This is a genomic window from Microcoleus sp. Z1_A1, from assembly GCF_036700305.1.
In the GTDB taxonomy this organism is placed as follows: domain Bacteria; phylum Cyanobacteriota; class Cyanobacteriia; order Cyanobacteriales; family Microcoleaceae; genus Microcoleus.
The window spans coordinates 94,177-209,519 of sequence record NZ_JAUBOR010000004.1; the positions used below are offsets into that span (position 1 = coordinate 94,177).

82 protein-coding genes (1 of these 82 running past the window's edge) are annotated in these 115,343 nt (G+C 45.9%); 49 read left to right on the forward strand and 33 right to left on the reverse strand.

Features of this window, described 5'->3' with window-relative positions:
- A partial coding sequence (locus QT973_RS03945; RefSeq protein ID WP_333390664.1) for an alpha-mannosidase occupies nt 1-2,739 on the forward strand: 2,739 nt, incomplete at its 5' end.
- On the opposite strand, the gene QT973_RS03950 is transcribed toward QT973_RS03945, so the two are convergent.
- The gene (locus QT973_RS03950) at nt 2,724-3,311 is read right to left on the reverse strand and encodes a cytochrome b (RefSeq protein ID WP_333053073.1); all 588 of its coding nucleotides are present in this window, start codon (nt 3,309-3,311) and stop codon (nt 2,724-2,726) included. The genes QT973_RS03945 and QT973_RS03950 overlap by 16 nt on opposite strands.
- A 637-nt stretch (nt 3,312-3,948) precedes the next feature.
- Here QT973_RS03950 and QT973_RS03955 point away from each other — a divergent pair.
- A complete protein-coding gene (locus tag QT973_RS03955; protein ID WP_333390667.1) occupies nt 3,949-7,902 on the forward strand; it encodes a PAS domain S-box protein in 3,954 nt (1,317 codons plus the stop codon).
- A 587-nt stretch (nt 7,903-8,489) separates the two neighbouring features.
- Here the strand turns inward: QT973_RS03955 and QT973_RS03960 are convergent.
- Both QT973_RS03960 and QT973_RS03965 read right to left on the reverse strand, forming a co-directional pair.
- Nucleotides 8,490-11,765, reverse strand: coding sequence for a tetratricopeptide repeat protein (locus QT973_RS03960; RefSeq protein ID WP_333390670.1), 3,276 nt, complete (start codon nt 11,763-11,765; stop codon nt 8,490-8,492).
- Nucleotides 11,766-11,978: 213 nt separating this feature from the next.
- Nucleotides 11,979-12,170, reverse strand: a complete 192-nt coding sequence (locus QT973_RS03965; protein WP_333053151.1) for a hypothetical protein — start codon at nt 12,168-12,170, stop codon at nt 11,979-11,981.
- A 409-nt stretch (nt 12,171-12,579) separates the two neighbouring features.
- Between QT973_RS03965 and rpiA the strand changes: the two genes are divergently transcribed.
- From rpiA to QT973_RS03985, 4 genes are all read left to right on the forward strand, one after another.
- Nucleotides 12,580-13,296, forward strand: a complete 717-nt coding sequence (gene rpiA, locus QT973_RS03970; RefSeq protein ID WP_333053065.1) for a ribose-5-phosphate isomerase RpiA — start codon at nt 12,580-12,582, stop codon at nt 13,294-13,296.
- 14 nt (nt 13,297-13,310) lie between these two features.
- A complete protein-coding gene (locus tag QT973_RS03975; RefSeq protein WP_333209705.1) occupies nt 13,311-13,646 on the forward strand; it encodes a hypothetical protein in 336 nt (111 codons plus the stop codon).
- 28 nt (nt 13,647-13,674) lie between these two features.
- Nucleotides 13,675-14,880 (forward strand): aldo/keto reductase, encoded by a 1,206-nt coding sequence (locus QT973_RS03980; RefSeq protein ID WP_445243030.1) that lies wholly within the window; start codon nt 13,675-13,677, stop codon nt 14,878-14,880.
- 213 nt (nt 14,881-15,093) lie between these two features.
- Nucleotides 15,094-15,849, forward strand: coding sequence for a Fe-Mn family superoxide dismutase (locus tag QT973_RS03985; protein WP_333053062.1), 756 nt, complete (start codon nt 15,094-15,096; stop codon nt 15,847-15,849).
- 66 nt (nt 15,850-15,915) lie between these two features.
- Here QT973_RS03985 and rsmG read toward each other — a convergent pair whose 3' ends face one another.
- Together rsmG and QT973_RS03995 are read right to left on the reverse strand one after the other, a co-directional pair.
- The gene (gene rsmG, locus QT973_RS03990) at nt 15,916-16,659 is read right to left on the reverse strand and encodes a 16S rRNA (guanine(527)-N(7))-methyltransferase RsmG (protein WP_333053061.1); all 744 of its coding nucleotides are present in this window, start codon (nt 16,657-16,659) and stop codon (nt 15,916-15,918) included.
- 104 nt (nt 16,660-16,763) lie between these two features.
- Nucleotides 16,764-17,435: an energy-coupling factor ABC transporter ATP-binding protein gene (locus QT973_RS03995; RefSeq protein ID WP_333232022.1), complete on the reverse strand. Its 672-nt coding sequence runs from the start codon at nt 17,433-17,435 to the stop codon at nt 16,764-16,766.
- A gap of 416 nt (nt 17,436-17,851) precedes the next feature.
- On the opposite strand from QT973_RS03995, the gene QT973_RS04000 reads away from it, so the two are divergent.
- The 3 genes from QT973_RS04000 to QT973_RS04010 all read left to right on the forward strand — a co-directional run bounded on the left by QT973_RS04000 (nt 17,852) and on the right by QT973_RS04010 (nt 19,941).
- Entirely contained in the window at nt 17,852-18,868 is a 1,017-nt protein-coding gene (locus QT973_RS04000) for a Sll0314/Alr1548 family TPR repeat-containing protein (RefSeq protein WP_333053057.1), read from the forward strand.
- A 15-nt stretch (nt 18,869-18,883) separates the two neighbouring features.
- A complete protein-coding gene (locus QT973_RS04005) occupies nt 18,884-19,336 on the forward strand; it encodes a DUF3531 family protein (protein WP_333053055.1) in 453 nt (150 codons plus the stop codon).
- Nucleotides 19,337-19,494: 158 nt separating this feature from the next.
- Complete coding sequence (locus QT973_RS04010) at nt 19,495-19,941, forward strand: NUDIX hydrolase (RefSeq protein ID WP_333053053.1); 447 nt, start codon at nt 19,495-19,497, stop codon at nt 19,939-19,941.
- A 151-nt stretch (nt 19,942-20,092) separates the two neighbouring features.
- On the opposite strand, the gene QT973_RS04015 is transcribed toward QT973_RS04010, so the two are convergent.
- Both QT973_RS04015 and ychF read right to left on the reverse strand, forming a co-directional pair.
- Nucleotides 20,093-20,458: a phage holin family protein gene (locus QT973_RS04015; RefSeq protein ID WP_333209713.1), complete on the reverse strand. Its 366-nt coding sequence runs from the start codon at nt 20,456-20,458 to the stop codon at nt 20,093-20,095.
- A 21-nt stretch (nt 20,459-20,479) separates the two neighbouring features.
- A complete protein-coding gene (gene ychF, locus QT973_RS04020) occupies nt 20,480-21,571 on the reverse strand; it encodes a redox-regulated ATPase YchF (protein WP_333244213.1) in 1,092 nt (363 codons plus the stop codon).
- Between the two features lie 121 nt (nt 21,572-21,692).
- On the opposite strand from ychF, the gene QT973_RS04025 reads away from it, so the two are divergent.
- The gene (locus QT973_RS04025; protein WP_333053049.1) at nt 21,693-22,049 is read left to right on the forward strand and encodes a hypothetical protein; all 357 of its coding nucleotides are present in this window, start codon (nt 21,693-21,695) and stop codon (nt 22,047-22,049) included.
- Between the two features lie 133 nt (nt 22,050-22,182).
- Here the strand turns inward: QT973_RS04025 and QT973_RS04030 are convergent, their stop codons facing one another.
- Complete coding sequence (locus QT973_RS04030) at nt 22,183-22,431, reverse strand: gamma-aminobutyric acid A receptor, epsilon-like protein (RefSeq protein ID WP_333053047.1); 249 nt, start codon at nt 22,429-22,431, stop codon at nt 22,183-22,185.
- A 358-nt stretch (nt 22,432-22,789) separates the two neighbouring features.
- On the opposite strand from QT973_RS04030, the gene QT973_RS04035 reads away from it, so the two are divergent.
- The 3 genes from QT973_RS04035 (at nt 22,790) to QT973_RS04045 (ending at nt 26,372) form a co-directional block, all read left to right on the forward strand.
- Nucleotides 22,790-24,403 carry an aminotransferase class I/II-fold pyridoxal phosphate-dependent enzyme gene (locus tag QT973_RS04035; RefSeq protein ID WP_333390675.1) on the forward strand — a complete coding sequence of 538 codons (1,614 nt, stop codon included), beginning with the start codon at nt 22,790-22,792 and terminating at the stop codon, nt 24,401-24,403.
- Between the two features lie 99 nt (nt 24,404-24,502).
- Complete coding sequence (gene cbiT, locus QT973_RS04040; RefSeq protein ID WP_190659397.1) at nt 24,503-25,096, forward strand: precorrin-6Y C5,15-methyltransferase subunit CbiT; 594 nt, start codon at nt 24,503-24,505, stop codon at nt 25,094-25,096.
- 349 nt (nt 25,097-25,445) lie between these two features.
- On the forward strand, nt 25,446-26,372 hold the full coding sequence (locus QT973_RS04045; RefSeq protein WP_333053043.1) for a phosphatidate cytidylyltransferase: 927 nt from the start codon (nt 25,446-25,448) through the stop codon (nt 26,370-26,372).
- Nucleotides 26,373-26,402: 30 nt separating this feature from the next.
- Here the strand turns inward: QT973_RS04045 and QT973_RS04050 are convergent, their stop codons facing one another.
- Together QT973_RS04050 and QT973_RS04055 are read right to left on the reverse strand one after the other, a co-directional pair.
- A complete protein-coding gene (locus tag QT973_RS04050; RefSeq protein WP_333209715.1) occupies nt 26,403-27,671 on the reverse strand; it encodes a transposase in 1,269 nt (422 codons plus the stop codon).
- A gap of 352 nt (nt 27,672-28,023) precedes the next feature.
- Complete coding sequence (locus tag QT973_RS04055; protein WP_333339435.1) at nt 28,024-28,800, reverse strand: DUF2993 domain-containing protein; 777 nt, start codon at nt 28,798-28,800, stop codon at nt 28,024-28,026.
- A 618-nt stretch (nt 28,801-29,418) separates the two neighbouring features.
- Here QT973_RS04055 and QT973_RS04060 point away from each other — a divergent pair.
- Together QT973_RS04060 and QT973_RS04065 are read left to right on the forward strand one after the other, a co-directional pair.
- Entirely contained in the window at nt 29,419-30,213 is a 795-nt protein-coding gene (locus QT973_RS04060; protein ID WP_333053147.1) for a pseudouridine synthase, read from the forward strand.
- Nucleotides 30,210-31,091 carry a RodZ domain-containing protein gene (locus QT973_RS04065; protein WP_333053039.1) on the forward strand — a complete coding sequence of 294 codons (882 nt, stop codon included), beginning with the start codon at nt 30,210-30,212 and terminating at the stop codon, nt 31,089-31,091. The genes QT973_RS04060 and QT973_RS04065 overlap by 4 nt, the downstream gene beginning before the upstream one ends.
- 521 nt (nt 31,092-31,612) lie before the next feature.
- Here the strand turns inward: QT973_RS04065 and malQ are convergent.
- From malQ to QT973_RS04085, 4 genes are all read right to left on the reverse strand, one after another.
- On the reverse strand, nt 31,613-33,121 hold the full coding sequence (gene malQ, locus QT973_RS04070; protein WP_333053038.1) for a 4-alpha-glucanotransferase: 1,509 nt from the start codon (nt 33,119-33,121) through the stop codon (nt 31,613-31,615).
- 460 nt (nt 33,122-33,581) lie between these two features.
- The gene (locus QT973_RS04075) at nt 33,582-33,707 is read right to left on the reverse strand and encodes a photosystem II protein Y (RefSeq protein WP_333053037.1); all 126 of its coding nucleotides are present in this window, start codon (nt 33,705-33,707) and stop codon (nt 33,582-33,584) included.
- A 174-nt stretch (nt 33,708-33,881) separates the two neighbouring features.
- Entirely contained in the window at nt 33,882-34,640 is a 759-nt protein-coding gene (locus QT973_RS04080; protein WP_333053036.1) for a MinD/ParA family protein, read from the reverse strand.
- A gap of 74 nt (nt 34,641-34,714) precedes the next feature.
- A complete protein-coding gene (locus QT973_RS04085; RefSeq protein ID WP_333232029.1) occupies nt 34,715-36,505 on the reverse strand; it encodes a CHASE2 domain-containing protein in 1,791 nt (596 codons plus the stop codon).
- A 336-nt stretch (nt 36,506-36,841) separates the two neighbouring features.
- On the opposite strand from QT973_RS04085, the gene QT973_RS04090 reads away from it, so the two are divergent.
- The 5 genes from QT973_RS04090 (at nt 36,842) to QT973_RS04110 (ending at nt 41,618) form a co-directional block, all read left to right on the forward strand.
- A complete protein-coding gene (locus tag QT973_RS04090; protein ID WP_333053034.1) occupies nt 36,842-37,582 on the forward strand; it encodes a DUF928 domain-containing protein in 741 nt (246 codons plus the stop codon).
- 283 nt (nt 37,583-37,865) lie between these two features.
- On the forward strand, nt 37,866-38,600 hold the full coding sequence (locus QT973_RS04095) for a DUF928 domain-containing protein (protein WP_333260147.1): 735 nt from the start codon (nt 37,866-37,868) through the stop codon (nt 38,598-38,600).
- A 230-nt stretch (nt 38,601-38,830) separates the two neighbouring features.
- Complete coding sequence (locus QT973_RS04100; RefSeq protein WP_333053032.1) at nt 38,831-39,625, forward strand: HAD hydrolase-like protein; 795 nt, start codon at nt 38,831-38,833, stop codon at nt 39,623-39,625.
- A 414-nt stretch (nt 39,626-40,039) separates the two neighbouring features.
- On the forward strand, nt 40,040-41,257 hold the full coding sequence (locus tag QT973_RS04105; RefSeq protein WP_333053031.1) for a DNA double-strand break repair nuclease NurA: 1,218 nt from the start codon (nt 40,040-40,042) through the stop codon (nt 41,255-41,257).
- A gap of 142 nt (nt 41,258-41,399) precedes the next feature.
- Nucleotides 41,400-41,618 carry a hypothetical protein gene (locus QT973_RS04110; RefSeq protein ID WP_333053030.1) on the forward strand — a complete coding sequence of 73 codons (219 nt, stop codon included), beginning with the start codon at nt 41,400-41,402 and terminating at the stop codon, nt 41,616-41,618.
- 284 nt (nt 41,619-41,902) lie between these two features.
- Here the strand turns inward: QT973_RS04110 and QT973_RS04115 are convergent, their stop codons facing one another.
- Nucleotides 41,903-43,957, reverse strand: a complete 2,055-nt coding sequence (locus QT973_RS04115) for an ABC transporter ATP-binding protein (protein ID WP_333390679.1) — start codon at nt 43,955-43,957, stop codon at nt 41,903-41,905.
- Between the two features lie 446 nt (nt 43,958-44,403).
- On the opposite strand from QT973_RS04115, the gene QT973_RS04120 reads away from it, so the two are divergent.
- Entirely contained in the window at nt 44,404-44,925 is a 522-nt protein-coding gene (locus QT973_RS04120) for a GNAT family N-acetyltransferase (RefSeq protein ID WP_333053027.1), read from the forward strand.
- Nucleotides 44,926-44,995: 70 nt separating this feature from the next.
- Here QT973_RS04120 and QT973_RS04125 read toward each other — a convergent pair whose 3' ends face one another.
- Nucleotides 44,996-46,318, reverse strand: coding sequence for a tetratricopeptide repeat protein (locus tag QT973_RS04125; protein WP_333232037.1), 1,323 nt, complete (start codon nt 46,316-46,318; stop codon nt 44,996-44,998).
- A gap of 33 nt (nt 46,319-46,351) precedes the next feature.
- On the opposite strand from QT973_RS04125, the gene QT973_RS04130 reads away from it, so the two are divergent.
- From QT973_RS04130 to hisC, 4 genes are all read left to right on the forward strand, one after another.
- A complete protein-coding gene (locus QT973_RS04130) occupies nt 46,352-47,653 on the forward strand; it encodes an esterase-like activity of phytase family protein (RefSeq protein WP_333053023.1) in 1,302 nt (433 codons plus the stop codon).
- 177 nt (nt 47,654-47,830) lie between these two features.
- On the forward strand, nt 47,831-48,685 hold the full coding sequence (locus QT973_RS04135; RefSeq protein ID WP_333053021.1) for an alpha/beta hydrolase: 855 nt from the start codon (nt 47,831-47,833) through the stop codon (nt 48,683-48,685).
- On the forward strand, nt 48,682-49,395 hold the full coding sequence (locus QT973_RS04140) for a glycerophosphodiester phosphodiesterase family protein (RefSeq protein ID WP_333053019.1): 714 nt from the start codon (nt 48,682-48,684) through the stop codon (nt 49,393-49,395). The genes QT973_RS04135 and QT973_RS04140 overlap by 4 nt, the downstream gene beginning before the upstream one ends.
- A gap of 75 nt (nt 49,396-49,470) precedes the next feature.
- Nucleotides 49,471-50,517: a histidinol-phosphate transaminase gene (hisC, locus tag QT973_RS04145; protein WP_333209728.1), complete on the forward strand. Its 1,047-nt coding sequence runs from the start codon at nt 49,471-49,473 to the stop codon at nt 50,515-50,517.
- Nucleotides 50,518-50,736: 219 nt separating this feature from the next.
- Here the strand turns inward: hisC and QT973_RS04150 are convergent, their stop codons facing one another.
- From QT973_RS04150 to QT973_RS04180, 7 genes are all read right to left on the reverse strand, one after another.
- Nucleotides 50,737-51,204 (reverse strand): type II toxin-antitoxin system VapC family toxin, encoded by a 468-nt coding sequence (locus tag QT973_RS04150; RefSeq protein WP_333053015.1) that lies wholly within the window; start codon nt 51,202-51,204, stop codon nt 50,737-50,739.
- Nucleotides 51,198-51,512: an antitoxin family protein gene (locus QT973_RS04155; RefSeq protein ID WP_333053013.1), complete on the reverse strand. Its 315-nt coding sequence runs from the start codon at nt 51,510-51,512 to the stop codon at nt 51,198-51,200. The genes QT973_RS04150 and QT973_RS04155 overlap by 7 nt, the downstream gene beginning before the upstream one ends.
- Before the next feature lie 393 nt (nt 51,513-51,905).
- The gene (locus tag QT973_RS04160; protein ID WP_333053011.1) at nt 51,906-52,706 is read right to left on the reverse strand and encodes a class I SAM-dependent methyltransferase; all 801 of its coding nucleotides are present in this window, start codon (nt 52,704-52,706) and stop codon (nt 51,906-51,908) included.
- Between the two features lie 142 nt (nt 52,707-52,848).
- Nucleotides 52,849-54,489: a 2-isopropylmalate synthase gene (locus QT973_RS04165; protein ID WP_333053009.1), complete on the reverse strand. Its 1,641-nt coding sequence runs from the start codon at nt 54,487-54,489 to the stop codon at nt 52,849-52,851.
- A gap of 329 nt (nt 54,490-54,818) precedes the next feature.
- On the reverse strand, nt 54,819-55,340 hold the full coding sequence (locus tag QT973_RS04170) for a LabA-like NYN domain-containing protein (RefSeq protein ID WP_006633075.1): 522 nt from the start codon (nt 55,338-55,340) through the stop codon (nt 54,819-54,821).
- 338 nt (nt 55,341-55,678) lie between these two features.
- Nucleotides 55,679-56,329 (reverse strand): response regulator transcription factor, encoded by a 651-nt coding sequence (locus QT973_RS04175; RefSeq protein ID WP_015174512.1) that lies wholly within the window; start codon nt 56,327-56,329, stop codon nt 55,679-55,681.
- A gap of 648 nt (nt 56,330-56,977) precedes the next feature.
- Entirely contained in the window at nt 56,978-57,403 is a 426-nt protein-coding gene (locus tag QT973_RS04180; RefSeq protein ID WP_333209731.1) for a ferredoxin, read from the reverse strand.
- A gap of 379 nt (nt 57,404-57,782) precedes the next feature.
- On the opposite strand from QT973_RS04180, the gene groES reads away from it, so the two are divergent.
- From groES to QT973_RS04215, 8 genes are all read left to right on the forward strand, one after another.
- Nucleotides 57,783-58,094 (forward strand): co-chaperone GroES, encoded by a 312-nt coding sequence (groES, locus tag QT973_RS04185; RefSeq protein ID WP_332945088.1) that lies wholly within the window; start codon nt 57,783-57,785, stop codon nt 58,092-58,094.
- 138 nt (nt 58,095-58,232) lie between these two features.
- Nucleotides 58,233-59,876 (forward strand): chaperonin GroEL, encoded by a 1,644-nt coding sequence (groL, locus tag QT973_RS04190; protein ID WP_333313600.1) that lies wholly within the window; start codon nt 58,233-58,235, stop codon nt 59,874-59,876.
- A 441-nt stretch (nt 59,877-60,317) separates the two neighbouring features.
- Nucleotides 60,318-60,497, forward strand: coding sequence for a DUF6888 family protein (locus QT973_RS27005; protein ID WP_442923273.1), 180 nt, complete (start codon nt 60,318-60,320; stop codon nt 60,495-60,497).
- Nucleotides 60,494-60,706 carry a DUF6887 family protein gene (locus tag QT973_RS04195; protein WP_333092181.1) on the forward strand — a complete coding sequence of 71 codons (213 nt, stop codon included), beginning with the start codon at nt 60,494-60,496 and terminating at the stop codon, nt 60,704-60,706. The genes QT973_RS27005 and QT973_RS04195 overlap by 4 nt, the downstream gene beginning before the upstream one ends.
- Before the next feature lie 93 nt (nt 60,707-60,799).
- Nucleotides 60,800-61,159 (forward strand): hypothetical protein, encoded by a 360-nt coding sequence (locus QT973_RS04200; RefSeq protein ID WP_333053003.1) that lies wholly within the window; start codon nt 60,800-60,802, stop codon nt 61,157-61,159.
- A 27-nt stretch (nt 61,160-61,186) separates the two neighbouring features.
- On the forward strand, nt 61,187-61,555 hold the full coding sequence (locus QT973_RS04205; protein ID WP_333053002.1) for a hypothetical protein: 369 nt from the start codon (nt 61,187-61,189) through the stop codon (nt 61,553-61,555).
- 61 nt (nt 61,556-61,616) lie between these two features.
- The gene (locus tag QT973_RS04210; RefSeq protein ID WP_333274980.1) at nt 61,617-62,276 is read left to right on the forward strand and encodes a glutathione S-transferase family protein; all 660 of its coding nucleotides are present in this window, start codon (nt 61,617-61,619) and stop codon (nt 62,274-62,276) included.
- The gene (locus QT973_RS04215) at nt 62,276-62,461 is read left to right on the forward strand and encodes a hypothetical protein (RefSeq protein WP_333232042.1); all 186 of its coding nucleotides are present in this window, start codon (nt 62,276-62,278) and stop codon (nt 62,459-62,461) included. The genes QT973_RS04210 and QT973_RS04215 overlap by 1 nt, the downstream gene beginning before the upstream one ends.
- Nucleotides 62,462-62,603: 142 nt before the next feature.
- Here QT973_RS04215 and QT973_RS04220 read toward each other — a convergent pair whose 3' ends face one another.
- Both QT973_RS04220 and QT973_RS04225 read right to left on the reverse strand, forming a co-directional pair.
- Complete coding sequence (locus tag QT973_RS04220) at nt 62,604-63,563, reverse strand: SH3 domain-containing protein (RefSeq protein ID WP_333052998.1); 960 nt, start codon at nt 63,561-63,563, stop codon at nt 62,604-62,606.
- Nucleotides 63,564-63,739: 176 nt separating this feature from the next.
- Entirely contained in the window at nt 63,740-63,994 is a 255-nt protein-coding gene (locus tag QT973_RS04225; RefSeq protein WP_333052997.1) for a hypothetical protein, read from the reverse strand.
- 322 nt (nt 63,995-64,316) lie between these two features.
- Between QT973_RS04225 and QT973_RS04230 the strand changes: the two genes are divergently transcribed.
- Nucleotides 64,317-65,198, forward strand: coding sequence for a glycerol acyltransferase (locus QT973_RS04230; RefSeq protein ID WP_333390685.1), 882 nt, complete (start codon nt 64,317-64,319; stop codon nt 65,196-65,198).
- Between the two features lie 363 nt (nt 65,199-65,561).
- Here the strand turns inward: QT973_RS04230 and QT973_RS04235 are convergent, their stop codons facing one another.
- Nucleotides 65,562-66,971 (reverse strand): 2-polyprenyl-6-methoxyphenol hydroxylase-like oxidoreductase, encoded by a 1,410-nt coding sequence (locus QT973_RS04235; RefSeq protein ID WP_333390688.1) that lies wholly within the window; start codon nt 66,969-66,971, stop codon nt 65,562-65,564.
- Nucleotides 66,972-67,288: 317 nt separating this feature from the next.
- Here QT973_RS04235 and QT973_RS04240 point away from each other — a divergent pair, with 317 nt between their 5' ends.
- The 4 genes from QT973_RS04240 to QT973_RS04255 all read left to right on the forward strand — a co-directional run bounded on the left by QT973_RS04240 (nt 67,289) and on the right by QT973_RS04255 (nt 77,911).
- Nucleotides 67,289-70,390 (forward strand): MFS transporter, encoded by a 3,102-nt coding sequence (locus QT973_RS04240; protein WP_333052991.1) that lies wholly within the window; start codon nt 67,289-67,291, stop codon nt 70,388-70,390.
- 915 nt (nt 70,391-71,305) lie between these two features.
- Nucleotides 71,306-72,583 carry an RNA-guided endonuclease IscB gene (gene iscB, locus QT973_RS04245; protein WP_333052989.1) on the forward strand — a complete coding sequence of 426 codons (1,278 nt, stop codon included), beginning with the start codon at nt 71,306-71,308 and terminating at the stop codon, nt 72,581-72,583.
- Nucleotides 72,584-72,860: 277 nt separating this feature from the next.
- Nucleotides 72,861-77,651, forward strand: coding sequence for a response regulator (locus tag QT973_RS04250; RefSeq protein WP_333390691.1), 4,791 nt, complete (start codon nt 72,861-72,863; stop codon nt 77,649-77,651).
- A 41-nt stretch (nt 77,652-77,692) separates the two neighbouring features.
- Entirely contained in the window at nt 77,693-77,911 is a 219-nt protein-coding gene (locus QT973_RS04255) for a hypothetical protein (protein ID WP_333052985.1), read from the forward strand.
- Nucleotides 77,912-78,093: 182 nt separating this feature from the next.
- Here QT973_RS04255 and QT973_RS04260 read toward each other — a convergent pair whose 3' ends face one another.
- Together QT973_RS04260 and QT973_RS04265 are read right to left on the reverse strand one after the other, a co-directional pair.
- Entirely contained in the window at nt 78,094-78,705 is a 612-nt protein-coding gene (locus QT973_RS04260; protein ID WP_333232049.1) for a Uma2 family endonuclease, read from the reverse strand.
- A gap of 416 nt (nt 78,706-79,121) precedes the next feature.
- The gene (locus tag QT973_RS04265; RefSeq protein WP_333052981.1) at nt 79,122-80,783 is read right to left on the reverse strand and encodes a glycosyltransferase family 39 protein; all 1,662 of its coding nucleotides are present in this window, start codon (nt 80,781-80,783) and stop codon (nt 79,122-79,124) included.
- A 74-nt stretch (nt 80,784-80,857) separates the two neighbouring features.
- Between QT973_RS04265 and QT973_RS04270 the strand changes: the two genes are divergently transcribed.
- From QT973_RS04270 to QT973_RS04285, 4 genes are all read left to right on the forward strand, one after another.
- The gene (locus QT973_RS04270) at nt 80,858-82,345 is read left to right on the forward strand and encodes a hypothetical protein (RefSeq protein ID WP_333315024.1); all 1,488 of its coding nucleotides are present in this window, start codon (nt 80,858-80,860) and stop codon (nt 82,343-82,345) included.
- Nucleotides 82,346-82,831: 486 nt separating this feature from the next.
- Nucleotides 82,832-83,236, forward strand: a complete 405-nt coding sequence (locus QT973_RS04275) for a hypothetical protein (RefSeq protein WP_333211060.1) — start codon at nt 82,832-82,834, stop codon at nt 83,234-83,236.
- Nucleotides 83,237-84,151: 915 nt separating this feature from the next.
- On the forward strand, nt 84,152-87,670 hold the full coding sequence (locus QT973_RS04280; RefSeq protein WP_333232055.1) for a DUF4347 domain-containing protein: 3,519 nt from the start codon (nt 84,152-84,154) through the stop codon (nt 87,668-87,670).
- An 873-nt stretch (nt 87,671-88,543) separates the two neighbouring features.
- A complete protein-coding gene (locus QT973_RS04285) occupies nt 88,544-91,909 on the forward strand; it encodes a DUF4347 domain-containing protein (RefSeq protein ID WP_333375161.1) in 3,366 nt (1,121 codons plus the stop codon).
- A gap of 249 nt (nt 91,910-92,158) precedes the next feature.
- Here QT973_RS04285 and QT973_RS04290 read toward each other — a convergent pair whose 3' ends face one another.
- The 3 genes from QT973_RS04290 to QT973_RS04300 form a co-directional block, all read right to left on the reverse strand.
- The gene (locus QT973_RS04290; RefSeq protein WP_333390694.1) at nt 92,159-95,896 is read right to left on the reverse strand and encodes a WD40 domain-containing protein; all 3,738 of its coding nucleotides are present in this window, start codon (nt 95,894-95,896) and stop codon (nt 92,159-92,161) included.
- 27 nt (nt 95,897-95,923) lie between these two features.
- Nucleotides 95,924-99,550 (reverse strand): AAA-like domain-containing protein, encoded by a 3,627-nt coding sequence (locus tag QT973_RS04295; protein ID WP_333390697.1) that lies wholly within the window; start codon nt 99,548-99,550, stop codon nt 95,924-95,926.
- Between the two features lie 229 nt (nt 99,551-99,779).
- On the reverse strand, nt 99,780-101,102 hold the full coding sequence (locus QT973_RS04300; RefSeq protein WP_333233980.1) for an AAA-like domain-containing protein: 1,323 nt from the start codon (nt 101,100-101,102) through the stop codon (nt 99,780-99,782).
- A 969-nt stretch (nt 101,103-102,071) separates the two neighbouring features.
- Between QT973_RS04300 and QT973_RS04305 the strand changes: the two genes are divergently transcribed.
- The 3 genes from QT973_RS04305 to QT973_RS04315 all read left to right on the forward strand — a co-directional run bounded on the left by QT973_RS04305 (nt 102,072) and on the right by QT973_RS04315 (nt 108,823).
- Nucleotides 102,072-103,640: an ATP-binding protein gene (locus tag QT973_RS04305; protein WP_333052968.1), complete on the forward strand. Its 1,569-nt coding sequence runs from the start codon at nt 102,072-102,074 to the stop codon at nt 103,638-103,640.
- Nucleotides 103,641-103,730: 90 nt separating this feature from the next.
- Complete coding sequence (locus QT973_RS04310) at nt 103,731-107,411, forward strand: GAF domain-containing protein (RefSeq protein ID WP_333052967.1); 3,681 nt, start codon at nt 103,731-103,733, stop codon at nt 107,409-107,411.
- A gap of 194 nt (nt 107,412-107,605) precedes the next feature.
- Nucleotides 107,606-108,823, forward strand: a complete 1,218-nt coding sequence (locus QT973_RS04315) for an adenylate/guanylate cyclase domain-containing protein (RefSeq protein WP_333053144.1) — start codon at nt 107,606-107,608, stop codon at nt 108,821-108,823.
- 49 nt (nt 108,824-108,872) lie between these two features.
- Here QT973_RS04315 and QT973_RS04320 read toward each other — a convergent pair whose 3' ends face one another.
- Nucleotides 108,873-110,153 carry a recombinase family protein gene (locus tag QT973_RS04320; RefSeq protein WP_333211046.1) on the reverse strand — a complete coding sequence of 427 codons (1,281 nt, stop codon included), beginning with the start codon at nt 110,151-110,153 and terminating at the stop codon, nt 108,873-108,875.
- Nucleotides 110,154-110,156: 3 nt separating this feature from the next.
- Entirely contained in the window at nt 110,157-110,516 is a 360-nt protein-coding gene (locus tag QT973_RS04325; RefSeq protein WP_333211044.1) for a VOC family protein, read from the reverse strand.
- Between the two features lie 165 nt (nt 110,517-110,681).
- Between QT973_RS04325 and QT973_RS04330 the strand changes: the two genes are divergently transcribed.
- From QT973_RS04330 to QT973_RS04345, 4 genes are all read left to right on the forward strand, one after another.
- A complete protein-coding gene (locus tag QT973_RS04330; protein ID WP_333052962.1) occupies nt 110,682-112,823 on the forward strand; it encodes a SpoIIE family protein phosphatase in 2,142 nt (713 codons plus the stop codon).
- A gap of 309 nt (nt 112,824-113,132) precedes the next feature.
- Nucleotides 113,133-114,368 (forward strand): adenylate/guanylate cyclase domain-containing protein, encoded by a 1,236-nt coding sequence (locus tag QT973_RS04335; RefSeq protein ID WP_333052961.1) that lies wholly within the window; start codon nt 113,133-113,135, stop codon nt 114,366-114,368.
- 31 nt (nt 114,369-114,399) lie between these two features.
- On the forward strand, nt 114,400-115,008 hold the full coding sequence (locus QT973_RS04340; protein ID WP_333052959.1) for a DUF6272 family protein: 609 nt from the start codon (nt 114,400-114,402) through the stop codon (nt 115,006-115,008).
- Between the two features lie 66 nt (nt 115,009-115,074).
- Nucleotides 115,075-115,343 carry the 5' portion of a slr1659 superfamily regulator gene (locus QT973_RS04345; RefSeq protein WP_333052957.1) on the forward strand. Its footprint extends 85 nt past the window's final position, so the window shows 269 of its 354 coding nt (coding positions 1-269); the start codon lies at nt 115,075-115,077; its stop codon lies beyond the right edge, outside the window.

Sequence of the window (115,343 nt, forward strand, 5' to 3'; positions counted from 1 at the left end):
GGAGAAAGCGGTGAGCTGACATCTATATATACAGGTACAATCTATTTGGTTGGTCACGCTCATTTAGACTTGGCTTGGCTGTGGCCTGTCCCGGAAACTTGGGAAGCGGCACAGCGAACTTTTGAGTCGGTATTGAAATTGCAATCGGAGTTTCCCGATTTGATATTCTGCCATTCAACTCCGGCACTTTATGCTTGGATAGAAGAACATCGGCCGGACTTATTTGCTGCGATTAAAAAACAGGTGGCGGCGGGTTGCTGGGAAGTTGTCGGGGGGATGTGGGTAGAGCCGGATTTAAACTTGATTTCTGCTGAGTCAATGGTGCGGCAAGTTTTTTACGGACAGCGTTATGCAAAAGAAAATTTTGGGGAATTGATGCGGGTGGCTTGGCTACCTGATACTTTCGGTTTTGGGTGGCAATTACCTCAGATTTTGCGGCAAGGTGGAGTTGATTATTTTGTGACGCAAAAGTTGCGGTGGAATGATACAACGGAATTTCCCTACGGTGTGTTTTGGTGGGAAGGGTTGGACGGTACTAAAATATTTAGTATGATGTCTCCTCCCATTGGTGAAGGCATAGAATCTGTGAAAATGGCAAGTTATGCTTTTGACTGGCAAGCTAAAACTAATTTGCAAGATGCTCTTTGGTTGCCTGGAGTTGGCGACCACGGCGGTGGCCCGACTCGTGATATGTTGGAGGTGGCGAAACGCTGGAAAATGTCGCCTTTTTTCCCAAGGTTGGAGTTTGCGACAGCGGTTGATTATTTGTCTTTGATTGAGAGTCAGTTTTTGCCGGAAGTTGGGGAAAGTTCGCAGGAAAGTGATGTTCCAGAATCGGACAATCAGGAAAATTTGCGGGCGCGAGAATTGTCAAACTTGTCGCCAATCAAGGATGCAAATCCTCCCATCTCACAACTCAAAACTCTTCCCGTTTGGAAAGATGAACTTTATTTAGAATTCCACCGGGGTTGCTACACGACTCGCGCCGACCAAAAACGACAAAACCGCCGCTGCGAAGAATTGCTCTACCAAGCGGAGTTGCTGTCTTCGCTGGCAACGATTTGTACTGGTGCGGTTTATCCGAAATCTGAGTTAGAATCAGTTTGGAAACAAATTTTGTTTAACCAGTTTCATGATATTTTGCCCGGTTCTGCGATCGCCCCAGTCTACGCGGATGCTAATCTAGCTTTTGCTGAGGTCGATCGCACTTGTCGCGAAATCCTGCTACAATCTTTGGATGCCATCTCGGCTCAAATTTCTCTCCCTTCCCCTCCGCAGCCTGACGCTCAACCGATTTTGATTTTCAATACTCTCAATTGGCCGCGCTCTGAGGTTGTCGCCGTACCGCTTCCCGATTCCGCTGATTCCGCTTGGCAAATTTACGATTTTTCCCGACGGCGATTGGCTTCGCAGATTGTCAGGGGCGATCGACCGCAATCGCACTCTACACTGTTATTTTGGGCAAATAATATCCCCGCCGTTGGCTACCAGGTGTTTTGGCTGTGTCGCGAAGACGCTCAAACTGTGGATCATGCGTCCGCGAGTCCAGAAACCGAAAAAAAGACAGATTTATCAAAACTTACACACGGTATAGCACAAAAAAACACAGCTTGTCAAGAAACGCATTTTGCAGCCGCAGAAATGGTTCTAGAAAATGAATTTATTCGGGCAACAATAGACGGCAAAACTGGGGATTTATCCAGCATTTGGGATAAAGTAAATAACCGAGAAGTCCTGAATGCAGCCGGTGGCAATCAACTGCAAGCATTTCAAGACAGCGGCCAATATTGGGATGCTTGGAACATTGACCCAAATTATGAAAAACATCAATTACCCGCGCCGATACTCAAAGATATTTGTTGGGTAGAGGAGGGGGAATTACGGCAGAGTTTGCGCGTAGTCCGACAAATTGGCAAGTCGGAGTTTTGCCAAGATTATATAGTAGAAATAGGTTCGCCGCTGCTGAAAATCAAGACAGTGGCAGATTGGCAAGAAACTCACGTTTTAGTAAAAGCAGCCTTTGGGTTAAATGTAGAAGCAGATTTTGCAAGTTGCGAAATTCCCGGCGGTGCGATCGCACGCACAACCAAGCCGCAAACACCCGCCGCAAAAGCCAAATGGGAAGTGCCGATTTTGCGCTGGACTGATATCAGCAATGACGGTTTTGGAGTGAGTTTGCTCAATGATTGCAAATACGGTTGCGACCTTCAACCGAATCGAATTCGGCTGACTTTGCTTCGGGGTTCGACTTGGCCGGATGAACAAGCAGATTTAGGAGTTTCGGAATTTACTTGTGCAGTTTATCCCCATGCTGGAAATTGGCAAGAAGCCGACACAGTTCGACAGGGCTACGAGTTGAATTTACCACTGCTAGTAAAGGTGTTGCCCAAGTTAGAGAAAAATGACCACAAGACTCTGCCCGCAGTTGGCAATTTCTTGGATTTGTCCGCCGAAAATTTAGTGCTGATGGCATTCAAACAATCGGAAGATGATTCTAATGTGTGGATTTTGCGGTGTTACGAGTGTCACGGTGAAGAGGCAAAGTTGGAATTAAAGAGCGATTTGGGTTTGGCGATTAGTCAGCCTGTCGATTTATTAGAACAACCCATAAATTTGCCTCAGAATTCAGACGATGGGACAAGTTTCACAATATCGCCGTGGAAAATAGCCAGTTTTGCAGTAAATTTATCATTGCCAATGGAGAATAGTACCCCATCGGACATTTATCCAACCTTTTGAGACTTTGGGAACTTACTGTTAACAAAATTTGTCAACCTGCGCCAATTAGCTCTCACAACTTTCTTCTGATCTAAAATATGCAAAATTACGAACGCTAAAAATGTGTACGCCAGCCAAAAATGCAAACTCCTTCCCAAATCAACCATTGCGGAATTCTGCGGAAACACATCGGGTAAAACAATGCCGAAAAATTTCACATTGTTACTTTTGAAAGAGTTAGAAAAAAAGAAGCCTGTAACCGGAACTAGCCACATAAAAACGTACAAAGTTGCGTGCAAAGCAAAATTTTTGTACCATTCATTCGTAAACTTTGGCAGGCGTTTTGTATATTTTTTCCACCATACCCGCAACAGAGTTAAAATCCGCCAAGTCAGTAAAGCCATTGTCAGCACCGCTACGGATTTGTGAAAATCATAAAGGGGGCCTCGAATAAACAAGCCTCTCGGCAATCGAGCCATAAACATACCGCCAATAAACAGCACTAAATAGCAAGCTGACATCACCCAGTGTAAGGACATCAGTTGTTTGAACGCAGAATTAAGTCTGGGTTTCGCAGCGGGTTGGGTAGTCACTGTTCCTTGCCTCCTTAGCGTTTGCTGGACAAGATTAAGTATAAACTATAGGACTAAAGTCGGTGGCCGATTGTGCATTATAAGATTTACTTAACTTAAGTATTATAAATATTTATTAAACAGTCTAATTAATTAGATTCACCCTCGTCATTCCCAATACAAAACATCGTACTGGGGTCGATCGCCTCCCAAGCAGTTTTCAGGTCGAGTATCCCCAAAAGCCACAGCACTCATCTGACTCGATAATTGCAACCGCCGCCCGGTTCATCCGCAGCCCCGGCAAATATCCCAAACCGAATCCGAAGTAGGTCAGTCCGAATCTAGGTATTTGAGTGTTATCGTATATACTTAAAATCAGTGATTGCCGATTTTTTTATTGTCTAGGATGCTAAAAGTACAGACCGGGTAATTGCAGCTAAACCTGCTGGCATTGCAACTAGCGGGAAATATCGTCGGCAGACGGTCTACTAACTACAAACAAACACAGTGGTTGCATTGGGAAGCGAAAATCAGGGTGCTGGACAAGTGGTATTTTTGTTACAACTTGTAACTTTTTTCAAACAACAGGTTTAATTTAGTTTCACAAAAAAGTTAAATTCCAGAAAGTAAAATTAATTACAGTCGAGTTAAGCTAAAAGTGTTTGCTAAAAAAAGTAATTCAAGCAACCCCGAAACCAACTATTCTCACTTGCTCGACACAGAGGGCGAGTTCGCGACAGCAAAACTTGCGTGCAGCCAACAAGTCGAACAAGATTGGTATGGAACTCTCTACGAGAATTTTCCGGGCATTTACTTCGTTCTAGATGCTTTGGGAAGAGTTTTTTCGCTCAATCAATTCGGCGCGTCTCGCCTCGCCTACAAATCGCAGGAATTAATTTGTCATTCAATTTTTAACATATTTTACTGCCAAGAACAAGGCAAAATGCAGGCAGAATTTGCTGGATTGGCCCAGCCGGAAAACGGTACGTCAACTCCAAAAATTGCCTGTTGGGAAGGCTGCTTGACTTGCAAAGACGGCAAGATTATTAGGGTAAAAGCAACCGCGCGCCCAATGCCGACGGTTGATTGGAAAATAGAGGAAAATACTCATGGTCGTTCAATTGCCAATTTCCAACGGCCGGCTGTACTGTTAGTTTGCGAAGAAATTAAGGCCGCTTCGCAGTCACCCATGCCGCCCAACCAGAGAGGAAATTGGCGCAGTCCAACTTTGGCGATCGCAAAATTAGCCAAAAGTCAACTAAAAGAACGCCACAATATAGAAGACTTCATCCGCGAAGTAACAGAAACCGCTGTCAGTATTGTCAACTGCGATCGAGCCAGTATTTGGCTGTATGGCGAAGACAAAACGCAGCTTCACTGCATTGACCTTTACGAACAAAATACTAAACTCCATTCCGTACAAATAATCATCACAGCAGCCGACTGTCCGGCATATTTTCAAGCTTTAAAATCGGCAAGTGCGATCGCAACTGTGGCTGCAGAAAATGACCCCAGAACGCGAGAACTTGTCGGTCTTTATTTGCTCGATCGGGGCGCGACTTCCTTGTTGAACGTACCGATTGTGCTAGCAGGTAAAAGCTTGGGAATAGTCAGCGCCGAACGCCAGGGTTCGGACGGTGATTGGACGGAAGAAGAACACGAATTTACCCAAATATTAGCAGATTTTGTATCCTCAAGTTTGTCAGCTAGCGAAAAGTTAAAATTAGAAGCAATGCGGCACGAACAACAGCAAAACTTGCTAAGCCAATACTACGATCAACTAGAAGAAAGAGTAGAAAGACGCACGGCTGAACTCAAAAAAGCTAACCACAAACTGCAAAAAGAAATAATTAAAAGAAAGCAAGCCGAAGCCGAACTACGCCTGCAGCAACAAGAACAGCAAATAATTTTTGATTCCGTGCCGGCGATGATTTGGCTCAAAGATACCGAAAGTCGCCTGCTGCGAATTAATCAAGCCGCGGCTGCATCGAGAGGTTTGCCCGCAGATCAATTAGAAGGTAAATCTTTTTATGAAATCTATCCAGACGAAGCAGAGCAATATTATTTAGAAGATTTGGAAGTAATCAATTCCGGCGTTCCCAAACAGGGGCAAGTCGAACTACTGCCAACAGCCTCTGGTCAAAAATGCTGGGTGCGGACAGATAAAATACCTTACCGCGATGAAACCGGTAAAGTCGCTGGCGTCATCGTGTTTGCCGTAGATATTACTGATTTAATTAGAGTCGAAAAAGAACTGCGAGAATATCGCGATCGCCTCGCACAAAAAGTAGAAAAACGTACTGCTATGTACAGGCAAGCCATGACCGCTTTGTACTCGGCAAATACGCAATTGCAACAGTTAATTAACAACAGCTATTCCTCTGGGGAAAATGGCAGCAGCCAGTCAGCAGCACGCTTGCTTGAATGCGAAGCTTATTTTGAAGCAGTTGCCGTGGCTGACCGCGACACAATTTTGAGCGTCAGCAGCAATTTTGCCCAACTTTTCGGTTACGAACCTGCGGAAATGGTGGGAATGAGCTTGCTGGAACTACTGTCGCCGAAATCATACAAACAGGCGTCGCAAATGATTTCTGCAGCCAGCAATACAGTCTGTGAAACTATTTTTCTCAAGCGAGATGGAACTGCTTTTCCTGCTGATGTTCGCAGTAAATTCGTATTTTGGGAAGGTCGTTTAGTCCAGGTGAAAGCAGTCCGAGACCTCACGGAACGCAAATTGCTCGCAGCAGAATTAGAGCGATCGCGCTCTCTGCTGCACGCTACCTTAGAAGCAACGGCAGACGGCATTCTCGCCGTTACTACCGCCGGAGAAATGATTAGTTATAACGAAAAGTTAGTTCAAATGTGGGGAATTTATGAAGAAGTTAGAAACTCAATGGATAGAACGCTGCGACTGGCATTTCTCACGAAGCAAGTGAAAGATCCGAGGGCTTTTTTGCAGAGAGTTAAAGAATTTTATAGCGATGCGGAGTCGGAAGGTTGCGATATTCTAGAGTTTAAAGACGGCCGCTCTTTTGAGCGCTATACGCAGCCAATTCGAGTCGGACAAAATATTATTGGCAGGGTGTGGCGCTTCCGGGATATTACCTCTCGCGAAAAGGTGACGGCAATGTTGGGAGATTCTCAAAGACGCTTTCGGGCAATTTTTGATTCTTCTTTCCAATTTGTGAGCTTGTTGAAACCGGACGGCACTCTGCTGGAAGCTAACCAAACTTCTCTGGATTTTGCGGGAATTAAGCTACGGGATGTGGCAAATAAACCGTTTTGGCTGTTGCCTTGGTGGGGAGATTCTGAGAAAGTTCAGGAACAGTTGCAAGAGGCGATTTCTCGATCGGCAAAAGGTGAATTTGTCCGCTATGAAGTGGAAGTTCAAGGTGTAAATCGGACGGCAACTGTTGATTTTTCTCTCAAACCGGTCGCGGATGAAACTGGCAAAATAGTATTGTTGCTGCCGGAAGGTCGGGACATTACTCAAAGTAAGCAAGCCCAAGTCGCGCTGCGGCAACAAATAGAACGGGAACGCCTGATCGGGCAGATTCAATCGCGCATTCGTTCTTCTCTGGATCTCCAAGATATTCTCAACACTACAGTAGCGGAAGTGCGGGAGTTTTTGGCAACCGATCGCGTGCTGGTTTTCCGCTTCCGACCCGACTGGAACGGAGATGTGGTGGTGGAGTCGGTTGCAGAAGGATGGATGCCACTCAAGGGGATGGGAATTGACGATTGCTGTTTTGCCAATACTTACATCGGACAGTATTTAAAGGGTCGCATTCGCGCCATAGAGGATATTCATGCTTCTAATTTGAGCGAGTGTCATCTTAATTTTTTGGAGACTTGTCAGGTGAAGGCAAATTTGGTAGTGCCGATTGTCCAGCAGGGCATAGAACCTAGGGAAGGTAACAGTTCTTGTCAAGTGCCGAAGTTGTGGGGTTTGCTGATTGCCCACCACTGTTCGGCACCCCGCCAGTGGCAGCAGTTTGATGTGGATTTGCTGAGTCAGTTGGGTACTCAAGTTGCGATCGCGATCGAACAATCTTTACTTTACCAGCAGCTAGCGGCGGCCAACCAGCGGTTGGACGGGTTGGCGAATTTGGACAGTCTGACTCAACTAGCTAACCGCCGCCGTTTTGACGAGGTGATCAACCGAGAATGGGAGCAGTCGAGCTCTTCGGAACCGCTATCTTTGATTCTGTGCGACATTGACTGTTTTAAACTTTACAACGACAATTACGGCCACCAAGCCGGGGATGCTTGTTTGCAGCAAGTGGCGCGGGCGATTGGGGATGCTTGCACAAACGCACCCGCAGAACGCCTCTATTTGGCTGCTAGGTACGGCGGCGAGGAATTTGCGGTAATTTTGCCAAATACAGATGTCGTCGCTGCACAGGCGGTTGCGGAGGGAATCCGCAGCCGCGTCAAAGCCTTGGCAATTCCCCACATCAAGTCTGTTGTCAGTGATTCTGTGACTCTCAGCTTGGGAGTTGCGGCAGTTTCGCCAAGTCAAAATTCCCCCAAAATGTTGATTGAAGCCGCGGATAAGGCACTGTATCGAGCTAAGTCTGGCGGGCGCGATCGAGTGGCTATTAGTGAGTAGTCAGAAGAGTTGTGCCAAGAAGGACGAGAAATAAACCTACCACAACAAGCCACACAGAAATTACTGTAAGAAGCCAGCTACTTTTAAGGTGGATTTCAAACCACGGTGTTTTTATCAAACTGGCACCCAGGCAAATTACACCAGTAAGTATAAGTATTAGTGGAGGAATTACGGGGTCAGCAAAATCCATAAAATTACATCCTAGATGTTCCTTTTGTCTAAACTAAAGGTTTTGACAAGAGGGTTAGCAAAGAGCGTTCAATTTAATAGTAATCTACTTTTGGTAAAAAGTCATTAGGAAGGTAGCACGAAATCATCCTGCTGGTAAGGAGGTGAGTGTGCCAGTGGCGCTGTAGGGTGATGTCGAGGATTAGCAAAATTTGTACCAGTTCCAGAAGTCTTGCTCGTCAACTCGATCGAATGCGATCGCCCACAGCCATCTCCAATGCTTGATAGGCGATCGCCCCCTGAGAACACAGAGAGAGTTGACGGTTGACGGTGCAGACTAATGTTATTGGTTATTGGTTATTAGCAACCCCAAGCGAGTAACAAATAACCAATAACTGATAACAGTCAACCGTCAACAGTCAACCGTCAACTGACAAAAGTTTTTGAAACACCTTATACATATCCTCAGCTAACTTTTTAGGATTCCACAACGGTGCGAGATTTTCTGGCTGCTTAGATTTTACTAAATGCTCTTTCACCGCATTTCTGAAACCAGCATCGCGACCAAACTTAACTCCCCACTGCGTGTATTCTTCCCAAGTCCACGCCGCACCAACATCAACATTTGCACTTTTCAGAAAAGCGTAACCCATGCGCGAAAGATATTGGTCGCCGGATCGAGTTACCACTGGCAAATTCGCCCACAAAGCCTCTAAATTGTGAGTCCCCCCGTTGTAAGGATAGGAATCTAAAAGCACGTCGGCTACATAATAAATAGCCCGATGTTCTTCTTCACTTCTGGTTTGCCCTATAAACTTAATCCGAGCAAAATCTACTCCCTGAATTTCGCATTCTTCGCGGTAAGTGCTGTGAATAACGTCGGGGTCGCCTTGACCTTTGCGGATTAACACACTATCTGGTACTTCCTTAAGGATTTTAACTTGAGCTCGTACCATTTCTGGATTGGTTTTTCTTCCCGGAGAAACGCACAGATAAGTCATTTGATCTAAGCCAATTCCAAGAGCGTTTCTAATGGCATCTCGATTCACAGGAATGCTTTGCAGTGCGCCAATTGCTACCGAACAAGCAGGCAATCTTACTAACTGTTCTAAGTAATTTTTTTCAACACCAGGGGGGTGAGTGTGTTCGTCGCACAGAAAGTAGTGATTATCTGAAATGTAGGGCGCGTCAAATCCCAGCCAAGAAACGCAAATGCCCGCAGGATATTGATACAGCACTTCGACATTTGTGGGCACAGTCATCGAGTCTAAGTCTATCAAAACATCCAAGTTGTCTTGCGCTACTTCGGCGAATATTTCACCGCCATCAGCAAAGCCGTTTGGATATTTTTTAGGCCAGTAAAACTTGCCTGCCATGTCTTCAAACCGCTGCGTAACTTCATCTCGGTGGAGTTTCCCGGTGACGTAAAGGTGAACGTGGGGGGTGATGTGGCTTAATTCGCGAATTAAAGCTTCGCTGCACCAGCCTACTGAGTGGCGGCGGAAGTGTTTGGAAAGGAAGCCGATTTTTAAAGGACGCTGTTCTTTTGTTTGGTACTTGGCTAGGTTGCTTCTGTTAATATCCTGGCGCTTAGGAACGGCTTTTTGGTAGTATTCTTTGGCAATTAGTCTGTAGAAATTGGCATTTTTTTCGCGGTTGTCTCTCAGGTGAGAAACTGCAAACAGGAAGATTTCGTAGAGCAGTTTTAGTTCGATTGTGGTAAAAGTTTCGACCTTTTCGTAGCAGAGTTTTTCGATTTCTTCGAGTTTCTGAATTGCCTGTTTGCTGACACCTGATTGCAGGTAGGAAAAGACGTAGGCTGTAGCTGACATGACTGGGGCGACATCGCCGCAGTTTTCGCAGTATTTGTCGGCTACGCTGCGGGCTCCGGCGAGGTTGGTGGAATGGCTTAGCAAGTCGCACAGTTGTTGGTAGGCTTCGCTGTATTTGGGGTTGCATTCGATCGCCTTTTCAAATTTGGCGATCGCCTCCAAGGGCTTATCTTGTTTTTGAATGTGCCCCATGCGACAGTAAACCTCTGCCCAATTCGGTTTTAATGCCAAAGCTTGCTGATAGCTGGCTAAAGCTTCTTCCAGCCGCCCCTGCATGGAAAAACAACTGCCGAGGTTAGCGTGAACTTCGGGCCAGTTGGGCTTGATTTTCAGAGTGTTTTGATAATTAGTAATCGCTTCTTCGTACTTGTTTTGCTGTAAAAAAGAGTTGGCTATATTGAAGTGCAGAACTTCTAAATGCGGCTTTAAAGCTACAGCTTTCTGATAGTAAGCGATGGCGGCGTCGAGATTGCCTTGTTGCGATCGCGCGCTGCCGATGTTACCGTAGGCTTCGGCCCAATCCGGTTTAATGGCGATCGCTCTTTCGTAGCTTTCGATGGCTTCCTCGCGCTTTCCTTGGCCCAAAAGTCGATTACCTAAGTTAAAGTGGAAGTCTGCACCGACTAGCTGCGGGTTGAGCTCGGATGTTCTTTTAAAACAGGCGATCGCTGCTTCGATGTTGCCGTGTTGGTGATATACTTTCCCTAAGTTCCAGTGAGCTCCCGCTAAATCAGGACTCAGGGCGATGGCTTGCTGATAATGGGCGATCGCTTCTTCCAAACGCCCCAATTTGAAATACATACTGCCAATATTGGCGCGCACTTCCGCAAAATTTGGCTGCAATTCTAGGGCTTGAGAATATGAACGAATGGCAGCTTCAGTTTTGCCTACTGCTTGCAAGGCATTGCCTAAAGTGACGTAAGCATGGATGAAATCCGGTCGAATTTTTATCGCTTGCTGACAAGCTGCGATCGCCTCTTTAATTTTACCTTGAACTAAAAAGTTTTCTGCCAGTTTTTTGTAAGGTTCTACTTCTTGAAAATTGGCAACTTGTCCGGCATCGGGAACATTTAACGATGTAACTTGTTCGGAAAGTTCGGCGGGATTTGTAAACGGAGTATTTAAAGTCTCAGTGGTTGGTGCTGGCGGCAAATTGAGGCTCGAAGGCTGCAAGCCGTAGCCTTCATCTTTGTTGACAGATACTGTTTGCGATTCCCCTAATTCTGTTTCTAATTCGATAAAGTTGCTGTCAGTAGTTGCCCGCTCTTTTTGTGCGATTAAACTCGCTAATTTCTCAGCAGCGGTGGCATCTTCCGGTTGCTGTTGCAGCACTTTTTGATAGCAATTAATTGCTGCATCTAACTTTCCTTGCTGCTGCAAAACGCTTGCCAGCATCATATTGACCGAACACAATTGAGGATTAATTACCAGAGCTTTTTGGTAATAATTCCCCGCCTGTTCCAATTGCCCTAACTTGTAATACATACTGCCAAGATTCGCGCTAGCTTCGGCAAAATTCGGCTGAAATTTTAAAGCTTGCAAGTAAGCTTCAATGGCCATTTCCAGCTTGTTTTGACTGTGCAAAGCATTGCCCATTGTCAAGTAAGCAGGAGCAAAAGTGGGTTGAAATTGAAGAGCGACATTACAAGAGGCGATCGCCTTTTCAAATTCTCCTTGCAAAACATAAACTTCCGCCAACTTTTTATGAACTTCTGCATCTCCTGGATTAAACTCTAAAGCTTTCTGATAGTTATCGATTGCGCCACCGAGATCGCCTCGATCTTTCAGCCAATTCCCCTTTTGAAAATAATCTCTCACTGCCTCTAAACCTACTAAAGAATTCCCGATCATTTGCTCTGCCACTCTTACAGGTTTTACACTAATACTATTCAGCCATTCTAGCCACTGTCGGGAACGCACAGACCAAGTACACCCTCGATTTCTATATTCTACCTGCTGTCTCCGATGATTTTCAGCAGTGGCGCCGCCCGCACCCGTGCCATCATTTAAAACTCCGACTACGGCCTCTGAAAACCGCCTTGTATATCCCTCCCAATCTGGTTTACCTGCCCGCTTCTAATTACTTATCAATGCAAAATTTTCCACCCCTGACATGGAAACTAGACGGGCAAATCCAGCAGTTGTTTCCGGCAAAGCTGCCAATTCACTCGTCACAATCCGGCAACTGCAGGCCATCGCCTCCATCGCGACAATAGATGACGTTTCCAAACAGGTATTCGAGTAAGCTAAAACCGCCACTGAACGCAGTTGCCGGACGAGTTCGGGTTGCGGTACGGAACCGACGTACTCGACGCCTTCTGTTTCCTGGCACTGGCGGTAAAGTTGACAAAAAAAAGCTGGTTATCATTGTCGTATATTTGGTGTACTTTCATGCTTTAAAATAGTTGAATCTGGTTATGGAAACAGATTGACGAATTTCGAGATCGAGAAATCAGATTTTCATTGTGGCAATTATCCACCGATTTGTGAACTAGATTTTTTTATTTAACCGCAGAGGACGCAGAAGGCGCAGAGAAAAAAGAGAGAAATTCCCAATTGAAATAATTTGCCAGTTCCCTCTCTTCATCTTCTTCCTCTCTGCGTTCTCTGCGCTCTCTGCGGTTAAATAAATCCATAATAAATGGTATAATCTTAAAACTATTAAGGAGTACCGAACATGACCACAGAACAAGATCCCGTAAAATTGATGAAACAGCAAGTCGGCTTTGCAGCCGCCGATCGCGTAAAATCTGGTATGATTGTCGGACTCGGCACCGGGTCAACTACAGCTTATACTATTCAAGCATTGGGCGATCGCATAAAATCCGGTGAACTCAAAGATATCAAGGGAGTGCCGACATCTTTTCAATCAGAAGTGTTAGCCAAACAGTACGGAGTACCGCTGACAACACTAGATGAAATTGACAGAATAGATGTAGCTATTGACGGCGCTGATGAAGTAGATCCCCACCTCAACTTAATTAAAGGTGGCGGCGCAGCCCACACCCGCGAAAAAGTAGTCGATTACCTCGCCACTCAATTTATTGTAGTAGTTGACAGTTCCAAAATCGTAGATAAATTGGGTTCGACTTTTCGCGTGCCCATCGAAGTTATACCCATGGCATTAACACCAGTGATGCGCGCCATTGAAAAAATGGGCGGCAAACCCGAACTCCGCATGGGTGTGAAAAAAGCAGGCCCCGTAATTACCGATCAAGGTAATATGGTAATTGATGTCAAATTTGATGACATTGCCAACCCCGGAGAAATGGAAAAAAGCTTGAATAATATTCCCGGTGTCTTAGAAAATGGTTTGTTTGTAGACTGTACAGATTTGGTGTTAGTCGGGGAAATCCAAGACGGAAAACCAGTAGTACGGGAGATTTCTAAATAGTCAAAACTGCCCCAGTGGTGGTCAATAACTCTTTGTGGAACAGGCATCTTGCCTGTTCAGGAGAAGGCTGCCATATGGGAGTTACAACCCGCAAAAATACCAAAAACAAGGTTTTTTACCCTATAGCAACCGCCAAGACTATTAAGAAGTTCTTAATCAGTGAAACCCTTGCGATTGTTACATTTTCTTCCTTCTTCTTTCTTCCTTCTGCTATAGCTTTGACCGAAAGCATCCAGGATACCCGCCACGTGATTCATCCGTGGAGAAAGAAAAAACCTGTATCCGATGAAACTTGCCGAACGTATTTATCTCGCGCAAGTCAAAGCTTCAATCTAAAATCTAAAATCTAAAATCTAAAATCGATTGACTTTGATTATGATGATGCAATATCGCAGATTCGGTCGCACAGAATTATCCATGCCCGTCTTTTCCTGCGGTGGCATGAGATATCAGTACAAATGGCAAGACGTGCCAGCCAATGAAATTCCCCCAGACAATCAACAAAATCTAGAAGCGACGATTCGTTACTCGATTGAATGCGGCATCAATCACATAGAAACTGCTCGCGGTTACGGCACTTCCGAGATGCAATTGGGGTTAATTTTGCCGAACTTTCCCCGCGAAAGATTGATAGTGCAAACGAAAGTTAGTCCTAAACCAAACTCCCAAGAGTTCCGCGAAGAATTTGATAAATCCTTAGCTTATTTGCAACTGGAATACGTCGATTTACTGTCACTACACGGCATTAATACGTGGGAATTGCTAGAGGAGTCTATCCGTCCGGGCGGCTGCATGGATGTGGCGAGAAAGTTGCAAGCAGAAGGCAAAGTTAAGTTTATTGGTTTCTCGACTCACGGCCCGACTGATGTGATAGTCAAAACAATTGAAACTAATCAATTTGATTATCTTAACTTGCACTGGTACTACATCAATCAAAGTAATTGGCCTGCTATCGAAGCTGCTAAACGTCACGATATGGGCGTTTTTATTATCAGTCCTTCCGATAAAGGCGGTCAACTTTACAGCCCGCCGCAAAAATTGGTAGACTTGTGCTATCCGTTGAGTCCGATGGTGTTTAATGATTTGTTTTGTTTGTCGCATCCGCAAGTACACACTTTAAGTTTGGGCGCCGCCAAACCTGAAGATTTTAACGAGCATTTGAAAGCTGTAGAATTGTTAGATAGAGCCGATGAAATTTTGCCACCGATATTAGAAAAGTTAGAAAAAGCAGCAATTGATAAATTAGGAGAAGATTGGTTTAAGACTTGGCACGTCGGTTTACCAACTATCGAAAATACTCCCGGAGGTATTAATATTTATGTGATTCTGTGGCTGTGGAATTTGGCGCAGGCTTACGATACGATCGACTATTGCAAGATGCGCTACAACCTTTTAGGTAATGCCAGTCACTGGTTCCCCGGCCAAAAAGCCGTAGCTTGCGGGGCGGAACGCCATCGCCTCGATGAATTAGACTTGCGCCGCTGCCTAGCCCACAGTCCCCACGCTGCTAAAATTCCCGGTATTCTCCAAGCAGCCGATCGGCTTTTTGGAGGCGAAGCCATCCAACGCTTGTCCCAAGAATAATCAAAAAAAAACCCGGTTTCGAGACAGAAACCGGGTTGGTGAACCGGAGCACGTGAGTTAGTTACGCGCATACAATTAGCCTATACTTGAGAAACTCTCACCACCATCGCCCATCCGTCTCATCCATTCGGGCGATACAACTTTTTTCTCAACTCACTCCCCTTTTGCTTTAATTTGAGATAAAACAGTTAATAATTCACTTAGGTACTTTTTATGACTCTCAAACGCCGAGATTTCTTGTATTTGCTGACTGCCAGCGTTGGAGCTATTACCGGAGGTGCTTGCCAAGCATCAGGAAATAATGTATCCCCAGCAAGTCCAATTGCAGAAAGCCCAAAAATAGCCCAAACTTCGGGGGCTTTTACACTGCCACCCCTGCCCTACGAATACAATGCTTTAGAACCGCACATCGATGCGCGGACAATGCAATTTCACCACGACAAACACCACGCCGCCTACGTTAAAAATCTCAACGATGCTGTTAGTAAATACCCGCAACTCAAAAATATCACTGCGGAAAATATGCTGCGAGATTTGAGCAAAGTGCCGGAAGATATTCGCACAACCGTGCGTAACAATGGCGGCGGACACCTAAATCACAGTATGTTTTGGGAAATCATGAGTCCCAAAGGCGGCGGCGAACCGACAGGGGCAATTGCAACAGCAATCCAGCAAAATTTCGGCAGTGTGGACGATTTTAAAACAAAATTTAACGATGCCGGCGCCAAGCGTTTTGGCAGCGGTTGGGTGTGGCTAGTCCGTAATAAAGCTGGCAAACTTGAGATTACAACTACTGCCAATCAAGACACTCCTTTCATGCAGGGAAATTATCCAATTATGGGTAACGATGTTTGGGAACACGCTTATTATCTCAAGTACCAAAACTTGCGCGGCGACTATTTGAAAGCTTGGTGGAATGTTGTTAATTGGGCGGAAATTAACAAGCGCTACGAACAGGCGATCGGGTAGTTTTCAATTAGATGAAATACAGGACACGGCCGATGAAATACACGACACGGCAGTGCCGTGTCCCTACTAGCGCACGGGACGATCGAACTGCTGTACAACTTTCCGCAAGTAAACGCAGTGCCGCGCCCCCTGACTCGTGGGCGTTGTGAATGCTTCGACTGACTCAACTGTGCCGCCCAAATGCTCGATCGCCCTTTGCAACTCCGTCTCTTCCTCCACCGTCCAATTCCCACGGTAAAGTACCGCCAAACCGCCATTTTTTAGCAGAGGCAGCGCACATTTAGCGCAGAGAGGAGCGGCTCCCACTGCTCGGAGAAATGCTAAATCGTAAGCTTGTTTGTGCTGCGGCTGTCGGGCAATTTCATCGGCTCTGCCCAACAAAGTTGCCGCATTTTCTATCCCTAAAGACGGCACAACTGTTTCCAAAAAAGTAATTTTTTTGCGGGTAGAATCGAGCAAAGTAACTGATAGTTGCGGCAGGGCGATCGCGATCGGCAACCCCGGAAAACCCCCACCAGTCCCAATATCGATCGCTTTCTGCACCGAATCGGCGACAAATTCGGGATTTTCCGCCGAATTGTGATTAGCTGGCAGCAGTTTCGCAATTCCCCGCAGAGAATCCCACAAATGTTTTTCCCAAAACTCCATCGGTTCGGTAATTCGAGTTAAATTCAAGGAGCAATTTCCCTCGACAATTAACTCATAAAGTCGCTGAAATTGTTGCTGCTGCGACTCATCCGGCTGCCAATTCAGCGTTTTTTGCCACAACTCGTTCATCTGGGGCAACACAGGCATTGTAATCTGATTCATCTTCTATTCCCACTCTTTTGTAAGCTCTGCGAATTCTCTGCACTTAAAAATGCTTCATAATGCGATATACCCGCCCGCACTAACTAATGACTAATGACTAATGACTAATGACTAACAAAACTCGTTTCCTTAGCTTCTAATTTAGCCCGATCGACCTCTTGCAAATCCCCGTGGTTTAGAGTCCAAAATTTATCGGCTACACTCAACAAATCGCTAGCATCGTGAGTAACAATCAACAAAGTCCAGTGACTTTTCAACTTACTCAACAGGCTTACCAACTGCCGCCGCATCGACCAATCCAAACCCGCCGTCGGTTCGTCCAAAAGTAGCAAATGCGGCTGCCGAATTAGCTGCACCGCCAGGGCTACCCTGCGCTGTTGTCCGCCGCTCAAAGCGTGGGGGGAAGCGCGCAGCGGCAAATGTCCTAGTCCCACTTCTGCCATTGCTGAGTTAATTTGTTCTTGTCCCAATTCAGGATGCCCCAACCGCAATTCTTCTAAAATTGTGCCTCCGCAAAAATGCCTTTCGGGAAACTGGAACACTAACCCTCCTAACTGTTGCAAGTGTTCCGGTGTTAATTCTTGTTCCCGCCAGCGGATGTCGCCGCTAGTTTTTTCGGCTAAACCTGCTAATATTTCTAATAGCGTACTTTTGCCAGAACCGCTGCGACCCACAATCAGCCCCATTTGCTGCAATGGCAGTTCTAAGTTAATATTTTTCAGAATAGGATTCGGACAGGCGGTAGGATGATATACTAAGTTTTTTAGATAAAGCATTAACGGCAGTTGTTAGTTGGCAGTTGGCAGTTGCTAGTTGGCAGTTGTTAACACTCAACAGTGAACAATCAGAAAAATAGTTATTGTTGGAGGGGGGAACTTCTGGTTGTGCTATTGATAGTTAAGGCGGTTTTTGGCAGGGGTCGATCGCACACAATTATTTTACATAAATCTTAACAAAAATTTCCTTTTTTTTTCAGGAGTGGCGTTTGATTTTTCTGTTTTTTCATGGTATAGTTTAATAATGGAAATCTGTCCGTCAATATATTACAAGTCACACTCCCATTATTAAAATATACCTCAACAACCACAAAAAATCAAGCAAATTTCACTCTTTTTTTGGTGGCGGCCCGAAAGTCTGAAAATTTAACTCTCTTGTTTCTAGTTTACAGTATATTACATTGAGAGAATTGACGATGACGAAAACTCCTTTAGCATCGGTGGGCAAGCAAATGTTAAGTTCTCAACAGACAGTGCGGGCGATCGCCTGTGCAGGAGCGATCGCCCTGGGCATCTGCATTAACTCAGCATTAGCGGGCGATCCCTTTCGCAGCAGCAACCCGCAGGCGATCGGGCCCAACACCGAAACCGCTTTCAAAACAATGTTTCAGCAAGGAAACTACAAACAAGCAAAAGCACAAGTTCAACAAGCACTATCAGCCGAACCAAACGAGCCACTAGCCTATGCAATGGCAGCCTCCCTCTCCTACATCGAGCAGGACTTAAACTCGATGAATTCCTACGCGCAAAAAACCCGCGAAGTCGGCGAAAAATTGGCGAAAACTAATCCATTGCGCGGCAATATTTACACAGCAGCAGGTCACTTTCTAGAAGGGGCGAACATTATAGCCAAAGAAGGAACAGCCAAAGGCGCGCCCCAAGCTTTGAGTAAATTGCGAGTAGTATTTCAATACCTAGAAGCGGCCGATAAAATAGCGCCCAACGACCCAGAACTAAACCTGATCAAAGGCTACATGGACTTAATGCTAGCCACAAACCTACCCTTTTCCAACCCCAACGAAGCAATTCAAAGACTCGAACAAAAAGCCTCTCCCCGCTACTTAGCTTATCGCGGCATGGCAGTAGGATATCGAGACTTAAAAAAGTACGATCGCGCTTTAGAATTTGCGAACAAATCCCTAGCAGAAACGCCAAATAATCCCGAAGTTCTCTATCTAAAAGCACAAATCTTGTTTTCCCAATCCCAGAGGAACAACGGCAACAAAACCTTACTTGAGGAAGCCCGAAAAAACTTCGACGCAGCCTTAGCAAAACCCGACCAACTTCCGCGCAGTTTAGTAGCCGAAATCTTCTTTCAGCAGTGCAGAACCCGTAACCGTCTCGACAGCCAATCTCGCGCCTGCGACCCGATGCGCGATAAAATCAGAGATGCAGATGGAGTCTGGGGGCCGGCAGCCTTACCACCACTATAAAAACACCAAAAAACTATGCAAGTAGAGTTTCGCGAGTTTAACCCCTTTGACCTCTGGATTTGGCTGAAGTTCAGCAACGTGCCTTCAAACGGTGAAAAACAGTATGTTGAAGAAGTGTTTGACTCTTGGTTTTTCTTGGGAAAACTTGGAGGATTTAATGCGGAAAATTTGCAAGTTCAAGATGAAGGCTTAGACATCAGTGATATGAATTACGATGTTAATCTAGCCGACCAAAGCATGATGGCTTTGATGCACAATATGGGAGAAATGGAGTATCAAGGTTATTGGGCTCGCTGCTGGTTTGATTTGGGCACTAGCGATGCCATTGGAATCGATGTTTTGATTAATGTTTTCCAGCAACTCAGCAAAGAATTCGTAACGATTGAAAAACTAATTATTGGCGGGGAAAATATAGACTGGCCAATTGAAAATAGGAGGAGCAGAGAGGGTTTTGCTGCTGATAATTAAACGTTGGCACGACACGGATGACACGGATACACGGATAATATAGTCCTGGACGCACGGGTAATCAGAAACCGGGTTTTTTTCCTTGAATACTTTGTTACAACGCTTGAAGGGCAAAAAACCCGGTTTCTTTGGTTTTGATGCGTAATGACTAATGACTGATGACTGATGGCTATATTATGCAAGGTAAAATTCGCGTCATTGTTTTAGGATTAATTCGATCGGGCGATCGCATCTTCGTGTCAGAATGCGAAGATCCGGTCACAAAAGACACATTTTACCGCGCTTTGGGCGGCGGCGTAGAATTCGGAGAGCACAGCACCGACGCTTTGCAAAGAGAGTTTCAAGAAGAAATTCAAGCCGAGTTAACAAATATCAAATATTTGACTTGTTTGGAAAACTTCTTTGTTTATAATGGCAAAGCCGGACACGAATTAATACAACTATACCAGTGCGATTTTGTCGATCGCAAATTTTATGAATTGGAGAGTCTGGATTTTGCAGACGGAGATGGGGAACATACTGCATTTTGGATGCCCGTCGAGCGCTTTCGATCGGGCGAATTGCGCCTAGTTCCCGACAAATTTATCGACTACTGCGAAGGCTAATAACTCAACCAATACCAAAAAACAAATACCTGATATGGGAGAATTACACCTAAAATATTTGCCGTCGGGGCAGGTTTCACCTGAAATATTGGCGATAACTAACAGGATGAATAAACCCGCCCCTTCCTTCCGCCCCCCGCATTACCCGGATTTACCTTACACTAGGCAGAGTCCGCAACAGCTCATAGAGCAAAGAGTTGATAAAACCGAGGGCTATAGCACCCAGCAAAGCACTCCAAATTCCCCACCGCAAGCGAAATCCATCCACTAGCCAAGCCGCCAATCCAAAGATAGCAGCGTTGATAACAATTATCCACAAACCAAAAGTTACCAACAGCAATGGAAAACCCAAAACCACAAAAAGCGGCCGCACCAAAGCATTCAGCAATCCAAAAACCGCCGCCGAAATCATCGCTTTTCCAAAAGTGTCAATATCCACCCCGATGGGCAACTTGGAAATGATAAAAAAGCTCACGGAAGTAACTAGCCAAGCAATTACCAGCGAAATAATATCCATGTGCCAATCTCCTTAAAAAAGCTAAACATTAAATCGGAACAACAGCACATCCCCCTCTTGTACAACATACTCTTTTCCTTCACTGCGAACTAAGCCTTTTTCCTTAGCCGCATTCATCGCGCCCGTAGCAACCAAATCTTCATAAGCTACAGTTTCTGCCCGGATGAAACCCCGTTCAAAATCAGAGTGAATCACCCCTGCAGCTTGGGGTGCTAACATTCCCGCGATAATCGTCCAAGCGCGAGTTTCTTTCGGGCCGCTAGTAAAATAAGTCCGCAAACCCAATAATTCGTAAGTAGCTCGAATCAGAGATTTCAAGCCACCTTCTTTGACCCCCAGAGATTCTAGGAAATCCGTTCGTTCTTCCTCGGATAACTCCACCAATTCTGACTCAACTTGCGCCGAAACTATGACAACCTTAGCATTTTCGGCTTCTGCTACTTCCCGCACTTGTTCGACATAGCTATTTCCCGTTGCTAAATCGTCATCAGATACGTTAGCAGCATAGATAATTGGTTTGTTGGTCAGTAATTCCAAACCTTTAACTAATTCAGCTTCTTCATCTGTGAAATTGTACTGCCGCGCCGGTTTCCCGGCATTCAAAACAGCGACTAATTTTTCGAGTACATCCACTTCGGCCTGAGCTTCCTTGTTGTTGCGGGCCAGCTTGCGAGTGCGATCGAGCCTGCGTTCAATTTGAGCTAAGTCTGCTAAAATTAATTCGAGATTGATAATGTCAATATCTCGCTGGGGATCGACAGAACCGGCAACGTGAATAATATCATCATTGTCAAAACAGCGGACAACATGGACGATCGCATCTACAGCCCGAATGTGAGACAAAAACTGATTTCCCAGTCCTTCTCCCTGACTCGCCCCCTTCACCAAACCCGCAATATCAACAAACTCCATCCGCGTCGGCACAGTTTGCGCGGAATTGGAAATATTGCTCAGCACCTTCAACCGTTCGTCTGGCACTGCCACGATACCCGTATTTGGCTCGATCGTACAGAAAGGAAAATTAGCAGCAGTCGCCTTGGCATTAGCAACCAGAGCATTAAACAAAGTAGATTTGCCAACATTAGGCAGTCCGACAATTCCGGCAGTAAGCATAGCTATTTAGAAACATATCACTGTATCAAAATATCATAAGCAATAGCAATATATCTGACTTGTGCTTTCTAACTTCCACTGCTAGGCTTGAATAAATATACAACTTGAGGTAGATGGCTCAATGGTTAACCGATGGTTAAGCAAAGTAACGATGGCTGTGGGGCTGTCGCTGCCTCTGTTAGGGCTCACAGCAGCTAGCGTTTTCGCTCAGATGATCAAAATTTCGGTGTTTAACAACAGCGGCAAGACGATGACAGCCCTCTATCTGTCTTCTGTCGAGGATGATTGGGGAGAAAACATGTTAGACGGCCCGATTCCAGATCGGGAAAAGGAAGTTTTTGAGTGGAATCGAGCTGAGTACGAGGGCTTGGATTCTGCGGGCTGTGTTTTTGATGTCAGGGTCGACTACTCTGACGGCAAATACACTGATATGCGTGGGGTTAACCTTTGTGAACAGAATGTGCTCAACTTCAAGTAATCGATAATCTACGCAAAAACCGAGTTTTTTCAAGTCTGATATTCATCAAAAAGATTGGGGACTTTGGAGAAAGCCGGTTTTTGCGATCGGCCTGACAAACAATCTTAAATTTCGCGATCGACTAAAACATAATTTAAACAGGTTCAGGGATTGTCTGAGGAATAGGCTCCGGCACTGTTTGAGGAATCGGAGAGGGTACAGTTTCCGGCACCGGTTCGGGAATTGGCTGGGGAATTGGCGCAGGTACCGGTTCCGGTACAAGGCCGGGAATCGGTTCGGGAACGGGGCCCGGCACTGGTGGCGATGCGGGTATAGTCGGCAGCCCCGGTTCGGTGCTGGGAATCTGCGGGCCGGGAAATGGAGTAGGGTTGGGAAAAATCATGTTAGTGTTTTGCTCGCTAATAGAGATGTTTCAAAAACATTTGCTAGCCACTTCTAGCTATATTTTTCAACAAAAATAACTGAGTTGTGGTACTCTTTTATCTCATAATTTTAAACTCAAGAGTGCAGTGAACACATCTATCTAAATAGCTATAATTAACTGTTACTTCCGCATAAATTTATGCCTTTAGCATTAAACTAAGTAGGTGGTTACAAATAAACATGAGATGGGTAGATCGCGTGAGTACAGCAAGAAACTGCCTGAAAGTAAAGGTACTAGCTCAACCCGTCCCTAGAAGATATTATGGTTTTTTCATATCGCTCTACTTAGATATCAAATACAGCAATCAGGATTAAGCGTGTCACCAGCAAACTCTCAAACAAAAACTCCCCTATTAGATGCCTTGCGCGATCGCACAAATCATCCGCACGCCCCATTCTACGCCCCCGGACATAAACGCGGACAAGGAATCTCTCAACCCCTAATTGACTTATTCGGTGCGGCAGTATTTAGAGCGGATTTGCCGGAATTGCCGGAATTAGACAATCTCTTTAACCCAGAAGGTGCAATTGCTGAAGCTCAAGACTTAGCCTCCGCAGCATTTGGAGCAAAATCAACTCGGTTTTTGGCTAACGGTTCGACTTGCGGAATTATCGCCGCCATCTTAGCGACTTGCAGCCCAGGAGATAAAATTATCCTACCTCGAAATATCCACTCATCGGCGATTTCTGGTTTAATTTTATCCGGTGCAATTCCAATTTTTGTCAATCCAGAGTACAACCCGGATTGGGATATTGCCAACAGCATCACCCCAAAAGCTACAGCCGCAGCCCTAGAACAACATCCCGACGCCAAAGCAGTATTGATGGTTTACCCAACCTATCACGGCGTCTGCGGGGATTTGCGGGCGATCGCCCAAATTACCCATCAATACAACATACCGTTATTAGTAGACGAAGCTCACGGCGCGCACTTTAACTTTCATCCAAACTTGCCAGAACCGGCACTATCAGCGGGTGCCGATTTAACAGTACAATCAATCCACAAAACCCTCGGTGCAATGACACAAGCATCGATGCTGCACGTCAAGGGATCTCGCATAGATATCCAAAAATTAAATAGAGCATTGCAGTTAGTACAATCTACCAGTCCGAGTTACATACTATTAGCATCCCTAGACGCCGCCCGCCAACAAATCGCACTCCACGGCAAAGAATTAATAGCGCAAACTTTACAGCTAGCAGAAAAAGCGCGATCGCGAATCAGTCTAATTCCCGGCTTATCAGTTTTAGAACCCTTAAATACACCGGGTTTTGCAGCATTAGACCGCACCAGGCTAACAGTAAAAGTATCAGATTTAGGAATCACAGGATTTGCCGCCGATGAAATTTTGCACTCTCAACTCGGCGTCACCGCAGAACTTCCCATGCCTCAACATTTAACATTTATTATCAGCTTGGGAAATACAGAATTAGATATTGACAATTTAGTTAAAGCTTGTACTCTTTTAGAAGGAAGAAGGAAGTTCGGCAACGGATTCTGTAACGGATGTAACGGATGTCAGGAAGAAGGAAGTTCGGCAACGGATGTAACGGATGTAACGGATGTAACGGATGTAACGGATGTCAGTCCGATGTCCGTCGGAAGAAAGAAGAAGTCCGAGAGAAGAAGTCCGATGTCCGATGGAAGATTTGCCCACTCTCCCACTCTCCCACTCTCCCCCTCTCCCCCTCTCCTCTCCCCCCGCGAGGCTTTCTTTTTTCCAGCGGAAACAGTACCCGCAGACAAAGCAGTCGATCGCCTCAGTGCCGAACTCATCTGTCCCTACCCCCCAGGAATACCAGTCCTAATGCCCGGTGAAATCATTACCCCAGCAGCCGTTGACTACCTGCAACAAATCCTGGCCGCCGGCGGAAAAATCACAGGTTGTAGCGATCCCGGCCTCCAAACTCTCAAGGTTGTGCGACAGTAAATATGAAGGCTTGGGGGAAATTGGCAGAATTTCTACTTCTTCCGCGAGTTCCAACTTCGGTCTTGCTTCAATCAAAAATCAAAATTCAAAAATATAACTATGCTTTGGCCCTACGTCACTCCAGGCATCCCGGATGACTTATTTGAACGTTTACCGGGAATTCCCATGAGTAAGCGAGAAGTCCGACTGCTGTTAATCTCCCACCTGCGGCTGCAAGCAGATTCAGTCGTGTGGGACATCGGTGCAGGTACTGGTACGATCGCCGTAGAAACAGGTTTGCTGTGTCCCAAAGGTCGGATTATTGCCGTCGAAAGGGACGAAGAAGTAGCAAGCTTGATTCGCAGAAATTGCGATCGATTCGAGCTCGACAACGTAGAAGTCATAGAAGGCAGTGCCCCGGAATGCCTGGAAAACCTGCCCCAACCCCCCCACCGAGTCTGCATCGAAGGAGGTCGCCCCATTAAAGCCATTCTCCAAGAAGTCTGGCGGTACTTGCAACCCCACGGTAGAGTTGTCGCCACAGCATCGAATTTAGAGAATCTTTACGCCCTTTCCGAAGGTTTCGCCGAGTTACAAGTCCGCAACATCGAAGTAGTCCAGTCCGCCGTCAACCGCTTGGAGACTCGCGGCCTCAGTCAAACCTTTGCCGCCGTCAATCCCATATTTATTCTCAGCGGCGAAAAGCTGGATTAGAAGTTAGTTGACAGTTGACACTTGACAGTTGACAGTTAACTTTAACCTGGTTCCTCGGCAGAGCCTGGGAATACATACCCAATGCCCCATGCCCTATGCCCTATGCCCATTCCTAAATGTAATTCTTAATCTTTTTTAAGTTCACTTAACCTTCATACTTAAGAATAGGGGCCACCATAGCTGGATTGACCGCCTGACTTGAGATATTGGATGACCGATGGGGGATGGGGGTTAGTTGTGCAAGGGATCAACTCGTGCTCTAGAAAAATCCCAAATCTCAAATCCAAAATCCAAAATCCAAAATCCAAAATCGAATGATCCACCGCCGTCTGCAAGAGAAATTCATTTTATGCCTTGGTCTCGTATCCTGAGTGGAATAGTTGCGATCGCCCTTGCTTTGGGAATGATTATTATGGGCGGATGGTACTTCACCGTCGGCTTTGGAGTCATCGTCTACCTAGGCCAATTGGAATATTTTCAATTAGCCAGGGCGAAAGGTATTGCACCCGCTGCCAAAACTACCTTAGCCGTCAGTCAAGGGCTATTAATTACTGCCGCCCTAGCACCGGAACTCGTAGATGCCATGTTCCCTCTAGCGGGAACCTTAATCTGTTTCTACCTGTTATTCCAACCTAAATTATCGACGATCGCCGATATTGCCTCCTCAGTTTTAGGATTGTTCTACGGCGGTTATTTGCCCAGCTATTGGGTACGGCTGCGAGTCGGCCTCGACCCAGCCAATCTTGCTACAACCCAATTTTCGCAAGCAGTAGCAAGCAATTTGCCCGTTAACATTTACTCGCCGCCGTCTTGGACAACTTCTAGCCATATATCTTTAGGATTGACTTCGCTGCTGCTGGCTTTCTTCTGCATCTGGGCCGCTGACATTGGAGCTTATTTTGTCGGCAAATTCTTCGGGCGCACTAGCCTATCCCACATCAGCCCCAAAAAAACCGTTGAAGGTGCCGTATTTGGAGTTTGCGGCAGCATCGCCGTGGCAGTCGCTGGTTCTTGGTATTTACACTGGCCGGGGTGGCTGTATACTGGGGCTGCTTTTGGTCTGTTGATTGGGGTTGCTAGCCTGTTGGGAGATTTAACTGAGTCGATGATGAAGCGAGACGCCGGCGTTAAGGATTCGGGACAGTTGATCCCCGGTCACGGCGGCATTCTCGATCGCACCGACAGTTATGTTTTTACCGCGCCCTTAGTCTACTATTTTGTCACTTTACTATTGCCCGCGATCGACTCTTTTTTAAGTGACATCCTCCTACACTGAATCAAAAATTACAGTGTAGGCTTCCAAACCTCACGATTTGGCTTTCCTAGTTCTTCCCTTGCGGGACTTCGCCTCTGACGCCGACTGACTTTCATCAATCCCCGGCAGACCGACTGCATAGGCATTTTCTATTCCGCTGAGTCCCAGCGTACTAAGTTCTAGACCACGCAACCTAATGACTTCTGATGCTGCATGATCTCTATCTGTCTCATATCCACACTCACTACATCGATGCACTCGTTCAGAAAGTTCTTTTTTACCCGTATGCGTTCCGCACTTAGGACAGGTTTGAGACGTTCCATTTGGATCGACCCGCAGGAAGTAGACTTGATGTTTCTTTGCTACCCACTCCAGCAGGTTGAGAAACTGACCAAAAGCGGCATCAAGGGTATGTTTTCTCAACATCCCTCTCGACATTGCTTTCAAATTCAAGTTCTCAACAAACACCATCCCAATATCTTCTTTGGTACACAGATGATTAGCCAGCTTGAATTGCCAATCTTTCCGAACACTCGCGATGTGGTTGTGGAGTCTAGCAACCTTAATTCGAGCTTTCTCACTGTTCTTAGAACCCTTTTTCGTTCTGGCATACTTACGTTGCAGCAATTCCAGCTTGCGGTACAAGGATGCCAGGAATCGGGGTCTAGCGATAAACTCTTTATCCGAGGTTGTCAAAAATTTCTCCAATCCCAAGTCAATACCCAGTGCGTGTCCATGAGGTTGTGCATCGGGTATCGATACGTCAGATTCTATTGTGATTACCACTTCCCATCTGTCAGCTTTCCTCAATACCCTTGCCTGTTTGACCACAAACCCCTGTGGGATAGGTCGATGCACATTAATGGGTATCTTCCCAACCTTGGGGAGAGCAATCTGCCACCATGTAATCGGGTTGGTCTTGAACTGAGGAAACAGCATGGACTTTATCTGTCCAAACTTCTTGAAGCGAGGAAAGCCAAACCCCCGCGACTGAAAATAATTCCAAGCATCATGCAATCTACGAATAGTAGTTTGCAGAACTTGAGAAGGGGCTTCTCCCAACAATGGGAACTCTTTCTTCGCCTTGGGGAGTGTGTTCTGTTGTGCGTAATAGGTGGGAAATGTCTTGTCGGCTGGAATGATATATTCTCGTTCCAGGGAACAATAATCTAAACTACACTTACGCGAATTCACCCAATCTTTGATTTCTCGCAAAGCGTAATTATAGACCTTGCGAGAAATTTCCAGCCAATGCAGCATGGTCTGCTCTTGGCTGGCGTCGGGATAAATTCGGTAGCAGTAGTTCATAATCAGTGTCATGAAGATAATTATAACACGGTATTGACCGTCTATAGACCTTCACCTATTGCAGATTTTACGCCTGATTGACCGGATAAAATTTGCTTGGGTGAGTCCATGTATCCCAACGCCAAATCGGAGATTATGGCGTGGGACTTATATCTCCCCCAAACCCCCTCAAACAGTTAATCGGTAATTGGGAATTGGGAATTGGGCATTGGGCATTGGGCATTGGGCATTGGGCATTGGGCATTGGGAATTGGGCATTGGGCATTGGGCATTGGGTATGTATTCCCAGGCTCTAGCGAGGAACCAGGTTAAAGTCAACTGTCAACTGTCAACTGTCAACTCTCAACTGTCAACTCTCAACTAACTAAGGTAAAACTCTAATTCCCCCCCGACAAACAATCTCCCCCGGACTCAAAATCAACTCTTCTATCTCAACTTCCGGCCCAAAATCAATTTTAAAACCATTGAAATCACTGCTCTTTAATTCTCCATCCATTTCGATTTCGGGTGATTCAAACATCAATTCGCGACCGCTGGCTATCCGCAAACCAGTCCGCAATACCAAAGGAATTTGCCTACCGCCAGCGCGCAAAATTGTCGCCGAAAGCGTCAACACACCCGCCTCAATTGCGATCTGCGAATTTTGCAACTTCAGCGACTTTTCCCTATCTGTCAGCGGCAGCATAGGCAGCAAAAATTCGCTCAAAGCATCAGCCAGCAAAGGCGCTTTCAGCGACGCATTCAAATCCGCCTGACAGAGCCTCAAAACGCCTGTCACGGGAACGGATTCCAGGAGGCGCAGGGGTTTGCCTTTGAGAGCTTGACCGAGGTTGATGCGAATGCCACAGCCCTCTATGGCAACTTCAGTTAGGTGTAGTCCTTTATACACAGCACCTGTCGCGGCAGCCGTGACTTTGGGGATCGCACCGCTGAAGATTTGTCGATCGCTCCCCTCAATTTTCACCTTCAAGTCGTCCACCTGCTGAACTTGCGATCGCAGCCACAACTGCACCGCCGGAGACAGCACCGCGCTCGCGATCCGGCTGCCTTGACTCGGCTGCTCGCCGAGATTAATAGTCCCACCAGAGCCAGCAGCGCTATCTCTATTGTCAAATTGAAGAGAGTTTCGATCGACAGTCATAAACAATTTCAGAATATAAACCTTAATATTCAAGCACAGAAATTTAACTAGAACTTGCACATCTGGACTCAAAAACCCGATTTCTGCACAGATGTACCGCTGTCAACCTTTGATTTTTCTTAGAAACAGGGTTGATGAAAACCAGTCCGATTAACTCCAAAACCAAGCAGAAATCTGGCATCAGCAACGCCAGAAGCAGAAAAATTCTCACCTTTCTCCCCTTGGGATCTTTGGGTAGTTCACGAGTTGTGCGATCCCGATGAAAAATTCGCGATCGAGCGTATAAATTTAACCAGTAGTACGGAATTTATGGTAGTGTTGGTTTATGGTCGGGTCAGACCCACACCTTTCAAACCAGCCGCAAACCAACGGTGCAAACCTGTGCCTGCCGCGAGTCTTTTCGTCGTAGTTTTTGCACAGCATTCAGGGTAATGCCATCAGGACAATCTGCACCGGGCACAAGGACAATCTGCACTCTTGCCGGGCGTCCTGTAATAATTGGTCAGCATTATAATTTATTCCCAACCAGGAATTGAGCATTGCTAGTACGGTTAATCAATTAACCGTGTCGTGTTTCCTCCCCACCGTTCGCTCGTTGGGGATTTCCACACTCCCGTCATGTCTGATGAAAGGCTGCAAAAAATCCTCGCCCAGTGGGGCATTGCCTCTCGCCGTCTTGCAGAACAGATGATTGTAGCTGGACGAGTCCGAGTTAATGGCAATATTGTTCACTTAGGAGAAAAAGCGAATCCCGATCGCGATCTCATCCAAGTCGATGGAGTCCCGGTGAAACCAACGGATAAACCCGCAAAGGTGTATCTGTTGCTCAACAAACCGGCAGGCGTAGTTTCTACTTGCAGCGATCCAAGATCCCGATCGAAAGTTCTCGACTTGCTGCCACCCCAACTGCGTTCGGGTCAAGGCATCCACCCCGTAGGACGCTTAGATGCAGATTCCACCGGCGCCCTCTTGCTCACCAATGATGGTAAGCTGACATTTTGTTTGACCCATCCGCGTCACTCGATCGCCAAAACTTATCAGGTTTGGGTGAGCGGCGATCCCCCGGAACCCATACTACAAACGTGGCGTCAGGGCATCATCTTGTCCGGCCGAAAAACTTTGCCCGCGAAAGTTAAAGTTCTCGATCGCGCGCAAGACCAAACTCTGTTAGAAGTCATTCTATCAGAAGGCAGAAACCGACAGATTCGGCGAACAGCCGAGCTCTTGGGATATCCCGTGGTGCGCCTGCACCGCACAGCCATTGGCCCGATTCAATTGCAGCGGCCCGGTTCGCCAATATTGCCACCAGGCTGCTGCCGACCCCTAGAAGATGCGGAAATTATTTATTTATGGAATCTAGTCAACCTAACATCAATAAGCGTGCCAGTAAATTCCCAGGAGCACAGCATATGACAAAGAATTTATTGTTTTTATTCTTCAAAACCACTAAGCAGAAACTGCACTCCCAAGAGCCAGAACCAGCTCAGAAGAAGCTAGCGGAAATAGGAGCTAAACTCCGTCAGTACCGCGAACAGCAGTCGATTTGTTTGGACAAAGTAGCCGTGGTAACAATGATTCGGCGGAATCTGCTACAAGCAATCGAGGACGGTCAACTCGACCAACTTCCCGAACCCGTCTACACTCAGGGTTTGATCAAGCGCTACGCTGAAGCAATGGGTTTGGACGGAACTCAGTTTGCCGAATTTTTTCCGATCGAACCGCCGCCCCGATCGATAACCAAGCTATCTTGGCAAGATGGGCCTCAGTTGCGGCCGATGCACCTCTACCTCTTTTACACATTTCTAATTATCTGTTCGGTCAATGTCTTATCTCAATTGATGAGCGGTTCTGTTACCGCAAAAAACGGTGCGGGAGCCGAAGAACTAGCGCTTGGGCAGCAAGAACAAGCTCGCACCGCTGCTGAGGCATCAAGAGCCTCACAAAATCAGAAACCGGATAGTTACGAGGCTGTCGAAGCAGTAAGAACCGGTCAAAATTTAAATAAATCTGGCAATAAACCAGTAATGGTTAGCGTCACTTTTAAAGCAGAATCGTGGATGCAGGTTGAAGTCGATGGTAAAACAGAGTTTGAGGGAACTTTGCCGACCGGGACTGTTCGCACCTGGGGGGCTCAAAAGCAATTGGTAGTGGTAGCAGGTAACGCCGGCGGGGTAATGGTTGCTGTTAATAACGGACAAGCCGAACAACTCGGAGAGCCTGGAGTCGCTAAAGAAGTTGTTTTTAAAGCAAGCGAACTTAAGCCTTCAGCACCGCCCCAGAATCAAGGTTGACTGTTAATGGGTAATTGTTAATGGGTAATAGGTAATAGCGGGCAGTCCACAGAGTTTAATTAGAATGTCCGTCTTGATTCACTCATTACCAATTACCAATTACCCATTCTATCAAACCCGGTTGCATCGGAATAGTCAAATCCAGTCAACAGTCAATCGATTTTAGATTTTAGATTTTAGATTTTAGAATTGAAGCATTGACTTGCGCGAGATAAATACGTTCGGCAAGTTTCATGGGATACAGGTTTTTTATTTCTGGACGGATGAATCACGTGGCGGGTATCCTGGATGCTTTCGGTTAACAATCACGGATGGTGCAACCGGAATTGATAGAATTCATCTGCGTTAATCTGTGTTGCATCTGCCTGTATCTGCGGTCAAGAAAAGATAATTTCTGAACCGCCCCGGACAAGGGATTGACGCTGATTCACGCAGATAAAGAGAAGAGAGATAGGAATAATTCCGATGTTAACAGGTTTGATATTACCCATTAACAATTACCAATTACCCCTTCCCGACAATCAATGTTTATTAGGAGCGCGCCCGGAGATGTAAGTCATAGTTTTTAGCCGATCGCCCACTTCCCAATTCACAGCTTCTGGCCGATACCGCCAGCCCCAATTTCCCTCTGGTTTCCCCGGAAAATTCATCCGCGCGTCAGTACCTAAACCCAACAAATCTTGAAACGGCACAATTGCCATATTAGCAACAGAAATCCAACCCATGCGGATTAAAGACCAGTGAATTCCTTGGGGATCGATGCAGCCCAAATAACGCATAACCTCATCTCTTTCGTAGTTTTGCAGTTGATTGAACCAGCCGACAGTCGTGTCGTTGTCGTGGGTACCAGTGTAGACTACGGAGTTGCGATCGTAATTGAAAGGCAAAAAAGGATCGCCCGGACCACCGGCAAAAGCAAACTGCAAAATCTTCATTCCTGGAAACTCGTATCGATCGCGCAAAGCTTCCACTTCTGGAGTAATTACCCCTAAATCCTCAGCGATAATCGGCAAGTTGCCAAACTTCTTATTAATTAGATCCAACAAAGCTGTTCCCGGCGCTTTAATCCACTCTCCCTCGATCGCAGTTTCTTGTCCGCGCTTCACCGCCCAGTAAGCGTCAAATCCTCGAAAGTGGTCGATCCGAGTCACATCTACATAAGAGAAAATCGCTTCAAAACGCTGCACCCACCACTCAAAATTAGTTGCTTGCAACTTCTCCCAATTGTATACGGGGTTGCCCCACAATTGACCTGTATTGCTGAAGTAATCAGGGGGAACTCCCGCCATTAAAGCTGGTTCTCCGCTGGCTTCATCCAAGCAAAATATTTCGCGATGAGACCATACATCGGCGCTATCGTGAGCTACATAAATCGGAATATCGCCAATAATTTTAATGTCCCGCATATTAGCATAGCGTTTCAACTCCGTCCACTGGCGAAAAAACTCAAACTGGACGTATTTGTAGTAATAAATCTCAGCATTTAGCTGCTGGCGCCACTTCTCTAGCGACTCTGGCTCTCTACGGGCAATTTCTGGTTCCCAATTGTTCCAGCTAACACCGCCAAAGCGATCTTTTAGTGCCATAAATAAGGCGTAATCTTCCAGCCAATTCTCTTTGCTTTCGCAAAAACCTGAGAATTCTTTTTGCTGGATCTGGGATGCTTTGGCTTTGAAGTTTTCGCAAGCTTTTTTGAGCAAAGGCACTTTCAGGGCGATCGCTCGATCGAAGTCTACATAATCCAGCGGAAATTCTGGTAAATTAGCGAAGTCTTCATCTGCGAGCAATTGCTGGTCCCGCAGCAGTTCTGGGTTGATCAGCAGCGGATTTCCCGCCATTGCTGAATAGCACGAATAAGGAGAATTGCCGTATCCTGTCGGGCCCAGCGGCAATAGCTGCCAGTATAGCTGGTCGCTCTCTACTAAAAAGTCAATAAAGCGATATGCTTCCATTCCCAAGTCCCCAATGCCAAATCGACTGGGAAAGGATGTGGGGTGGAGTAATATGCCGCTCGATCGGGGAAAAAGCATAATCTATCTAAAGATATAGGAATTTAACATTGACAATTTGACCGATATTCCCTACCAGTTAAACTTCGTAGTTTTTAGGGGGATTGTTAGGGCAAATACTTTTGTGATTGTCTCATATTTTCTGCGATCGCGTGCTGACCCCATATTTTTATAACTCTACTCATAAATCCTCAGTAGAGTTCAACACATCAAAATCCGAACTTACACGATCGCCCTACTTTCACAGCTAGGTTTTTTTACCCAGGCTCGTTTGCTGCAACAAAGTATGTTGCTTGAGCCTAGCCGGTTTCTGCCTAACCTTTAAACTTAACTTTTTTTGGGTTTTGCCCCATCTCTCTGCAGTCGTAAATTGCCCACAAAAAATCAGCCATCACTTAAGCAGAGCCCATGCACAAATCAGCCGGCTGTTTTGTATCTTTAAAAACAGCCGGCTGCGAAATTACTGGTGATAATGCTTAGTTCATGCTTGCTTGTTCAACAATTTCTGCACTTGTTTGAGAGCTATAGCGCCGACGTTGTAAGCCGCCCAGCCGCCCGCCAACAATACGGGCATCAATACTATTAGTATGCGGAAGTCAAAATCCATGAGTTCTCCTCCTAAAGTTTTTTAACAAATTCTCATAATCTATTTGTATCTCATTTTGTCGCCATTCTCCTGACTCTCTAAGCAAATATTCGGGATACGCAGGAGGACATCGCTCCCCAAGAATTGAGAGCGAAAGCGAAACTCCTGGGCGGATCTCGGCATTCGCTGCACCAATTATCCCACAATCTGTTTGGCAATCCCTTCCACAACCTTAGTTAGAGGGTCGTTAGGGAAGTGCAGCGCAAACACCCCCTTGCTGGCGAGCAGCATCATCTGGTCGCTGTGGGGCAGTACCCCTGCCACTGGGATGTCGTAAATACTCTCTACTTGCTGCTTCAAATCCTCGAAATCCAGCGATTCTGGGGCTTTGTTAATCGTCATCAAAATCTTGGGAACTTCTAATTTGCGGGCCACATCTACCGTGACAGCCGTTCCCTGAAAATCTTGCTGATCCGGACGCAGAATCAGCAGCAGGATGTCGGAAATGGTGATGCTGAGGAGGGTTTCTTCGTTGAGCCCCGGGTGCGTGTCTATAAATAGGTAGTCTAAGTTCAAAACCTCGATCAGTTCTTGAAAGCCGTCGGTAAGCAGTCCCACGTCGTAGCCTTCCCGCAAAACTCGCGCTATCTCGCCTGCTTTAATGCTCGAAGGAATCAGGTAGAGGCTGCCGTTACTGGCTAATTTTGGCAGCAGCGAACTCACATTGTAGGCCGTATCCGCGATCGGACATCGGCCCCACAGGTAATCGTTCAAGCAGCGATCCATATTGCTCTCGCTGAAACCGAACAGCACGTGAATCCCCGGTGATTGAATGTCTGTGTCCACAATGGCGACCCGATTTCCGCCGCGAGCGATAATAGATGCCAGGTTTGCTGTCGTGTTCGATTTGCCAGTTCCGCCCCGGTAAGAGTGGACAGAGATGATTTTGGACATGATCTGCGTATGAGGGTAAGAAACGGGGAGAACCCATTATGATGCAATTCTCGATGATACAGTCGAGTTGTCGGTCATTCTTCCTTGTCCCCCAAATCCTCCTTGTCTGCTAAACTATCAATTTTTTCATCTTTTATCATCTTTTGGCCGCCCCTGCGCTGCCGCATCTGTTTGGCTTTGGTTTGCAAATCGCTGAACTCGTCATCAGGTTTAGTTTCGGCTGAACTAGCACGACAACCGGTATCTATCGGGACACCCGTTTGAGAGCCGCTTTCCGATTCACTCACGGCGGCCCGCTGCTGATGCTGTTTGGCTTTTTCCTGCAACTGAGCTAAGTAATCGTCTGTCTGACTTTCGACCTTGGGAAGCTCTGGGGTAATGGCAATTATTTCTTGGGGTTCGGAAAGTTTTTTTTCAGAGGTTTCTTGTTTGCCAATCCTCAGTTTATCTTTCTTTTGCTGCAATTCTTTAAAGAAATCAGATTCTGTGATTTCTGCGACTTGCTGTTCTTTTTTGGCTTGGTCTATTTCGATTTTGAAGACTTGTTTTACTCGATCGCTAATTGCTTTCCCGTATCCGGCTTTATTAAATCTCTCTGCTGATACAATGCTACCGCCAGTTACGATTAATGCTAAGGCTGGCGCTGCCACAGGCACCCACCCTCCCAACAGAAAAATCCCAAAGCCGATCGCGCAGCACCCGGACAGCAGTGCTCCAAATGTCACCGTCAACTTCGCTGGGTGAGCCATCCGGGATGCCAAGGTTCCTCCCACAATTGACCATGCCGAAATCCACATGATTTCTGCCCATTCCGGCCAAAACCAAAACATCGGTCTGTTGTCTAAAACTGCACTCAGAATTTGGCTGACTACTTGTGCGTGTGCCACGATCCCCGGCATGAATTGGTTTTTTTGCTGTCGCCCACTGTAAGGAGTATAAAATAAATCTTTAACGGTTTCTGTGGTGTAACCGATGAGAACTATTTTATCTTTAACTAAATTCGGGTCAACTTTCCCTTCTAAAACATCGGTAATTCTGACTTGGTTTGCGACTGGCCGCCGGGAACGATAGTTAATTAATATTTGATATCCCCTGACATCGGCATTTTTGTATCCTCCGTCATTGCTTGCTAGTTGTTTTAATTGAGTTTCTCCCAGCCATAAAGATTGATCTGGTGCCAGTTTGGGATAGATTTTTTGCCCTTGCAGGTAGCGGAGTGCTAGCTGGAGGTTGAAGGAATATAAAACTTGAGAATTGTCATTGCAAAGATGTTTTTGGGCAGAAGAGTTGCCCTCAATTTTCGGCGGTTTCATAAATAATAAAGCTCTGCGGAGTATGCCACCGGGATCGACTCCGAAATCTGCAAATCCCACCCGGTTTTGTGGCAGCCCCGGCGCAGGCGGAGAACCGGGATTGTCCGGGCTTCCGTCGGTGACTAAACATACCCCGATCGTTCGATCGCTTTTTTGTAAAAATTTAGTCAATTCCTCGCGCCCGTCTCCTAAAGGTACGTCTCGCAGTACATCTAAACCGATGACTGCCGGCTGCATTTTTTCCAGTTTTTGTAAGATTTCAGCTATTTTGCGATCGGATATTGGCCACTGATTCAGTTTCTGAATGTCTGCTTCGGTAATCCCCACAACTAGCAAACGCGAGTCTGGCTGTTCATCGGGACGCCACCTCACCATTTGGTCGTAAGCGCTTAATTCTACTGGTTCGAGTATTCCTAGCTGTCTGGCTCCCATCAAGGATAATGTTACTGCCGCGCTGGCAATTAATACAGACTTAGCCAAGAAGAGTGATGGTTTATACCTTTGACTCACTTGAGCCACTGCCGATCGAATTTTGTTAGATATTTTACTCATTATCCCAGCATAAAAGTTTGACTCGTTTCTGGAACAGCAGTTGTTTCACATTCCCCACCTGCCGGAGACTTCCTCCATCTTAGAACACTCGGAAACTCCGACCGCTTTGTTACAAAAATTTACCTTACGTAGCGACCAACTGTATCCAATGATACTTGCGACCTAGGCAACCGGATTTTTCCGACAGAGAATCCACTTGCCGCTCGAATTAATTAATGTTATTGATGATATGTCAAGGTATAAATTGTGTATCTGCGCCCTCGACTAGCATCTCAAAAATATTTATCGCCATCAGCGAATGCCTGTGTTTGCAATTATAGTGAAAGGTACAACAAAATGAAATGTTTTCTACATCGGGCTACACTTGCCGTCGCCGTATCTGCGATCGCAGCTACCCTACCCAGTTCACTTGCACCGATGCGCGCACAATCCCAGCCGCTTCTGCTGAGTCAAAATGTTAATTTCAAGCCTCCCGATGTAACAGCCCCCGCCAACCGACAAGGAGGAACACATCGCGGCAACAAGCTTTGTCCAGCGGGTTTATCTATTACTCCTTTAGTACCTCCAACTAATATCGGTTTAACCCTAACGGATTCTCCCACAATTTTTGTCTATGTTCCTCAAACCTCTGCAAAAATAGAGTTTACTGTGCTCAACGACAAGGAAGAGGAAGTCGTCTACGAAAAAACATTTAAACTAGACAAATCTGGGATTGTTGGAGTTACTATTCCTGCTACCGTGGACAACAACAAATCCCTTGAAGTTGGTAAGCGATACGTGTGGTCATTTTCGCTAGTTTGCGACCCCGAAGACCGATCTGCGGATTTAGTTGTTAAAGGGTTCGTGCAGCGAATTGAACCGCAGGCAAATCTCAAGAGCGAGTTGGCAAATCCCGACCCCATGACTAGGCTCAACGTTTATGCTCAAAATGGGATTTGGTACGAAACTATCGCTACTTTAGCCCAAATGCGGCGCCAGACACCGGGGGATGTGAAGCTGACAGCCAAGTGGACGCAATTATTGCAGTCCCAAGGACTGGAATCAGTTGCAGCTCAACCACTGGTTGCGCCTCTTTAAATCTCGCTATTTCTTGAAGTTTTGTCGATCGGCCGATGGCGATGTGAAAATTGACCACGAATTTCTTCATGTGGTACCCGCCACGTGATTTATCCGTGGAATGAATCCAAAATCCAAAATCGAAAATCCTCAAGAAAGAGCATTTATCCGTAGGGTCGCCTCTAAAATCTAAAATCTAAAATCTAAAATCGATTGACAAATTTACTCGATCGCGCCCGGAGCTAAAACTCCGGGTTAACATTAGAGATGTACTCTATAAATATTTCTACAAGTTGGTGGAAAAATGAAACGTTTTATAAATTTTACTGCACTGGTGATGACTGTATTGGCGATCGCCGTTACTCTCCCCAGTTTGCTGACACCGATGCAGGCTGGACCCGCACCAATCCTGCTGAGTCAGAATGTTAATTTCACACCTCCCGATGTAACAGCCCCCGACAACCGGCAAGGCGGGACGCATCGAGGCTGTCAGTTGCGGGAAGGTTTATCCATTACTCCCTTAATACCTAAAAGCAATATTGGTTTAACGCTAACAGAGTCGCCAACATTTTTTGTATATGTTTCTCAACCAGCGGCTCAAGTAGAGTTTATTTTGCTAAACGAAGATGAATCCGAAGTAGTTTACGAAACTACTTTAAAAAATGACAAAGCCGGAATTGTTGGAGTTAGCCTTTCTGAGAAAGACAAGACAAAAAATATTGAGGTTGGTAAGCGATATGTGTGGTCGTTTGCACTAGCCTGCGATCCTCTGGAGCGTTCTGGAGATTATATTGTTAAAGGATGGATGCAGCGAATTGAACCCCCGGCAAATCTCAAGAACGATTTGGCAAATCCCGACCCTATGGCTAAGGTGATTGCTTATGCTAGAAATGGGATTTGGTACGAGACTCTTGCTACTCTAGCCGAAATGCGGCGCCTCGCACCCAATGATTCGCGGCTGACGACCGAGTGGACGCAATTGTTGCAGTCCCAAGGACTAGAATCGATCGCAGATCAACCGCTAGTTCAGTCTTTTTAATAACGACTCTTGACCAATCATTGCTGAGTGTTTGCATAGTCAATTCTTCAATTATTCAATCCAGTGACCGAAAGCAGCCAGGGTACAAGCCCCCGTTCTTATCCTGGTACAACCCAAAAATACTATCCGATAACCAGTCCCCGGATTCATCAGTGATATCGCTTTCTTCAATTCTCCAATTCTTCAATTCTTCAATCCAAAATCCAAAATCTAAAATCTAAAATCGATTGATGGCTAATAACTTTCCGACAATTCTAGCTCTTGATTTTGACGGTGTGATTTGTGACGGACTAATCGAATATTTCCAAACCGCTTGGCGTACCTACTGTCAAATCTGGAAACCAGTCGAAACAGTGCCCGATCCAGATTTAGCTTTGAGTTTTTACCGAGTGCGGCCCGCCATCGAAACCGGTTGGGAAATGCCACTGCTAATCCGCGCACTGCTGACAGGAATTTCTCCAGAGCAAATTTTGCTAGAGTGGCCCAATATAGTACCGTATTTGTTGACCGAAAATAATTTAAAAGCGCAATCTGTCGGTGCTATGTTAGACGGATTGCGCGATAATTGGATTGCTGAGGATTTATCTGGGTGGCTGTCTTTGCACCGCTTTTATCCAGGGGTTGCCGATCGCTTGCATTCGTTGCAAGGGAGTTCTGTGAAAGTGGCGATCGTCACTACAAAGGAAGGCCGTTTTGTGCGGGAACTTTTGCAGCTAGCAGGCGTACAAATGCCGCAGGAGTTAATTTTTGGTAAGGAATACAACAAGCCGAAACACCAAATTTTGCGGGAATTTTTGGCTGCGTCTGGCAAAGATTCGACTATTTGGTTTGTGGAAGACAGGTTAAAAACTTTGCTGTCGGTGAAGCAGCAGCCGGATTTATCTCAGGTGAGGTTATTTTTGGCTGATTGGGGTTACAATACTTTGCCAGAACGGGAATCTGTGGCTCAAAATCCACCAGTTCAATTGCTTTCTCTGTCGCAGTTTGCCGGAGATTTTGCCGATTGGCTGCCGATCGACTGTTGATGTTAGATTTGTTCACAGTGGTGATTTTTTTCGCTTTTCAGATTTTAAAAAAAATCACAAAAATTTACATTTTTTTGGTTGACTTTTGCGGCGTAGACATGGTATTTTAATATAATGGGATGGTGGCAAAAATAATATTTTGGCCACCATCCCATTATAAGATAAATATAACAGAAATTTCTCAAAAAAGCAAGCCGATCGACAAAAAAAAAAGGTTTTTTTTTAGACTATTGCAGGTACTCTTGACCTCAAAAACCTGGTTTTTTTACTATTTCTGGGGGCGCGCACGCACGAAGTGTTTTAGTTAATTAAACCGCGTCTATCACAAAAAAACCAGATTCGGAACCAAAAAATTGAAAAGTGTTTTGATAATTTATCAGCTTGAAAGCTTTCTAATATTGAGACTTAAAACCCATGCTCGATTTAACTAAAGCAGCCAAGGCAATGCAGGGAATGAGCCAACATTTGAATGTGGAAGCGGCTGCCGCTCGCCAACGTTTGGAAGTGGCTCAGAATTTGCTGGTAAAGGCTGCAGCGGAACAGGAAAAATTGGTGGAATTGCAAGAGAATTGGCGCGATCGCACTTTATTCAATGCTGCCACGCCGATCGAGCCCTTAGACGATCGCACCTACATCACCGCACCCCCCGCCTCTCACACAGTCTTTGCCACAGACGGATCGCAAATTTCCCCCAACCATCACGAAATAGCCTACTGCTACCTGCTAAACGTCGGCACAGTCATGCTACACTACGGCCAAAGTCGCCACCCAGTTTTAGACAGCGTACCCGAAGTTTTCTACAAACCCGAAGACTTGTACGGTTCGCGACAGTGGGGAATTAGAACCGAAGAATGGATGGGATATCGGCGAGCAGTTTCCGAAGCAATTGCCTTAGCAGAAATGGGCTGCAATTGGGCAAAAGTTAACGACAATAAATTGCCCGCGCCAGCTTTAGCAATGGTAGACGGTTCCCTGATTTATTGGTTTTTGGAACAGTTACCCACCGAAGCGCGCGATCAAATTTTGCTGCCAATTTTAGAATCTTGGGACAAGTTGCGTTTAGCAGGAATTCCGCTGTTAGGATACTTAAGCGCTTCTCGCAGCAGCGAAAGTTTATCTTTTTTGCGGTTTGAAGCTTGCACCCACGAAGTACCAGACTGCATGACAAATTGCCCGAACGTCGGATTTGCCGCCACAATTTCTTTCGCCGACAAAGCACCTTGTCAAGAATTTGAACCCTTGCGGGATGCCATATTGTGGGCAACAATCCTGTCACCGGGACAAAGAAGCCCTTTGTGGAAATCCCAAGCTCGAATTTTAGATTTGTACGGCATTAATTCCGTCTATTTCTGTTACGTTCACGTTGGCACAGAAATTGCTAGAATAGAAGTGCCGGAATGGGTAGCACAAGATACAGCACAGCTAGATTTAGCATTAGGAATGATGCTGGCTCAAGTACATAAAGGCGGCGGGTATCCGGTGACGCTAGCAGAAGCTCACAATCAAGCGGTAGTCACGGGGGGCGATCGAACTCGCTTTTTCGCTTTGTTAGAGCAGCAAATGATTAAAGCCGGCTTAAAAAATGTCGGAATTTCTTATAAGGAAACACGGAAGCGCGGCAGTATTGCTTAAAGTAATAAGTACAGTCCTGGCCGCAGAAAGCGGGTTTTTTACGGAAATACTGAAATTGAGCTTTTAACACAGAGAAAAAACCCGCTTTCTTTGGTATTGATACGTAATTTATGTAGAGTTAAAATAGAGTTAAAAATGTTATATGCCAATAGAAATAATTATCTTAATTGCTTCCTTACTTGTATCTTGGCTAGTCTTTAATTGGGCTTTTAAAGTATTGAAAGCCAGCATCGGGACAGCGATTGGTTTAGCAGCAATTGTGCTGGCGATGCAGTTATTGTTTGGCATCGGCCCAAACCAGCTTTTCCAACATATAATTCACTTGCCGGAAACCCTGGGGAAAATAATTTCAGGCAAGTGAGCCGATTTTAGATTTTAGATTTTAGATTTTAGATTCTTTTAGATACCCGACTTCTTCAAGAAGTCGGGTATCTGGGTATTCGGATAATTTTCCCTCTTATCGATAATTCATCCGTGTATCCGTGTCAAAATCCGTGTCGTGCCCTCCTTCATATACTCACATCTTGCACCATTCTCAAGAACAGGCTTTTCGGCCTGTTCCACAAAGAGTGAATTGTCTTGTGGAACAGGCCGAAAAGCCTGTTCATAAAAAGCTTATTGAGAAGGGTGCAACATCTCAGTATATTAACTTCCCAGCATTTGCAACTTGTACAAACTGGCATACAACCCTTCTAGCTGCAACAACTCTTCGTGGCTGCCCGACTCTACTAACTGCCCGCGTTTGAGCACTAAAATACGATCGACATTTCGGATAGTCGAGAGCCTGTGGGCAATAATTATCGCCGTTCTGTCAGCCATCAAACGCTCTAGAGCTTCTTGAATTAAAGCTTCCGTCCCCACATCCAAACTAGCAGTTGCCTCGTCTAGAACTAAAATACTGGGATTGCGAATAGCCGCGCGAGCAAAGGCTAATAATTGCTTTTGTCCCCCCGAAAGATTGGTTCCCCGTTCCCGCAATTGCGTATCATAACCTTGAGGCAACTGTTCGATTAAACGGGCAACATTTGTCTTTTCTGCTGCTGCTTGAATTTCCTCAATCGAGTAACTTTCTCCCAGGCTGATATTGCTCTTCACGTCACCAGCAAATAGGAAGCCATCTTGGATAATCACGCCTATGTGCCTGCGTAACTCTGCTTGAGGCAAATCCCGAATATCCACATGATTAACCAGAATCCGTCCTCGGCTAGGTTCGTAAAGGCGGCACAGGAGACGGATAATCGAACTTTTGCCCGCACCGGTGGGGCCAACTAATGCTACTTTTTCGCCGGATTTGATGGTGAAATTGAGATTTTGCAAGACATATTCGTCTTGTTTGTAAGCAAACCACACGTTGTCAAATTGGATTTCTCCCGATTCTGAATTATGCCATTTGGCATTTTCTCCTCCCCTAAGCTTCGGGGGGTTGGGATTGTTAGGCACTAAACGATATTCGGAACTTGCTGGATTTTGATGATTATCTGGCAATTCTCGATCGAACGGAGACAAGTTGTAAGCCGTTGACTCTGGATGTCCAGTTATCAACAACGGTGAATAACCTGCCCTTCTTCCTTCTTCCCTCTTCCCTCTGGCTTCAAACATCCGTGTATCCGTGTCAAAATCCGTGTTGTGCCCTTCCTTCTTCCCGCTAGTTGGATCTTTAATTTCGATCGGTTCGTTGAGAATATCGCTAATCCGTTCGACAGCGGTAAATCCTGCTTGAATCGCGGTAAATTTCTCCGCAAATTGCCGCAGCGGATCGAAGAGACGCTGAGCAAATAAAATGAATGCCGAGAGAGTACCGAAGTTAAGATTACCCGCTAAAACCCTTTGGCCGCCCATCCACAAAACTGCTGCAATCGCCACTAAAGCAATCCATTCTAATGTCGCAGATACGGCTGAGTCGTAAAATATAGTTTTGTCAACTGCTTTAATGTACCGTTTATTGGTGACACGAAACAATTCGGAGTTGAATCTTTCGCGGCGGAATAGCTGCACTACGCCAATACCAGTCAAGTTTTCTTGCAGTTGGGCGTTGAGTTCGGAAAGTTCTTCTCTGGTATTGTAATTTGCTATGCGATATTGGTACTGAAAATAAACTATGACAGCGGTAATTGGTATCATCATCAGCACCAACATTAAAGCTAGTTGCCACTGCATAGTAAACATGAAAATGGCAATTACTAAAATTGAAAATAAATCGCTGACAATGCCGATCGCCCCTGAAGAGAAAACCTCTCCCAAAGCTTCTACATCGCTGGTGAGGCGAGTCATCAATTTACCGACAGGAGTGCGATCGAAAAATCTCACTGCTAGCGATGTGACGTGGGCGAACAAATCATTTCTAATATCTGTAGTAATTATTTGCCCTACTTTCGTGACTAAATAGCCTTGAAGTGATTGCAGTGCTAATCTAAGTGTTATAGTTAGCATGAGCAAAACTGCCAAAATATTCAATGCAGCAGATAGAGGCACTCCCCGCAAGAATTCGTAGGTAGGTTCCGAGCGAATTACCGAAATTGCCTGTCCGATGAGAATGGGTTGAATTGCTCCTGAGACTGCTAGCGGTACTAATAGTACGATCGAAATAATCAGCAAGCGTTTGCTGCGGGTTGCGTAAGATGCCAACCTCATGAATAACCGCCAGTCTGTTTCCTGGCCGGATTTGTTTTTGGTGTCTGCTACTGGTGAGGAAAGAGTCATCCGATTTTAGATTTTAGATTTTAGATTTTAGATTGCAGAAGCTATTATGCTGCTAAATTCGGCGGCTTTTTGTGAGGATATCGAGCTTTTTTTTCGCTGCGCGGCTTGTAGGGCCCGCGGGCGAGATCAGTTCGCTCAGCTTTGAGCAAAAAAGCTGTACAATATATCCAACTAATAATTGTAGCAAATAGAGTCAGTCAAATTAGGAAATATTGTGCAGATCCAGCAAATTATCAAACCTGACAGCGCTCAGTCACCCATATTTATTACAATTGCGGATATCCGCTACTTGCCACTTTATGCCTTTAGACATAGAGTTGACCACTGGTTTTAGTTACTGTGTCAAATGCTGGGTTTTCAAAATGCAGTTCACTGCATTGAAGAAATTGATTTTACATTTCACCGTCGTCCCAATGAAAGTGTATTAGCCTTTTTGGGTATAACTTATGCAAGAAATAGAGACAGCCCGATTGTATCTGAGACAATTTACGCCAGACGACTTAGATGAGCTGTACCGCATCTACAGTGATGCAGAAATAATGAAATACTTGAGAGGAGTTAAAACTATAGAAGAAACAGAAATCGCCATTCATACTATGCTCAAACGTTGGGCAGAAAACAACTTCGGAATGTGGGCTTTAGTACATAAAATAGACCATAAAATGATTGGTCGCTGCGGACTGGCTTTTCTGGATCAGACACCGGAAGTTGAGCTGGGCTATGCGCTAGACAAACTTTATTGGAATCAAGGATTGGCGACTGAAGCATCTTTTGCTAGTCTCAACTATGGATTTAAAATATTAAAATTGGAGAGAATAGTTGCGATCGCCCGCCCAGAAAATATCGCCTCCCAGCGGGTAATACAGAAAGTTGGCATGAAATATGAAAAAAATGCTCGTTATTACGAAACTGATGTACTATATTATTCTATATCGCGAGAAAGTTACCAGGCAAAAGTAGTTTTGTAAGGCGTGCGTTGCACACCTTACTGCATTTAAATTACTCACATTGCAATTTGTCATTATTTCCTGCTGACAACTACGAAGTCCTTTGCAACTGCTTGTTAACTTTTTGAATTTTCTTAGCAAAATACTCTTGTCTGTGTCCCAATTTTTTAGCCACGTCCAACCCTTTTTGATAGGATTCCAAAGCTTTATCGTAAGCCTTCATCTCCTGATAAACTTGACCGATATTGTCATAAGTGTTCATCAATCCGTAGAAATTGTAAGCCCGCTCTTCTAACAGCAACTGCATTTGATAAATCCGCAAAGTCGGCTCCCACTGCTTTTGCGATCGATAAAGTAATGCTAATTTATCTAAAGCTTCGCTAGCTTGGGCATACTGTTGAATGGGGACGGCTAAATTGTAGGCTTCCTGATAGTATTGAGCTGCTAAGTTGATTTGACCTATGGTTTGGTAATCACTGGCGATCGCAATTTTGAGCGGTGGTATAGCGCTGGGAGTTTGTAAGTTAAGATACACTGAGGCTAGTTTTTCCCTTGCTGCGATCGCCTTTAGGGGTTGTTTCGACTGCTGGTAAACATAGGCCAACTGTCTCAGAGTATCTACCTCAGTTGGAGGAGTTACAGGCTGTGGCGGTGCGCCGTTTCCCGCAACAACAGCAGAAGTTTGCACAGCAGAATTAGCAGCAAATAAATCGCGGTTTTCCTGAATTAAAGTTGCCAATTCCTCATACACGGGAGCAGCTTTATCGTAACTCAACCAATTAATGTGAATTAGCCCGATCGCCTTTAAAATCTGACCTTGGGCCAATATATCTTGGTTTTGGCGCGCATTTTCGAGAATTTCTTGGTAAACTTCTACAGTCGGCCCTTTAGCGCGCACCTGCTGAAAAGCCGCAGCGAAGGCGGGTAGCAACTCAGTATTAAGTGGTACTTGGGATTTGACTTCTTTTTGAATTGCTTGCAACCGTTTGGTAATAAGCTGTAGTTCGAGGTTTTTACCATTACTCCAAGCAACACTTCCCACCCGACTCAAAGCAGCAATTTCCGCCGCCGGGCCCAGATACCTCCGCAGCCGCAATTCTCGGAACCAAATTTCAAAAGCACCCGCGCCGTCTCCAGCTTGCAGTTTAGTCGCTGCTTCTAAGTTTAACTCTTCCAAAGCCGCTGTCAGTTCGTCCCGCTGAGTGCTGCTCAAAGATTCGTTAGCAGGAGCTAGGGGATCGGGTGTGGTAATTTCTAGAGGATTAGGAGAAAATTGATCGAGGGCTGGTGGATTAGTTTGGGCGCTAGCAATAGAACCAGCACACAGCCACAAGAAAAGCAAGCACCCAATTGGTACAGAACTTCTCATTCTTAAAATTTGGTTGCCGCGATTCGGCATCTTTTCTGGAAACATCAAGTTTTGCATATCTACAAAACGGTATAAATTATGTCACAAAGATGGCACAAAAGCAAACAGTTCAACAAGAGCAACAAAATAAATGTCACCGCACTGAGCAATTATTGGGATTTAAAGACGCTGGGCGATCCTCTTCGTTGGCGTAGCCCCCGTAGGGGCGGGCTTCGCCAACGCATTTTACGCTTATTTAGTCTAGCCCTAATTCTCTTAACTGTTTGCACAGCTTGCGCCCCCCCTCCCGCAGTTGCAAAAGACCGCTCTTTTCCAGAATTGTCCCTAGAATTTTTGGGCGAGTACGAATTGCCAAAAATGAATTTTGAAGGAGTACCCGTCGGCGGTTTGTCAGGAATTACCTACGATCCCAAAGGTATTAGCGAAGTCACTTCCAAAGCTTATCGCTTTTACGCTCTTTCCGACGACCCCAGCGAAAACGGAGAAGCGAGATTTTACAGTCTCCGACTCGACCTCACATCAAGTGACCCAGCAAATATTCGCCTGAAAAAAGTTACCGTTGACGGCGTTACCTCCCTCAAAAAATCAGACGGTGAAACCTTCTCTTGGGGTTCCATAAATCCCGAAGGCATCGCCCTTTCTCCCCGCAATTCAATATTTGTCGCCAGCGAAGGCGTTACTCATGTGGGCATCCCTCCTTTTCTCGGAGAATTTGACCTCAAAACCGGGCAAATGCGGGGAAATTTGCCGATACCAAAGCGCTATATTCCCGATGCCAGCGATGAAAAACAGCAGCAAGGAGTGGTGGACAATTTAGGTTTTGAATCTTTAACTATCGACCCAGAAACCTTTAGTCCAGGCGGTCTAGACCCGTTTCGTTTGTTCGCAGCTACGGAAGCCCCGTTAATGCAAGATTTAGACCCAGAACAGGCAAGCAAACTTCGTCTTTTACATTATATCATCGTCGATAAAACGCCGCAATTAGTCTCAGAAAATCTTTACACACTAGACCAGGTTCCCATGACTATTTTGAACGGTTTAACAGAATTAGTGACAATCGGTGGCGGTCAGATTCTGAGTTTAGAACGTTCTTTTGGCCTGTCGGGATACAGCGCTAGGATTTATCAAGTAGCGGTTGGGGCGGCTACAGATACTTCGAGAATCCAGAGTTTCAAAGGACGAGTGGCCGTCGAACCTGTTAAGAAAAAGTTGCTCCTAGACTTAAGCCAACTCGGAATTCCGCTGTACAATTTAGAGGGGATGACCCTCGGCCCGCGCTTGCCAGATGGCAGCCAGAGTTTAGTTTTGGTCAGCGATGACAATTTTGATGAAGCGCAGAAAACTCAGTTTATCTTGTTGAGTTTGAAGGGCAAAGGTTAAGTCAGAAGGGCGGGCTAGAAGCCCACCCCACCCCACAATAAAATTTATTCTTTGTGGAACAGGCATCTTGCCTGTTGATGAAAACCGTACAAAAAAATTCACTCTTTGTGGAACAGGCATCTTGCCTGTTCATAAAAAATTTAAATTACATTTATCCAACTATAAAATACCCTAATTATGCCAACTCGTAATACTTTGCACTTACCAGACATTGAACTTTCCTACCTAGAATGGCAGCCAGACACAGGGAAAGAAAAATCTCCCCGTTTGCTGCTGTTACACGGTTTAGCAGATAGTGCGTGTGTCTGGACTAACTTGGGCAATTACTTGTCCAACCGCTATCATATTGTAGCGCCAGATATGCGCGGTCACGGAGAGAGTAGCAAACCGAAAACAGGCTATACTTTTGAAAGTGCGATCGCAGATTTAGAAGCTTTGATGGCACATCTCAACTGGCCAGACGCCCACATTTTAGGACATTCTTGGACGGGAAAACTAGCACCGATTTGGGCGAGGCAAAATCCCGATCGCTTTTGCAGTATGATTTTAGTAGACCCCATCTTCATCACCAAAATGCCCGCCGCGATGAAACTCACCCTGCCAATTGTTTACCGAAAATTAGACTGTCTCAAATGTGTGGGCCCGTTTGCGACTTTATCCCAAGCAGAAGCAGCGGCAAAACAATCGGGAGAATTCGCAGATTGGAGTGATGTGCAGCAAATGGTATTCCAACAGCAAATCGAACCAAAATCCGACGGAAATTGGGGCAGTAAATTTGCGATTACAGCCAGAAATCAGATATTTACAGAAGTGATGAAAGTTGCCGGTTTAACTGAAAATATTGAGATCCCAACTTTGTTTGTACAGCCGGAAAAAGGCGTAAATCGCATGGCTTGGCAAATGCAGCCATACAAGAGATATTTGAAAAATCTTACTGTTGCAAAAGTACCGGGGAATCACTGGTCTTTTTTGACTCAACCGGAAACTTTTAATCAAACTGTGGCAGATTTTTTAGAGGGTACAAGACAGTGAATGTAGAAATTATCGCACATCGGGGATTTTCGGCGATCGCCCCCGAAAATACTTTAGCAGCTTTTGAACTGGCGATCGCCCGTGGAGCTCATTCGATCGAATTTGACATCCAGCTATCCGCCGACAACGTACCAGTGATTTTTCACGACGCCACATTAGATAGAATCACTGGAGTTTCTGGCAAAGTTAGGGAAACAACCCTGTCTCAATTGCAGACACTTAATGCGGGAAAATGGTTTAGCGATGAATTTTCACAACAAAAAATTCCTACCTTAAAAGAATCATTAGCTATCCTCAAAAATGTTGACAAATTTCTTTACTTTGATGCCAAGCCGCACTGCGAGTGGTCGGATGCAGATGTCGCGGATTTTGTCAAGACTTTGAAGGGCGAAGAAATCCAACACAAATGCGTTATTACCTCCTTTAACGATGGATTTCTGGAACAAGTGCGGCGGCTATCTGGCGATTTGGCGATCGGACACATTGTTGCTAATCTAGAAGCATACAAAACTCAATTTGCTCAAGCTGTGGCGCATCAGGATAATTTGATTAGCAGCCAGTACCGCGTGTTGCTGGAAAACCCCGCACTAATTCCAGAAAGCCGGAGTCAGGGAGTTGACATTGTAGCCTGGACGGTGGACGATCGAGCGGATATGCAAAAGTTAATTGATTTGGGTATAACGCGGATAGTCACTAATTGTTTGATATAATTTGTTTAACTTGATATCTTGCACCATTATCAAGAACGGGCTCTCCGGCACGTTCCACAAAACTCAATTATATAGATGAATTACTTTCGCAAAAGCATCCACGAAATGTCTGGCTATGTGCCGGGAGAACAGCCACCGCTAGGCACAAAAATTATTAAATTAAATTCTAATGAAAATCCCTATCCGCCTTCTCCCAAAGCCTTAAAAGTGCTTGAGGAAATAGACGGAGAAATGCTGCGGCGCTATCCAGATCCAACGGGCAAAAGTTTCCGCATTGCTGCTAGTAAAGTTTTAGGAGTACCTGACGATTGGATTGCGGTAGGTAACGGCAGCGATGATTTATTAAACTTGATAGTTCGCGCTGTCGGCGAATCTGGGAAACAGATTGTTTGTCCCGCGCCTACCTATGTATTGTACCGCACTTTGGCAGAAATTCAAGAGGCAGAATTTGTCGAAGTTCCTTATCCCGACGACTACAAGTTACCAGTCGATTTATTAATAGCAGCCAGAGGGGCAGTAACCTTTGTAGCTTCGCCAAACAGCCCATCGGGAACAGCCCTATCTGTGGCAGATTTGGAGAAACTAGCTAAAGAGTTATCGGGCATTCTTGTCATCGACGAAGCTTATGTAGATTTCGCCGAAGAAAATGCTTTGAACTTGACAGAAACGTACAGTAATGTTATAGTTTTGAGAACGCTTTCAAAAGGTTATTCCCTCGCAGGATTGAGGCTGGGTTTGGCCATAGCAAATCCGGCGCTGCTGGCTGAATTAAATAAAATTAAAGACAGCTATAATGTAGATGTTTTAGCCTATGCAGTGGGGGCAGCGGCGATCGCAGATCAAGACCACAAAATAGCCAACGCCGAAAAAATTAAGGCTTCCAGAGCAAAACTAGCCGTTAGCTTCCAGGAATTAGGCTTTGAAGTTTGGCCCTCGCAAACCAACTTTTTGTTAGTTAGGCCACCAAACGGCGATGCAGAAAGAATTTATCAAACACTCAAAGTACGGGGAATATTGATTCGATACTTCAATCAGCCCCGATTAGAAGACAAATTGCGGATTAGTGTAGGTACGGAGGAACAGAATCAAATCTTAGTTAAAACTTTGAAAGAAATCCTATAAAGAGCGATCGCACTAAAATTAGTTTGTAGTGAGGAATGCCAGTCCTCAAAATTTTATGATACAGCACTTTCCAGGTAAGTGAAGTACAGAGAAACCGGGTTTCTTGAATAAAACCGGTTTCTGGCGAGAAATCCAGAAGAAACCCGGTTTCTGGGGTGTACTTTATAAACCTGGAATCCGCTGTATGAGGACTGGCATTCCTCACTACAAACAGCTTGATTACGGATAATTATTAGGATTGTCCGTCGCCAACCCTGCCGAACGAGCAATATCCAGCAATCTGTTATCCGCCGAAACAAAAATTAGTTGAGTTTCTGGTATGGATGTTAAAATATATTGAACGCGCAAAGCAGCCGCCAATTGCACAGCATCATAAGCCCGCAGTGGATGTTGCATCACCAATTCGGTGGCTGTTTCTATCAAAGTTTGATCGACATCTATGACTCGGTATTCATTTTCAAAATCCTCCCTAACTTTTTGCACAATTAAATCAAAACGCTCCGCAGACAAACTTCTATCCCGCAGACGGCGTGCAAAAGCGCTGTGTACCTCCACCCAAGTAATCTGGCTAATAGCTAAATGGTTATCTGTAGCAGGATCGGTAATCGATAAAATCCACTCACTGCCTTTTTCAGGCACGTATCGTTTGACTAAAGCGCTAGTATCCAGAAAATAAGCATTTACCACGGGCCACGATCCTCGATAACGATTTCTGAAATAGGCTTACCTGGTAGCGGTTCCATTTTTTGCATCAATTCGCGCCACTGCTGCGCGCGCTTGATTAATTCTGCCCGATCGAGCTTACCCTGTTTCTTTGGCAAACGCACCCCCTCTACAAGCATCTTAATCATCGACTTTTCGCGATCGCCCTTGAGTTCTTCCTGCGAAACTTCCGCTACAATTGTGATTTGCACAGTTTCCCCATCATTCAATGACAAAGGAATCAGGGGACGCAAAACCCCGTTTTCGTAGATAGCAGTAATAGTTTCTGGCATAATTAGCCTCTTAATTAAATGCTTTGACTTATTGTACTTCTTTTAGAGTTTTCAGTAGGGTGCGTCAATCGATTTTAGATTTTAGATTTTAGATTAAAGAATTGACTTGCGCGAGATAAATGCGGGGGCTTGAGGATTTTCGATTTTCGATTTTGGATTGATTCCACGGATAAATGCGGGGGCTTGTACCATCAAGAAATTATTGGTCAGTTGTGATTATTTTTGCTCCAAACAAACAATCTCGGAACTGACGCACCTGACAACAAATGGTGCGTCAGAATAATACTTTCGGCGCTGATTTAAAATCTCAAAACTGACGCACCCTACCACTGATATCATCAGTCATTCCCGATTCTTTAATCGAAAATCCAAAATCTAAAATCTAAAATCGTCTTACTTCGTTGCCACCACAGCCAAATTCCAAGCCAAGCGCTTCATCAAAGGCAACTTCTTCAAAAAGCTATCCCACTCTTCCAATCGAGAGTATTCCGGTTTCAATCTCTCTTGTTCAATGATAATCTTTTTCCAATAACGCTCCTCATTTGGATGCACTTTTTCTATCAAATAAAAGCGCAAAAAAATCCACAGCGATGTCAGCCAAAACGTATCGTAAGCCGTCTCGGAAAACAAAGATTGAACAATTTTCACAATATTAATATCCAAAGGACTTTCATCCTCCGTCCGCACCTCAGTCGCCATTCTGCGGTAAACATTAATCACGGGATTGTGCTTCATCGGGTCCCAAAAACAAGCTTTTCCCCCCGGTTTTAGCACGCGGTGCATTTCGCGAATTGCCTTTTCCGGTTCCGGCAAATGGTGCAGCAAATTAGAAGCGTAAACAATATCAAAACTCTTGTCCGGGAAATCCATCGCCATTGCATTTACAGTGCAGCCCTCTATTTTGACGCCGTTTTTCTCTGCCAATTTCAGAGCAACGTCTACCATGCCCTGGGAATAGTCGGCAGCCACACAATGCGCGCCTTTTTTAGCAAAATAAACGCTGTTTTCTCCCGCGCCGCAGCCTAAATCTAACAGGCGTTTGCCTGTAATATCGCCCATTTGCTGGACGATAAATCTATTTTCTGGGGCGGTACAAGCTTCAAAGTAATCATTGACTTGAATGCCGTCAATATCGATTGTGGATGCCCAAGCATCGTGGAATTGCCGCTCTTTTTTTAAGGTTTCGTCTTGCATTTTTCAAGATTTGGTTATTAGTAAAAAAAGTAATTTTAAACCGCAGATAAACCCGGATTAAGGCAGATTAATTGAGATTTATCTGCTTCGATCTGGGTTCGTCTGCGGTTGGTTTCAAGAAAAATGGCTGACAATAAATTTATCAGCGCTGTGCTTTTGCAACAACTTCATTTCTGATCAGATTTGGCTGTTCCGAGGATTTTTCAGCACTATGCTGCAATGCCTGATACAGGCGATTTAAAGCGCTGATGTATGCTTCTGCGGAGGCTACGATAATGTCGGTATTTGCTGAGTGACCGGAAAATACTTTGCCTTCGTGGCGCAAGCGAATTGTTACTTCGCCGATCGCATCAATTCCTGCTGTTACCGATTGTACAGAAAACTCGATCAACTCGTTGGGTACGTTTACCACCCGGTTAATTGCCCTGTAAATCGCATCCACAGGCCCAGTGCCGATCGCAGCATCGGTCAATTCTTCGCCCGCCGGATTCCGCACAGTGACAGTTGCTGTCGGGCGAGATTTGTCGCCGCAGGAAACCTGCACCAATTCTAACCGGAATAGTTCCGGTGCTTGGTGCACTTCGTTATTGGCGATCGCCTCTAAATCCCAATCAGTAATCTCTTTTTTCTTGTCAGCTAAATCTTTGAACTTGACAAAAGCCTTATTTAGCTCATCGTCGGCCATTTCAAAACCCAACTCTTTCAAGCGAGTCTGAAATGCGTGACGGCCGGATAATTTGCCCAAGACGATTTGATTTTCAGTCAAGCCGATCGACTCAGCGTCCATAATCTCGTATGTCCGCTTATTTTTCAGCACTCCGTCTTGGTGAATTCCCGACTCGTGAGCGAAAGCATTTGCCCCCACAATCGCCTTATTTGGCTGCACCAACATCCCCGTCAAATTGGAAACCAACCGCGAGGTTTTATAAATTTGGCGCGAGTCAATATTTGTCAGCGGTTCCTCAGAATCCGCAGGCCGGCCCAAGAACGGATTATAATATTGGCGCCGCACGTAAAGCGCCATTACCAACTCTTCGAGAGCTGCATTTCCCGCCCGTTCGCCAATCCCGTTAATCGTGCATTCTAACTGTCTGGCGCCATTTTTCACAGCTTCCAAAAAGTTAGCAACAGCCAATCCTAAGTCATTGTGACCGTGAACCGAAATAATTGCGCGATCGATATTCGGCACATTTTCCTTAATTCCGCGAATCAAAGCCCCAAACTCGCTCGGAGTCGTATAGCCGACAGTATCGGGAATATTAACAGTAGTCGCACCCGCTGCGATCGCCCGTTCTAGAACCTGATACAAAAACTCCGGTTCCGATCGACAAGCATCTTCCGGCGAAAACTCCACATCATCCACAAAAGACTTAGCGTAAGCCACCATTTCCGGCACTATTTCCAGAACCTCAGCCCGCGTCTTTTTCAGCTTATACTCCAAGTGAATATCGGACGTAGCCAGAAACGTATGAATTCGCGAATTTACGGCGGGTTTCAGAGCCTCGGCTGCTGTTTTAATATCCTCCTTTCTCGCCCTCGCTAAACCGCAAATTGTCGGCCCATTTTCTGTGCCAACCGATCGGGCTATTTTTTGGACTGCCTCGAAATCTCCCGTGCTGGTGAAAGGGAAACCCGCTTCAATCACATCTACGCCCAATCTCGCTAACTGGCGGGCGATCGTCAGCTTTTCATCCACATTCAGAGATGCACCCGGAGATTGTTCTCCGTCCCGCAAAGTCGTATCGAAAATAATAATCCGGTCTTGACTTGGTTGAGTTTTCATAGCTCTACAAAAGTGTTTTCCTGATTTTTACTTGTCCGTTTTTCTGGATTTTTAGCCTCCAGTCAGTCGATTTTAGATTTGAGATTTTAGATTTTAGATTTGAGATTTACTCCACAGATGAATCTGGGAACTTGAACCTTAGTCTAAAATTTTGGGCTACTGGTGGCTCCTATCGGAAAGCAAGTATGCGTTTTTTGGCGGGAGCACCAGTCCCGTGTTTCGCGCCAATAACGAATAATTAATAACCCATAACCCATAACCCATAACTGCTGACTAATAACTACTAACTAATGACTAATGACTAATGACTAATAACTACTAACTACTGACTAATAATCCATCTTCTCGATATGTTCCCTAATTTCATTTAGGTCTATATACCTATCTGTAGCATTTCGTAACTCTCTAGCAATCATTCCTTCGGTGGATACCACAGTAATATGAGTATTTTTCGAGCGGAGCAGCTCGATCGCCCGCTCAAAATCCCCATCCCCGCTAAACAGCACAACTTGGTCGTATTGATCCACGGTATTAAACATATCAACCACAATTTCTATGTCTAAATTAGCCTTTTGAGAATATCTGCCCGAAGCATCGTCGTAATATTCCTTAAGAATTTTAGTGCGAACCGTGTAACCTAGACTGATCAAAGCATCTCGAAATCCCCTTTGATCTTGGGGGTCTTTCAGACCCGTATACCAGAAAGCATTGATCAAGATGACATTCGGCTGCGAAGTTTTGAAATATTCGAGCACCCTGCGAGGATCAAAAAACCAACCGTTCTTTTGTTGAGCGTAGAACATATTGTTCCCGTCCACAAAAATAGAAAGGCGGTTCATTAAGTTTGTCATAGAAACTTAGACCTAATAATTGTAGAAAGAAGTTAATCTAAATATCACATTTTAGCAACATGGAGCTAACTGAGGCAATAGATTAGACTTCAGAAAACTCCATCTCCCCAGTATTTCATATTTTCGGCTCTACCGCCAGAGGGTTCTTTTAACCCTGCTTGCTTTTGAGCGAGGGGCCCTCACAAACTATACGCCTAGTAACTCAATACCGACTGCCGTGTCAAGGTTAAGGGCGTCTTCAAACTACCGCGCCCACCGCCCTACCGCCAAGCAGGCATACGCCCAGCGCATAGCAGTAGATGTTGCTCCCCTGATTTCATAGCGCAGACTACCTCCGCTCAAGCCTTTTTGCTTTCAAGAGCCCAGCGAGCTAACTCTGTCCGGTTGTGCAGACCTGTTTTGCCCAGCATATTGCTGACGTGGCTTTCGATAGTCCGCTGGCTGACATTCATCACGTCTGCGATCTGGCGGTTTGCCATACCCTGCGCTAGCAACTGTACCACCTTTAACTCAGTGGGAGTCAATTCGACATTGCGGCGCGCCTTAATTTTTGGGCCACTCTCCATACCGGGATTTGAGTGACGAATCAAGCGGGATGCTGCTTTCAGAGAAGATTCCACTTGGGCTACCAGTTCTTCTGGTTCAAAAGGCTTGACTATATAAACGTCAGCGCCCGTGCTCAAGCCTTTTACTCGGTCTGAACTTTGACCTTTTGCGGACAAGAAAAGAACCGGAATCCAGCTCGTGCGCGGGTCTTCTCTGATGTGTTTGACTAAAGTGTAGCCGTCCATTTCCGGCATCATCACGTCGCAGATCATCAAGTCGGGAACTTCTTGTTCTAGTTTTTCCAGAGCGTCTCTGCCGTTTTCTGCTGTAATGACGTTGTAACCCCGAAACTCCAAGTAGTCTTTGACCAGCAAGATCAAATTGGGGTCGTCGTCAACCAGCATCAGCCGTTTTTGTTCTCCTGAATTATTGTCCTTTGTCATGTTTATTCCCGCTAAAGTATCCCGCACACTTCCTTGTTTTCACTTCTGTTTTTTCGGTCAGTCCCCCGCCACCCGGCTGGGAGTGGAGGACGACGATCGACTGAAGGGATGGCGGTGAGGGAAAGCGGGGCGGGTATTACCGCTTTCCAACCTATAATCGACGGCTGTTTGTGAGTGTCTTACGACCTCGAACGCAGCCCAAACCTGTAATCGACGATCGCCCTGTCAAGATCAGCCTTGATTGATTGCAGATTCCCTAACAGAGCGCAAGTTAAATATTTAATCTCGATGGTTCAATTTCAGGTTAATGCCCCGGTTTTAAATGATACTTCTGATATAGAGAAATTTAAGCAGACTCCCTACTTACGTATTTAACTGTTTCTAGTGTAGTTTGGCAACCTCCTGAGTGTCTGCCACTGAGAATTTTTTGCACAAAATTTCTCAGTTCCTGCGATCGATTTTTTTTACTGTACCTTTTGAGAAACACAAGGAACACGGGAAGCGGCACCAGCAAGACAAGAACCTAACTACAGTTTTATTGAGCTGTAGCAGGTGCGATCGCCCGGACGCGAAACTGTCTCAATTTTTCACCCTTAACCTTAAATTTAACACTTTACCTATAACCCTGTACTTTAAACAGCGCTACACTTAAATGTTTGGCTGGGTCTCAGCAGGCACAGGCAAAGGATGAGTCAAGAAAGCGTATTCTTGAACCACCTTTGAGTTTAGGAGATGTTCCTGAATAATTCTCTCAATCACGGGTGGAGTAACGTCGCGATACCACACTCCGTCTGGATAGACTACCATAATCGGGCCAGACGCGCACACTCGCAGGCAATTGGCTTTCGTGCGAAAGACGCAGGTTGGTCGATCGGCACTTGGCTTGTCCAACCCCAATTCTTGCAAGCGTTTTTTTAAGTAATTCCACGCCTCCAGACTGGTTTGCCGATCGCAGCACTTGGGCACGGTTTGGTCGGCACAGATAAAAATATGCCGCTCGATTTGAGGGATTCCCAGGCTTTGGACGCAAGCGCTCAAGCCTTGGCTGCAAGATTCCATGTTATTTTCTGTCATTTTATTCATTCGTCAACAGTAATTGGTTAGCGGTCTAAAGTCATCACCACAGCCCCCACTCCCTCCCGTCTCAACGGTAGGTTTTTTACAATTCAGAAATTGAGGGCAAACAAGAGGCAAGTTTTAAAGGCATAACAAGTCGAAATCCGGGATTTTTCGCTTCTGGCTCTCTCCCCCTCTCCCTCTCTCTCCCCCTCTCCAACTCATTGTCGGTTCGGGAACCCGTACTGACAACTAAGTTGCGATCGCCCCTTTCTAGAGCTAAATTAGCACTCAGGAGTCGAGAGTGCTAATATGTCAGTTGTAAGTAGTCCGCTGTTGCTTTCATCGTGACCCCTGACGACTGACTCACGACAATCTGTAATCTGGAGATTTATTTATGGCAGCAGTATCACTGAGTGTTTCTACCGTTAAACCGTTAGGCGAGCGCGTGTTCGTAAAAGTAAGCGCTAGCGAAGAAAAAACCGCCGGCGGCATCCTTCTGCCCGACACAGCTAAGGAAAAGCCCCAAGTAGGCGAAGTCGCGGCCGTGGGCCCCGGCAAGCGCAATGACGATGGCACCCGCATTGAAATGGAAGTCAAAGTCGGCGACAAAGTTCTCTACTCGAAGTACGCCGGCACCGACATCAAACTCGGCACAGACGAATACGTCTTGCTTGCAGAAAAAGACATTCTGGCGATCGTTAACTAATTAATCATTAGTCATCAGTCCTTAGTCATCAGTCATTAGTTTAAAGCGAACGCCGCCAAACAACTAATGACACGGGACAAATGACTAAAATCCATCATCCCCAATCCAAAATCTCAAACCCTCTCATCCCCAAAAACTATGGCTAAGCGTATCATCTACAACGAAAATGCACGTCGCGCCCTCGAACGCGGTATGGACATTTTGGCCGAAGCAGTGGCCGTAACCCTCGGCCCCAAAGGCCGTAACGTGGTTCTCGAAAAGAAATTCGGAGCTCCTCAGATCGTCAATGACGGTGTTACCATCGCCAAAGAAATCGAACTAGAAGACCACGTAGAAAATACAGGCGTTGCCCTGATCCGTCAAGCAGCTTCCAAAACCAACGACGCAGCAGGCGACGGTACCACAACAGCTACCGTTTTGGCTCACGCCATGGTCAAAGAAGGTCTGCGTAACGTAGCAGCCGGCGCAAATGCGATCGCCCTCAAGCGCGGTGTTGACAAAGCAACCACGTTTTTGGTAGAAAAAATTGCCGAACACGCCAAACAAGTAGAAGATTCCAAAGCCATCGCTCAAGTCGGCTCCATCTCTGCTGGTAACGACGATGAAGTCGGCCAAATGATTGCCAACGCAATGGACAAGGTGGGCAAGGAAGGCGTGATTTCCCTGGAAGAAGGGAAGTCTATGACCACCGAATTGGAAATCACCGAAGGGATGCGCTTCGACAAAGGCTACATTTCTCCCTACTTCGTCACCGACACCGAACGGATGGAAGCGATTCTCGAAGAACCGTTCATCTTGCTGACAGACAAGAAAATTGCTCTGGTACAAGATTTAGTACCTGTGCTCGAACAAGTAGCTCGTTCCGGCCGCCCGCTGTTGATCATTGCAGAAGACATTGAGAAAGAAGCTCTAGCTACCCTCGTTGTCAACAAACTGCGCGGTGTGTTGAATGTGACTGCTGTTAAAGCACCCGGTTTTGGCGATCGGCGCAAAGCCATGTTAGAAGATATCGCCGTATTGACCGGCGGTCAACTAATCACCGAAGATGCCGGTTTGAAACTGGAAAACACCAAGCTCGACATGATCGGCAAAGCTCGCCGCATCACCATCACCAAAGACAGCACCACAATTGTTGCCGAAGGTAACGAAGCCGCCGTTAAGTCCCGCTGCGAACAAATTCGCCGTCAAATGGACGAAACCGAGTCTTCCTACGACAAAGAAAAGCTGCAAGAACGTTTAGCCAAATTGGCTGGCGGCGTCGCAGTCATCAAAGTCGGCGCGGCTACCGAAACAGAAATGAAGGATCGCAAACTGCGTTTGGAAGATGCGATCAACGCAACCAAAGCTGCTGTAGAAGAAGGAATTGTTCCTGGTGGCGGTACAACTTTGGCTCACCTGACTCCTCAATTGGAAGAGTGGGCTAATAGCAATCTGAAGGGCGAAGAATTGACCGGTGCATTGATTGTGGCACGGGCTCTGGCTGCTCCTCTGAAGCGGATTGCTGAAAATGCTGGTTTGAATGGCGCTGTGATTGCTGAGCGCGTCAAAGAAAAGCCGTTCAACGTCGGTTTCAACGCAGCGACAAATGAGTTTGTCGATATGTTTGAAGCTGGAATTGTTGACCCTGCGAAGGTGACTCGTTCTGCTCTGCAAAATGCCGCATCTATTGCTGGTATGGTGCTGACAACCGAGTGCATCGTCGTTGACAAGCCTGAACCGAAGGATGGCGCTGCTGCTGCTGGCGCTGGCGGCGGCATGGGCGGCGGCGACTTCGATTACTAATTAATCGATCGTTTGATGGGGCGGGCTTTAGGGCCCGCCCTGTTATTTTGATAATTGTTACAGAACGGAACGTGATAGTTTCTCATCATTCCGCTCCTCAATAATTCCACATATTGAGAACCCAGGAAATTCTTGACATTTTCAACCAGAAGTTTTAGGATAGAACCAAAGCAATAATTAAACACAATACTGTAACCCTTGCCGGGGCGGATCACCGCCTCGGCTTTTTGGGTTTTTATGGCTTTATTGCGATATCTTTTCGCTAAGTTTGGCTTGCTTTCCCGCTGGGAAAAAAATTTTCAAACTTCTCCGGTCGGAAGTCACAATCGTCAAGATAAAGCCCTGGGTACTGTGGGTGGAATGGGTCACGTTAAAACCGCAGGTCATAACCCAATGGCCAAACCCTGCGTTCAATTTAATTAAAAATTCAGGAATGCTAAAATGAACTTGCCAACTGCTGAACAAGGCATCAGATGTGTCATACTATGTCAATCCTTAACCAATACATTCACCCCTGTTTTCATTGTCCGCCTAGACGAGCGAACAGGTCATCTATTTATATTGGCAGGAGATAATATAGAGATAGAAATCTATCGCAATGGTTTGTGGAGGTTTTTGTGAGCGAGCCTGAATTTAATAGGATGACTAAAATAGAGCTAAGAGCTTATGTCATTGCTCACCCCAATGATAGAACAGCGTTTCATGCCTTTGTTGACCGTTTTACCTCTGAAGCCTCAACCAAGACGTTTGACCTCCCGAAATCAAGTGCTGAAGTTGAGGAAGTTGATATCTTGGTTAGACAAAAATTAGAGCAACTGAAGACGAGTTAGCTCTAAAAAAGCGATCGCCCCTTGCCTGAAATGGTGAGGGATTTTTTTTTCTGCGATACAATCAAGACAGCACTTAAAAAGCGTGATTTAAACATGGTAACAAGCTTAAATGTATTGCAATCCCAACCATCTAGCCAATGGAAAGTGACACTCCTGTTAGAAACTCTCTCATCAGGACAGGTTTCTGCTTCTGTTTTCGAGTTTCCGCACTGTCGAGTTGAAGCAGCAACTCGGGAAGAAGCCATTACCCAACTTCAAACCACTTTGTTAGAAAGACTTAAGCATATTGAAGCTATTTCCTGGGAAGTACCGATTCAGGCTTCAGAACCCACCTGGATGCAATTTGCGGGTGTGTTTAAAGACGATCCAGATTTTCAGGAAATTATGGACGAGATTCGTGCCGAACGTACCTCTGACGATGACTCTGAAATCGAGCCCTCATACTACCTGTAGAGGTGATTTATAGGATAGTAAGCTAACATGAATCTATCATTTAAAGATTTAAGGTTTATTATAGAAGCCATTGAACATCAAATCAATGCCTATCAAGAACGTTTGCAAGTAATTGAAGATGTAGATGAGGATGAGGCTGCCGATCTAGGGAACGATCTTGAATTTTTAGAGCTTCTCCACGCAGACATGACGACAACTTTAGATCAGAATACCAAACCTTTAAGTTCTGATGATAGTTTTTCGCCCTATCGAAATGATAATTATTCGGAAAATCCACAAGATTTATCTTTTCAAGAATTAGTAAAATTAACGCTTAAATTGTCAGTTAGCGAGCGGTTATTTCTAGTAGAGGCTATTACCTCGTCTGTGCGTCAGGAAGTCACTATCAGCCAATAATCAGCCAATTATAGCATCTTTAGAAGTTTGTTATGATGATATTTTGATTATAGCAACCGCCATGAAACTTTACCACACTCCCATTTCCGCCAACTCACGCCGCGTCTGGGTCGCCCTCTTAGAAAAAAACCTCGACTTTGAATTAGTAGAAATCCACTTGGACGGCGATCACTTGCAGTCTGAATTTGTGGCAATGAATCCTTTTCACCGCATCCCTGTTTTGGTCGATGATGACTTCACTGTCGTCGAGTCTCTAGCAATTCTTGACTATCTAGAAGCGAAGTATCCAGAACCGGCAATGCTACCGAAAGATCCGCAAGATTTGGCAGTTGTGAAAATGGTAGAATTGGTCACGGTTAACGAACTTGCGCCGGCACTTTACCCCCTCAGCAGTGAAAAAATGGGCTGGGGAACTCCTGAACCTCAAGTAATAGAAAAGGCTAAGGAAAAAGTCAATACTGTGCTGACATTTTTTGAAGGTTTGTTGGACGATCGCCCTTTTTTCGCTAGCAACACTGTTACCTTTGCCGAGTGCGTTGCCGGCACCGTCGTGCCCTTGCTATCTTGGGTTGGTGTGTCCCTAGACGGTTATCCAAAAATTCAAGCTTGGTGCGATCGACTGCTTGCCCGCCCCTCATGGCAGCAAACTCAATTCACCGAGGCAGATTTGGCGGCTTTCGCATCTCGGAGACAAAAGTTTCTCGCACAATCTCAAGCCTGATGAACCCATCAATTGTCAAGCGAGCGCTCTTTTTCCTAGCTGTTATCGCCTGCATCCAAATTCCCATCGCAGCAATGGGGCAGCCCGCCGCCCGATCGAACTACGAAGCAATTAACGCTAAACAGTTCCTGGGCGATCGCAAAATTACCGTCTCCAACCCCAAAGATATCGCAGCAAAACTCTGACTCGCGACAGAAATAAGTTATTCCTGGGTAAGTCATCGAAGCAATCTGGGTTCCGCGTTGTTCGCTTGCTGCGCGACAATCTTAAAACTATTTTCGGTGTCGATCGCTCTTTTTGACTAAAAGAGCGATCGAACTCACAAGTTTACTTGCACATGATCAAATTTCCAGCAGAGATGAATCCCGCCGCAGGAGCTGAAATCTCAACCCAATTCCGGTTTTCTCCATTCTTATCTTTCACTAACTGGAAATTCGGTACAAGCGTTACTTGACCGTTAGCCGGTACACCACCTTTAACCGCAGCAGTCCTTGAAGGCTCAGTACGGATAGCTAGACCCCTCGGCGCTACGCGAGGTTCTACTTGGCGGCACAGACTTACGGGGCCCGTTGCAGGTGCTGGTGCAGGCGCAGGCGCAGGCGCAGGTGCTGGCGCTGGTGCTGGTGCGGGTGCGGGTGCTGGTGCGGGTGCTGGCGCTGGTGCTGGTGCTGGTGCTGGTGCTGGCGCTGGCGCTGGTGCTGGTGCGGGTGCGGGTGCGGGTGCTGGTGCGGGTGCGGGTGCTGGTGCGGGTGCGGGTGCTGGCGCGGGTGCTGGCGCGGGTGCTGGTGCGGGCGCTGGTGCAGGTGCGGGTGCTGGTGCGGGCGCTGGTGCAGGTGCGGGTGCGGGTGCGGGTGCAGGTGCAGGAGTTTGACTAATTGTGCACGAACCTAAATTACTTTCGTCGTTGGGATATCCGCTAGCTACATACCCTGTGACGGGAGCGGTAATTTGAATCCAGAGGCGACCGTCGGAGGCTTTAACAGAAGTAGCGCCTTGGGACAGCGTTACCTGAGTGTTAAGTCCTACCCCGCCCACTCTAGGGGATTTTGGGTCTGGGCTCTGGCGAACGGTCAAACCTTCTTTGGGAGTGACTTTGCGACAAAGGTTGCCAGCCTGGGCTATTTGAAAGGTGGCGCTATCTTCAAAGGAAATATTTTCAGCATCTTGACTGACAGTGGATGTTGATGGGGCGGCAACAACGATCGCATTTGCCTGCAAACTTCCGGTTGCGATCGCGATCGCGCCCAGCAATGCAGCGGGTTTATTCCAGCAATTCAAGTTTTTCATCCGTTCAAATCCTCACTTAACCACAATCATTATCTTAATTGCAGGTCAATATAGCAAAAAAATCGATTTGTCTTCCACAAAAAAGCTTTATGTAACTTTTTTTTACCGCAAGTCAAGTTTAATTTATATAATTTAATGTTTGGTGAGTTGAGCGAAGACACATAAAGCTGCTACGCCTATAAATTGCTCATTATGCCACAGTGGGGGAGGGGGAGAAGGTGGAAGTGTCCGAGTCTGGGAATGGCAGAGGGGAAAAGTAAACAGCGCCAATCGCTAGCATTGACCCGATGGCGGGCATCAACTTGATAAAATCTTCCAAAACGGAAACTTATCGGCTTGAGGCACAGTTGTGTTTTTGTGGCTAAAGCCGCCCCGCCATCAGCGACAGTTGCTGTAGCTGTTTCCAAACGGTTTTGTTCCTGTGGAGACAACCAGCACAAAACCTCCGAACAAAAGCAGCCCGCTCAAATCAGAAACCAAATTTTTGCGCCAATTCTGATTTAATTATATTGCTATAGCAACCGCGCTCGATGTTTATGATGTTTTCACTTGCTAAAACTAATGCGGTAGATTCCTTCGGAATGGGATCATATTAATGATAATAGGAAAAATCTTTTTTTCGCAGGGCGATCGGGATGATCGCACGCACCAGGAGAGGAAAATCCAAACTAATATCCTTCCTTCTTCCTTATTTCCCAAATAACTAAAGCCTTCTGTCTTCCAGATTTAAAGCTTTCTTCCTTCTGCTATATAATGACCAAAGCGTTAAATATTTCTCCAGTGACAAAAACTACTAACAAAAAAGACGGAAAATCCTCTAACTATCCCTTTGACGGTCTATCTTTAGACGATCGCAATCCCGAATTCATTCAGCTTTTGTTGCCAATCTGGGAATGGCTGTACCGCTACTATTTTCGCGTACAAAGCGACGGCTGGCACCACGTCCCGGCGAGCGGAAAAATGCTCGTTGTCGGTTCTCACAACGGGGGACTCGCTGCTCCAGATATGTTTATGTTCCTATACGAATGGTTCCGCAGGTACGGTACGGAACGCTTGGCCTACGGATTGATGCACCCCACGGTTTGGCAAGTTTCTCCTGATGTTGCTAGCATGGCGGTTCAGTGTGGAGCCCTCAAGGCGCATCCGAAAATGGCGATCGCAGCTTTACGCAAAAATGCCCCAGTTCTCGTCTATCCGGGCGGCGCCCAAGATGTTTTTCGTCCCCACCACTTGCGCGATCGAATCTACTTTGCGGGACGCAAGGGATTTATCAAATTAGCATTGCGAGAAGAAGTGCCAATTTTACCAATTATATCGCACGGTGCTCACGATACTTTGATAGTTTTGGCAGATTTGTACGAACAAGCAAAGCAATTGCATGAATTGGGAATGCCGTGGCTATTTGGCATCGATCCGGTGGTATTGCCGGTGTATTTGGGATTGCCTTGGGGATTGAGTATTGGGCCTTTGCCAAACCTACCTTTACCTGTGCAAATTCGGACTCGCGTGTGCGAACCGATTGTATTTGAGAGGTATGGTTCGGAGGCGGCGCGCGATCGCGATTATGTTGATGCTTGTTTCGATCGAGTTACCGCCCAAATGCAAGAACAATTAGATTGTTTGGTTGGCAAGTGACAATTGCAAAACTCTATATTATTCTCTGCCGCAGAAACCGATTTTTTTTACGACAATATAGCGTGAATCGCGAGGGACATGGGTAAAAAAACTGGTTTCTTGACTCTTGTGGGTGAGTCGTGACTGCAAACCTTTTTTGAAATAAATCTAATGATTTATTTCAAAAACCGAGAATTGCGGTACTAAATCGGATTTTACCTATCTTAATTACGTGAAATACCCGAAAACCGCAGTCGCCAAAGTGATACTTTTTATCATGCAGGTTGTCGCGGACATCATATCAGGTTAAATCAACGCAGATGAATAGGATTTCATCTGCCTTTATCTTCCTTACTCGGCGGGGAAAAAATAGAATTGGCAAAACTAACCTGATTCTGTATAAACTCTCGATCTTAATTCTGCCTTCTGCCGAACAGTGAGTAATTGCCCGATCGCCTTCAGCGCAATACTGGGAGAAAAAAGTACAGCCGGCGACTCAATCATGTGCACAACTTCCACAAATGCTTGACAAACTTTAGCATCTCCGACGAGCACTTTTAACACCAAATCCATGTAATCAATTGTCAGCCTCGTAGCGAGGTTTAGTTTTGCACCTGTACTTCCCCGATAGCGAGAGTCCTGACTGATGGCAAATGTCCAAGGAATTGTATGTAATTTTGCTAATTTTTTTTGAAATTGTCGAGAGAAACCTTTTAAATTGCCCTGCAGATAGCGCTGCCGCTGCTTTTGGAGGCATTCATCTAACATCTGAGCATCCAGTGCAGCAACCGTTATTCCGTGTCCGTATATCGGGTTAAAAGCGCAAACTGCATGACCGATAATTATTAAGTTTTCAGGATAACGACGGAGGCGCTCGTAGTGGCGCCAACGATTTTCTGTACCTCGATAGCTATAAACTGGTGTGATGGCTTCTGCGTCTTTAATCGCATGATAAATTGTCGGGGTTGGCAAAGTGCGGGCAAATTCTAGAAAGCCTGCTTCGTCTGTGGGGGGATAATCGCGATCGCCCCCGTCGAGAGTCACCAGCCAGCGATTGCCTTCGATCGGAAAAATTGCACCGCCACGAGTGCGAACTGGCGGGGCTAGTGACACAAATACTGGCGCTGTTTCTGACAATTTACCGCTGCATTTATAGATGCGGGTGGCATAGCCGACAAAAGCATTGATAACGGTTTCTTGCGGAGGTTCATAGCCCAAACTTTTCAACCATTTAGGTGTTTTGGAAACTTTGCCACCAGCATCGACTACTAAATCTGCATACAAATTCTCTGTATGGATGTTACTAGGGTTGTGACGATCGCGAAAACGCACCGACACGCCAGCAACCTCCGCACGCGAGGCATTAGCCAGCAACCCCGTTACTGTGCCTCCTTGGAGGAAATGCACGTTCGTATTTTCAGCCAAGCGGCGGCGAATTTGCCAATCAAGTAAATCCCGACTGAACAAAATTAAATCATTTAGATCCGGGCTAAAGTGCGGGGCCCAACCCGCCGGACTAAACCACCCGATCGACCTCGGATCTAAACTACGAGCACCAGCAGCTACCAGTTCGTTTTCCAAGCCGGGAAAAAACTCTTCTAGGATGATTCTCCCGCGATTTAAAAGGATGTGAAGGTGACGAGATTGAGGAATCCCAGGGCGAGGTGCGGGTTTTTCTGGAAAAAAATCTCGTTCAACAATACTTACTCTGTCGAAGTGTTTTGCTAATACTCTAGAGGCAAACAGTCCTGCTAAACTGCCGCCAATAATAATTGCATGACTTTCTCGCTGCACTATCGAATTCCTTCAAAGCTAATTTGCTATGGCATGGGTAGATGAATTGTGAACAATTTGTCTGGGCTCCTGTACCAACTCTTAATATCGATCGACCACAGATTCTCCTCGGCGATTATTTTCATCAGACTTACATAGCACAAATAGCCCTAAATAAACAGCCGGCCGCAGACATATTTCTACACTTCCAACTGTAGGGGGATGCTTTAGCTCGACAATAAGGCGATGCTTGCCATTGGGGGCATGAGTCTAAAACTATACATTAGTTAACTTGCGCCAATGAGCGCGCGCACCCACTCCTTAACGAGGAATATACTATGTATCAAAATTTGCCAATAAATCCACAACTGTATAACATCGGGTTCTGGCTGGCCCAAGTGCCAGTAGACCAGACTACAACAACAAACAGAGTAGAAGACGCAGCACTCCTCTATTCCGGGCCACAATTTTTTATCGCCTTGATAGCTGGAGTGGTACTCGCCTGCGCTTTCCAACTCTTGCTAACAAATTTATCAGTAGCAGCCGGCCTTTCGTACATTGGACAATCCCACGACGACGACCACCACTCGGATAGCGGCAGCCCCCCAGTCCGCCATATCGGCAGAAAAGTAGGCACTTGGACGCTGATTACCGTCACCATCGCCCTATTCTTTGCTTGCTTGCTAGCAGTTAAGCTCAGCTTGATTAGCAGTCCCGGTTTAGGTGCGATCGTCGGTTTAGTCGTGTGGGCTACCTATTTCTCAATGCTTGTTTGGGTGAGCTCCACCACCGTCGGTTCCTTGATCGGTTCCGTCGTCAACAGCGCCACAGCAGGCTTTCAAGCCATTGTCGGCACCGCAGCCTCGGCTATCGGCGCCAAAGCAGCCAGCAACCAAGTAGTCGCCACAGCCAAAGCAGCAGCAGCAGCAGTGGGCCATGAACTCGGTAGCGCGATCGACCCCACAAGCTTGCGCGAAAACGTCGAAGACTACATCCAAAGCCTCAAACCGCCAGAATTAGACATCAAAGGGATGCGTAGCGAGTTTGAAAAATTGCTCAACGATCCGCAACTAAAAACTATTGCAGCCGAAAATTTGCCAAATCTCGATCGGCAAACCCTCGTAGATTTAGTAAGTTCGCGATCGGACTTATCAAAACGCGACGTAAACCGGATTGTAGACCAACTTCAAGATGCTTGGAAACAAGTAGGAAAACAAGGGCAGCCATCAGACGGCATCGCTCAATTAGTAGACTATCTCAAATCTGCTAAATCGGGAGATTTGGTCTCAGATAAATTGGCAAGTAGGGTAGAAAAAGCCCTCAGCAATCTGGGCGGTCAAAATTCCGGAGAAAGCCCGACCATGATGTCCCAAGCAACGACAATGGCAGTCAATGCTTTAATGGGAATAGTATTGGGTCGCACGGATATTTCTGACTTCGATGTTGAAAAAGTAGTTGGTCAGCTCAAAGAAGCTAAAGACAAAGTTACCCAGCAAACTGATAAAATTACCGCTCAAGTCAAAGGCGAACCCGTAACTTACAGCCCAATTCGTGCCGACGTAGAAAACTACCTACTCAACACTTATTCGTGGCAGATGAACCCCCAAGCCATCGAGCGCGAATTTCGGGACGTGCTCTACGATCCTACCGCCGACCCCGGAACAGTGCGCCGCGAATTAGAAAAACTAAAACAGTCTAATTTTGCCGAAATCTTGGCTAGTCGAGGCGTTTTTACCCAAGACAAAATTAAAGAAATTTCCCAGGAATTAGAAGCAATTAGACAGCGCGTTTTACAAACCGTGATCTTTGCCGAGGAGCAAGAAAAAGCTCGCGATTTGCAGTGGCGGTTGGAAACTTATTTGAAGTTGACGCCGAAAGAGGAACTGACAGCAGCAGGTATCGGGAGCGATTTCAAAAAAATCTTAGAGGATTCCGACGCGAGTTACGAACAGTTGCGCGATCGACTTTCTCCTTACACCCGCGACAGTTTTGTGCAAATTCTCCGAGGTCGCGAAAATTTCGGATTCCAGGAAGTAGAACAGATTGTTCAAGAGTTAGAAAGGACGCGAGATGTAGTTTTAGCAGATGCTAAAGGTCTGCAAGAAGCAGCGCAAGCCCGACTAGATAACCAGTGGCAAAGAGTACAAGAATACTTGAAGTCTACGGGCAAAGAAGAACTCAATCCCGAAGGCATCAAGCGCGATTTGAAAACGCTGCTGGACAACCCGGAAGCGGGAATGTGGGCGCTCAGAGCTAGAGCTTCTAAGTTCGATCGCCAAACTTTGGTAAAATTGCTATCTCAGCGGAAAGACCTCAGCGAAGACCAAGTAAATCAGCTTCTCGAAAGCGCCGAAGAAAATTGGCACAGCGCGGTACATACGCCGCAAAAGTTGGCAGAAAAAGCTAAGGATCAGTACGACCAAACCACCACCGCCCTTGCAGATTACCTTCGCAATACTGGCAAATCAGAACTCAATCCTGAAGGGATTCAGCGGGATTTGACAAAACTGCTGGAAAATCCAAAAGAAGGAGCTTTGGCGCTGCGTGGCCGCCTGTCTCAAGTCGATCGCGATACTTTGGTAAAACTGCTTTCTCAGAGACAAGATTTGAGCGAGGAACAAGTCAATCAAATTATCGACCAAGTGCAGGAAACCCTTGGCTCGATTGTGAAAGCGCCCCGCCGTTTGGCAAAACGGGTGCAAAGCCAAGTGCACGATTTTCAGAGTGTTTTAGAAGATTATTTGCGTAATACGGGCAAGGATGAATTAAATCCCGAATCCATCAAGCGCGACTTGCAACTGCTGCTGCATGACCCGAAAGTCGGTGCATACAGTTTGGGCGAGCGCTTGTCGCACATCGATCGAGCTACAATTGTTTCTCTGCTGTCTCAGCGGCCGGATATTTCTGAAGCAGAAGCCAATCGCATTGTCGATGGAATTTTGTCGGTGCGCGATGAGTTCGCACTGCAAATTCAGAAAATACAGGAGGGTATTCAGTCGGTAATTGACGGGGTTCTCGGAAAAATTCGGGATTACCTCAATTCGCTCGATCGCCCTGAACTAAATTACGAAGGCATTACGCGGGACGTGCGGAAGTTATTTGACGATCCGCAAGCCGGATTTGATGCTTTGCGCGATCGGCTGGGTCATTTCAACCGCGATACTTTAGTAGCACTAATGAGTTCTCGCGAGGACATTTCCGAAGCAGATGCCAACCGCTTGATCGACCAAATTGAAAGAAGCCGCAACACCGTCTTGCAAAGAGCAGAACGCTTGCAGCAAGAGGCGCAGCTTCGCCTCGAAAGCATCAAACTGCAAGCTGAAAAACAAGCCGAAGAAACCCGGAAAGCAGCAGAAGTTGCCTCTTGGTGGCTGTTTTTCACCGCTCTTTCCTCGGCTGCAGCTGCAGCAGGCGCCGGTGCTTTAGCCGTCATCCGATAAAAAAGACTCAAGTTGCGATCGGATTGCATATAGTGCCTGATGTGAGTTTCTACTGACATCAGGCACTAATGTTAGTAAAGGATTTGATCGGGGATTGGGAACGAGTTTGTATTAATTTGTTAGTACGGTTGAATAATGTTATGGTAAACCAGTTCATACCCGTTTTTTGAGGCTGGTGCCAACGGTGAATCTATACATTTTAATTAGCAGTTTTGATGAATTTAAAATAGAAAAGTGAAAAGCCGATTTTATTGATTGTCGTATATTTTATTTGCAGATGTAATAAATAAAAAGTAGCCGGATCTTCATTGCCTCTGCTATCACAATTTTTGAACGGGGTTCAGGCTTGCAGGCTGGATTTGCTTTGAGGCAGATTCTACAACTGTTGCAAGGATTACTGAAGAATGACAAAAATCAAAACATTTATTGGAGTGAAAACCTTTTGGCAAAGCAAACTTCGCGGGCCAGTTCCCTCTCTCCTCAATATTTTTTAGGTACAATAATAGAGAGGGTTCTCCACCCAGCACGCCTGTTCTCCCAACCGCCCGCCGCCCTGGCTGCGTTAGTATCAAACAAACGCGAACTGTTTTGAGTTCGATCGGCGGTTAATTTTGAAGATGCCGATCGTCAGGTTTTGACTTGTAGGTCATAGGTTGTAAGGAACCCCATAGCTAAAGCTAGGGGCTTTCAGGAAGTCCGGCTCGATCGCCAGCGGTTCAAGAAGAAAGCCCGAACCTTACCAGAGACAGGATTAGACCTACGTTTTTTGAGTCACGATACCGGAGAATGCGACGCTAGTTTTCCGATCTATCGCCAAAAGTTAAACAGGCTTAACGGGGTTAAACCAGTGCTTTTGGCATAACAAGCTCAATAAACATTCAAGGGAGCGAACTTTACCCAGCAATGGAGGACTTTATGTCTAATTTTGTTTTTGTAATTGATGCCCAAAAAAGACCGCTAACACCAATTCATCCCGGTTTTGCAAGGAGGCTTCTGAAGCAGAAACAAGCGGCTATTTACCGTAAGTTTCCGTTCACTTTGATTCTTGAAGAGTCCCGACCCGATTTAATCAGACCCCATTTAAAGATTAAAATCGATCCTGGTTCTAGGGTAACTGGTTTTGCCATATTGAACGGCGCACAAGTCATTTGGGCAGCAGAATTGACTCACAGAGGTCAGGCAATCAAAGATGCTCTGCTCTCACGCCGTCAACTGCGGAGGGGACGACGAAATCGACATACTCGTTATCGTCAACCAAGGTTCTTGAATCGCACAGGTCCTAGAGGTTGGTTGGCACCCAGTCTTGAACACCGAGTTTTGACTACACTCACTTGGGTGAACAAACTCATCAAACTTGCGCCTATCGGGTCAATAGCTCAAGAACTTGTGCGATTTGATTTACAACAACTTGAAAACCCTGAAATCTCAGGTATTGAATATCAGCAAGGCACACTTTTGGGCTACGAGGTTCGCGAATATATTCTTGATGCGTGGGACAGAAAATGCGCTTATTGTGGTAGTGAAAATATACCTTTACAAGTCGAACATATTCACCCTAAAGCTAAAGGCGGCACGAATCGTATCTCAAATCTATGTCTGGCTTGCGATTCTTGCAATAAAAAGAAAGATACTCAAAAAATTGAGCAATTCCTGGCCAAAAAACCTGATGTTCTTAAAAGAATTCAAGCACAAAGAAAACGACCCTTAAAAGATGCTGCTGCCGTCAACTCGACACGTTGGGCGTTGTTCAATCAGCTCAACAAAACTGAACTTCCGGTAACTACGGGTTCTGGCGGTCAAACGAAGTTCAATCGAACTCGTTTGCAACTACCTAAATGTCACTGGTTAGATGCTGCAAGTGTCGGCAAAGTCGAAGAATTAAAGGTGCTGACTTCTCAACCACTGCTAATCAAGGCGACGGGACATGGCAGCAGACAGATGTGTGGCACGGATAAGTTTGGCTTTCCAATTCGCCATAAATCAAGAAAGCAAATCCATTTCGGTTTTCAAACTGGTGATATTATCAGCGCGACAGTCACCGCAGGAAAGAAAGTCGGCTCCTATGTGGGACGAGCTCTGTGCCGTGCATCCGGCTCGTTTGATATCGCCACCACGATGGGAAGAGTGGCAGGGATTAGCCATAAATATTGCAAACCCATTCACAAAAAAGATGGTTATTCGTATGGATTTTGAAGAGAGGCGACTGAAGTCGCAGCCGCTTTCCTCCCCATGTCTAAAGCCAGGGGCTTCTCGCTCGTTTTTTGGTGAATAATATGGAACTAAAGCTCTGAAAATACTACACTGGCTGTGGGGGGCAACATACCGGATACCTTGGGAATACCAAGGGCTTTGCTTTCGTCAGCCCAGAAAAGTCCAAACACGCAGGCCCTGCGATCGCCAATGTTAAACAACCTACGTCTCAAACCTCTCCTGGCTAGTTGCCTATTAGCACCGTGAGGAGGGCGACGCCATGCAACTCCGAAAAAAAACACTATTAATCATCGGTGCAGCGCTGATCAGCCTGATTCTGGTTCTCTATGCCACTGCATCAACTATTTTGCTGCATGATTTTCACAACCTGGAGGCACAGTACGTCCGCCAGGATGTCGCACGGGCTTTGGACGCATTAGATGATGACTTGTCGAATTTAGACACCAGCGCCCAAGATTACGCCGATTGGGACGATACTTACTCTTTCGTCGAAACACGGAACGAAAATTTTGTCAAGTCAAATTTCGTCGATTCGACATTTATTTACTTGAGACTAAACTTATTGGTGCTGCTTGACTCCAACGGTAAGACAATCTTCAGCAAAGGTTTCGACCTTAAATCCCAAACCGAAATCCCGATTCCCGAAAGCTTCAAACAGCACTTGACCGAGGCACTAATAGACTCATCGACAGTCGAGGGCGATCGCCCCGTCGCCAAAACAGGCGTCCTCACCCTGCCAGAAGCCAGACTGCTGATTGCCGCCAAGCCCATCTTGAACAGCAACTCCCAAGGCCCGTCGCGGGGGACGCTGATCTTGGGACGCTACCTAGACAGCAGCGAAATCGGTTTGCTTTCAGAACTGACTCACCTGTCAGTGGATTTTAGATTGCCGAGTTTAGATTTTAAAGTGGGAGCCGCGAACTACTCCGGGCACAGCGCCAAGGCGATGGCTCGATCGAGGCAGGAGTTGGAAAATGTCAAACTCAAAATTTCCAACCTCAAATCAGCAGAAATTTTAGTCGAGCCACTCAGCGACACCTTAGTCGCAGGATACGCCCTGATTCGCGACATCCACGGCAACCTAGCGCTGCTGCTGCGAGTAGAGACAGATCGCATCATCTACGGCCAAGGTCAGGCTACCTTGGAGCTGTTTACCTTATCAATACTGGCAGTAGGTTTAATATTTAGCGCCATCACCCTGCTGTTGCTAGAAAAATTAGTTTTGGCGAGATTGGCTTCCTTGAGCACCAGCGTCAGCAACATCGCAGCCAACGGCGACCCAAGCTTGCGCGTTGATATTGCCGGAGAAGATGAACTCGCAAGCTTGGCCGACGCCATCAACCGAATGCTAGAAGCATTGGGCAATTCTCAAGTCGAACGTAATGAAAGCGAAGACCGCTATCGGTTGATGGCCGAAAACTCAACCGACATGATCACCAGACACGACCCCAAAGGCGTGTTTGTTTACGTCTCGCCCGCCAGCAGGGCTTTGCTGGGATACGAACCTTCGGAACTCATCGGCCGCGTCCCCAAGGATTATTTTCACCCCGACGATTTAGAAACCATTGCCAAAGCCCACTGGAAAGTCCTGGCCCTCCCAGTTACTTACACCGTCAGCTACCGCATCCGCCGCAAAGACGGCAAATACATTTGGTTTGAAACCACCGGCCGCACGATCAGCGATCCCCAAACAGGCGAAGTCCAAGAAATTATCGGCATTTCCCGCGACATCAGCGTGCGGAAGCAAACTGAACAAGAACTTCGAGAAAGCGAAGCTGCAATCAAAGCTTTGTACCAAGTGACTTCGGCTCCCCGTACAGACCCGCTCAACCACCTCTCTACCTTTGATTTGCGCCTCCAAGAACTGCTGGCAATGGGATGTCGGCATTTAGGCCTGTCTGTGGGAATTTTGTCCTGCATTCAAGGCGACAACTATCAAATAATGGCTGTTGAGTGTCCCGACGGGTCGATCGTCAAAGACCAAATCTACGATCTGGAAAAAACTTTCTGCGTCGCTACGTCAATGGCAAAAGAACCGATCTACTTTGAGTCGGTGAGATTTTCGGGTTTTTCCTTTAACACGCACGATCGAGCCTTCCCCATTGAAGCTTACATGGGCATTCCCGTCACGGTGGGAGGCAAAGTTTACGGCACTCTGTGCTTCTTTTCTCCGACTCCTGTGACAGAACCGTTTCGAGCTGTAGACAGAGAGTTGATGAAACTGATGGCTCAGTGGGTGGGAAGCGAACTCGAACGCCAGCAAACCGACGTAGATTTGGCAAAAGCTCGCGATCAAGCACTGGCGGCTACTAGAGCCAAAAGCGAATTTTTAGCCACCATGAGCCACGAAATTCGCACTCCGATGAATGGAGTCATCGGCATGACTGGTTTGCTGCTGGATACCCCCTTAACTCGCGAACAGCGCGATTTTGTAGAAACTATCCGCAGCAGCGGCGATGCCTTGCTGACGCTGATCAACGATATTCTAGATTTCTCGAAAATTGAGTCGGGCAAATTGGACTTGGAGGAACATCCGTTTGACCTCCGCACTTGCATTGAGGAATCTCTAGACTTGGTAGCTGCTAAGGCGGCAGAAAAAAAACTGGAAGTGGGTTACTTGATCGATCGTACAGTACCCGCAACGGCGATCGGCGATAGCACCCGCTTGAGGCAAATTTTAATCAACTTGCTCAGTAATGCGGTTAAATTTACCGACGCTGGAGAAGTGGTGGTTTCGGTGACTGCCAAAAAGATTTCAGTGCCGGCGGCTAACGCTAAAGAACCGCCATTAATTGCTGGCGAACCGGTAGCAATTAACCCAGCATACGAAATACATTTTGCGGTCAAAGATACCGGTATCGGCATTCCGAGCGATCGCATGGATCGGCTATTTAAATCTTTCAGCCAGGTGGATTCTTCAACGAGCCGGCAGTACGGCGGTACCGGATTGGGTTTGGCAATTAGCAAGCGTTTGGCCGAAATGATGGGCGGCAGGATGTGGGTGGAAAGTATGGGTAGTGTCGCGGGCAATCCTCCGGCTCATTTTAGATCGTCGGCAGTTTTTGATTTGGGATGGGCAGAATCTTGCGAAATTGCCGAAAAATATGGCTATGGCAAATCTGTACTCAGCAACCAGCCGATCGCCCAAAATACGAAATCTGTTGGCTCTACTTTTTATTTTAGTACGATCGTTTCTGGCTGCAAGAATTCCTTACCACTTAACTTGAGCAATTCTCAACCTGAATTAGCTGGGAAGCGAGTCTTAATTGTCGATGACAATGCTACCAACCGCAGAATTTTGACTCTCCAAGCTCAGTCTTGGGGAATGGTGGCTAGGGCTTCAGCTTCGGCTCGTTTGGCTTTAGATTGGCTGGCTGCTAAAGAAATGTTTGACTTGGCAGTTTTGGATATGCAAATGCCGGAAATGGACGGGTTGGCTTTAGCGGCGCAAATTCGCCGGTATCCTGATTGCGAAAAGTTGCCGTTAGTGATGCTAACTTCGATCGGCAGGCAAGAAATTAATTCCCCTTCTATGGAGATGGATTTTGCTGCTTTTTTAAATAAACCCATCAAACAATCTCAGCTTTACAATGTTTTAATCAATATTTTTGGAGAACAGACACCGGAATTTAAAGGGCAGCGCACTAGCGGGCCTTTCTTGCAAACCATACCCGTGCTGGCCGAGAACTTACCGCTGCGGATTCTGTTGGCTGACGATCATTTGGTGAATCAGAAGGTGGCTTTGCAAATTTTACAGCGGATGGGGTATCGCGCGGATGTGGCGGGAAACGGTATCGAAGTGCTCGAAGCTTTGCGCCGCCAGCCTTATGATGTGGTGCTGATGGATGTGCAAATGCCGGAAATGGACGGACTGGAAACTACCCGCCGCATCCGCGAGCAATTTTCAGCAGATTTAACTTTAGAAAATCTCACGGGAGAATCAGAACTTTCCGCAACTGATGAGCAATCTAATAATCGAAAATCGAAAATCGAAAATCCCCCATTGACTGACGAGGAATCTAACAATCGAGAATCGCAAATCGAAAATCAAAAATCGACTGATGAATCTAACAATCGAGAATCGCAAATAGAAAATAGAAAATCGACTGATGAATCTAACAATCGAGAATCGCAAATAGAAAATCAAAAATCGACTAAGGAATCTAACAATCGAGAATCGCAAATAGAAAATAGAAAATCGACTAAGGAATCTAACAATCGAGAATCGCAAATAGAAAATAGAAAATCGACTGATGAATCTAACAATCGAAAATCGCAAATAGAAAATAGAAAATCGACTGATGAATCTAACAATCGAAAATCGAAAATCGAAAATCGAAAATCGACAAGGCCTTGGATTGTGGCGATGACGGCAAATGCGATGCAGGGCGATCGCGAAGAGTGTATGGCTGCGGGGATGGACGACTATTTGAGCAAGCCGATCGCCATCGATCAGTTGGTGCGAGCTTTGATGGCGTGTAAATCTCGATCGAACTCCGCATTCGATCGTCTGCAGCCGATCGTTTGCTTGGATGCCCCGGCGGAACAGATCGAAGGAACGAGTGAATTACAAGTGCGATCGAATGTGGCTGTTGCGGGAAATCCACAACAGACAATTCCCAATTCGCCGGCAGTCGTCGAGTGGGGTGCATCAAATCTCGATCGGGCTTTGTCAGAGGGGCACGAGTCCCTGAGTGCCAAGATTATAGAGGGATTGCGAGAAGTGGAAGCTTTAGACGAGGCGATCGAGATTTACCTCGAAACAGCTCCCGAACTGCTGCGAGGCATCTCTATGGCTCTGTGCAACGCCGATCCGCTGGCTTTGCGGCGATCGGCTCACTCTTTAAAGTCGATTAGCGGTACTCTCGGTGCTTTTCGCTTGTTTGAGCTGTGCGAGGAACTCGAAATCATGGGCCGCATGGGAACAAATGCTAACCAGTCTTTACCCGATCCGGCCTGCGCGCTTTTAGAAGAGGTTGAAGCGGAGTATCAAAGAGTCGAAACGGCGTTGAAAATAGAAAGACTCTACAGCGATACAATCACAGAATAATTAACAAGTGATAACTAACTCTTTGAAGCGAAACAGATATCATGGATAACAATCTAGTTGCTAAGACAGTATTTTTTTCAGTATTAGTACCTGGTGCTTTGTACATTGCTTACGCCGCGAAAGTAGCCCTCAATCTCAACCTTGATATATTCGGTGCAGGTCACACCCCTGCTAAATTAGAAGAAATATCCGGTGGAATCATTAAGTGTAAGTGGTTCCCTAATTCCCACCACTGCCCCGGAAATAATCGTGTTAAATAATCACGGACGCATCAAAACCCAATAAACCAGGCTTTTCGGCGGGGGTGCATCTCAATTTTGTAAAAGCGAACCATTCCGGCAGATAATTTATTAGCGATTACCATAGATTTACTGCCGGAATGCTTCGCCCCTACGAATATATTTGCAAAAATGAAATGCACCCTGGCGGGCTTTGAGCCTGATTAAACTTCTCCAATTTCAGGTGCAATTTCTGGATCTACTTCTTCAAAATTCACTTTATTATAGATATCTGCCACAGCAATTTCAAAGGATAGTGAAGCAAGCGCGATCGTCTCATCCAATTCATTGTACTCAGCAAACGACCATCGCTTATCATCCGTCTTAGAAAAATGTTCGATATATCTCCGATTTTGGTCGAGCAATAAGTATTCTTCAAGAGTGGGAATTGTGCGGTATCCCTCAAACTTTTTGCTGCGATCGTATCCTTTAGTTGAAGCTGACAAAACCTCAATAATTACTCTGGAATTGGTAATCGTATCGGTGCGGTTATTATAATACTCCGGCTTCCCACATACTACCATCACATCGGGATAAGTATAGATGCGCTTCTTGGGTATCCACAAGCGGACATCGCTCATGAAAACTCGATAGTCTAGTTTTTTGAATGCAAAATTTAGTTCGGTACTGAAGTTGAGCGCTATTTGATTGTGATTTGTAGAGCCACCGGCCATAGGAAATATTTCACCGTCAATGTATTCGCTTTTGTAGTCCGCAGCTTCTTCTAGTGCTAGATATTCCTCGATCGAGTAGTATCGTTGTTCAGTAAGTTGCATAGTTCTATTAGAGAGCATTTAACTGAGGCTTTTGTTTAGTGTAACATTTTTGGGTAAGCTTTTTAAGGTTGAGTTTGTGTAGGGGTTTTTGAGATTGTTGGTTTGTGGTATGAATTGTTGGTAAACTCGTCCGCACACAGCCGATCGCCTAGATTGATCTGATATGCGATTGCATCCCAAAAATAGACCTCTTGCAAAAATGCTTTTCATCAATTGATGGGACGGGCTCTGGGGCTCATCCCACAAGAAAAAATAACTCTTGTGGGATGGGCCCCAGAGCCCGTCCTAATTATTTTTGCAAGAGGTCTAATGTAGATTTGGATTTGCCGCCCAAGTGGGGGCGGGTTTTCGAGATTTTTGGTCTGAGGCGATTATGGTTGGTGAACCCGCCCCTACGGTAATTTGGGGAAACACGCTTACTTTCGAGTTACCACAACCCAATCGTCCGCTGTTTTGACAACCTCAGCATTCTGCAAACCTAAATGTTTTAAAACAGGTTTTTCTAACAGAAAATAAGGTTGAGGAAGAGTTTGCCATTTCTGTTTGAGCGTAGGTGCGTCGGCAACAATAACTTGGCGTTGACTGTAAAAATTCAGCGATGGACGGCCCAAGCGGTGAGAAGTAAACACTTGTTGACCCGCCGGAGTTCCTGTGCGGACAATTTCGGCGATCGGCTTAACCGGATAATCCTCCGCCAATTCCCAAACCCAGTTATCTGAAGCCACCAATACCAACAGCGTCAGGTAAGTTCCCCAAATTAAAACTAATATAAACTGTCGGTCTTTGCGGTGCAGCAACACGGCCGCCATTGTCATTGTCAAAGCTACAAACATCAGCATTAACTGCAAATCTCGCTCTGGAGGCGCAATTTGTCCCCCGATCCATACCCAGCCACTGAAGTACACGCAACCGACGACAGCAACTATAGCCAGCACTGCCAAAATCGCGGGATGAGGCAGCAAAGAAATAGCATCAAAACGTTCTTCTGCTTCCTCTTTGACGGGTTCTGGCGGCAGCCACAGTTGCTCCCAAACTTCAGCGAGATAACTGCCAACAGCAAGAGCAAAAGCTGGATAAATTGGCAAAACATACCACGGCAATTTAGTAGTCATCACAGAAATAGCCAGCAGATATACTCCTGTCCAAACCAATACTAATTTTGGCCCGGCAAAATTGCGATTTTCCCAACTCAGGCGCAGCCCTTGTAGCCAAAATAACTGCCACGGCCAAGCTAATTTTAAAATTTCTAAAAGATAATACCAAGGCGGGCCTCTGTGACTGCTTACAGGTTCCGAAATGCGCCGGAAAGATTCGTTAATTAAATTAGTGTGGATGAAATATTGGCCGTAGTGCAGCCATTGGGCAAAATACCAAGCAGCTACTGGCAATGTTCCGATCGCCAATCCGCCCCAAAGATACCCAGAAGTGAGGAGTCGCGGGGTATCCCAAACCAAAAAAATACAGCCAACAGCACCCAGCAGCAGCCCCAACATGACGCCCTTAGTCAGGCAAATGAGTCCGAACCCAATCCCCGCGCCCAAAGCGTAGCGCAAGTCGCGGCGCGATCGTAGCAAACACCACATCGCCCCCAGCAAAAAACACAAAACTGCTCCATCCAACATCGCCAAACGTCCATGCCGCACCACCGGTAACAGCGTCAGATACACGAGGGCAGAAAAAATGGCGATCGAGCGTCTAGGAAACAACTCCCTGCCAATGGCGTAAAGCAAGGGCACTGAAGCCGCCGTCAGCATCGCCGGTACCAACCTCGCCGTCAATTCGCTGACACCGCCGACGGCAAAACAGAGCCCGATTAGCCAGTGTACCAGCGGCGGTTTGTTGAAATAAGGCATAGAGTCGATCGTCGGATACAGCCAATTTAAGTTGCCGCGCCAAATTTCGCGACTTACCTGCGCTGCAATGCCTTCATCCCAATCCCGCAAAGCCACGCCGCCCAGATTCAGCCCGAAAATCAGCACTGCAGCCAACAGAAAAGCCAGCATCCACACTTTGTCTGTAAAGCTGTCATTCCAGCGATTTTTCGGTTTGCGGCCAAGGAATGGAAAGATTTCTGACATAAGTTAAGAGAGTTTTGAGCGTCCCAAACTGAGGGTAAACTTAGACAGCAGTTATTTGCGACTAGGAAAATACCATGAACTTGCCTGTAATTATAGATATTATCATTGGCTTAGTATTTATCTACCTGACTTTAAGCTTGCTAGCTTCGGAAATTCAGGAACTGATTGCTACTGTTTGGCAGTGGCGGGCGGAACATTTAAAGAAGTCGATCGAAGTGCTGATTTCTGGCGGCAGCGAAGGTGCGAAAGATCCCCTGCAATTTAAGCGAGTCGGACAGTTAGCCCATGCGATTTACGCCAATCCGATTATCAAAGATTTGAATCAGGGAGCGAAAGGGCTGTTATCAGAGGGATTCCGCTCTGTTACGCACCGCCTGGGGGATTTGTACCACGGAATTACGGGTACTAAAAATGTTTTCGGCAATAAATCCAGTGGGCCTTCTTATATTCCAGCCGAGTGTTTTTCGGCTAGCCTTTTGGAGACTTTAAAGGTTTCTAGTTTGCTCAGCTCTATCTCTAAAACCAGATTGGAAAGATTTAAAGATTTACAGTTGGCACAAATTCAACAGATTGGAGAAAATCTGAGTTTGCCGGATGCTACTAAACCGATTATTGAGCAAGAATTTAGGTGGCTGACTGCGGAGTTCAATCGAGTTGTTGAAGATTATCAAAACAATTTAGCAAGTTTGAACAACAGCTTAGATCGAATGTCGGAAAAGCTAGGATTTTATATTAAGGATTCTCAGGTTTATCTACCAGAAACCGAGCAGGGAGGGAGAGACTTTCAGAGGCAGATGGCATTTGTCAAGGCTCGTTTTGACAGCAGAATTGAGCGGGTGGCGCTGCTGGGGCAACTGCAACCTAGTTTCAGCAATCTGTTAAATAGTGTTAAAAAAAGTCAAGAGTCGGTAGCAGAAATTATGGAGCTAAAAGAGGAGAGTCCGATTTATCAACAAATTCAAGAAACCTTGGACAGTATGCCAGAATCTTTGAAACGCAGCCTTTATATTTTAGCGCAGCGCGCTGAAAAAAGTGGCGGAAATACTCAAGAGCAGTTGCAGCGGTTTCAGAAAGAAATTGAAATTTGGTTTGACCAATCGATGGAGCGTGCTTCTGGTGTTTACAAGCGGAATGCTAGAGGGGTGGCGATTTTGCTCGGAACTGCGATCGCGGTTGCTGCTAATGCTGATACCATTCATATTATTAATCGGTTGTCGAAGGATTCGATGTTGCGATCGACTGTTAATGTGTACGCTGAGCAGTTGGTGGAAAAAAATGCTAGGACTAAATTAGATAATTTACCAAGTCTGAGAAAAGTTCAAAAGGATGTAGATATAGCTTTGGATGAGGTAGCTCTGCCTTTTGGATGGAGCGAACAGAACAGCTTGGAACGAGATAAGCAGGGGAATTTATTGTGGCCGGCTTTGATTGCAAGATTGTTTGGTTGGATATTGAGCGGCGTAGCTATTTCTATGGGGGCTGCTTTTTGGTTTGAGGCGCTCAACAAGATTATTAATATTCGCAATGCAGGGAAAAAACCGCCATCTTCCACAGAATCTTGAGGGGTGCTGTTGCGAGGCCAATCTACTAAGTGTCATACCCTTTTAAATTTTAGATTTTAGATGGCCGAATGACTGAAGACTATCGAGCTTTGAAGCACGGGCTTATATCATATCCGGTCGTGGGACCGCGATTGTAGGGGCGGGTTCACGAACAATACCTGCCAATAATTGACAATCTCAAAAACCCGCCCCGACCAGGATATTATGGTTAATTGCTCGGAGATGATATTACAGTTGGATTCTTTTGTGAAAGTGGGATCGCGGATAGGATACCGGATCGATCGGTAATGGCGCGTTTGCCGGAACTAAGGGAAAACACGCAGAATATAAATTCCGTGCGATCGCGGATGGCAGTGCAGCAGAAATAGGGCAAACTGATAGATAGGTTACATAAGAATGGGCGAAATAAACAAGGTCGCTGGCAGTTTCAGAAGCTCTGACTCCAAGGCTGTATCTACCGCTAAACTCACTTTTGGAGGACGGAATATGTTGACTTCTTTAAGGGAAACGACTCCCGCCTCGGAAGACGCAAATCCCCCATCCAAAAGCTTTGTAGTCAAGGAGTCCAGCATCAATGAAGGTGGATATTTTGTTGCCAGAATATTGGCTGGGGAATCTTACTGCATCGATAAATTTACCTGGAAACTTCAAAAATCTGCCTCTATCCTTAGAGAGATTGACAAAGTTGGCTCGACTTATGACTGTCCCTCGAACCAACTGCAATTAGGCTTTGTTATCCTCAGTTCAGATTACCTCGAACCATACAAAAGTCAATTGCCAAAATCGCATAATTCTCTGACTCAAAACAGCGGACTTGGTTCGTGTTATGCCGATCGAGATAGTGATACACTCAGCAACGGCGGTGGACGCGATCGACTGTTTGCTAATTAAGGAGAGTAATTTAATGCAGGGTATGGAACGTACCGAGGGCGACTGAACCCGAATGCAATTGTAATTATGGACGCAGGGGCGATCGCAATCAACGATTTCGATCTGACTAAATCAGCAATCATATCAACTCCCGCTGAATAATTTGAATCACGTTTGCAGTGAGGATGGCAGTCCTCACAGTGTGTAGCACCCCATAAGCCAATTGATTTCCAGCGATGGGTTCCACTTAATCTTAGATTGTTTTGACTGTTAGTAAATGCGACCAAACGTCCTGGGAATCAGTATTTAGGTGTACCGCAAACCTAGCAAAGTCAAAGCATATAGAATTGTTCAAAATCTACATAATTCAGTTTTCCATTGGATGAAATACAGCTAGGGAAACTCTAGTGCATTGTGCCTCTACGTAAAATCTCACACTCAAATAAAAACTACTAAATATAAGAGGAGTTATTCGGGGGTGAATTACCTCCACTATTTCCGCATCCCTCAACTCAGCCTACTATTAGCAAAATAAGGTCAATCGATTTTAGATTTTAGATTTTAGATTTTAGATTGACTTGCGCGAGATAAATGCTCTTTCTTGAGGATTTTCGATTTTCGATTTTGGATTGATTCCACGGATAAATTCGGGGGCTTGATACCACCTTTGAAATTCGTGGTCAAAAAAAAATTGGATAATAGAACCTAGATTTATTTCAATATTCCCGATTAATATTGCGATCTATTCCCATAGATAGAGGCTCATATTTCCATTTTGGTTAAAAGTAAAAATGCAAATGCCGAGCAAAATAAATCAACAAAAATATTTTTAAAAAGGCATCATCTATCAATTGGGTGTTAAGATATAATGAAATAAGCCTGATGAGATAACTCCGGGGTGTATCTACTAATAATGCCCTTAATGGAGTCTCCAATATGAGTTCTACATTCGCTCAAGTTAACTCACAATCTGCTTTTGAAGAACGGCCAGTGCGCTCCTTAGTCTTCATTGACGCCGGCGTGAAAGATTACGAGTCAATTACAGCAGGAGTGCTGCCCGGACAGCAGGTAGTAATACTCGATCGCACCAAAAACGGCATCGAACAAATCACATCCGAGATGGAAAAATACGCCTCTACTAAGGGGGCGATAGACTCGGTTCACATTATTTCTCACGGCAGTTCAGGCAGCCTACAATTAGGCAATACCGCTCTGGGTTCAGATAACATAGAGCAATACAAAAGCCAGTTGGAAAAGTGGCAAACTTCACTAGCCCCAGAAGCAGACATCATGCTGTACGGCTGCGATGTAGCAGGCGGTACAGGTGTTAATTTCGTCGATCGATTCAGTCAATTAACCGGAGCTGACGTTGCGGCCTCTACCAACATAACTGGCAGCAACGGCGACTGGAATTTAGAATTTGCTAAGGGTCAGATTGAATCTCCCTTAGCCTTGGGGCCAGAGGCTATGGCAAGTTACCAAGGTGATTTAGCTACGATCGTAGTAGCCAACAATAGCGATAGCGGGCCGGGTTCATTAAGGGCTGCGATCGCCACCGCTGTTGCCGGCGATATCATTACCTTCGCTCCAGGTTTAGCCAACCAAACCATTACCCTCACCAGCGGTCAACTCGATATTCCCGTTGGCAAAAACATCACCATTGACGGCGCCGCCGCACCCGGTTTAACCATCAGTGGCAACAACGAATCCCGCGCCTTTTTTGTCAATGCCAACGTTGCGACTGCTACGAATTTTACAGTCAAAAACCTCGCTATTATCAACGGTAAAACGGTGGATAATGGTGGGGCGATCGGTACACAAGACGAAGTAACGATGACCGTAGAAAACGTTCAGTTTACCAACAACGTGGCTGATAAAGGCGGCGGTGCAATCTTCAGCGGCTGGAACAACACCCTGACCGTTACCGACAGTAAATTCACCGGAAATAAAGCCACTGCAACCAACGATGAACGTGGCGCTGGCGGTATTGCTTTTGCAAGTAATAAAAACCTCACCGTTGTTAACAGCGACTTCACCAACAACTTAGGAATTAATGGTGGGGCAATTAACAGCCTAAACGGCAAGTTAACAGTTGAAAACTCGCGATTCATCGGCAACGATACCACCTCCGGCCAGTTCGCCCCAAACGATCCCAACGGCAATTCTTTTTTAAGGGGTTTCGGCGGGGCAATTTACACAGACCGCGCCAGTTCTACTGACGAGCCTTCCGGCACAATTAAAATCAGCAAAAGCGTATTCCAAAACAACAAAGGGCGAGGCGAAGGCGGAGCAGCTTATCTGTTTACCGGCACCCAAGATAGCGTAAGTATTGCAGACAGCACCTTCCAAAATAACGAAATTCTGGCGCTACCCAACGGTGGAAATGATGGAAACGGTGGTGGGGTAACGATTTTGAGCGACAGCACCAACCAGGGATTGACCATTGCCAACACCACCTTTGCGGGCAACAAAGCCAATAATCAAGGTGGCGGGCTGTGGATGCGAAATGTCCCTACTACGATTACTAACAGTACGTTTTCTGGCAACTCCACGGCCTTTGCTGCTGGTGATTTCAACAAACTCGGCGGTGCAATGACTCTTGGTGCACCCACAACCATTCTCAACACGACGATCGCCGATAATTCTGCAGGCTGGGTTGGTGGAGGTATCTTCGCCAATGCCAATAATGTCACCCTCAAAAACACTATTCTTTCCAACAATACAGCGGCTAACGGAGGAAACCCTTGGGGCATTCAGCAACACGTCACCGCCCAATATAGCGATCGAGGAGGGAATTTTCAGTGGCCGGCCAAAAACCCCAATGACGGAAGCGATGTCAATGCGACGGCAAGTGTGACGATCGCAGACCCCTTACTTGGCCCTTTGCAAAACATCAACGGCGCTTTAGTCAGGCCCCTGCTGACAGGAAGTCCGGCAATTGATAAAGGGATTGCCACCGACGCACCCGCTACAGATCAGCGAGGCCTGACTCGCCCTCAAGATGGCGACAGCATTCCAGGTGCGATCGTGGACAGCGGCTCTTTTGAATTGGGAGGTAGTGTCGTCCCAGTGCCCACACCGACTCCGGCGCCAACTCCCACACCGGAACCGACTCCAACTCCCACACCGACTCCGGCGCCAACTCCCACACCGGAACCGACTCCAACTCCCACACCGACTCCGGCGCCAACTCCCACACCGGAACCGACTCCAACTCCCACACCGACTCCGGCGCCAACTCCGACGCCCGCGCCGACTCCGACTGAGACTCCGACACCCACACCGACTCCGGCGCCCACACCGACTCCGGCGCCTACTCCGACGCCCGAACCGACTCCAACTCCCACACCGGAACCGACTCCGACTCCCACACCGGAACCGGCACCAACTCCCACACCGGAACCGGCACCAACTCCCACACCTGTGCCGACTCCGCCGCCGACACCAACTCCCGCACCGACACCAACTCCGGCCTCGGATGGTTCCCTGCTCGATAGCCTCAACGCCCCGCAACTCGACTCTGCCACCATCACCCCCAACCCCGTCCAACAAACAATCAACGGCGGTAACGATGCCGATTTCATCATGGGCGGTGGCATCAACGAGTCGATTAACGGACAAGTCGGCAACGATATTCTTTACGGTATGGGCGGCAATGACAACATTGACGGCGGTGCAGATAACGACTCAATCTTCGGCAATGGAGGCAGCGATTTCATCTCTGGCGACGCTGGCAACGATACCATCTACGCTGGCAAAGATAATGACACTGTGGTTGGTGGTGAGGGCGACGACTTGTTGAGGGGAGATTTAGGCAATGATACAGTTGCCGGGGGCTTTGGCAACGACAGCATTTTCGGCGGTAAAGATGACGATATCTTACTCGGTGAAGATGGAGACGACTACATTTTAGGCAACTTGGGAAATGACACACTTAATGCTGGAAATGGCAACGATATTGCCTTTGGCAATGAAGGTGCAGACCTGATTTTTGGCTTATTGGGAAATGACACGCTTTACGGCGGCAAAGAAAACGACAGTCTCAATGGCGGTGAGGGCAACGACTTGCTGTTGGGCGGCAATGAAAACGATGTGCTGTTCGGCGACATCGGTAACGATACCCTGTACGGCGGCAAAGCTAATGATATTCTCAGCGGCGGTGCTGGGGAGGATTTCCTCAGCGGCGATGTTGGGGACGATACATTGACTGGTGGTTCGGGAAATGATGTGTTTTTCCTCAATCAAAGTTTGGGTAGCGACATCATTACTGATTTCCGCAAGGGAGAGGATTTAATTGGGTTGAGTTCTGGTTTGAGTTTTAATCAACTCAGTATTACTTCCAGCAACAATCAAACTTTGATTACTGTGACGGACACCAATCAATTGTTGGCGAAGCTTAACAATATTACCCCCGGTATTCTCACCGCTAGCGATTTCACTCAGGTAACAATCTAACTGGCTGGGGTAGGGTGCGCCATCAGCAGCCCGCCCCTACGCAGGGCTGTTTCATTCTCTTGTAGGGGCAGCCCCCCGTGGCTGCCCCAATCTCTGAAACATGAGCAAATCGTGGATGGGGAGGGTAGGCACGGGGAGTAGGGGTAGCACTACAAGAGTCAAAATCATCGTTTTCTTGAGAATGAAACAGCCCTGCGCCCCTACGGGGGCTACGCCAACGAAGAGGAGCGATCGATCTGATTCTTTTCAAGTGCGATCGGTAATAAATCTTGTTTATTGCCGATCGCCCACACCTAGAATGAGACACACCCGTCTATTGCAATCCTGAGCTGGCTAACCATAAGTAGCGGCCGAATAAAGCCTGCTTTCTCAACCAATAATTTTTAGATTTGTGGGAACTTTTTTACAGATAGGAAAAAAGTTAAATTAATCAAAATTTTAGGGAATTTTCCTGGTTTTATCTAATGTGAATGTATCAGGTACTAGCTAGAGCAATTCTCAGGAACTCAGAACCACATAAAATATTTTCTGAGTTTTACCTGACTAATGCTTCCCAATGGTTTGATGCACTACGTATCTGGCTAATGGTGTGCATAGCAAATCTACCTATAGAGGTTCCAGTGCCGGACTATTTACATTACATCCTCTGCATTTAATTGCTAAAAAAAACCGCAATTTTTACACAGCAAAAGCTGATTAGGTAGAAAAGTATCGGGTTTCACTTAAGGATAAGATTCAAGTTTTTCCCTGAATTTTAATATCCCCGATGGATTACCGAGGTTTTAATTCTGCCTACTGCCTTCTGCATCTCTAGCCTTCTGCTTTCAAGGTGAATCTACCAGCAAATAGTAAACATTCTCATGGGTATGCCAAATGAGTTCAACTTTTGCCACCAACATGGATTCACAATCTGTTCTCCACAATGCTGGTTCTAAATCTATTGTCTTCATTGATTCCGACTTAGATGACTATCAAACTCTTGCCGGTGGCGTGCTTCCCGGTGCAGAGATTATCATTTTAGATAAAAATGGTAACGGAGTCGAGCAAATTACTGCGAAACTGCAAACAATTTCGGCTGCGGGGGAAACTGTAGACCAAGTTCACATTATTTCTCACGGCAATTCTGGTAGCTTGCAGCTAGGTTCTGCAACGCTGAATTCGGATAATTTATCACAATATGAAAGCCAGTTGCAAGGGTGGCGAAATGCGCTAAGCGAGAAAGCAGATATTGTGCTTTACGGTTGCGATGTTGCTGCGGGTTCGGGAAGCGATTTTGTCGATCGCCTGGGCGAGTTAACCGGGGCTGATATTGCTGCATCTAGCGATCGCACTGGCCACGGTGGTAACTGGAATTTGGAGTTTGCCAAGGGTGACATTGAAGCACCGCTAGCCTTGACTCCAGAGGCAATGGCGGATTATCAAGGGACTTTAGCAACTATTACCGTTACCAACAATAATGATAGCGGGCCGGGTTCATTGAGAGATGCGATCGCCTCCGCAGCAGCCGGCGATACCATTCAATTTGCCTCCACTCTTGCGGGCCAAACAATTACCCTAACGAATGGTCAACTTGTTATCAACAAAAACTTGACAATTGACGCCGTTGGTGCAGCCAATTTAACCATCAGTGGCAACAATGCTTCGCGGGTCATTCTCACAGAAGGTGCAACAAATGTTACTCTAAAAAACCTGATTATTGCCAACGGCCGAGTTTCTGGTACTGACCCAAATAATCAGACAACTAGCGCCGGTGGTGGCATTCAAACAGGAGGTAGCAGCACTTTAACTTTAGAAAATTGCCAAGTCAATAATAATGTGGCGGGTTTTGGTGGCGGCATTTACACGGGTTTTCGCAGCACGACGACTGTCATTAACAGCAAGTTTAGCGACAATGATGGTTCACTAGCTAACAATACCGAACGTGGTGGCGGCGCGATCGCCACTAAAAGCGGCGGTGTTCTGACTATCAGAGATAGCGAATTTACCAACAACAAAGGCAGCTACGGCGGTGCGGTTAATAACCTGTTGGGCAGCATGACGATCGAAAACTCTAAATTCACAGGGAACCGCACAGATAAAGGCGTTGGCGGGGCAGTTTACGTCGATGGCGCTAATGCTTCGGGACCGAATGCAACCCCCGGCCCAGTTGCCGGAACTATTGCTATCCGCAACAGCCTTTTTGATGGCAATATCGGAGCGAGAGAAGGAGGCGCAGCCTTTTTGTTTGGTTATTTGCAAGATAAAGTGGTCTTGGAAAATAGCACTTTTATTAACAATAAAGCTGTCAAGGATCTAGCAGGAGTTGGAGGTTCGGGAGGTGCAATTCGTCACGGAAATACCGAACTTACGGTAACAAACTCCACTTTTGCTAATAACCAAGCTGAAGATAATGGTGGCGGTTTGTGGTCAGGAGAGAATGGAAATATCAGCATTGTCAACAGTACATTTTCCGGCAACAGCGCGGATAAGCAGGGCGGAGGAATGCTTGTCGCTAACAGAGATTCCTTTTCGACTAACATCGTCAATTCGACTTTTGCTCAAAATACCGCTGAATTTTCGGGAGGTATTGCTACTTTCAACGACCCTGTGAAATCGCCAATTACTGTCAAGAATTCTATTTTTGATAGGAATACGGCAAGTAATCCTTTTAAAACGAGGCAGCACACTGGACGGCAGCTAATCGATGGGGGAAACAATATTCAATTTCCCGCTAAACTGACCGTGGGAGATCCTAATGATAGTAATGTTACGGCAAATGTGACGATCGCCGACCCCTTACTGGGCCCTTTGGAAAATATTAACGGCGCTTTCGTGCGACCACTGCTAACAGGAAGTCCGGCAATTGATACTGGTACTGGTGTGGGCGCGCCAGCGACAGATCAGCGCGGTGTGAGTCGCCCGGCTGATGGTGATAATAACGGAAGTGCGATCGTTGATATTGGCGCTTATGAATTGAACCCTACAGTCACGCCGACTCCAACTCCGACGCCCACTCCAACTGAGACTCCGACTCCGACACCGGAACCGACTCCCACGCCCACACCGGAACCGACTCCCACACCGGAACCGACTCCGACTCCCACACCGGAACCGACTCCGACTCCGACACCGGAACCGACTCCCACTCCGACACCGGAACCGACTCCCACGCCCACACCGGAACCGACTCCCACTCCGACACCGGAACCGACTCCCACGCCCACACCGGAACCGACTCCCACGCCCACACCGGAACCGACTCCCACGCCCACTCCAACTCCAGCTTCGGATGATTGCCTACTCGATAGCCTCAACGCCCCGCAACTAGATCCTGCTACCATCACCCCCAACCCCGTCCAACAAACAATCAACGGCGGCGACACTACCGATTTCATCATGGGCGGTGTCATCAACGATTCAATTAACGGACAAGTCGGCAACGATACTCTCTACGGCATGGGCGGCAATGACAACATTGACGGCGGCGCAGATAACGACTCAATCTTCGGCAATGAAGGCAGCGATTTCATCTCTGGCAGCGCTGGCAACGATACCATCTACGCTGGCAAAGATAATGACACTGTGGTTGGTGGTGAGGGCGAGGACTTGTTGAGGGGAGATTTAGGCAATGATACAGTTGCCGGCGGCCTTGGCAACGACAGCATTTTCGGCGGTAAAGATGACGATATCTTGCTGGGTGAAGATGGCGACGACTACATTTTAGGCAACTTAGGAAATGACACAATTAATGCCGGAAACGACAACGATATTGCCTTTGGCAATGAAGGTGCAGACCTGATTTTTGGCGACATCGGTAACGATACCCTGTACGGCGGCAAAGAAAACGACAGTCTCGATGGCGGTGAGGGCAACGACTTGGTGTTGGGCGGCAATGAAAACGATGTGATCTGTGGCGACATCGGTAACGATAGCCTGTACGGAGGCAAAGGTAATGATATTCTCAGCGGTGGCAGCGGTGCCGATTTCCTTTCCGGGGATGTTGGGGACGATACATTGACGGGAGGTTCGGGAAATGATGTGTTTTTCCTCAATCAAAGTTTGGGTAGCGACATCATTAATGATTTCCGCAAGGGAGAGGATTTAATTGGGTTGAATTCTGAATTGAGTTTTAATCAACTCAGTATTACTTCCAGCAACAATCAAACTTTGATTACTGTGACGGACACCAATCAATTGTTGGCGAAGCTTAACAATATTACCCCCGGTATTCTCACCGCTAGCGATTTCATTACTCTGTAGTTCTTATAGCAATCCTAAATCCTTTGTGAATTTCTTACTCCATCCCATTAGGAATGAGAATTAAATAACTTCCACAAGATTGTGGGATGGGCGTCCCGCCCATCCAAAAAGGACGGGCGGGACGCCCATCCCACAATAACAATTAAAATTGTAAGTTATTTAATTCGCGAGCCTTAGCAAGGGGAGGGTTGGGGTGAGGTAAAACATTTACGAATCATTTAGGATTGCTATAATAAAGCGGACTTGAGATTATTTCCTTCCAATACCCTCGCACAAACGTCTATCTTCCTCCTTCACATCAGCATTTGTTCGCAAATAATCCCGCACGCGATCGCAACCATCAGCCAACAAATCCACTTTCATAACTCGATCCACATCCCACAAAATCAGCGTATTATCCTCACTCACAGAAGCCACAAATGACCCATCCCCACTATACGCTACCCCCCGAATCGCCGCAGAGTTACCTCTTAGCGTTGTTAATTCCGTACCGTCAAGCTTCCACAATTTCAGCGTATTGTCTACACCACCAGAAGCAATAATATTACCATCCGGGCTAAACGCGACCCCCCATACCGCAGCCAGATGGCCTTCCAGAGTTCTTAGTAACTTACCATCCACAGTCCAAAGCTTAATCGTATTGTCCCCACTGCCAGAAGCCAGAAATTTACCGTCAGGGCTAAACGCCACTCTCCACACCGCAGCAGTATGACCTTGAAAAGTTCGTAGGGGCAGTGCCCCCGTGCCTGCCCCATCAAGCTTCCACAATTTCACAGTACCATCCCCCCCTGCCGAGGCAATTAGCTGACCGTCAGGGCTAAATACGACCTGCCAAATAGGAGCATGATGTCCTGTCATAGTATGCAATAAAGTACCATCGGGCCGCCAAAGCTTGATAGTATTATCTTGACTTCCAGAAGCAATAATTTGACCGTTTGGACTGAAAGCTAATGTAAAAACCGTAGCGTTATGACCTACCAAAGTTGCGATCGCTTTTCCATTTCGAGTCCAGATATTCACCTTATTATCATTTCGGCCAGAAGCAATTAACTTGCCATCGCCACTCAGGGCAACAGCATAAATCGCAGCGTTTTCTACAGTGAAAGTCCTCAACAATTTGCCTTGCCGACTCCACAGCTTAGTCGTGCCATCCTCGCTGCCCGTAGCAATTGTAGAACTATCCGAACTGACATCTAAAGCCCAAATCCCCGCTTTATGTGCAGTAATCATCGTCCGCAATGGGTTTTGACTCTGCCACAGCCGCACCGTATTTTCTGCACCCGCCGAAGCAATAAAACTGCCATCCGGGCTCCAAGCTATCCCCCAAATCGAGGCACTGTGACCTCTAAATGTCATTAATTCTGTGCCATCAACATTCCATAGTTTTATAGTTTTCTCTCGACTTGCAGAAGCAACAGTCTGACCGTCAGGACTAAAAACAACTCCAGATACTACAGCAGAATGACCTTCAAGCGTTCGTAGGGGCAGTGTCCCCGTGCCTGCCCCCTTCACTGTCCAGAGTTTCACCGTTTTATCTGCACTTGCCGTAGCAATCATTTGACCATCTCGACTAAATGCCATTGCTGCTATCACAGAAGTATGGCCTCGGAGAGTTCGTAGGGGCAGTGCCCCCGTGCCTGCCCCGCCTTTGTTCCAGAGTTTCACCGTTTTGTCTCCACTTGCCGTAACAATAGTCTGACCATCTGGACTGAAAGCCACTGAGGATACCCCAGCAGTATGACCCTGGAGAGTTCTTAACAGTTTGCCGTCTTTGTTCCAGAGTTTCACCGTTTTGTCCATGCTGGCAGAGGCAATTGTTTGACCATCGGGACTAAACGCCACTGTCCAGATACCAGCAGTATGACCCTGAAAAGTTCCTAGGGGCCGTGCCCCCGTGCCTGCCCTATCCAGTTTCCAAAGTTTTACAGTCCCATCATCACTTCCAGAAGCAAGAAACTGACCGTCCGGGCTAAATTTGACCGATCGAACGATCGCCTGATGACCTTTGAGTGTTGCTATTTCCGTCCCGTCCCGCCGCCACAGTTTAATAGTTTTATCCACACTTGTTGAAGCAATAAACTTACTGTCTGGACTAATATCAACTCCGAGAACAGCCGCTTGATGTCCCGATAAACGGTTATATTCATCGCCTTCATAAACCGCTTGACCCAATACATTGATAACTTGATTCTCAATATTTTTATCCGTCTTGCCTAAGTTTTGTAATCGGCGCTTAGCTTTAATTGCTTCTATTAGTGCATCCAATCTGCGATTAGAGGCAAACAATCCCTCAGAGGAAGAAACCAGCGCTTCAATTTCACTTATCCGAGCTTCCCGCTCACTAATAACGGCTCGGCGATACTGAAAATAACTTGTTACTCCTAAAGCACAGGCAAGCAGGAGTGCCATACTCACCGAAAATAGTAAGGCCCTCTGTCGTTTCCCTGCTTTTTTTTCTTGAATTAAGCGCATTTGTTCCTGGGCCAGTCGCGCTTCCACTTCTTTAGTGCGTTCTGCTTCTAGAGCTTGTTGAACTTCTCGCCTATCTAGTTCGGCACTAGCAGCTAAGAACTGATAGTCTAGGTTACTCAAGCTTTTTTCCTGCGCCCAGATTTGACCATCTTTTAAGGCTTGTCCCCGCAAAAGTCTGGAAAAATCTGTTTGTTGTGAAGCAACCCAAGCATCGAAGGTTTGCGAGTAGGGGCGCAGTTGCCCTAATTGCTTCTCTACCCATTCCAGATTAAAAACTTCAGCATAAACCCTGTTTCTTACCTGTAAATAACCATTATTTTTGACAACTAATCCCGATAATAATAGTTCAATTTGTTCTGGTGAGTCATCAGTTGATACCCGTCCCACTTTTTTGCTCAAAGGTAGAAATCTTTCATTTCCTTGTAGGGGCAATTGTCCTGTAGTTGCCCTATAAAGATTTGGGTCAGGCACGGGGGTACTTCCCAGAGAGTCCTCTTCAAAGTCCGAGAATGAAACAGAACCGCTGGTTAAGGGGGGGTTAGATTGTAAAATTTGCTGGTAGATGCCGAGTAATCTACCCGCGCGTTGTTCGTTGCGAATAATCCGCTCCTTTATGGTTTTTAAATGTTCCGGCTCATCCTGAGATTCCCATTTATTAATGATATTTTCTCGCACTAAACGATCTACCCAAAACTCTTCTGTTCCTGGGGGAATTGTTACTACTTTTTGCGGTGTTGTTTGAGTTGCCATGTATGCTAAATAGCACAGTTTCTGCGTCAGAAATGGCTGCCCAGAAGTCCAAGCCAATATCTGTTTGAGAATAACTTGATAATTATTGACTACATTTGCCAATCCCGCCGCTAATGGCTGGGCTTCTTCTAGTTCAAAACCTCGTAAATTTATCGCTCGACCAATATTAAAAGGAGTTCGTTTTTTATCGACAATTAAATCCCTAGGTGTTGCTACTCCAAAAATTGCAAAAGTAATACGATTATATTCTGGATTAATTGAGCGTTGATTATAGCAAAAGCGAATTAGGGCGAAAAAATCATCTACCGGGAACTCTAGACTGAGAACACTGTCAATTTCATCAATAAATATAATGATTTTGTTTTCAGGAAACTTGGCCAACAAAATATCTTCAATAAAATGACTCAATCTTTGCAAAAATGATACATCTTCTTCATCACGCCACCAGGTTTTTAAGTTAACTTGCCCTAAAAGATTGAAGCCGCGCCACAGTTCCCCAATCATACCTTTATACCACTGTAAAGGAGTGATATTTTCACTGCCGATGCGGGTCATGTCGATCGTGCTGCATTGAAATCCTTCAGCTTGCAGTCGGTGCAGAGTGCGGACTAATAGGGAAGATTTGCCCATTTGCCGCGAATTGAGAATGTAGCAAAATTCGCCTGCTTTTAAGGCTTCATAGAGTTCGGAATCTGCTTGTCTTACTACGTAGGTAGGTGCATTATTAGCAAGGCTGCCGCCGATTTGGTATTGGTAATTATTCATGATTTTGAGTTCATGGTTTATGAGACTTTAACGATCGCCCACGGCATCGCACAAATGTCTGTCCTCCTCCTTGACTTCAGCATTAGTTAGCAAATAATCCCCCACACGATCGCACGCATAACCCAGTTCATCGAGTTTGAGAATACGCTCTAGATCCCATAAAATCACAGTGCGATCGTCCCCGGCGGAGGCAATTTGTTTACCATCGGGACTAAACGCCACCCCCCAAACGTTCCCTTCATGTCCCGTTAGCGTCGTGATTTCTGTCCCGTCGGTTTTCCAAAGTTTGAGTGCGCCAGTTGAGCCTCCCCCCACCAGCATTTGACCGTCTGGACTGAAATCAACCGCCATCATGCCTCTACTATTTCCCTTGAGGGTTTTGAGCAACGTGCCATCACTCGTCCAGAGTTTAATCGTGTCATCCCTGCTAGCAGTTGCCAAAGTGCGACCGTCTGGACTGATGGCAACTTCCCAAACAGGGCTGCGATGACCCTTTAGGGTCTTGGAAAACCTACCGTCAAGACTCCACAACCGAGCAGTGCTGTCGCTACTGGCTGAAAGCAGCCTCTGTCCGTCAGGGGTAAAATCCACATCGTAAACCCTAGCCCGATGCCCTGTGAAAGTTCGTAGGGGCGGTGCCCCCGTGCCCGCCCTGCCGTCCTTGTTCCACAGTTTCACAGTTTTATCGTTGCTAGCAGAAGCCAGTAGCCCATCTGGACTGACGGAGATATCCCAAACTCCAGCTTCATGACCTGTTATGGTTTTCAGTAGCGTCCCGTCGAACTGCCAGAATTTAATTGTTTTATCTTCACTAGCGGTAGCAAGGAAACGTGTATTAGCAGGATTGGCAAAGCTAGCACCAGAGAGGAAAGCAACCGAGTGAACGGCAGTATCGTTTCCGGCAAAAGACTTCAGCAACGTGCCGTCTCGCGCCCACAGTTTGAAACTGCCATCGGAAGAGGCGGAAGCTAGCATCTGACCTTCGGGGGAGAAATCCACATCCCAAATCGTGCCGCCATGTCCGTAAAGGACTTTCGAGAAGGGGTTTGTCGGATTCCAGAGTCGAACGGTATTGTCGTCGCTAGCAGAGACAACTATTTGACTGTTGGGAATAAAAGCAAGCCCGCGAATTCCAGATTGATGGCCTTTAAGGACTTTCAACAGCGTCCCGTCCGGCTTCCAGAGGTTGATGGTTTGGTCGGCGCTGGCGGAAGCAATCACATCGCCTGCTGTACTGACAGCGACTTCAAACACTTCCGAACTGTGACCGCTAAGAGTAAGTAGGGGCAGTGCCCCCGTGGCTGCCCCTGGCAGTGCCCCCGTGGCTGCCCCTGGCAGTGCCCCCGTGGCTGCCCCTCCGTCGGGTTGCCAGAGTTTGACAGTGTTGTCAGCGCTGGCAGAGACAATGGTGGGGCGTTTTGTGCCGCTATTGTCTGCAAGTAAAGCAAACTCAACGTCCCAAACTGCGGCGCTGTGACCTTCCAGAGTTCTCACCAGTTCGCCCTCTAGAGTCCAAACCTTGACCGTATTATCTGTGCTGCTAGAGGCTAGCAGCTTTCCATCCGGGCTAAAGGCAACACCCCAAACGGCACCTTGATGTCCGCTTAGGGTTTTGAGCAGTTTGCCATCAATGCTCCACAGGCGAATGGTGCTGTCTTCACTCGCGGAGGCGATGCGCTCACCGTCTGGACTCACGGCGATCGCCCAGATCGCAGCCTTGTGTCCCTGAAAGGTTTTGAGCAGTTTGCCTTCCCGACTCCACAGATAAATGTTGCCGTCCACGCTGGATGTTACCAGGCGCTGGCTGTCGGGACTAAAACGAAGGGCGTACACGCTGCTGATTGTGTGTTGGAGAGTGTACAGCAAGGTGCCATCCCGTTGCCACACCTTGGCTGTTTGGTCGCCGCCTCCGGTGGCGATGAGTTGACCGTCTGGGCTGACATCAACTGCCAGAACCGGGCTGGAATGCCCCAACAGGCGATTGAATTCTGCCGTTCCATAGATGGCTTGTTGCAGCACTTGTTGAACTTGAGATGGCAACTGGGGGCTGGAATTAGCTAGGTTGTCGATCCTGCGTCTGGCTTTGATGGCGCTCACGAGGGCATCTAATCGCTGTTGGGATGCGAATTGCCCGGAGGATGAGGAGGTGAGGGCTTGAATTTCGCTGGTGACGGCGCGATGGTATTGCCAGAGGGCGAAAATGCTGGAGGCGATCGCAACAATTAATACCCCGCTCAACGCCCCAATAAACTTTCGCTGCCGCTTCGCTGTCTCTCGCTCTAAAACTAACCGCTTGCGTTCTTCTGTGAGTCTGGCTTCAACTTCTCTGAGCCTCGCTGCTTCCAGTGCTTGCTGCACTTCCAGCCTGTCTAATTCAACAGAAGCTGCTAAAAAGTGATAATCCAAATCGCTCAAACTTTTTCCCTGGGCCCAGTAGGAAGCGTCTTTTAGCGATTGTCCGCGCAACAGTCGCGATTCATCGGTTTGTTTTGAAGCGATCCAAGCGTTGAAAGCTTGGGAATAAGGACGTAGTTGCTCTAACTGTTTTTCTACCCATTGTATGTGAAAAACTGCTTGATAAATCGGGTTGCTTACCTTTAAAAAACCTTGGTGTTTTACTACCAAACCTGATAGCAGCAGTTCGATCTGCTCTCGACTGTCATCCGCTTCAACTTCACCAAATTGTAAGAGGTTTTGATAAATACCTAAACTACGTGCAGTGAGTTGTTCGTTGCCAATAATGCGATCGCGAATTGTCTTTAAATGCTCCGGCTCATCTTGCGATTCCCATTTATTGATGATGTTTTCTCTCACCAATGAGTCCACAAAAAATCCCTCGGTTCCCGGTGGTATTTTTAAATCACCCGTGTGGGCTTCCCGCGCCCTTTTTACTACTAATTCACATATTTTTTGCGTTAAAAATGGCTGTCCTCCAGTCCAAGCTAAGATTTGTTTGAGAACTGCTTGCGGATTTGCTATGACATTTTCTAACCCTTTCGCTAATGGTTGCGCTTCTTCTAAGCTAAATCCTGACAAATCGATTGCTTGTCCGATATTAAAAGGTGTCCGATTTTTATCGGCGATTAAATCGCTGGGTGTAGCTACTCCGAAAATTACGAAGGTAATTCGGTTGTATTCTGGATTAATGGCTCGTTGGTTGTAACAATAACGAATCAAGGCGAAAAAGTCATCAACGGGAAAATCTAAGCTTAAAATACTATCAATCTCATCAACAAATATAAAAATTCGCTCCTTCGGGAATTTTTCTAATAAAATATCTTCAATAAATTGACTCAATCTTTGGAGGAGAGAAACTTCTTCTTGTTCTTTCCACCAGGTTTTTAAATTGACTTTTCCTACAAGATGGAAACTGCGCCACAAATCCCCAACAATTCCTTTATACCACTGTAAAGGAGTAATGTTTTCGCTACCGATGCGAGTCATGTCGATCGTGCTGCATTGAAATCCTTCGGCTTGCAATCGATGGAAGGTGCGAACGAGAAGGGAAGATTTGCCCATTTGCCGGGAGTTAAGCACGTAACAAAATTCGCCAGCTTTTAAGGCTTCATAAAGTTCGGAATCTGCTTGCCGCACTACGTATGTAGGCGCATCACTCGCGAGACTGCCACCAATTTGGTATGTTACCTGGGTCATGGGGTTTATGGGTAGGTTTAAAGCTGAGTATGTAGGGAATTTATTTAGAGGTGAGGATGTGGTGATGGAGCTTCATTATAATATAAATAATGCCCAATTTTGGTTAATTACCCTTTTTTTTAGTCCGCGTAGGCGGACTTTATTTGTATAGCAGCAATTTCCAATCGCCAGGAAAAGTGGAGTTTTCAAGGCGGATATTGGATTACGAAAAGAAACTGTAAAGCCGACTCTAAATAAAGTTGTACGAACCAAAATAGAGGCGGTACAACTCGCAGCTTAGCGTACAGCGGTTGTTATCGATATGAATCAGCCCCATACTAAATAATTTAGAAGCCACTATCGGATCTAATTCCACTCCGTGTTCCGATTTTACCACTTGTTTCAGTGCAACCATAAGTTCGGGATACTCTTGGAATGTGGCCCAAAAACTCCGCAAGTAATCTTTATAAATTCCCGCTATTGTGGGAGCTTCTTGTAGTAGCCGATCTAGCGTTACACTGTTTTGACAGAGGTGGTAAAGAGCTAGCCGCACTAGATAAGGATGTCCCCCCACCATTGCCATCAGTCGATCGGCATTGGAGCCATCTGTCCAATCCACTCCGTGACGCTGGGCTAAAGCAAGTATCTGCTCTTCTGTAAAATAGGGCAATTGCAGCGGTAAACCGATATTAAAAGGCGATTCAGTGAGCTTTAAAGGAATATAAATTTCTGTGGAGTGAAGAACGATTAACCGCAGTTTTCCCAAGGTTTCAATCCGCTTTGCTTCTTCATGCCAGCTTCGCAGCAGCGGCAAAAATTCTCTGGCAATTTTTGGATACTCAAAAATTATATTTACTTCATTTAAAGCTAACACAAGAGGGTTACTGATTTCTGCTAATATATATTGTTGCAAATAGATGGTGCAGCTTACTTTGCTACCCATGTCTTCATCCCAATAATCATCTAATAGGGGTGGTAATTCTAGGTGACGGCTGATGTTGGCACAAAACCAGCGTAAAAATTTATCGATATTGACTAAAACAGCTTCCTCGGCTTGCTGAAAATCTAAACTTACAGTTCGATAGTCAAGAGAAGTCGCGCGCTCTAAAATCCGTAGCAGAAGGGAACTTTTTCCCATCTTCCTGGGAGCTTTAATCCGCAGCACACTTCCTGGTTTGGTAATCTCTCGATAGGCGAGTTCTTCAATTAGCGGGTGAGGGATATAAAATGGCGAACCGAGGGGCACGGGAGAGCCGGGAAATTCTAAAGGTGTTGCGAGGGATTGGCTGCGGGTGAATTCTTCAATTAATTCTCGTTCCTCTGCGGTTAGGGAACGTGATTCTAAACAAGAGCGAAAATTTGATTTGCTAATAGATGTCTGCAAGATTTGAGAGAGAGATTTCCACAAGGATGAGGCTATGTTTCTCAGGTAATGCTCTCCGTAATGAGAGGCAGATGCAATACTTGTATAAGTTTTTCCTTCCCAAACTTGGCGAAGTATGATTTCTTGTACGGGATATAAATCTTTTTGTAATCGCACACGAGTTAGCTGTAGTACCTCATCTATCGTCATAACTGGCAATAACCATATAAGTGTATCGTTGATATTATCACTTATGATTGAGTGTAAAGCTCAGAGCGATCGCCTATTGGATTCCCACACGCTCCTGTCGCGATATTTTTGAGGGGGTAATTGGTCAAATCGGTTAAATATCCCCGAAGAGTATCACTGTCAATAATCAAGAATTCCCTCGCGGGGTAGTGGCGGGTGTATTTGGGAGCATCTCAATGAAAGCAGGCCTCCGCTAGAAATTGGAGTTTTGAGGCAGGAGGCAGGAGGCAGGAGGCAGGAGGGAAGAGGGAAGAGGAAGAAGGAAGGAGCCAGAAGAAGTGTTTTTACAAATATGAGATGCTCCCGGTGTATTTAACCTGTCTGCACTCTTCAAGGGTAAAAGAGTGAACCAACCTCTACAGGTTTTTGAGAATGGTTCTCTTCGTTAAGTTGAATCCGTGACATCCGTTAAATCTGGTGATTTCCCCGTTGCCTGACTCAGGGCTGTTTCATTCTCTTGTAGGGGGAGCCACTCTTTGCTGCCCCCATGTCCCAAACGCCTGTGCAGTCGTCTGTGGCGGGGTAGGCACGGGGAGTAGGGGTAGCACTACAAGAGTCAAAATTCATGTTTTTGGTGAGAATGAAACAGCCCTGCGTTGCCTGACCGATCGCTGAGTGCTATAACCCAATTTTAATGGGCGCTGGCGCTCTTACTGGAAAGGAATCTGCGCTCAGTTTTTCTCGATCGTTGCCCAAAATGTCATCCCGGTGTCACAGTTGATAGTGAAGGCAGAATTAAAAATGTGACAGTTGACTTTGCTAAAGCTGAGTCTATTGATGTTAATTTAATTAACAGTAGTTTCAGATCGCTGCATTTACCGATCGCAAGTGTTAAGTCCCAAAGTCTAATTCTTATTTTTGTACCCCCATTTTTTAAGTTTTTCCAGTAATCACCTCTGAAAAATATTAGCAAATAACCGAGTTGATTTAATGCAAATGGTTCATAAAATGTTCCCAAATTATTTTATTCCTCACGGTCATTGCTACTTGTGGAAGCCTGGATTAGTGGGGCTACACGTTTTGTCCGATGGTTTGATAGCCGTCGCTTATTTTTTGATACCGATTACGCTGATTTATATTGTCAAAAAACGGCAAGACGTACCTTTTGACTGGGTTTTCATGCTGTTCGGCTCTTTTATTATCTGCTGCGGGATTACTCATATTATGGAAATATGGACGCTGTGGCATCCTAATTATTGGTTCTCGGGTTTTCTTAAAGGGATTACGGCGCTGATTTCGCTATGTACCGCAGCCGTGCTGGTGGAACTAATCCCAAAAATCTTGGCTATTCCCAGTCCCGATCAATTGGCGGCGGCAAATTTGGCTTTACAAAATGAGATTGGCGATCGCAAACAAGCTCAGGAAGCACTCTCGGAATTAATGCTAGAATTGGAAAAACGGGTTATCGAGAGGACGATCGCTTTAGAAGTTGCTAATGAACGTTTGCAACAGGAAAATCGCGATCGCTCTTTGGCGGAAAATTCATTGCGGCACTCGGAAGCTAAACTGCGAGAGCAGACTCAGCAATTAGAGAACGCTCTGCAACAACTTAAAGGCGCTCAAGCTCAACTCGTACAAACTGAAAAAATGTCCTCTTTGGGGCAAATGGTAGCTGGGGTTGCTCACGAAATAAATAACCCTGTGAACTTCATTTATGGCAATCTGATTCCGGCTGAGGAATACATTAAAGATATTGTGGCATTGATTAAGGCTTATCAAGTTTATTACCCCACTCCGGCGCCGGAAATTGCAGATAAGATTCACACTATAGAACTCGATTTTATTTTAAAAGACTTGCAAAAACTTTTTGGTTCGATCAAAATTGGAGCAGAGCGAATTAAGGAGATTGTTAAGTCTTTACGAACTTTCTCGCGGTTAGACGAAGCCGACATGAAAAAAGTAAATATCCATGAAGGTCTCGATAGCACTTTAATGATTTTGCAGCACCGCTTGAAAGAACAACCAAACCGGCCGCCTATCCAAGTGATTAAAGAGTATGGAGATTTGCCAGAATTGGAATGCTACGCTGGGCAGCTTAACCAAGTATTTATGAATATTTGCTCTAATGCTATTGATGCTTTAGAACAGATTGTACAGCAGGGATATTTGACCCACGGCTATTGGGAAAATAATTTCTCTGACAACTTACAAAACACCCATTGCCCACTACTAAAAATTCGCATCCGCACCCTTTTAGTTGATGGCAAGTGGGTGCAGATTCACATTGCTGATAATGGCAGTGGCATAGATTATGATGCGATCGCTAAAATTTACGATCCATTTTATACAACGAAACCTATTGGTGCTGGTACCGGGCTGGGTTTGGCGATTTCTTATCAGATTATTAAAGCCCATGAAGGTTATTTGCGCTGCACTTCCGAGGTGGGGAGAGGTACGGAGTTTATCATTGAAATTCCGTTGCGATCGCAATTTGGCGAGCGCCACCGACTGCCAAAGCAAGCTGTTATGAACAAGGTGGGTTTAGGCGTTAATAAATAATGCTGAAGCCAGCTACCATTTTCGGTGACTTTTATTTTTTGCTTAACTTAGGCATCATCAAATCCCTATTATCTGCCAATAACAAGTATTATGTGGGAAGCACTCAAAAACATATTTTCCCCGACTCAGTATATGCCTCACGGTCATTGCTATCTTTGGCAAACGCCTTTAGTGTGGCTGCACGTAACTGGGGACTTTTTAATCGCGATCGCCTACTATTCAATTCCGGCGATGCTGATTTATTTTATTTTCAAGCGGCGCGATGTTCCTTTTTTAGGAATATTTGGTTTATTTGGTGCATTTATTATTCTGTGCGGCACGGGTCACTTGCTCGACATTTGGACGTTGTGGCATTCCGCTTATTGGCTGTCGGGGATTGAAAAAGCAATTACTGCACTGGTTTCCTGCTTCACTGCCGCCTCAATGGTAACACTATTGCCCCAGTTTTTGTCTTTAAAAACCCCCCAAGAATTAGAGGCAATAAATCGCAAGTTGCAAAGTGAGATTGCTGTGCGTGAAGAGGCAGAATTAGCGTTGCGCTACGCTTATGATGACTTAGAAATTAAAGTTCAAGAACGCACTGCAGAGTTGAGAGAAATTAACGGTTATTTAGAAGCAGAAATTAAAGAAAAAATTGTCGCTGAATCTGCTTTACGCGAACGAGAAACTAGGTTAACCGAACAACAAACAGGCTTGCTAGAATTAGCCAAAAATTCTAGTATCTACGAGGGAAATATCAGCGAGGCGTTGAGAGAGATTACGCAAATGGCAACTCGTACCCTGAATGTCGATCGGGCAAGTATTTGGTTTTATCAGGAAGATAAATCCGCAATGTGCTGTGCGGATCTTTACGAACTGACGCCCGATCGACACAGCGCCGGTGCAGAACTGAAAGTTGCTGAGTATCCTAGCTATTTCCAAGCTTTGAATACAGAACAGGTACTCGCAGCGGTTGATGCCCAAACCGATCCGCGAACCCTAGAATTTAGCGAATCTTATTTGAGGCCATTAAACATCTCGTCGATGCTAGATGTTCCTATTACCCATAAAGGGCAAATTGCGGGTGTAATTTGTTTAGAACATCTGGGAACGACCAGGAATTGGACGCTGGACGAACAAAGCTTCGCTAGCTATGTGGCGCAGATCGCAGCTTTAGCAATGGAAGCTCGCGATCGCAAGCAAGCCGAGTTAAACTTGCGTTCTGTCACCGAACGTTTGCAATATTTGCTGGCGACTACCCCGGCGGTGATTTTTAGCTGCAAATTAGGGGGAAATTATGACGTAACGTTTGTCAGCGATAATATTGTTTCAATGATTGGTTACGAAGCCAGAGAATTTCTTGATGGTTCCCTTGATTGGCATAGCCTGGTTCATCCAGACGATCGAGAGATTGTTGATACTTCATTCGCTCAGATATTGGAAAAAGAATCGATTTCCTACGAATACCGCGAACGGCACAAAGACGGTGGTTATCGCTGGATATACGATGAGGTTAAGTTAGTCAAAGATGCTGCTGGTCTACCTGTGGAGTGCGTGGGTTATGGAGTAGATATTACTGCTCGCAAACAGGCGGAACTAGCCTTGCAGCAGCAAGTAAAAAGGGAGCGGCTAGTTAATTCCATTCAAGAGCGGATTCGCTCCTCTCTTAACCTAGAAGAAGTAATGACAATGGCTGTGGAAGAAATTCGCCATTTTTTGTCAACTGATAGAACAGTTATTTACCGCTTTAATCCAGATTGGAGTGGATTTATAGCCGTCGAATCGGTATCCGTCGGTACGATGCCGATTTTGGGAATTGACATTAATGACCCTTGTTTTCGAGAACACTACGTCTCTGTTTACGAGCAGGGACACCTGCGCGCGATCGACAATATTTATACAGCAGGTATTTCAGAGTGCCACATTAATTTACTGAGCGAGTTGGAAATTAAAGCTAACCTCGTGGTTCCCATTTTGCAAGGTAAAAAACTATGGGGGCTACTCATTGCTCATCACTGCCACAGTCAAAGGCATTGGAGCTCTTCTGAGATAGAATCTCTCAAGCAAATTTCCGTGCAGCTAGCAATTGCCATCCAGCAATCCACCCTTTTTGAACAAGCCAAAACAGAAATTGCCGATCGCAAATTAGCAGAAACAGCATTACAAAAAGCTGTTGTAGCTGCTGATACAGCTAACCGCGCCAAGAGCGAATTCCTTTCTTCTATGAGCCACGAACTGCGGACTCCCCTGAATGCCATTCTCGGATTTAGTCAGGTGATGGTGCGCGATTCATCTCTCAACAATCAACACCAACAGCACCTAGAAATTATTAATCGCGCCGGCGAACACTTGCTTTCGCTAATTAATGACATTTTGGAAATGTCCAAAATTGAAGCGGGCCGAAGTCAGCTTAATGAAAGCAGTTTTAATTTAATGCGCTTGCTGAAAACCTTAGAAGAAATGTTTCGATTAAAAGCTAAATCTAAGAAATTGCAGCTAAATTTGGAAGTGGGTGACGGTGTACCGCACTTTGTTAGTGGAGATGAAGGTAAACTGCGGCAAATTTTGATTAATCTTGTAGGAAATGCGATCAAGTTTACAGAGATGGGTAGCGTTACTTTGCGAGTTAAAAAGAAGGTAGAAGAAAGTTTGGGCGCTGAAAACGCAGAGTTTTCGGACACACAAACAAAACTTGCCGACGCGGCTTCTGAACATTCCGAAAGCTTAGCGGTTGAAACCACAGCTATACAAAGAAAACCCGGATGGTGCACTGGTTTTAATCACTCCGAAAGCTTGGCAGACTTTAATTGTGTAGATGCTAATTACCTTCACCCGGAATTGTTACGCCTTCAGTTTGAAATTGAAGATACTGGCCTTGGCATTTACCCTGAAGAGATAAATAAGTTATTTGAACCCTTTGAGCAAACAAAAACAGGTCAAAATTCTCAACAGGGGACTGGATTAGGTTTACCAATTAGCCGCAAATTTGTACAAATGATGGGAGGAGATATTACTGTCATCAGTACACCTGAGTTGGGAAGTAAGTTTGTATTTGATATTCAAATCAGCCTTGCCCCTCTCAGCGAGATTAAAATCCTTAAACCGCAGAAAAAAGTAATTGCTTTAGCACCGAATCAACCAGAATACCGGATTTTGGTTGTTGACGATCGCGCGGATAATTGCCTAGTCATAGAGAGATTATTGTCACCACTAGGCATCCTCGTGCGATCGGCTAGAGATGGTCAAGAAGCTATTGCTGTATGGGAGGATTGGCAACCGCACCTGATCTGGATGGATATGCAGATGCCTGTCATGGATGGCTATGAAGCCACAAGACAAATTAAAGCTCATCCTCTTGGAAAACAAACTGCAATAGTTGCTCTTACTGCTAGCGCTTTTGAAGAAGAACGACAAACTATTTTAGGAGCAGGCTGCGATGATTTCATGCGTAAACCTTTCGAGGCAAAGATATTATTTGCAAAAATGGAAGAACTTTTAGGATTGCGTTACATTTACGAGGAATCTGTTGATGCACCACTAGACAATGACAGCGAAATTAGCGGAGTGACTAGCAATCAATCCGTCGAGTTACAACTCAGTCAAATGCCTCTTGAGTGGGTAGAACAGATATCTCATGCCGCTCATGAATGCTGCGATGAGAAAATTGTCAAGTTGATTGAGGAAATGCCTAGCCAGTTGGCTTTTTCCGCACAATATTTAACTACTTTGGTGCAGGATTTCCTATTTGACGATATTATAGAGATAGCACAATCAGCAGTTGCATCGAGGTAAAAATACCTCTTTTCAATCAATGTAATTGGAGGAAAAATTTATATTTTAAAAAATCTAAGTTTAAGCCCATATAGCGTCTCGTTGCTATCTTATTTTATGCGAGACAATATCCTTTTATATGGTTTCGTTTTTGTTGAGGTAAAATTCTTAAGTGTTAATATCTTTTATTTTGAAAAACTACCGTGAGCGAGTGCATGGACAGCTATCAATATCCTACAATTCAAGCCAACATTTTAGTAGTTGATGATAAGCCCGATAATGTGCGGCTTTTATCTACAATATTGACCGAACAAGGGTATCAGGTTCGTAAAGCGCTGAACGGGCAAAGGGCGATCGCTACAGTGCAAGAGTTTCCGCCGACTCTAATTTTGCTGGACGTGATGATGCCAGAAATGAATGGATATGAGGTATGTGCAAAGTTGAAAGCTTCACCAAAAACCAGTTCCATTCCCGTGATTTTCTTAAGCGCCTTAGATGACGTTTTAGATAAGGTGAAAGCTTTTGATGTGGGAGCCGTTGACTATATTACTAAACCTTTTCAAGGTAAAGAAGTATTGGCACGAGTGGCGAATCAGTTAACAATTCAAAGTCAACAACAGTTACTTCAAGAGCAAACGAAGCAATTCCAAGAACTTGTCGAACGTTTGCAAAACGAAATTAAAGAGCGGCAGGGGGTGGAGCTAGCTTTACGGCTTGCTCAAACAAAGTCGGATCATTTATTGCTGAATATTTTACCAGCAGCGATTGTTGAAAATTTGAAAAAGGGCGAGGGTTCTCCGGCCCAGAGGTTTGATTCAGCAACAGTTCTTTTTGCCGATATTGTCGATTTTACGTCTATTGCTGCTAGAATGTTACCTCTAGAATTGGTAAATGTACTAAACCAGATTTTTTCAAGGTTTGACCAACTAACTGAAAAACACGGTTTGGAAAAAATTAAAACAATTGGAGATGCTTATATGGTAGCGGGGGGGTTGCCGGTGCCGAGGGCAGATCATGTAGAAGCGATCGCGAATATGGCCTTGGATATGCAGGAAGCGATCGCTGATTTTCAAACTGACAGAGGCGAACCATTTCAAATTCGGATTGGCATTCATACAGGGCCAGTAGTTGCGGGCGTAATTGGCACTAAAAAATTTAGCTATGACTTGTGGGGAGATACTGTTAATGTTGCTTCTCGGATGGAATGTCAAGGATTACCGGGATATATTCAAGTTACTACAGCTATTTACGAACTGTTAAAAGATCGGTATTTATTTGAGGAAAGAGGTGCGATCGCGGTTAAAGGAAAAGGAGAGATGATCGCCTATTGGTTAAAAGCTAAAAAAAATAATTCAGCGGTTGAAAGCGATGCTTGTCTAACGCAGTCCACTCCTACGGAACTAAGAGAGTACCCACATACCCCACTTCTTTAAGAAGTCGGGTATCTAACCTAGGAGCTATGGATGAACGTCGAGCTAATCCTTAAAAAATGAAAACAATTTGCAGTTGCCAATTTGTATTTTCCCGGACGATTTCAATGCGATCGATAAATTCTCGAAAGTAAAACCTGCGTTCTGATTCTGATAAATCGAGCCAAAATTGCGACAGGGAAACTGTTTGGGCAATTTCTCGCAAATTTACTGGGGGTAGTTGCGCTAATTTGCTTTGCAGTTCGGCAATTTCGGTGCGGATTTTGTAGGCTCTAAACTCTGCCGTTTCCGTGTCTAATATGCCGCTTTCAATCAGGGCCCAAAGTTGCTCTATGATTTCTTGTTTCGATGCGATCGCCCTGACAATTCCTGCTTTCATTCCATTCATATTCGGCATTTGCAACCCAGCAACAGCATCGGGTAAATCCCGACAAATACCGGCGATGGTTAATTGCAATACTTCATCGTAGGAAAGGCCACTACATTTAGGCTGTTTTGGACAGTTAATCGGTCGCAAATAAAGGTATTCTTTTTCTTTGCGGTAGGAGGTGACTTTGGCAACTGTCATGGGCGATTTGCATTCGGCACAAATTGCTAAACCTGCGAGGGAACGTGGGGCGCTAGCGCTGCGAGGAGAAAGGCAGCGGTTGCGGCGCAGCAACCTGTCTATTTGGGCGGCTTCTTCTCTGGAAATAATCGGGACGTGGGTGTTAGAAATTACTTGGCCGTTTTGATATTCTAAATCGCCTCGGTAGGCGGGATTTGTCAGCCAGCGGCGGCCGGTACTTACAGAAATTTTTTTGTTGTATTTCTTGGCTAAATACCGCACGGAACCTCGCAATGAACCGTAAATTAAAAAGTGTTCAAAAAAGTCTTTGACGGTGGGGGCGGTGGTTTTATCGATCGTATAACAATCTTTGCCGCGCCGGTAGCCGTAGGGAGCCTTACCCGGTGGCATCCGGGATTTGATGCGGTTGCGCGCGTGTCCTTTGCGAATACTCCGGCTGTGTTGGCTGCGCTGGATTTCTGCGAGGATTTGCAGCAAGTTTTTGCGGTTTCTTGGTTCTGTTTCTTCTTGGACAATGATTTCGACGCCGAGGTTTTCGAGTTGGGCGAGGTGCGAACACACTTGCTGCAATGTGTCGCCTAGTTCTTCAAACCGCTGAATTAATAAGTATTTGACTGGTTCTGTTTGGCAGTCTTTGAGGAGTTGCTGCAGTTGTTGTCGCCCTCCTAAGTCTTGATAGGTGCGATCGACTTCTTGACCCCAAATTTCCGGTGCGGGTGCTGCTTCCAGTAGCGGTTCGGTGTAAGAATAAGCGATGATTTTCATCTGTTACTCGCTGAGTTCGATGATATTGCCGTCGGGATCTTGGGTAAATAATGCCGATCGACCTGACGCACTCATTTGGAACGGGCAATTGTGAGCGATTAACTGTTGTTTTGCTGCCTCTAAGTTGGCCACAGAAAATGCTAGATGTCGGTTGCGTCCCCATTTGGCATGGTCTACGGCATCTGGGATAATTGTTGCACCTAAAATTAGGTGGAGCTGGAAGTCGCCGATTTGATACCAGATTCCAGGAAATTTTAAGTCGCGATCGATTTTTTGCAGTTTTAGTACGGTGCTGTAAAAGTGTTGGGATTGTTCCAGGTTGGAGATGAGGATGGCGCTGTGGAGGGATTGAGTAATTTGCATTTTTGTTGGGATTTATGGTTTTTTTTTTACCGCTGATGCAGGCTGATGAACGCAGATTTTTTGCGGTTGGTTGAGTTTTTGATATGATAACATTGTCCGTCGCTCTTAATATATCCATTATCAAGTCTTGTAACAAAAAACTGCCCGCTGGGAGTGTTTTTAACAATGGTTTCTCAAAAAAGTGCGATCGTCTCCAGAGCGGGCAAAATCCGTCTCCGCAATGTCTTGGTAGTTCCCTTTGTTCTCCAAATTTTGGCCGCTGTGGGCTGCGTTGGCTATCTCTCTTACAGAAACGGAGAGCAGATAGTCAACAATATTGTTAGTCAGTTGCGCCACGAAGTGAGTGCGAGAGTTTACGAACGTGTTCAAACCTATCTGGAAGCTCCGCCACTGGTGAATCAGATCAATCAGGATGCTGTACCTTTGGGGGTGTTGAACTTTGACGATTTGGAGCAAGCTAGACCATATTTTTGGAAACAAGTTCTGCAATTTAAGTCGATCGGTCACGCGGGAATTGCCAACGAAAAAGGTCAGTACCTGCGTGTGGGTTGGGTAAATCGGCTGGTTGGACTGGAACAACCTCAGCTTGCCCAGCAACTGATTCCGGGGGGTGGCGACTTGATCTATTACAACCTTGACGATAATGGAAACCCGACAACAATCGAAAAAAACACGCCCAATTATGACGTTCGCACCCGCCCTTTTTACAGAGTAGCTGTTGAGAAGAAACAGGCAGCTTGGAGTGAAGTTTATATTAATTTTGGCTACGGTACGCTGCAAATTAATGCGAGTCTACCCTATTATGATGCCGAAGGGAAACTAATTGGCGTGCTGACTTGCCAGATGGGACTAGATCAAATTCGCCAATTCCTGCAAACCTTAAGAGTGGGTAATTCCGGTCAAGTATTTATCATTGAACCCCAGGGTGAGTTAATAGCCACCTCGCTTAAAGAACAGCCTCTTTCGGTGGGAACCGGTAAAGATACAAAGCGGATCAAAGCACAGGAAAGCAGCAACAGGCTGATGCGTCAAAGTGTGCTTTATCTGCTCGATCGCTTCAAGCGTTTGGAAGACATCGATCAAACAGTTCAACTTGACTTTTATCTGAACGGTGAGCGGCAATTTATCCAAGTTTCTCCGTTAACAGACAAGTACGGCCTCAATTGGCTGAGTGTAGTAGTAGTTCCTGAAGCGGACTTTATGGCGCAAATTTATGCTAACACTCGCCAGACCATTTTGCTGTGTATTGTGGCTCTCATTGTCTCTGTTGCAATGGGTATTTTCACCGCTAGCTGGATTACTCGCCCCCTAAACCAAATTGCTCAAGCTTCAGAATATCTAGCAGGTGGTGCTCTCAACCAGAACGTTGATTCCAGTCGGATTTGGGAAATTGAAACCTTAAGAAATTCCTTTAATAGCATGGCGAGACAACTGCAAGAATCCTTGGAAACGCTAGAAGATAAAGTCAAAGAACGTACCTCGGAACTCGCCACCGCCACTAAACAAATTGCCGCTCTCAACCAGCGTCTGAAAGCGGAAAACTTCCGCATGAGTTCCGAACTCGATATGCTAAAACAAATGCAGCAGTTGATTCTGCCAAAACCTGCCGAACTTGCAGCTATTGAAGATTTAGATATTGCCGGATTTATGGAACCAGCCTCGGAAGTAGGTGGTGATTACTACGACGTACTTTGTACTAACGGGGTTGTCACAATTTGTATTGGTGATGTCACCGGACACGGATTGGAAAGCGGCATTTTGATGGTGATGACTCAAGCTGCTGTCCGCACTCTTCAGGAAATGCAAGAATCCAACCCGGTGCGTTTTTTAGATACCCTCAACCGCACTATTTATAAAAATGTTCAGCGCATGAACTCCGACAAAAATATGACACTAGCTTTGCTCAACTATGCCGATCGCACAATTAGTATCAGCGGTCAACACGAGGAAACTCTTGTGGTCAGGAAAGGTGGTAAAATCCAGCGAATAGACACCATTAATTTAGGATTTCCGCTCGCCTTAGATGAGGATATTTCCCATTGGATTAGCCATGTTTTAGTAGACTTAGAGCCGGGGGACGGGGTGGTGCTTTACACTGACGGCATTCCCGAAGCTAGAAATATGCACAAAAAATTCTATGGTATTGAAAGACTCTGTGAAGTGGTTTCTCAAAACTGGCATTTGAGCGCCGAACAAATCAAGGAAGCCACCATCGCTGATTTGAGAAATTTCATTGGAAAACAAAAGGTTTTTGATGACATTACTTTGCTAGTATTGAAGCAACAGGGAAATATTGTGCATAATTGATTATTGACCGAAAGCATCCAGGATACAAGCCCCCGGATTCATTCCTTCGCAGACTCATAACCCAGAAATAAAAGACCTGTATCCCATGAAACTTGCCCCCCGAATTTATCCGTGGGGTCAATCTAAAATCTAAAATCTAAAATCTAAAATCGATTGACTGTCGTCAACCAGGTTTCTACGAGAAAGCTTGGATTTAGTCGCCAAGCATGGAACCAGCAACCGGATTTATCGCTTTGCCCGTGTAAGTTATAATAATTTACAGCGAGGAAGTCAAACAACTTTGCGCTTCCAGATTCGGAAGTATAAATTATGAAACCACAAATAAATTTAGCACCATCTAAATCTCCAGAAGAACTCCATACCCAGCTACAGGAGTTGAGCGAAAAACTTGAGGAAGTAGAGGATGAAAAAAATAGCTATGAAACCTTAGTAGAAATTATCACACAACACTCCACGGATCTGGAAAACCAGATCCATCATAAAAACCGAGAGATGCAGACTTACATTGAGCAGGTAAAAAAGGTTATAGATGCAGCTATTGCTGTAAAAAATAATAGCTTTGAACCCCAGATATTGTCAGATGTGGCAGCGCGCAGTGATGCACTGGGAGAACTAGCACAGGTATTTTCGCATATGGTGCAAACGGTGAAAGCGCGGGAACAAGAATTAGAGAAACTTTTGCAGGCTTACGGACGTTTTGTTCCCGCTGAATTTCTCCAATTTCTCGGCAAGCAGAGCATTGTTGATTTCCAGCTTGGAGATCACGTGAGCAAAGAGATGGCAATTATGTTTTCCGATATGCGTTCGTTTACCACGATGGCGGAGCAAATGACTCCTCAAGAAAATTTTGATTTCATCAATAACTATTTACAGCAAGTTAGTCCGGAAATTCGTAAGCACAATGGTTTTATTGTCAAGTATATTGGAGATGGAGTCATGGCAGTTTTTCCTGATGGCGTGGATGATGCTATTCAGGCAGGAATTGTGAAATTGGAGCAGTTGCATAAATACAATCAAAGCCGTAAAATAAATGGGGATATACCGCTGAAGATTGGCATTGGTATCCATGTGGGTGATACGATGGTTGGGATTATTGGAGATGCGAATCGGATGCAAGCAGATGCGCTCTCAGATCATGTCAATCTCACCGCTCGTCTGGAAGGTTTGACTAAGTATTATGGCGTATCTTTATTAATTTCTGGAGATGTGGTACAACGTTTGAGTCAACCAGAAAAGTATCATATCCGTTTTTTGGATCGGGCTATTGTCAAAGGTAGACAAGAAGCCATTACAGTTTGTGAGGTGTTAGATGTTGAAGTAGAACCAGTGCGATCGCTCAAAATTCAAACCTTGCCTATATTTGAGGAGGGACTCCAAGAATATTGTCAGGGAAATTTTGCTAAGGCCATTGTTTGTTTTGAACAGATAGTAGCACTAAATCCAGATGACAAGCCCAGTCAACTTTACCTAAAACGCATCCAATCGCTGTTAGAAAAGAGTATTCCGGCTAACTGGAATGGCGTGTGGAAATTCACCAAAAAGTGACCTTAATACCTCAATTAGAGCTAGAAAAATCATGACATCTGGAAGCTTAAAAACAATGACCCAAATCTTTGGAGAATTCATTGAAGAATTTCCTCCTGAACACGATTCCCTAGAACTGACATTTACTCCCAGTTCTCGCCCGATTAAACAGCGCTGGCGCAACAACAGGCTTTCAGCTCATTTTGTAGCCGATTATTTGTCTAGCTTTCTACCTGTGGATGAGGAGGATGCTAGCAGCGAGAAACGGATAAAAGAAAGCAAGGGAGCTGTGAGCTACGTAGCCAACGAACTGTTAGAAAATGCGATTAAATTTAATAACGATGATACTCATTACAAGGTCAAATTTGGCATACACTTTATTGGTGAAACAGAGGTGACGGCGGTAATTTTTGCCAGTAATAGTGTCACTTCAGAAGGGGCGAGTAAGTTGAAGGAGTTTATTGAAGAAATTATGGCTTCCGATCCCAATGAACTTTATTTGCAGCAGCTTGAAAAAAATGCAGAATCTGAAAGTGATACATCGGGATTGGGATTGCTGACGATGATTAATGACTATTCAGCTAAGATAGGTTGGAAATTCGAGCCCAGGCCAGATAGTGATACCATCATTGTTACGACTGTGGTTCAAATTAGGGTCTAGTTTCTAGCATTTCAATATTTACTCTCTTGTGCGATCGCACTATTTTAGTCAGGAAATAAAATCACAATGGGCATTCAAGACATTCAAGGTGAAGATTACAGCATTCAGTACGATCCAGAATCAGTCACAGTCACTTTCCAAGGCGAACTGAGCCTGAGCGGCCCTCCAGAATATGCACCAATAGCCGAATTGTTAGATGAGGTCGCCAATGGCGAACCTCCTACTATTACCTTGAACCTAAAACAATTGGAATTTGTTAACAGTTCTGGTATCAGTATGCTGTCTAAATTTGTTATTAGCGTTCGGAAAAAGAAAACGATTCAACTTTTGGTATT

What these genes read in the sequence shown, in the direction of transcription:
- rpiA (WP_333053065.1), top strand. Translation starts at nt 12,580, where the DNA reads ATGACCACAGAACAAGATCCCGTAAAATTGATGAAACAGCAAGTCGGC.
- QT973_RS03980 (WP_445243030.1), top strand. Translation starts at nt 13,675, where the DNA reads ATGATGCAATATCGCAGATTCGGTCGCACAGAATTATCCATGCCCGTC.
- QT973_RS03985 (WP_333053062.1), top strand. Translation starts at nt 15,094, where the DNA reads ATGACTCTCAAACGCCGAGATTTCTTGTATTTGCTGACTGCCAGCGTT.
- rsmG (WP_333053061.1), bottom strand. Translation starts at nt 16,659, where the DNA reads ATGAATCAGATTACAATGCCTGTGTTGCCCCAGATGAACGAGTTGTGG.
- QT973_RS03995 (WP_333232022.1), bottom strand. Translation starts at nt 17,435, where the DNA reads ATGCTTTATCTAAAAAACTTAGTATATCATCCTACCGCCTGTCCGAAT.
- QT973_RS04000 (WP_333053057.1), top strand. Translation starts at nt 17,852, where the DNA reads ATGACGAAAACTCCTTTAGCATCGGTGGGCAAGCAAATGTTAAGTTCT.
- QT973_RS04005 (WP_333053055.1), top strand. Translation starts at nt 18,884, where the DNA reads ATGCAAGTAGAGTTTCGCGAGTTTAACCCCTTTGACCTCTGGATTTGG.
- QT973_RS04010 (WP_333053053.1), top strand. Translation starts at nt 19,495, where the DNA reads ATGACTGATGGCTATATTATGCAAGGTAAAATTCGCGTCATTGTTTTA.
- QT973_RS04015 (WP_333209713.1), bottom strand. Translation starts at nt 20,458, where the DNA reads ATGGATATTATTTCGCTGGTAATTGCTTGGCTAGTTACTTCCGTGAGC.
- ychF (WP_333244213.1), bottom strand. Translation starts at nt 21,571, where the DNA reads ATGCTTACTGCCGGAATTGTCGGACTGCCTAATGTTGGCAAATCTACT.
- QT973_RS04025 (WP_333053049.1), top strand. Translation starts at nt 21,693, where the DNA reads ATGGTTAACCGATGGTTAAGCAAAGTAACGATGGCTGTGGGGCTGTCG.
- QT973_RS04030 (WP_333053047.1), bottom strand. Translation starts at nt 22,431, where the DNA reads ATGATTTTTCCCAACCCTACTCCATTTCCCGGCCCGCAGATTCCCAGC.
- cbiT (WP_190659397.1), top strand. Translation starts at nt 24,503, where the DNA reads ATGCTTTGGCCCTACGTCACTCCAGGCATCCCGGATGACTTATTTGAA.
- QT973_RS04045 (WP_333053043.1), top strand. Translation starts at nt 25,446, where the DNA reads ATGCCTTGGTCTCGTATCCTGAGTGGAATAGTTGCGATCGCCCTTGCT.
- QT973_RS04050 (WP_333209715.1), bottom strand. Translation starts at nt 27,671, where the DNA reads ATGACACTGATTATGAACTACTGCTACCGAATTTATCCCGACGCCAGC.
- QT973_RS04055 (WP_333339435.1), bottom strand. Translation starts at nt 28,800, where the DNA reads ATGACTGTCGATCGAAACTCTCTTCAATTTGACAATAGAGATAGCGCT.
- QT973_RS04060 (WP_333053147.1), top strand. Translation starts at nt 29,419, where the DNA reads ATGTCTGATGAAAGGCTGCAAAAAATCCTCGCCCAGTGGGGCATTGCC.
- QT973_RS04065 (WP_333053039.1), top strand. Translation starts at nt 30,210, where the DNA reads ATGACAAAGAATTTATTGTTTTTATTCTTCAAAACCACTAAGCAGAAA.
- malQ (WP_333053038.1), bottom strand. Translation starts at nt 33,121, where the DNA reads ATGCTTTTTCCCCGATCGAGCGGCATATTACTCCACCCCACATCCTTT.
- QT973_RS04075 (WP_333053037.1), bottom strand. Translation starts at nt 33,707, where the DNA reads ATGGATTTTGACTTCCGCATACTAATAGTATTGATGCCCGTATTGTTG.
- QT973_RS04080 (WP_333053036.1), bottom strand. Translation starts at nt 34,640, where the DNA reads ATGTCCAAAATCATCTCTGTCCACTCTTACCGGGGCGGAACTGGCAAA.
- QT973_RS04085 (WP_333232029.1), bottom strand. Translation starts at nt 36,505, where the DNA reads ATGAGTAAAATATCTAACAAAATTCGATCGGCAGTGGCTCAAGTGAGT.
- QT973_RS04090 (WP_333053034.1), top strand. Translation starts at nt 36,842, where the DNA reads ATGAAATGTTTTCTACATCGGGCTACACTTGCCGTCGCCGTATCTGCG.
- QT973_RS04095 (WP_333260147.1), top strand. Translation starts at nt 37,866, where the DNA reads ATGAAACGTTTTATAAATTTTACTGCACTGGTGATGACTGTATTGGCG.
- QT973_RS04100 (WP_333053032.1), top strand. Translation starts at nt 38,831, where the DNA reads ATGGCTAATAACTTTCCGACAATTCTAGCTCTTGATTTTGACGGTGTG.
- QT973_RS04105 (WP_333053031.1), top strand. Translation starts at nt 40,040, where the DNA reads ATGCTCGATTTAACTAAAGCAGCCAAGGCAATGCAGGGAATGAGCCAA.
- QT973_RS04110 (WP_333053030.1), top strand. Translation starts at nt 41,400, where the DNA reads ATGCCAATAGAAATAATTATCTTAATTGCTTCCTTACTTGTATCTTGG.
- QT973_RS04115 (WP_333390679.1), bottom strand. Translation starts at nt 43,957, where the DNA reads ATGACTCTTTCCTCACCAGTAGCAGACACCAAAAACAAATCCGGCCAG.
- QT973_RS04120 (WP_333053027.1), top strand. Translation starts at nt 44,404, where the DNA reads ATGCAAGAAATAGAGACAGCCCGATTGTATCTGAGACAATTTACGCCA.
- QT973_RS04125 (WP_333232037.1), bottom strand. Translation starts at nt 46,318, where the DNA reads ATGTTTCCAGAAAAGATGCCGAATCGCGGCAACCAAATTTTAAGAATG.
- QT973_RS04130 (WP_333053023.1), top strand. Translation starts at nt 46,352, where the DNA reads ATGTCACAAAGATGGCACAAAAGCAAACAGTTCAACAAGAGCAACAAA.
- QT973_RS04135 (WP_333053021.1), top strand. Translation starts at nt 47,831, where the DNA reads ATGCCAACTCGTAATACTTTGCACTTACCAGACATTGAACTTTCCTAC.
- hisC (WP_333209728.1), top strand. Translation starts at nt 49,471, where the DNA reads ATGAATTACTTTCGCAAAAGCATCCACGAAATGTCTGGCTATGTGCCG.
- QT973_RS04155 (WP_333053013.1), bottom strand. Translation starts at nt 51,512, where the DNA reads ATGCCAGAAACTATTACTGCTATCTACGAAAACGGGGTTTTGCGTCCC.
- QT973_RS04160 (WP_333053011.1), bottom strand. Translation starts at nt 52,706, where the DNA reads ATGCAAGACGAAACCTTAAAAAAAGAGCGGCAATTCCACGATGCTTGG.
- QT973_RS04165 (WP_333053009.1), bottom strand. Translation starts at nt 54,489, where the DNA reads ATGAAAACTCAACCAAGTCAAGACCGGATTATTATTTTCGATACGACT.
- QT973_RS04170 (WP_006633075.1), bottom strand. Translation starts at nt 55,340, where the DNA reads ATGACAAACTTAATGAACCGCCTTTCTATTTTTGTGGACGGGAACAAT.
- QT973_RS04175 (WP_015174512.1), bottom strand. Translation starts at nt 56,329, where the DNA reads ATGACAAAGGACAATAATTCAGGAGAACAAAAACGGCTGATGCTGGTT.
- QT973_RS04180 (WP_333209731.1), bottom strand. Translation starts at nt 57,403, where the DNA reads ATGACAGAAAATAACATGGAATCTTGCAGCCAAGGCTTGAGCGCTTGC.
- groES (WP_332945088.1), top strand. Translation starts at nt 57,783, where the DNA reads ATGGCAGCAGTATCACTGAGTGTTTCTACCGTTAAACCGTTAGGCGAG.
- groL (WP_333313600.1), top strand. Translation starts at nt 58,233, where the DNA reads ATGGCTAAGCGTATCATCTACAACGAAAATGCACGTCGCGCCCTCGAA.
- QT973_RS27005 (WP_442923273.1), top strand. Translation starts at nt 60,318, where the DNA reads ATGAACTTGCCAACTGCTGAACAAGGCATCAGATGTGTCATACTATGT.
- QT973_RS04200 (WP_333053003.1), top strand. Translation starts at nt 60,800, where the DNA reads ATGGTAACAAGCTTAAATGTATTGCAATCCCAACCATCTAGCCAATGG.
- QT973_RS04205 (WP_333053002.1), top strand. Translation starts at nt 61,187, where the DNA reads ATGAATCTATCATTTAAAGATTTAAGGTTTATTATAGAAGCCATTGAA.
- QT973_RS04210 (WP_333274980.1), top strand. Translation starts at nt 61,617, where the DNA reads ATGAAACTTTACCACACTCCCATTTCCGCCAACTCACGCCGCGTCTGG.
- QT973_RS04215 (WP_333232042.1), top strand. Translation starts at nt 62,276, where the DNA reads ATGAACCCATCAATTGTCAAGCGAGCGCTCTTTTTCCTAGCTGTTATC.
- QT973_RS04220 (WP_333052998.1), bottom strand. Translation starts at nt 63,563, where the DNA reads ATGAAAAACTTGAATTGCTGGAATAAACCCGCTGCATTGCTGGGCGCG.
- QT973_RS04230 (WP_333390685.1), top strand. Translation starts at nt 64,317, where the DNA reads ATGACCAAAGCGTTAAATATTTCTCCAGTGACAAAAACTACTAACAAA.
- QT973_RS04240 (WP_333052991.1), top strand. Translation starts at nt 67,289, where the DNA reads ATGTATCAAAATTTGCCAATAAATCCACAACTGTATAACATCGGGTTC.
- iscB (WP_333052989.1), top strand. Translation starts at nt 71,306, where the DNA reads ATGTCTAATTTTGTTTTTGTAATTGATGCCCAAAAAAGACCGCTAACA.
- QT973_RS04250 (WP_333390691.1), top strand. Translation starts at nt 72,861, where the DNA reads ATGCAACTCCGAAAAAAAACACTATTAATCATCGGTGCAGCGCTGATC.
- QT973_RS04255 (WP_333052985.1), top strand. Translation starts at nt 77,693, where the DNA reads ATGGATAACAATCTAGTTGCTAAGACAGTATTTTTTTCAGTATTAGTA.
- QT973_RS04260 (WP_333232049.1), bottom strand. Translation starts at nt 78,705, where the DNA reads ATGCAACTTACTGAACAACGATACTACTCGATCGAGGAATATCTAGCA.
- QT973_RS04265 (WP_333052981.1), bottom strand. Translation starts at nt 80,783, where the DNA reads ATGTCAGAAATCTTTCCATTCCTTGGCCGCAAACCGAAAAATCGCTGG.
- QT973_RS04270 (WP_333315024.1), top strand. Translation starts at nt 80,858, where the DNA reads ATGAACTTGCCTGTAATTATAGATATTATCATTGGCTTAGTATTTATC.
- QT973_RS04275 (WP_333211060.1), top strand. Translation starts at nt 82,832, where the DNA reads ATGTTGACTTCTTTAAGGGAAACGACTCCCGCCTCGGAAGACGCAAAT.
- QT973_RS04280 (WP_333232055.1), top strand. Translation starts at nt 84,152, where the DNA reads ATGAGTTCTACATTCGCTCAAGTTAACTCACAATCTGCTTTTGAAGAA.
- QT973_RS04285 (WP_333375161.1), top strand. Translation starts at nt 88,544, where the DNA reads ATGAGTTCAACTTTTGCCACCAACATGGATTCACAATCTGTTCTCCAC.
- QT973_RS04290 (WP_333390694.1), bottom strand. Translation starts at nt 95,896, where the DNA reads ATGAATAATTACCAATACCAAATCGGCGGCAGCCTTGCTAATAATGCA.
- QT973_RS04295 (WP_333390697.1), bottom strand. Translation starts at nt 99,550, where the DNA reads ATGACCCAGGTAACATACCAAATTGGTGGCAGTCTCGCGAGTGATGCG.
- QT973_RS04300 (WP_333233980.1), bottom strand. Translation starts at nt 101,102, where the DNA reads ATGACGATAGATGAGGTACTACAGCTAACTCGTGTGCGATTACAAAAA.
- QT973_RS04305 (WP_333052968.1), top strand. Translation starts at nt 102,072, where the DNA reads ATGCAAATGGTTCATAAAATGTTCCCAAATTATTTTATTCCTCACGGT.
- QT973_RS04310 (WP_333052967.1), top strand. Translation starts at nt 103,731, where the DNA reads ATGTGGGAAGCACTCAAAAACATATTTTCCCCGACTCAGTATATGCCT.
- QT973_RS04315 (WP_333053144.1), top strand. Translation starts at nt 107,606, where the DNA reads ATGGACAGCTATCAATATCCTACAATTCAAGCCAACATTTTAGTAGTT.
- QT973_RS04320 (WP_333211046.1), bottom strand. Translation starts at nt 110,153, where the DNA reads ATGAAAATCATCGCTTATTCTTACACCGAACCGCTACTGGAAGCAGCA.
- QT973_RS04325 (WP_333211044.1), bottom strand. Translation starts at nt 110,516, where the DNA reads ATGCAAATTACTCAATCCCTCCACAGCGCCATCCTCATCTCCAACCTG.
- QT973_RS04330 (WP_333052962.1), top strand. Translation starts at nt 110,682, where the DNA reads ATGGTTTCTCAAAAAAGTGCGATCGTCTCCAGAGCGGGCAAAATCCGT.
- QT973_RS04335 (WP_333052961.1), top strand. Translation starts at nt 113,133, where the DNA reads ATGAAACCACAAATAAATTTAGCACCATCTAAATCTCCAGAAGAACTC.
- QT973_RS04340 (WP_333052959.1), top strand. Translation starts at nt 114,400, where the DNA reads ATGACATCTGGAAGCTTAAAAACAATGACCCAAATCTTTGGAGAATTC.